Raw genomic sequence first — 109,064 nt, 5'->3', positions numbered from 1 at the left:
GGAAGCAGGACGTGCGGGACCGGATCCGCCGCAGCGACGGCGTGATCGCGCTGATCGGCGGCGGCACGCCGGCATCGGACGCGGCGCGGTGGCAGATCCGGTGCGCGGTGGCCGAGGACAAGCCGCTGCTGGGTCTGTGGGTGGAGCCCGAGGCGCGGAAGAAGCCGGCCGAGATGGGCCCCGCCCGCTGCGAGACCTGGACGTGGGAGAACATCGGGAACTTCCTGGACCGCCTGTAGCCCGGCTGCCTGCAGCTCGACCGCCCGGGGCACGTCTCGGGACCGGGACCCGCCGACCACAGGAGGAGCCGTGCGCGGATCGGCCGTCGTCATCGGTGCGGGCATCGCCGGCCTGGCCACCGCCCGCGGCCTGCTCGGCGCGGGCTGGTCCGTCCGGGTGCTCGAGCGCTCCTCGGGCCTGCCCGGCGCCGGCACGGCGCTGGGCATGTGGCCCGAGGCGATGCGGGCCCTGGACCGACTGGGGGTGGGCGAGCAGGTCCGGGCCGCCTCCGTGGAGCAGCGGGGGGCGCGGCTCCTCCGGCCGGACGGCACCGAGATCGCCCACCTCGGCCCCGGGCGCACGGCCCGGCTGGTCCCCCGGCCGGCGCTCCTGGCGGCGTTGGCCCAGGGCCTGCCCCCGGACGTCATCGCGTGGAACGCCCCGGTGACGGACCACGGCGCCCTGCCCGCGGCCGACGTCGTCGTCGCGGCGGACGGCGTCCACAGCCCCGTCCGCGCCGCGCTCTTCGGCGTCGCCCCGCGGCCGCTGGGCACGGTCGCCCTCCGCGGCACCGTCCCGGGCCCGGCGGACGGCGTCACGGAGACCTGGGGGCCGGCGCGGCTCTTCGGGATCACCCCGCACGACGCCGAGCGCACCAACTGGTTCGCGAGCGTCCGCGCCGACGTGCTCGCCTCCGCCGCGTCCGAGCGCGACGACGCCCAGGCCCTCCACCTGCTCTACGGCGACTGGCACCCGGCCGTGCGGCGCGTCCTGGCCGCCCTCGGGGGCACTCCGATCGACCGGCGCACGCTGCTCGACGTGCCCCCGCTGCCGTCCTACGTCCGGGGGCACACCGTGCTCCTCGGCGACGCCGCCCACGGCATGGCCCCCAATCTCGGCCGCGGCGCCTGCGAGGCCCTCCTCGACGCCACGGCGCTCGTCGAGGCGCTGAGCGCGGGATCCGACGTGCCCGGCGCCCTGCACCGGTACGACGCCGCGCGCCGCAGGCCCACCGTCCGCACGGTTCGTCTGGCCCGCCTGGCGAACCGGGTGGGCACGGCGCGGCACGGGCTGGCCGTGCGCAACGCCGCGGTCGCCGCTGCGGCACACCTGAGCTAGCTCGGGTAGGGGTCAGTTGCTGACGGCCGGGGCGTCGCGGATGTAGGCGGTCTCCAGGACCTGGGTGGCGGTGAACCGGGCGATGTCGGCGGCGGAGGCCGAGGAGCCCACCGCCCCGGGGCCGAAGAACCCCACGTACTTCAGCCCCCGGGCGCTTCCTCCGGTGACGTGCATGAACCGCACGATCGTCCAGTCCAGCCCGGAGCCGGCGACCACCTGCAGCATCCCTGCCATCTGCCGGTAGGCGTGCGGATCGATGTGGCGGGCCAGGTAGCGGTGGACCTTGATGCGGGCGGTGGGCCTCTCCTTGGGGCACAGGGTGACCACCGGGGTGCCGTGGCCGATGTAGCGGCGGATCCCATGGTGGTGCATGCCGGCCACGATGTGGCCGGTGCCCTCGACCAGGCTCGGTCGGCGGGAACGGGGCCCCAGGCGCGGATCCAGGGTGTTGATCACCGCCCCCGAGCCTTCCAGGGCGGCGTCAATGGCGGCGGGGTCGGTGATCTGCCCGGTGACCACCTGCACGGCCGGCCCCCAGGTGGTCAGCGCCTCCGAGGGGTCGGCCACGAAGGCGACGACCTCATAGCCGCGGAACAGCAGATCCTCGACGAGCTCCTGGCCGATGGCACTGACAGCCCCGAACACGGTGACCTTCATCTGTCCCCCAACGGATGCAGTTGCACGGACGTGTTTCCTGCACCGTAGATCACTCCGTTTCCGAATGAAATGCCATGGAGCGCGTGTGACATCCCCGGAGGGGGCGGTTCTGGTCCGGGGTCGGCAAGGACAGGAGCGGGTAGCGGGAATGCCGAGGGGCCGTCTCGCCGGGGGCGGGACCGGACCGGCGCAGTGCCCTCCCGGCGTCGTCGGCGTCCGAGCGCGTAGCCCCTTTCGGGGACAGGGCGACCAGATTGTGACTCCCGGGTAGCCAGTAAGCTGATGACAACGCATCGACTGGGCGTTCCCCACCTCCAGGAAGCGAGACGACGATGACCACCTCCGAGATCCTGCAGGCCGTCAGGGACCTGGTGCAGACCCCGCCCCCGGCCGGGGTGCGCGTGGACCGGTTCGAGATCGTCGACGAGGTCGCCGAGCTCTCCATGTCCTTCCACGACGAGGTGCTCGAGAACGTCCTGATCTCCGAACTGTCCTCCACCGGCGGACCCGCCGACTGGGACGACCCCCGCGCGCCGATGGACGAAGGCTCCCCGACCTGGGCCTATGCCGGGGGGATCGCTGCCCTGTTGCACCACGGCTATTTCAACCAGACGATCCTCGCCCAGCACGAAGCCGCGCTGCTCCGGATTCTCGCCGAGCACGGCCACCCCGGGACACCGGTGACCGCCACCGCCACCTACACCCCGGCCGACCTCATGCCCCACTACCGCCAGCTCAAGGCCGACCATCTCAAGCACCTGAGCGCTCCCCAGGGCTGAGATGCCGTGCCGGTGGACCCCGACCGTCACCGACCGGGCGCTGCTGTCGACCCGGCGGGGAGCGGCCGTCCCGGTCCGCGGTGGACGGGTGTGCATCCATCCCGACATCGAGATCCCCGCCGCGAGCCGCGAGCCTCACCGGCCCGACAGCAGTCCTGAGGCATGACGCATCACGCGATGCTGGTGCCGAAGAGCAGACCCAGGGCGTAGGTGGCGCCCGCGGCGCCGAAGCCGATGGCCAGCTGCCGCAGCGCCATCCTCAGCGGGGATCCGCCGGAGAGCAGGGCCACCACGGTGCCGGTGGTCAGCAGCGCCAGGCCCACGACGACGGCCGAGACGACCACGGCGGGCGTCCCGCCCAGTCCGAAGAGATAGGGCAGCACGGGCAGGATCGCCCCGGAGGCGAAGAAGCAGAAGCTGGATGCGGCCGCGCCCAGGCCGGTGCCGACGGCCTCGTGCTCGTCGGTCCCGACCACCGGGACCGGGCCGGTGGAATCGGCGTGGGGCGTCTGCAGGACCCGGGCGGCCTTGGCCTCGGCGGCCTCCGGGTCCATGCCGCGGGCGCGGTAGAACAGGGCCAGCTCGTTGGCCTCGGCGTCGAGCATCGGCACCTTCTGGTGCGTGTCCGCGTTGGGGGTGGAGGCCTCCAGCAGCTCGCGCTGGGACCGGACGGAGACGTACTCGCCGGCCCCCATGGACAGGGCCCCCGCGAGCAGACCGGAGATGCCTGTGAGCAGCACCATGGCGTTGGAGACCCCGCTGGCGCTGATGCCCATCACCAGGGCCAGGTTGGAGACCAGCCCGTCGTTGGCCCCGAACACGGCTGCCCGGAAGCTGCCGGCCATCCGATTGCGCCCGCGGGCGGCGAGGGCCCGGACGACCTCCTCGTGGATCTGCTCGTCGGCGGCCATCGCGTCCGTGGCGTGGAGGTCGGCCTCGTACGGGGAGCGGGACTCCGCCCGCTGCATCAGGGCCAGGACGAACACGGACCCGAAGTGGCGGGCGAGGAAGCCCAGGAGGCGGGACCGCAGGGACCCTCGGCGCGGATGCCCCACCTGGTGGCCGAGGAGCGTGATCCAGTGCTGCTCGTGGCGGGCCTCTGCCTCGGCCAGGCCCAGCAGGATCTCGCGCTCCTCGCCGGTGCGCCGGGCGGCCAGGTCGCGGTAGACGGCGGCTTCGGCGCGCTCGTCGGCCAGATAGCGGCGCCAGCGGCGAACCTCCGCCGGGGTGGGGGCGTGAGGTGCTGGGGTGTCGGATAGGGCCGTCATGGTCGTCCTTCGAGGCAGGGCCCCGGCCCGAGCACCCCGGGAGCAGGGAGACTTCGGCCGGAGCGGTGTCCGGCCGAAGGTCTCGTTCGCTCGCGCACTCAGGTGCTCGAGTGACGCGCCGGGTCTCCCATCCGGGGAGACCAGCATGTCGACACGTCTCTGCATCCACCCGGAAGGTGGCGGGAACTACTCCCCTTCGACTCGACCACGGTATCGAGTTCCTCGTTCGGCCGGTTTCGGTGGACCGAAACGGCGGTGCGCCCGGACAGGGATGCCCGCGGCGGCCGGCCCGTCCGTCACGGTGAAGGGGACGACGACGCGGCGTCGGCCTCGGCCACGCGCTTGAGCCGCTGCAGGCTCTCCCGCAGTCCTTCGCGCATCGTGGTCATCCGGTCCCGGTCCCGGCCCAGGGTGCCGATGATGAACCAGCCGATGCGGCCGACCGGCCGGGCGATCTCGTAGGACTCCGTCACCCGGGTGCCCGTGCCCTCCGGCTCGAACCGGTAGCGCCACACGAGGGTGCCGGCGAAGCGCTCGGTGCGGGCGAAGGCGAACTCCCGGCCGGGCTCGACGGCCATGACGATCGGCGTGTTGTGCCACGGGAACCGGGAGTCGGGCGGCACCCGGTTGCGGGCCCGGAAGCGTGCGCCGACGCGGGGTCCGCCGTCGTCGAGCCAGACGACCTCGTCGACCTCGGGACTGTACTCGGGGGTGCGGGTGACGTCGGCGACGAGGTCGTAGACCGTCCGCGGCGGCGCCTCGACGTGGATGGAGTCCTCGGCGCGGCCCAGTGTCTGCATGGTGGTCCTCCGTGCGGTGTCCGAGTGGCGGCGGCCTGGGCCCCCCGGGGGGGAGCGGCGGGCCGGGTGCTCCCACCGTAGGACCCCGGCGCGCCGGGCCCGCCCGGGTGAGACCGGATCGTTGCTCGCCGCGGTTGCGTGTCGCCGGTGGACTGCGGTCGGTGAGCGTCCCGCCGACCGGGCGCCCGCACCGGCCCATGAAATCGCACACGCGGGGCTGTGTCCCGGCTCAGCCGCGGCACAGCACCTGTTCCTAGCGTGGAGGTCGACACCGACCCGTACCGATGGAGGACTCATGGACCGCAGCACCCCGCACGAGACGGCGCTCAGCTACGAGGGCCGCCGGCTGCCGCGCCCCGAGGAGGAGGTGGTCGACCAGGGGCTGGGCTTCGACATCGGCACCCTGATGAACCGGCGGAAGGTGCTGACGGTCTTCGGTCTCGGCGCCTCGGCCTTCGGCCTCGCGGCCTGCGGAGCCGGGACGGGCGGTGCCGGCACGGGCGCGTCGTCGTCGGCCTCCACGGCGCCCTCGGCCTCGGCCACGGCCCTGGCGGTGGACGAGATCCCGGACGAGACCGCCGGGCCCTACCCCGGGGACGGCTCCAACGGCCCGGACGTGCTCGAGCAGAGCGGGATCGTGCGCAGCGACCTGCGTTCCAGTTTCGGGGACGCCGGCGGCACCGCCGAGGGCGTGCCCATGACGCTGGAGCTGACCGTCGCCGATCTCGCCAACGGCGGGGTGCCGTTCGCGGGAGTGGCCGTCTACGTCTGGCACTGTGACCGGGAGGGCCGCTACTCCATGTACAGCGAGGGCGTCACGGGGGAGAACTACCTGCGCGGGGTGCAGATCGCCGACGACGACGGGAAGGTCCGCTTCACCAGCATCTTCCCGGCCTGCTACACGGGCCGGTGGCCGCACATCCACTTCGAGGTCTACCCGGACCAGGCGTCCATCACCGACTCCACCACCGCGATCGCCACCTCACAGGTCGCCCTGCCGAAGAACGCCTGCGACGCCGTCTACGCCACCACCGGCTACGAGTCCTCCGTCAGCAACCTGGCCCAGCTCACCCTGGCGAGCGACAACGTCTTCGGCGACGACGGCGGGGCCAGCCAGCTGGGCGCCGTCACCGGCAGCGTCGCCCAGGGCTACACCGTCACCCTGACCGCCGGGGTGGACACGACCACCACGCCCACCGGCGGCGGCACGGCCGGAGGGCCGGGCGGACCGCCCCCGTCCCGCTGAGCGATCCAGCGATCAGCCCGTCTCTCCGGATCCCGTCGCGGCCGGGATCAGGCGCCGGGCGGCCGGTACGTGATCTGCTCGGCGCGGTGCAGGGCGTCCAGGGTGTCCTCGACGCTCATGAGCACCGTGGTCTCCAGGGAGCTCAGGGCGCCGCCTCCGCTGATGGCGAGGGCGACCGCGGCCATGGACACGTTGTCGGGCGCCTCCCACAGGTTGTAGCCGTCGTGCTCGCCGAAGGCGTACCAGAAGCCGTGCAGCTTCCCGCCGACCGATTCGATGTAGTCCTGGGCGGCCCGGCGGCGGTCCTCCGGGTGGGCGATCAACCGCGCCCAGGTCTCCGGGGTGTAGCTGAACTTGGACAGGTAGAGCGGCATCGTCTCGTCCCTTCTCCGTCCGGCGGGACGTCCTGGTGGCCGTCCCGTCGGCACCTGGTCAGGCCCCGGTCCCGGACCGGTCGACCATCGACTCGATGGGACGGGGCGTGGTGATGGCATCGGCGTGGCGGTGGCAGATCCGCCAGACGCCGTCCTCCTCGCGGCGGTAGACGGTGGTGGCCCGCAGCGCGAAGGGAACCGGCTGATCGGCTCCGCCGAGCTTGGCCCGGCAGTGCTCGATCTCCACGATGTAGGCGATGTCCGCCGTGCCGTACTCGGAGATGCGCTCGAACCGGACGGGCTCGCCGTCCCGCATCTGGGACGCGCCTCGGCGCACGGCCTCGGCGACCCGTTCAAATCCGCGGGCCGGCGGACCCAGCGGGTTCGCCAGGGTGACGTCCCCGGCCCGGGAGAACATCCCCACCTTCGGCTCGGGGTCCCCGCACACCAGGGCGCTGAAGGCCTGGTGGTCGGCTTCCACGGTCTGGGTCAGGTCGGCGGGGATCACGGTGTCCTCCTGGGGTCCGCGGCGTTCCACTCCTGCTGAGCTGACCGTAGGCCCCGCCGAGGGGCGGTCCAAGGGGAACGGCCGGATCGTCGCCGGCCCGTGACTCATGTCGCCTCCGTGTCGGCGGCGACGTCCGCTCAGTCCGGGGCGCCGTCCCGGGCGCGATCCGTCCAGGGGCCGTCGCCGAGCTTGGTGTACGAGGCGGCGACGATCTGCTCGAGGACGTCCAGGTCCACCGCGCCGAGATCCTTGAGGTAGATGCAGCCCACCCCGGTGGTGTGCGGGCCCAGACGCGCCAGGTTCTCCCGGTGGGCGTCGACGCCGTCGTACACGTAGACCGTCGTCGCGGCCTTCCGGGCCGCGAAGCCCGCCGCGGGGGCGTCGCCCTCGTGCCCGCTCGCGTACTTGTAGTGGTACTGGCCGAAGCCCACGATGGTGCCCCACATCTCCGCCGGCTGCCCGGTGACCCGGCTGAACAGGGGGAGGAGGCGCTCGGCGTCCGCCCGCCGCTTCGCCGGCGTGACCCCGGCGAGGTACTCCTCGACCGGCTGACCTGTCTTCTCCACGATGGGCTCCTCGGGGTCGCTGGGACGTCGATCGTCTCAGGCCCCAGGGTCCTCGGCCGGTCCGACACGGCAGCGCGGGGCCAGTGCGCGGATCGGTCCACGCCCTGGGCCACCGCGGTGCGGACTCCGCTCGGATCCTGGGTGACGACGACGCCGGCCGGTCACCGACGGCTCATGCGCGGCGTCCGAGGCGTGCGGCGGAGTCGTCCAGGGCGGACGAGGTGTGGTTGGAACGTTGGTCACCCCGTCGTCTTATCCAACTCTGTCTGAATAACGTTGTACAAGAGGCGGGAAAGACCCCGATTCACAGTGCGGTTACGCCTGGTCGCCGCCATCGGGGCGCTGCCAGTCAGAGGGAGCAGTGGCAGAGATGCATCGACGTGAGCACCCCGGTGCGCGGCGTCGGCAGGCCACGGCCGTACGGTGGGTGGCGCTGACAACGGGACCGACAGAGAAGTGATCCTGATCTCCGACACCGACACCGACACCGACACCGACACCGACACCGGCCCCCACCTCCGGACAATCCGAGGTTGCGCCTTCCAGGTCGCGTCCTCCCGAGCTAGGATGGAAGCACTAGATCCCCCTCGCCTCTCCACGATGCGCACCTGGGGGATTTTTTCTGTCCGGAACTAGGATCAGTTCCGTGTCCAGAGGCCGCATTCCGCCCAGGCCCCGCTCGCGGGGAGACGCCCACTACGCCAAGCCGGCGCTGCCGCACGCCGAACTGGCGAAACAGTGGTCGGACAGGGGCATGGCAGTACCCGACCCAGATCGTGCCCTGCGCTATCTGCGGCACATCGGCTACTACAGGCTCTCGCCGTACACGATCCCGTTTCAGTTCCGCGACGGATCGCACCGTTTTCGGCCCGGAACGACCTTTGACGACATCCTCGACCTGTACGTGTTCGACCGACAACTGCGCCTCTTGGTACTCGACGCCCTGGAACGGGTGGAGGTGGCAGTGCGTGCCGGCCTGACCGACATCATGTCCGAGAGGGCAGGCGGCCCCCACTGGTACGTCGATCCCATGCACTTCACCAGTCGTTCAAAGCATGACCGCCTGCTCAGCGAGATTCGCGACGAATGCGCTCAGCAACTACGGCGACAGCCAGAGCCGGCCGGGGACGCCATGACCTATCCTTCGGCGCTGGAGCACTATCTCATCACCTACGGATTCCCTGAGCTGCCGCCGTCCTGGGTGATGGTCGAGATGCTGACGATCGGGCAGCTGAGCCACCTGTACTCGAACATCTCCCCCCGCAGCGCCAGGACGGCCATCGCCCGTTCGCTCGGTCTGAACGAGGCGGTCCTGACCTCGTGGTTGAAGACCTATGTGCGCGTCCGCAACGTGTGCGCTCACCATGGACGGCTGTGGAACGTGGGCCTCGGTGTCTACCCCGCGATACCTGCCGATGCCTCGATCACCTGGCTGGTCGATCGCACAGTCCTGGACGAAGTCGACGCGCGGCGCCACCGCCTCTACCCGGTGCTCGTGTCGCTCCAGACCGTCCTCTCGACGGTGTCGCCGCGCAGCACCTGGGCGCAGCGGCTTGTTCAGTTGCTCGAGCAGCACACACGGGTACCGCTCCCCGCGATGGGCATGTTCGACGGTTGGTCGGAGGACCCGTTCTGGACTGCTCACCTCGGGAGGTGACGCAATCACTGGGCCTTCGGCCCTATCCACGGCAAAGCGGCCATTCTCGACTGCCAGGTGGAAGCTGACGACAACACGGCAAGGTTCCGCTGAACCATGGATGCGGTTCGGGCGGAGACCGACTGGAGATTGGGGTGTCCTGCGACCTGCAGCCAGGGGATCAGCAGGGCTTGAAGAACTTCCCGCCCGGGGCGTAGCAGCGCGGCCCGGTGTAGCCCGGGATGTCGGCGTAGTAGCCGGGCGGGGCCTGGTTGACGATGTTGGCGCCCGGGTTCGGGGCGGGCTTCGGTGCCGGCACAGGAGCGGGTGCCGGTGCGGGTCTCGGTGCGGGCGCGGGAACGGGTGCCGGGTTCGGCGCGGGCGCGACCGCCCGGCGCGCGGCGTCGGCCGCTGCCTGCCGCGCCGCTTCCGCCTGGCGGTCGAGCTCGGCCTGCCGGGCGGACTCCGCCTGACGTGCCGCCTCGGACTCCGCCTGGCGGCGCTGGTCCTCGGCCGCCGTGCGCTCCGCCGCCTCGGCCTCCGCCGCGCGGCGCTGCTCCGCGGCACGCTCCTGGAGGCCGGCGACGTCCTTGCGGACGCCTGAGATCTCGCTCGTGAGCGACGGCAGCCCGACCAGATGGCGGACCTGCGGGTGCGCGTGGCCGTCGACCGCGTCGAGAGCCGCCAGGAAGGCGACGGCGGCCGCCACCTCACCGGCCGCATCGGCGAGGTCCGCCGGCGCGGCGTCGGCGAGCGCGCTCGTCGCCTGCTGGAGCTGTGCGGGAATGGTGCAGCCCTGGGCCGGGTCGAGCAGTCCGGCCTGCTGCTCCTCGGCCTCGGCGAAGGCCTCCTCGACCGGCGGCAGGAACCGGCCGTTGGGCGCGATGTAGAGCGGTGTGCCCAGGCCCTGGCGGGCGATCTCGGCGTTGACCAGCGTGCCGTCCTCCCGGAAGACCCCGGCCAGGGTGCGGTCGTAGCGGTCGGTGCGCTCCTGGTCGTACTCCAGGCCCACCACGGTGCCCGGCGGCAGCAGCTCCTCCAGCAACGCGGTCGCCTCCGGGCCGAGGCACTCGACGACCTCGTTCGGGTCCTTGGTCTCCGGGGTGTCGATGTTGAGCAGCCGCACCCGCACCACCTCACCGTCCCGCTGGACGTCGACGGTGTCGCCGTCGATCACCCGCTCCACCACGGCGCGCTCGCCGCGCAGTTCCGGGGCGGCGGAGGTCTCGGTGGAGGCGGCGTCCGACGACGACGTCGTGTCGCTGGAGACCGCCGATCCGCCGCAGCCGGTCAGGAGCAGGAGGACGAGCGCGGAGGCGCCCAGTCGGAGCGAGGTGGGAGAGGAGGGGGCCACGGGAGTCCTGTCAGGAAAGCGTCAGTTCCCCTCCAGCCTATGGATGCATCTGCAATCACTGGGGAGGCTGGTGTCCCCAGTTCTGCGGCCCTGCCCTGGTCTAGAGGTGTATTGCAAGGGTTGGGGTCTGGGAAGGGGGTTGGGGGTGCTTGTGCGGGTATCGGCTTCTGCGGGTCGACATGTCTTGGCGCAGGCGTGGCAGAACGAGGGACCGCCGTCGAGGTCGTCCTCGAGCTCGATGATCACGTTCTGGGCCACGGGTGGGCGGTTCCAGGTGGAGTCGATCTCCAGTGGCCGGTGGTCGGGGCGGATGTTGCGGAACGTCGTCACTCCCACCGCGCGGTCTTCTGCATCTCGGATGGTCTCCCGCAGTCATCGGCCGGGAGCACGGCCGACGCCGGCCATGAGGCACAGTCTCAGCGCAGCGGCTCCCGTGCCGCGGCGAAGGCGGCGGCGATGTCGACCGTCACCGCGGCCGGCATCTCTCCGCTGTCCAGGGGCACTCCATGGGTGAACTGCCGAGTGCTGTTGGCGACCTGGATCCGCGCGGTCGCCCCGTCCCGGTGCGCGGAGACCAGCCGCAGATCGGGGTCGGCGTGGGAAAGGTCGGGGAGGTAAGCACCCAGGTCGTCCAGGAGTTCGCTCCACAGTTGCTGGGGGGCGGGGGTGTCCGGGTAGGTGTCGGGATCCTGCGCGGCCGGCGGGGTGATGGGTCCGGCAACCTTGCTCAGCAGCTGTGTGATGCGAATCCGCCCGGCCGTCAGCGGCACGGTCACCGACGGTCCCGTCACGCACTGCACATCGGCGGTCTCCTGGGCCAGCGTGACGCCGGTGATGAGGCTGTGGTGTTGGGCGCGTTCGACCATGGACAGCTCGTGCAGGAAGGATCCGCCGGTCACGGTCACGTCCATCAACCCCTCAGATGTTCAGAGCGTTCTTCACGAAGTCAGGGCACGCTCCTGCGTATCCCTGACAGTACGTCGTCGTCACTCCGAAGGGGCGGCCGTCACTGGTGTTGGTGCGGAAATCCACCCCCGCCATCACCGTGACCGTTCGCACCACCTTGCACGTGCGCCACCACAGGATGCCAGAGCACCTGACTTCGTTCACCGGGGTGCTGTAGTTGTACTTGGAGCCGGAGACGAACCACTTGTGCTGGGGATACTTCGTCGTAGCTCGCGCGACCCGGTAGTTGACGTTGTGGGTGTTCACGATCTTGGTGTTGATGTTGCTGCGCAACGTCACGGTCCTGCTGTCACGATCCAGCCAGCTGTAGAGCACGGGCGCGTTGGCGGCGGCCACCATCACCCGGGGAGCCGCGACTGTCGAGGCCACGAAGTGCTGCTGAGACTGCAGAACGGGCTGATCCGATGGCAGAGCGGCCTCCTCCGGCAGCAGCAGTTCGGGCACCGTCTCCGGCTCCTCGAGCACCGCCTCGGCGACCTCTTCCTCCACGCCCACCTCTTCCAGGTCAGTGGCTTCCACGGTCTCGCCGACCGCCACGTCCATGTCGCCGACCACGGCGAAGGACACCTCGGCGAACTCCTCGAAGATCTCCGGTGCAGGAATCGGGGTCTCGACCGTGGTGGCGGTTGCGGGAGCGCCCAGCAGACCCACCACCAGGACGGCGGCGATCGTTCCTGTGGTGATGCTTCTGAGCCTCATGGGCCACTCCTCGTGCCGGGACGACCCTGTGACCGTCGTGGATGACGCTCACGCTATCCACTGTGTTTGCAATCGACATCATCCGAAAGGAGGGAGGCAGCACGACGCGGAAGTGTCCCGTCGGTCAGAACATGCTGACCTGTGCCGGGGTGCTGCGGAGCAGGGGGTCGCGCTGCGGGCGCTGATGGCGTCACACGGCGGAATGAAGGCGCTGTCACTTGCCGTGTACTAATGCAAAGACATGAGATGCAGGGAGACCTTCTCGCCCTGTCCGAAAGCTGACCATCATGACGCCCTCCGTCGACCCTGCGCTGCCACCTCCTGCGCCCATCCGGACCACGGGGTTCGCCACCTTCCGGCTGCTCGGGCCGCCGGCGGAGGCCCGAGCCCCGATGCCGGAGTCGAGTCTGGCGAACCGACGAGCAGGCCAGGCGGTGATGGCCGAGACGCTGCGGATCCATGACGGAGATCCGCCCCGGTCGTGGTGGCGACGTCTGGTCGGAGCCAACCCGCTCAGCGCCGACAGCCGGCCCTGGTTCCAAGGGGCGCTCGGAGAGATCGCGGTCGGGCAGATCCTCGGCCGCCTGGGCCCGGAATGGACGGTGCTCCACGCCGTTCCGGTCGGCGCCGGGGTCTCGGACATCGACCACGTGCTGATCGGCCCGGCAGGCGTGTTCACGCTCAACACGAAGAACCACGCGGGCAGAAATGTCTGGATCGGCGAGCGCGCGATTCTGATCGACGGGCACAAGCAGCACTACCTGCCCCACGCTCGCCATGAGGCGGCGCGTGCCGGCAGGCGGTTGAGCGCGGTGGTGGGGGAGCGCGTCTTGGTCACCCCGGTGCTGGTGCTGATCGAGCAGGGAAAGCTGACGATCAAACAGCGTCCCGCCGACGTCAAGGTCGTCACCGATCGTGACCTGCTGCGCTGGTTGAAGCGCCGCCGTCCCGTCCTGACTCCTGAGCGGATCACCCGGATCGCTGCCGCAGCCGTGGTTCCGGGGACCTGGCACCACCATCCCGCGCCGCCCGAGGACCCGGTCGCGCTGCAGGAGCGCTTCGCGGAGTTGCGACACACCGTGCGGAGCGCGCGACGCCGCCGCAGGCTGTGGGGCCTCGGGATGATCTTCGGGGGCACTGCAGTCGCCGTCAACTACGGCTTGGACCTCCTGACGGCACTGCTCAGCGCCGGACTGTCCTGAGCGACAGAAGCACAGCGGTCAGGAGCGCAGCACGGCGCGGGCGAAAGAGCGCCCTTCCGGAACAACGGATGCGTCCGGTGCATCCAGCGCGGATAGTCTGCCGATCACGCCCAGCTGGGCGAACACGTCCCAGCTGTCCCGGACCTGGCCGCGCACCATGTCGGGGGTGAGTCCCCACCCGTCGGCGGCCTGCCAGCCGAAGACCTCCAGACCGAAGCCGATCCGCCGCAGCACCTCGTCCTGGGATTCGGTGCGACCGGCCGCGAGCTCGAGGGCCAGCAAGAGCGTGGCATCGCGCCCGGCGTCGTGCCGGTGCCGGTGGGCCAGGGACCGGGCCACGGAGAACCACAGGCCCACGGGGTCGTCCCCGAGCCCTCGGACGGCCACGGGCAGGACCAGCCGACCCTTGAGCTTGCGCACCAGTCCGAGCCTGTGCGCCTGCTCGCGCAGCCGCCTGACCGGCTGGGTCCACTCCTCCCGATTGCCTTTCCCGATCCAGCGCTCATCCCAGCCGAACTCCTCCATGGCCTCGGCCACCACGGAGGGCGGCAACCACCCGGCAGCGGTCAGATTCAAACCATCGGCACCGACCCTGCGGATCAGCCAGCGGTACGGGGTCACCATCCGGTCCGCCACGGCCGCATCGACCAGCACGGGTGTCTCCAGCTCAGCGGACTGCAGACAGGTGCGAAGTTCTGGGCGCAGACCGGGCGGAACCCGCTCCACCAGCTCGGCGACCAGGGGAGGGGTATTCGGGTGCGGGGCGCGGCGTCCGTCGTCGTCGGGGACGGGGAAGCGGAGAATCAGCTCGCGGTTGACGGCGTCGACGTCGAACCGGTCGGCATCGAACGGCTGCCACGGACCGACGGTATGGGCCACCCACTCGGTCAGCTCCTGGTGACGCTCGTGGCGGGGATCGGCGAGGGTGTCCAGCAGCTCGGCGTAGCCGGGAGTGCCGCCGCAGTCCTCCGGGGGCGCTCGCCGTTCGCCGCGATCCACGTGCGCAGCCGGTTCCGTCGCGGGGACGGTGCGCTGCTCGACGAACTCGAGGCGGTGGATCCAGCGGTCACCGAAGTCGTACTCGTAGTACAACGGACTGCTCTCCTCGGTCAGCACCTGGCCGAGGGTCCACTCGGTCTCGGGTAGGCCGTCCAGCTCCTCCCGGTCCTCGTGGGTCATCCAGCGCCGGGGGTCCCGGACTTCCCCGTCTACCGGGTGCAGGCGCTCGTCGGGGCCCATGTCCTCGAATAGGTGCAGGTGGCTGTCCCGCCAGCCCATGGTGATCTGCAGGGCCTCGTGCACCCGGTCCAGCGTGAGATCCGCGTCCAGTTCGAGAAGCCGCCAGATCTCGGGGTTGGTGTCCACCAGGACGATCTTGAAGCGGATCAGATCCCGCGTTGGCCGGCTGGTTCCCGCGCGTGCTGCCATGGGGCCATCCTCTCAACCCGGCTTCCCTCACGTCAGGTGTCCACGGCGCGGACGCCCGGGATGCGTGACGGGGCCGGCGACCGGGCACTGCGGTCCGTGCGGCTCCGTGGGGCAGACGGGTGGACTCTTGCAGGTTCCGTCCCGTGAGCGCACAGTTCTTTTATGAGAACGACGACGCCGTTGTTCGTGGTGGCCGTGGTGATCGCGGCCCTGGCCCAGCTGGTGGTCGGGTTCTTCTACATGGCCAGCGGTCTGATGGCTCCGCTGTGGGCCATCGTGCTCCTGGGCGTGTGGTGGGTGCTCCTGACATACGTCGGGGTGCGGCTGGTGCAGCGCGGGTCCTACCTGGTGTTGCTGGTTCCCCTGGTGGCCGTCGCAACATGGTTCGGCGTCATGACGTTCGGGGAAGCGGTCCTCGGCTGGACTCCTTGAGGTCCATCAGCTCGTGCCGCATGCGCCGCCGGAGGGTTCACACCGCTGTCCACGGTGTTCCACAGCCGGTTGCTGTAGCGCCTGTCGGGGCGCTGCCCTCGTCCGGCAGGAGTCGCTGGACCTGACTGCCGGACGAGGACACCTCCCAGCCGCACCTCATGAGCAGGTTGCGGGCCCGGACAGGGGCCGTGCGTTCATCGAGAGGTTGTCGGCCACGGCGGCCTGCCGGCCGGACGACGGGGCGACGACGTTCGACGGTCTTGCCGGGTGACCGGCGTCCACGCGCGGGGCCACGTCGCCCAGGAAGGCCAGGCTGCGACGCAGCGTGTGGACCCAGCCGTCCCAGCCGAGGTGGCGCCACGGCACTCGCTTCTCCGGGGGTGCGGCCAGGCGGCCGATCACTGTGTACACCGACAGCACAGCGGCTGCGGCCAGCACCAGGAACACGAACGAGATCATGATGAGCTCCTTGCCTGCGGTGGGCCGGCCGATCCGGCTCACCCTCACACTGACAAGCCTCGTCGCCCGGAGCCTGTGACACGAGTGGCAGAAATGACTCCCTCCGGTCATTTTCTGCCAAGTCCGTCGGCGCCCTGCCGCGGAGTCCCGGATGAGCCGAACGCTTGCTCGAGACCGCGACCATGGCTGAGCATCTCAGCCGCGCTCTCGCGGCCGAGGTGCTCAGCAGGCGGGGCTCAGGAGGTCGTCGCGAAGCGGCGGCGGTACTGCTGCGGGCTGAGTCGGCGGATCCGGGTGAAGTGATGGCGCAGCGTGGCCGCGTTGCCGAAGCCGACGTCCGCGGCGATGCGCTCGACGGGCAGGTCGGTCTCCTCGAGGAGCTGCTCGGCCCGGTGCAGGCGCCGCGCGGTGATCCAGGCGTGCGGGGTGGTGCCGGTCTCGTCGCGGAAGCGGCGGGCGAAGGTGCGCGGGGACATGGCGGCGCGCCGGGCCAGGGCGTCGACGTCGAGCGGCTCGTCGAGGTGTCCCACGATCCAGGTGAGCAGCGGGTCCAGCATCTCGGCCCGGCGCTCGGGGACCGGGTCCTTGATGAACTGGGCCTGCCCGCCCTGGCGCTGCGGCGGCACGACCATGCGGCGTGCCACGGTGTTGGCGGCCGCCGAGCCGAACTCCTGGCGCCACAGGTGGAGGCAGGCGTCGAGGCCTGCCGCGGTGCCGGCGCTGGTGAGGATGCTGCCGTCCTCCACGTAGAGGACTTCGGGCACCACCTGCGCGGCAGGGAAGCGCTCGGCCAGCTCCGCGGTGTGCATCCAGTGGGTGGTGCAGCGGCGGCCGTCGAGCAGACCGGCGACACCCAGGACGAAGGCGCCCGAGCAGATGGACAGCAGCCGGGCGCCACGGTCGTGGGCCGCGCGCAGGGCGTGGATCACCTCCTCCGGGACCGGGATGTCCCGGGACATGGCCGGGAGGACCACGAGATCCGCCGCAGCCACCCGGTCGAGGCCGTGCTGGACCGCTATGTCGAAGCCGGCGATCGTGCGGACCGGTCGGCCGTCGGGGCTGCACACGGCGAAGTCCATGACCGGCAGGCCGTCGCCTGAGCGGTCGATCGCCCAGGCCTCGCAGGCCACCCCGAGCTCGAAGGGGGAGACCTCGTCGAACACGATGACGGCCACGTTGCTGATCATGGGTCCATGCTCCCAGCAGCGCGGCAGGAAGTCGACGACAGTATGAAAAGTGTCAGTCGCGGCAGGGCGGGCACGCGAGGAGAATCGGTGTCAGCAGCACCGAGGCACGGACGGCGGGAAGAGGACGGTGGGCCATGGAGAGCACGGGCGAGGGCGAGCGCCGGAAAGTGGCGGTCCTGGGAGCGACCGGGCAGCTGGGCGCACGGGTGGTGACACATCTGCGCGAGCGCGGCGTCGACGTCGTCGAGGTGTCTCGTGGGCAGGGCATCGACGTCTACTCCGGTGACGGCCTGGACGCCGCGTTCGAGGGGGTCTCCACCGTGGTGGACTGCCTCCACCTGGCGACACTGTCCCGCAAGCGCGCCGTCGACTTCTTCACCACCACCGCACGCCACGTGGTGGCGGTGGCACAGCGGGCGGGGGTGTCCCGGATCGTGTGCGTCACGATCCTCAACGCCCGGGAGCCCGAGGTGCACCGGTGGATGGGCTATTACGCGGGCAAGGCCGCGCAGGAGCAGACGTACCGTGCCGGGTCCATCCCGGTCACGTTCGTGGCCTCGGCGCAGTGGTACGAGCTGGCCGAGACCCTGCTGGCGCAGATGCGCATCGGCCCGCTCTCCGCGGTGCCCGGGATGCGCTCCCGGCCGCTGGCCGCCGACGAAGCCGCCGCGTTCGTCGCTGACCGTGTCCTGGAGTCCGGTGGCACGATGACCTCCGACGACGCCGTCATCGCGGGGCCCGAGGTTCGCGACATGGCTGAGCTGGCCCGTGCGATCGAGCAGCACCGTGGAGGACGCCGGAAGGTGCTCCGGGTGCCGGTGCCGTTCACCGCCCTCGGCAACGGCGGCCTGCTGCCCCGCGGGGACTTCACGACCGCCCCGACCCGGTTCGAGGACTGGCTCCGCGGCACCTCGTAAGGGAAGTGCCCGACGGCGCATGCAGGGGTGCTCCGGGCGGCACGATCGGCTCGAGTGGTTGTCATCGAGCGGCCCGGTGCATCGACTCCTCCGGTCGGCATGACCCGTGGTTCGGTCCGCGCCGCGTCGCGAACCGTCACCCGGCGGCGTCGACCAGGTCGTCCAGGACCCGGTCGAGTCGGGCCACGAGGGAGAGGTGGCCCTCATGCTCCAGCAGGCGCGCGCGGGCGCCCGGCACGTGCGCGGCGAGCCACTCACCGTGGGCCACGGGGACGGTGCGGTCCTCACGGCCGTGCCAGATCCGGGTTGGCACAGTGATCCTCTCGACGGCGAAGCCCCACGGGCGGTCCACCGCGAGGTCGTCGTCGCGCCAGCCCACGATGCCCTGGAGCAGGGAATGCTCGGCCGCGCCCAGCACGTATCCGACGAAGTCCCCGGTCATCACCGCCTGGTCCACGGGCGGGAGCATCGCGCGCAGGAGTGCCACGACGTCGCCCCCGGGCGCCGAGGCCGCCGCGCTCATGGCCTTCATCCGCTCCTCGAGGTAGGCCTCGAGCGCGCTGCGCCCCTTCCGGGCAGCGGTGAACTCTGCCGCGCTGTCCTCGTCCATCCCGGCGACCGGATCCAGCCCCTTCGCACACGGCGGGACGTAGCCGGCCAGGGAGGCGGCCGCGCGGCACCGATCGGGGAGCAGTGCAGCGCAGGCCAGTGCGCGCGGGGCACCGCTGGACCAGCCGAGGGAGAGAAAGTCCGCCACTTCCAGCGCGTCCAGGACGCACCGGGTGTCGGCCACGGCATCGGCGACCGTGCCGGGTGCCGTCTCCTCCGGGAGCGGGTCCGAGGCGCCGTACCCGGGGCGCGAGACGGTGACCACTCGCAGCCCACGGTCCGCGGCCGCGCGCTCGAGCGGCCCGAACGGGACAGCGGCACCGGGAGCTCCGTGGTGGAAGACCACCGGCAGGCCTTCCGGTGGACCAGTGAGCCGGAACTCCAGGCGGCGCCCGTCCGATGTGGTGACGCTGCGGTTGCCCTGGTCCTCCGGCTGCGCGCTCATGCCTTCCCCCGCTGTCCGTGGGCCGCCCTCGTGCTGCCGTGGCGGCCTGGTGACTCCACGTTAGGACGTCGCGGCACCCGCGACCAGGGCGGCGGCGGGACGGGGGAGGAAGGGGCTCACGGCGCTCCTGTTACAGCTCGGTGCTCGCTGCGGCGTCCAGCAGCCTCATCCGGTCGACGACCGTCTGACTTCCCCGACAGCCGGCGGTGCGGGCAGCTGTCCCTGGCCGAGAGCGGGCAGATCCCACTCGCGCCGGACCCGGGCGTGCGAGTCGACGGGCGGTGGCGATTCGTGGTCGACGGGCTCACGGCACAGGTTCGTAGCGCGTGGAACGGCCACCCCCCACCTTCCGCAGATCCGTCCCCTCGAGGTCCTGCAGCGCCCGTTGTGCCGTTCCCCGGGCGACGCCGGTCAGTTCCGTCAGGTCGCCGCTGGTGATGGCAGGGTGCGCGCCGAGCCAGGCGTCCACCACGGCGCGCAACCGATGGGAGTCCGTCGAGGCATGAGGCAGGATCTCCGGGCCGGACGTGGACGCACGGCGAACGGCAACGAGCCGCCACGAGGAGCGGCCGAAGACCCACACGTCCTTGTAGGACCGGATGAGCGCTTCCCCGTCGACCGTCGACTGGGTCGCGGCCTGGAGCGCCACGTCCGCGGAGGCGGCATCCGATTGCAGGGCGTCGGCGACGTCCCGCAGGGCGAGGAAGGGGCGGTGCAGCAGGGCATCGACGATGATCGCGATCCGGTAGTCCTTCTGCCGCGCCGTGGGCCGGATCCTGCCCACCAGCTCCATGACGGGGCGTACAGGAGGCCCGCCGACGAGGGTGCACGTGATGCGATCCCCGGCCTCCTCGGCGATGATGGGCGGTCGGTGCCCCAGCGAGATCATCGCTTGGTACATGCGGTCGACCCCGAGTCCCTGTTTCTCCACCAACCCCATGGCGCGGAAGAGGTCTGCGAGGGCCGGATAGCGTGCGTGGCGGTTGCTGAGGACGTTGTCCGCAGAGATGCCCCCGGTGAAGCCACCAGGGTTGCGCACCACCAGCGTGCTGTCGTGCTCGATCCACCGGACATCGGTCAGCTCGGACCGATTCCAGTCGCGGTGGATCAGTCCGTTGAGCACGGCCTCGCGCACCGCGTTCGGCGGGACCTTGCGCACGGACTCCGCAGCGAAGGAGTCGGTGTGGACGACGAAGTCGTTGAGCGTCTCGAGCGCTTTCTCGACGTTGTCCAGCTGTTCGAGCAACGACGAGGAGGAGTCGGGCACCACGCGATTGATCACGTTGCCGCCGTGGACGTCGAGAACGGTCAGTTCGATGAGCGGACGCGCGGCCGGGGTGAACAGCAGGCGCCCCGCCTGCGAGAGTCTGTTGTCACTGCGTACGGCCCCCAGGCGGCGCAGCAGGTCCTCGTCGGTCTCCATCGGATTCGCCCCTGTGTGGCTGCGCACCAGTCGGAGAGCTCCTTGGGTGACATCGTCAGGTGTCGCTCCCGAAGGTGCGGCCATGGGGTCGGTTTCCCGAGCCCTCTCCCGGTGCTGCCACCACTCGGATCGGTCGATCCGGGCGCATTCGTCTCCCACCCGCCAGCGCAGGCGGTCGCCGGTGTCATGGACCGGTTCCGGGGATTCGGCGACATAGAGGACCAGCACTCTCTGACCGGCCACGTACTGGACGACGATGTCCGGCGCGACACTGACGGCACGATTGATGCGTTGGCGCAGCCAGTCGACATCGAGCTCCGTGCCGAGGACCTGGCCGGTGCGGTCCTCGACGCCGAGGATCAACGCGCCTCCCCCTGGCGAGTTGGCGAGGCACGCTACTTCGTCTGCCAGTTTCGTGGCGGCCTCCGGATTCTGAGCGAGACCGGGCTCGAGCTGTGGCCCGTTGCGCCGCCCTGCCTCCTCCTTGAGGTCGACGGCAGCGGTCTCCTCGGTGGACAGCAGTGCGCCGTCCTGCTCCGAGGCGAGCAGCGCGGCGACCATGGACTCCAACTCGGTACGGCGCTCAAGGCCAACTGGTCGCAACGAAACTCTCCAATCTGACACTCTTCCCCGGATAATCATTATCTTGTCAGATTACAGGGCTCTTAATCTGGCAAGATTCTCTGGGTGTGCGAAGGGATGACAGCAAAGGCGACGACGTCAGCTGGAGGGGGCTCTCCGAGACCCCCGGAGTCCGGAGCTGGGGACCAGCAGCGGGACCTTCAGGCGCAGCACGGAGGGACTCGCCCCGGGTGACTACGGACGCCGAAGCACCGCCTGTTCTGCCGCCCGGAATCCTTCCTTCGCCATGACCCGCCGGCGCCGTGCGTACATGCGTTCCAGGAGTGGCACGTCCTTGTCGCAGTAGTCGTGGACGACTGCCGAGAGGGAGGCGTCCGACGGCCCGCGGGTGATGCGTCCGAGTTGTTGGATCACACGGCCTCTGAAGGAGACAGGGACCGCGAGGAACAGCGTGTCGAGGGTCGGGAGGTCGAGGCCTTCGCCGGCGATCTTGTCGATCGCGACGAGCACGAACGGGTGCTGTTGCGCGTCCGCTTCTCTGAGTTCTTTCCGCACCGCACGACGTTCAGCAGCGGCCATGCGCCCGTGGAGCCGGAAGACCGGTGCGTCGCATCCCTCGATGGCGTCAGCGAGCGCGTCGAGATGGCTGAGCCGGTTCGTCAGAACGAGACAGGTGCGGCCCCGGTCGACGGCGTCCCTGATGTCTTGCGCGATCATCGCGTTGCGTTCGACATCGGTCGCGAGCTCGGAGTAGATCGCCTGGATGGACGGCCCGTCCGTTCCCGGTTCTTCGGTGGTGAATGTGGTCTCGTGCGTGATTAGCTCTCGAGGAGCGCGATCAGCGGGGTCGATCACATGCCGGATGGGGCCGCACTGCATCGTGATCAGGCCGTTCATCTGATCGGCGCGGTAGGGAGTCGCCGTCAGTCCTGCCCAGTTGCGGACGCTCACGGCGCGCAGCGCAGCCTCGGTCGCGGGCGCTGCGACGGCATGGCATTCGTCGATGATGATCTGACCGTACTCCTCGAGCAGAGCGGGATCCGCGTTCCGGTGCGAGACGGACTGCATCATGATGAGATCCACGGTCCCGTACCGCTTTCTCCGGCCAGCACCGAGCTGGCCGATCTGCTGGTCCGTCAGGTCGAGGAACTGCTTCAGGCGCTCCCGCCACTGTGTGAGCAGTTCGGCGCGGTTCACCAGGATCGCTGTGGGCACGGCACGCTGAGCGATGAGCGCGCAGGCGATGACCGTCTTGCCCGCACCCGGAGGCGCGACCAGGACGCCGGTGTCGTGCGCGAGGAGCGCATCGACTGCAACTCTCTGCTCCTCACGGAGATCTCCCACGAACGCCAGCTCCAGGTGCGTGTGAGTCTCCGAGCTGGTGCCGATGATGACGCGAAAACCGGCTTCGCCCAGCAACGCCACTGCTTCGTCGGTGAGGCCGCGCGGCAGGCGCAGTTCGTGTTCGTCGTGCTCGAAGCCGGTGACGAGGCGCGGTGTGCCGAAGGTGCTGAATCGCTGGGCCTGCCTGCGGTAGAACTCGGGGTTGGGCACCGACGCCATGTGCTTGAGCTCGGTGATCACGACGCCGGGAAGGCCGCCTGTCGGGACGTGCAGGACGGCATCACGGCGCAGCTCAAGTATCTGCCCGGCCGTCGCGCGAGCGAGCGCTGTGATGCTCGCTCGCCGCGGTCGCGCGCCCAGCGTCTCCGACGGACCGACGCGCGAGTCGGTCGCAGTTGCCGTCCCGAGTTCTGCCACGCGCTCGACAGGCACGGGAGTCGTCGTCGCCAGCACAGCGAACTGGTCCTCGTACGGGTCCCATGTCGCAGGGTCGGCGAACACGGTCGTCCCGCGACGCCGGCAGTCCCCCTGCAAGGGCAGTGCGATGAGGTTCCCGAGACGTGCCCGGCCTGTTGACCGATCCGGCAACGTGTCCTGTGAGGGGAAAAAGCGATCGTAGCTGCGGAAGGCCATCCCGGGCCGTCTTGCCATCGCGGCGCGAAGCAGCGACATCCCCGCCGATCGCGCGGTGGCGGCGGGCACCGGCGCGGCGAAGAACATCCAGACGTGCGCGCCCTCGCCGGACCGGGAGATCTCGGCGAGAACGTCAATGCCGGCACGCCTGCACTCCTCGACGAACGCTGCGGCATCCAGTCGCCAATCCGCGTCATCGAAGTCGCACACCAGCAACCGGCAAGTGTCCTCCGCGAGCATAGGATAGATACCGACGTGGAACTCACGATCCCCTGGACGAGTGCCCCCACGAAGGTGCCGCTCGAGGACGGCACCTTCGAGTGCCAAGTGGTCCGCCGCGGTCTCCGACCCGGTGTAGAAGCCACCACGGACCGCGGGACTCCAACCGGACTTGCCCGTGCGGCTGCTGGTCCATCTGACCGCGTAGACATCGTTCCTGCCGACGAAGCGAGCACCGAAAAGCGCAAGCTTCTCGACGCTCGATGACGTCGCCGTGACGCGTGAAGTCACGCTGGAACGAACGTCCGAAAAGAATCTGGTGCTCCCTGGGCCTGCCCGGTCAGTCTCCAGCTTGCGGAGCGCAGCGCGCGCCTCCGCCAGTTCGCTTTCGAGGTCGACGATCCGCGATCGCAGCGCCTCGACCTCGTTTCCGATCTCCCGATGCCCCACGGGCATCAGGCTACCGATGCGGTGACGAGCCCCGAAGACCTGGCCTTCCAGTGCAAAGGCTGTGTCCGCCGATATGGAGGGTCAGGGGCCGCGTTGAAGCCATCCCAGTGCTCGTCCGACTTCGACGGGCCAGCGCTCCTGAACGCTGCGGAGTCGCTCGATGATGACCTCCCGGTCGACGGTCTGGTACTGGAGCAGGGCTCCGACGAACGCCTGATCCTTCTCCCGGTGGGCCAGCAGCTTCGCCACGCACAGGTCTTCCTTGTCCAGGCACAGACCGGTGAACTGTTGCCCCGTGCCCACCTGGCGGGTGTTCTCATTGCTGACCACGACCAGGCGATCGCGCCAGCCAGCCGGCAGCTTCGCCGTCGTGTCGTCCACGCCATCGAGGAAGAAACCGTGCATCTGGTCGAAGTCCGACCACTCGCCGGCAACCGCCGAGAGCTCATCCGACAGATCGAGGACCGTCTGCGGGTCGGCGTCGATGGGCAGGAAGTCGACCTCCGTGGACATCGTGGCCTGGTCGGGCAGATCGTCCTCGTGGAAGGAACCCAGGATCGACTGGGACCCGACGACGATGACCTGGTCTCTGCGGATGATGCTGCAGGCCGCGCGGATCGCGTGCTCGAGCTGGTAGCGGTGCACTCAGCGGCTCGGCAACGACTTCAGGATGGACAGCCGCTCCTCCTGGCCGATCAGGCCGCCCATGGGGGAGACCTCACGCATCTCGATGCTGCCGGGGTCGGTGGAGTCCAGGACCGTCCGCAGGGTCTCCACATCGCGGGTCTCCACGATGCGGCGCCAGCGGTCGAGGTTCTCGACGTGCGGATGCCCCTGTACGGAGCTGCTGAGTCGCTCGAGGTTCTGGAGGATCCGCGGTGTCCAGGAGGACAGGGTCTCCTCGTTCAACTTGGGGACCAGCGACCGGTGAAGGAGGAGGGCGCGCAGGCTGGACCGGTTCATCTCGGTGTCCTGGGACATGCTTCCTCCTCTCGTCCTGGTGACCGATTCTACCGTCGGGCATGGTGTCCGAGCGGCCCGGTGGCTCATCTCTGGTGCCCAGGTGAAACGTCCTCAGGCGTGGACACCAGAGGATCACGGTGGCTGCGCTCTGGGCGAGATCGAGGTCGGGCTGATCATCACGGTCCTGCCCCGATCGACGGATGCCCCTGCTGCTATCCGATCGGTGTCGGCGGTCGTTGCCCGCCGAGCACGGCGAGCACGTTCTCGGCGGCGAGCACCGCCATTGCGGTGCGCGTCTCCACCGTGGCGGAGCCCAGGTGCGGCAGGAGCACCACGTTGTCGAGCTCCCGCAGTTCGGGATGCACCCGGGGCTCGTGCTCGTAGACGTCCAGTCCGGCGCCCGCGATCCGGCCCTCGCGCAGCGCGGACGCGAGCGCCGCTTCGTCGACGATGGGTCCGCGTGCGGTGTTGACGAGGTACGCCGAGTCCTGCATCGCCGCCAGCTGCTCGGCGCCGATCAGGTGGTGCGTGGCGGGCCCGTAGGGGCAGTGCAGCGACACGACGTCGGAGACGCTCAGCAGCTCGTCGAGCTCGACCCGCCGGGCGCCCAGCTCGGCGGCGATCCCGGCATCGATCTCGCTGCGCGACTGGTAGACGATCTCCATGCCGAAGGCCCGGGCCCGGCGCGCGGTCGCCTGGCCGATGCCGCCCATGCCGACGACGCCGAGGGTCTTGCCCTGCAGGCTGCTGCCGAGCAGGAAGAACATCCCCCACTTCCAGTCCTGACCGGAGCGGATGAGCCGTTCCCCCTCGCCGAGCCGGCGGGTCGCCATGAGGATCAGGCCGAACGCGATGTCGGCGGTGGCGTCCGTGAGCACGCCGGGGGTGTTGGTGGCCACGACACCCCGTTCGGTGCAGGCGGGCACGTCGATGTTGTCGTAGCCGACGGCGACGTTCGCGACCACTTTCAGCTGCGGGCCGGCGGCGTCGAGCAGTTCGGCGTCGATGCGCTCGGTGAGCAGACTCACCACGGCGTCCGCCCCGGCCACCCGGCGCAGGAGCTCCTCGCGGCCGATCGGCTCCGGATCCGGCCACATCTCGACCTCGTGGGCGGCGCGGAGCTTCTCGATCGCGGCGTCGGGCACCCGTCCCGTGACGACGACCCGGCTCATGCCGTCTCGATCCACTCGCGCAGGCGGCCGAGGCCGTCGCGGATGTCGGCGACGTCGATGCCCGAGTAGGCGAGCCGGATGTACTGCCGGTCCTCGTCGGGCTGGCGCCGGCCGAAGTGCTCCCGCGTGCAGAAGGAGACGCCGGTCTGGTGCAGCGCTGCCGTGGCGAAGTCACCGACTGCCGTGTAGCCCATGCGCTCCATGGCAGAGGTGACGTCGGGGAACAGGTAGAACGTCGACTGCGGTACGGCCACGTGCATGCCGGGGATGGCGTTCACCAACTCGCAGGCGGCATCCCGGCGCTCGCGCAGGATGTCGAGCGTCTGCTGCACGGGTTCCTGGGGGCCGCGGAGGGCTTCGATGCCGGCCCACTGCACGTAGTGCGTGGTGCACGACTCGTCGTTGGTGTTGAGGGTGCCGAGCACCTTGGCGATCTCGGGCGGCGCGACGGCGCAGCCGAGGCGTGAGCCGGTCATGGCGAACTTCTTGCTGAACGTGTAGAGGATGACGGTGCGCTCGGCTATGCCGGGGAGCGACGCGATCGAGTTCGAGACCCCCTCGTAGCGCGTCTCGAAGTAGGCCTCGTCGGAGAGCACCCAGAGATCGTGCTCCTGGGCGATTTGCGCGACGGCCTCGCGCTCGGCCGCCGTCGACTCGGCCGAGATGGGGTTCTGCAGGTCGTTGTAGATGATGGCGACCGTGCTCGGGGTGATCGACGCGCGCACCTGGTCGAGGTCGATCGCGAAGCCGTCCTCCGTGGGGAGGTAGCGGTACGGCACCGACGTGCCCCCGAGGTACTCGATCTGCGACTCGTAGATCGGGAAGCCGGGGTTCGGGTAGAGCACCTCGTCGCCGGGGTTCATGACCGCCTGCAGGAACTTCGTGATGACGGGCTTGCCGCCCGTCATCACGACGATGTTCTCGGGGCTGAGGCCGATGCCGCGGCGCGAGCCGATGTCCTCGGCGAGGGCCTCGCGCAGCTGCGGGATGCCGGGGCCGGGGCAGTAGCCCGTGTGACCGTCGGCGATGGCCCGGTCCATCGCCTCGATGATGTGCGGGGCCGTCGGGATGTTGATGTCGCCGAGGTGGAAGGGGTACACGCGGTTCCCCTTCGCCGTCCAGGCGACCGCGGCCTGGGCGACGCTGAAGGCGGTTTCGGTGCCCAGCCGTTCGAGCCGGTGCGCGAGTTGGCGCATGCTGTCCCACTCCTCGTCGAGTTGGCGATCGATCCTCCGGCGGATCCGGGTCGAGCCTACGAGCCATGCATCTGGCTGGGAAGGGTGATCCACCGATGGATCCTCACCGTGGACATCGCCGCGAGGACTCCCGCGTCCAGAGGTCGTGCTCGTGGGCTGCGGGAGTGCGGTTCCCGTCGGGACGGCCGGGAACCGCACTCCCCGCTCACATGCGTGGGGTCAGCGCACGCGGAGGTACACGGGGCCGGAGCCGACGTTGACGGTCTGGATGACCGTCTGGTTGCCGTTCCAGCCGCCGTGGACGGCCTTGCCGCCGCCGATGTACACGGCGATGTGGGCGAAGCCCATGCCGCCGTTGGCGTAGTAGACCAGGTCACCGGGCTGGGCCTGGGCGGCGGAGACTCGGGTGCCGAGCTTCAGGTAGGAGGCCGGCCACCCGTGGTGGTTGACCCCGGCCGCGCGCAGGGCCTTGGTGGCCAGGGCGGTGCAGTCCTGGCGCACGCCGAGCTGGTTCCTGGCCGCAGCGGCGATGGTCGCCGCCTTTCCGGACTGGGACTGGGTGCTGAGGACCTGCTGGGGGGTTGCGGCGGGGGCGGCCTGGGCCGGGGCCACGCTGCTGAGCGCCAGCGCGCCGCCGGCGGCAGCCAGGATCGCGGTGCGTCCCAGGCGGAACGAGCTCTGGGCGCGGTGGCGGGGCGTGCGGGACTGGAAAACGGGCATGAGTGATGTCCTCCCTCTTGCCTGCGAGGTGAGCTGTCGGATGCGGGTGGGAGACACCCGGTCGTCAGGATGGGGGCCCTGACGACTTAACCCCTAGGTCCCGGGGGAGGGACCGTTCATGGTTCCCCCGCTTCTGCCGAGCGATATGTCTGGGGGCCCCGGGCACCGGCAGAATTCGGCGATGTGCACGGGGATACCGGTCGGTGAGGCGACCGGCACGGAGAGAACACTAATCGAAAGATAACGGAAAAGTCTCGCTTTGATCACGGGCGTGTCTCGGCTTCTGTGCCGACTCGGCAAGGCGCCTCCTCGCCCGGATGAAGTTGTTCGCTGAGGGTCGCCGCTGGAGATCCCCCGGAAGGCTCAAATCGAGACAAAAGTGCTCTTGACCTGGGGCTCGGCTCAGGTCATGTCGGCGGGCGAACACTCTCCTGCTTTGGGGCGGAGTGTTCGGTGGCGACCTCGAGACATGGCGCGGCAGTTTGCCGGGAAAGCCTCAAAGCCATTGACCACCGGCGTCAGGTATCGCATCCTTCCGGCGCGGCAAGAATGATTTTTAGTACGCCCCGAATCCATTCATGAATTCACAAAAAGGAATGACTGTGTTGGTGCAAATCCGTCGATATGAGTCGGCCTTCTTCACGGACACCTCCATGGTGCAGGCTTCGCCCGGTCAGTCAGCAGTGCACCGTCGATGGGGTTGGAGGCGCAGCCATCGGCAAAAGGAATGCACGTCGAGGCGGTCCCGGGTGATGAGAATCCCGAAGGCTGGGACGAGGACCTCGCGGAGCCCAGCCGGTGGCACCCGAACCTGCGGGTGATTCCCTCGGCCCGCAACGTCTCCAACCGTGAGGCGGATCGGGCTGATCATGCGGAGCTGCGGCTGAAGATCTCGCTGATCGGCCTGTCGGCGGATGTGGTGGTCATTGACTGCCCGAACCGGCAGGGCGGCCCGCTGACGCTGTCGGCGTTGAACGCGGCCGACACCGTGGTCTATGCCGCCGCCGCCGCCAGTGACGGCATTGACGGGGTGGACGGAGCGAGGTGCACGGTCGCCCAGTTCCGTCGGCACCGCCAGCAGCTGGGTGCCCCGGACACCTTCACCGAGGCCGGCATCGTCGTCGGTGGGGTGAAGGAGACGATCATGAGCCGGGCGGCGGTGGCCAGCCTCGAGGAGCTGCGCGCCACGGGGTTGTTCCTGGAGCCGTTGATCCCGGACCGGGCCATCGTGCAGGAGGTGTGGATTTCGGGGGAGTGGTACGGCCAGTACCGCAAGGGCGCCCGAGCGCTGGATGCTTACACCGCGATCGCGAAGAAGGTGCTGCGATGACTGACAAGCCCGAGCGTCCCGCCTCACTGGCCCGCCGCCGGCCCCACCCAGCTCCGGATGAGCACATCGACCCAGTCGACTACACACCCCTAGCCCCCGCAACGACACCCCAGCCCGCGACACTGGTGGTCTCGTCCCCACCGGTGCAGGCGGCACCGGTGGCCGAACCCACAACCGTGGCGCCCAAGCGCGGCCGTGGCCGGCCGCGCCGGGAACCCACCATCCAGCTGGGGGTGCGGGTGGCCCAGGACGTCTCGGATCTGATCGAGGAGCTCACCGAGCACGACGGCACCACCCGCGCGGTGATCGAGAACGCGGTGCGCGCCTACGCCCAACAGCTCAACCGATAACCCTCGGCCCCGGTGGGGGAGGAGGCTGGTCGCGGGCGGCTTTCCCGTGGTTGGCGAGGAAGGAACCCGGCTCACCGGTGCTGGTAGGCCGGGTTTCTCATTCTTTGGACAGGCGGCGGGATGTGGTGGGTGGTTCCATGGGCCGTCGATCGACGCGGGTGCCCGCGCACCTTCCGCAAGGAGCCAGGGCCAATCCTCAGTGAGGGCAGTTGTCGGGCGGCGAAGGGACGACCAGCGCTGTCCAGGCTGGACGCGGGGCGCCCCGGGGGCACCGTGGCTGGGAGCGGGGCGTCAGTCCGTCACCGGCTGCTTGTCGAGAGAGCGCGTTTATGCCCCACAACACCTACGCGACTGTGGCTCCGATGAACCGATCAACCGTGGCGCGCAGGTGAGCGCTGTGGTTGAAGATGTCTTCGAGGGCGTCGATGGGGTGACGCGTTTCCTTTTTGTCATCATCAAACAGGCCGAGGTACTTCTGGCCGGTGTTGAAGTGCAGCCGGGCGATGGACTTGCGGTTGTTGTCATCGAGCAGGACGGCGCAGTAGGACTTCGCGTCGCGGTATGCCACACGCTGCGGCTTGACCTGGGCGCAGACGATCGCGCGAATGATCTGGAAGGCTTCGAGCTCCTCGATGGTGGTCAGCACCCCGTCGGAAGACTCCCGCAGATCCTTCTCCACCTCACCCTCGCTGGCCACCGCCTCGGCCGGGGCATCGACCGCCAGCACGGGGGTGGGGATGGTGCCGGCGCCGAGGGCGGTGGTCAGGCGGTTGTTGACCTGCTCGTTGAGATACTGCTGGGCGGCCTTGGCCACCAGCGGGGTGAACTGCTCACGCACCTTCTGGGTGAAGGCGCCCTCGTAGACCTTGGTGGTGAAGAACTTCACCCACTCCACGTCGGGCTCTTTGAACTGGGCGGCGATGGCGCGCTTGATCGCCCCGATGTACTTCAGTTCTCCGGCGGCACTGATGATGGAGTCGAGGTCGAAGACCTCCTTGGACAGTTTCTGCAGCTCCGGGATCAGCGTGACATCGATGTCGGCCAGGTCCAGGACGAGGAACGGCTTGGCATCCATTTTGTTGGGGGCATCCAGGTCAGTGTAGAAGTGGTAGACCTCCCCGTTGGTGAGGATCGCGATGCGGGCGTTCGTCACCGCGAAGTACCGGAACAGCTGCGAGGCGTGCTCGAGCTTGAGCGGTGCGCCGACGTGCTTGCACTCCACCAGCATTTGCACTTTCTCGTCGTGCACGATGGCGTAGTCGATCTTTTCGCCCTTCTTCACCCCGACATCGGCGGTGAACTCCGGGACGACTTCCAGCGGGTTGAACACGTCATAGCCCAGGATCGTGGAGATGAAGGGCATGATGAACGCGTTCTTCGTGGCTTCCTCGGTGTCAAGGGATGCCTTTTGCTGGGCGACCTTGTTGGCCAGGGCCGTTATACGCTCCGTGAACTCCATCGTTCCTCCTGCTGATCAGCACACCACCATGGTGTTCGCTTCTGCATATAGCATCGCACTTGGGTTGACATGTCGTGCAGTCAGGGACTCGTAATTGCGGGTTCATGAAGCTCTGCGCCGCCGCACCGCCTTTCAAGCGATGGGATGCGAGACGTCTCGTCCGGAAAGTTTGCAGCCGCATGATTCCGCGGTTCGCTCTGTCTCGCAGCTATGTGCTTTATCCATGCCCCTAGAATCGGATACTCAACGTCAGTTGCGAGACAGATGAGGTGGACGTGGGGAAGTTAATCGGGTATGCCAGGGTGTCGACGCGTCAGCAGGACGCCGACCGTCAAGTGGCTGACCTCCTGCATGCCGGGGTGCGGCGCGATGACCTCTATGTCGACAGTGGAGTGTCTGGAGGTCGTGCGTCGCGTCCACAGTTCGACCGGGCGGTCGCTGCGCTCGAAGAGGGTGACACGTTAGTCATCACCACGTTGGACCGGTTGGGGCGGTCGACGCAGAACATGCTGGCCTTCGCCGAAGCGCTGCGGGCGAGGGGAGCGGGGCTAAGGGTGCTCAACCTCGGTGGAGGAGAAGTGGACACCGCGACCCCGATGGGCTCAATGGTGTTCACCGTCATGGCTGCCCTGGCCCAGATGGAACTGGAGATCAAACGGGAACGGATCACGGACTCGGTGGCCAAGCGCCGGGCTGCCGGCAAGGACCTCGGTGGGCGGCGCCAGACCTTCACCGATTCCCAGATCCGCAACGCACTGCGGCTGATCCAGTCCGGGGAGCCGGCCACCCAAGTGGCACGGGACCTCGGGATGTCCAGGGCGACCCTGTATCGGCGGATCCGGGAACTTCCCATGCCGACAACCGTGTGAGCCAATGGTTGTCGGCAGATTGAGTCAGGCGTAGGTTTCTCCGCCATCGGGGCGTCATCGGGCCGTTGTCGCATGGGACCAGCGCCCATCCACTGGTGGATCCGTCCGGCAGCCATAGCGCGCTGGGCGCGTGCGGCAGTTGTCCCTCTGGCGTGCACGGTGGGGCTCTTAGGACTTTATGGAATCTTGAGGATTGCTCAACAGGTCCGCAGGGTGCAGCGCAGATCCTGGGTCCAGGACGCTCCCGGGATTGCTGGGACCGCTTACACGGCTCGTGGCCGGGACCCTGAGGGGCGCCGGGGCGAGCCTGGCACATCTGGGGGAATCATGAGTGGGACATCCAGAACGGAAGGATCCGCCTTGGCGGGTGCCACGGGCGGTGCCCGCCGCTCCTCGAGGCGGCTGGTGGGCATCGACGCGGCCCGTGGGCTGGCGCTGATCGGGTTGATGGCGGTGCACATCCTGCCCACCGAGGACGAAATCACCGGCGAGCTGACCTGGTCCTACATCCTTTTCGGCGGGAACTCGGCAGCCCTGTTCGCCCTGCTGGCCGGGGTGGGACTGGCACTGAGCTCCGGCGGACGGCGCCGGCACCGGGAGCGGGAGCTGGCCGCGGACCGGGTGGGGGTGGCCGTACGCGCCGTCCTCATCGCCGTGGTAGGCCTGTGGATCGGTACGGTGATGCCCGAGGACGCCCCGGCGGACAACATCCTGATCTACTACGGGGTGTTCTTCCTGCTGGCCATCCCCTTCCTCCACATGGGGCCGAAGGCACTGTTCGTCTGCGCGGCGGTCTTCTGGATCGTGGGTCCGCTGCTGATGCAGGGGCTCAGGGATGTCCTGCCCGCCTACACCTCCGACAACCCCACTTTCGTTGATGTGGTGAAAGAACCGGGAGCGACAGCCTCCCAGCTGATGTTGACCGGCTCGTACCCGGCCCTGTGCTACCTGACATACCTGTTGATGGGAATGGGGGTGGGACGGTTGCACCTGCGCGAGAAGGCGGTCCAGATCCGTTTGCTGGTGACAGGGATCGGGGTGGCGACCTTCGCCCAGGTCACCTCGTATCTCCTGCTCTACGCCCTGGGAGGTTACGAGCGGCTGCTGAGCAGCTCCGGGATGGATCAGGAGGAACTCGAGGAGGCTCTCCTGTCGGGGCCGGAGGACGAGTTGCTCACCGACACCGTGTGGTGGCTGGTGGTCGACACCGCGCACACCAACACCCCGCTGGCGATCGCCGCCAGCCTGGGCGTCGGGCTGGCAGTGCTGGGCTTCTTCCTGCTGGTTGCCCCCCGGGCCAGGGCCTTGCTCGTGCTCCTGTCGGCGATGGGTGCGATGACGTTGACCCTGTACACCGCCCACCTGGTAGGGCTGTCCTTCGAGGCCCACTACGACCGGCCCTACTTGTGGTTCACCGTCAACCTGGCAGCTAATGTCCTGTTCGCGGTGATCTGGCAACGCAGCCTGGGCCAGGGGCCGCTGGAGCGGGTGGTCAGCAGCAGCGTGAGAACCACCCGCCGCGCCGTGCTCCACCGCCCCCACCGGCTCGACCGGCAGTGAGCACCGGTCGAGGCGGACTCCCACGCGCCACAACGGGTGGAGCCCTCGGTGGTGGGTACGGGCTGTGGCCCTCGGCCATCATCGACACCGGTTGCCGGGCCCCCGACAACCGGGCTTCCGACCGGACCGTGCGGCCGCACCTCGGCCAGCGGGCCGGTCCTGGACCTAGGAGGCGCCATGGTCGCATCCCTGACCGGCCGGGTCCTGGTGGTGGACGATGAAATCGATCTGGCGCGGTTGGTCGAGGTGTACCTGCGCAAGGCCGGCCTGGAGGTAGCCGTGCGCCACGATGGGAGCGAGGCCGTGGCCGCGGTGCGAGAGTTCGCCCCGGACGTGCTGGTGCTCGACCTAGGGCTGCCCGGAATCGACGGGATCGAGGTGTGCCGTCAGGTGCGGACCTTCTCGGACTGCCACGTGCTGATGCTCACCGCCCGCGACGCCGAGATCGACAAGATCGTGGGTCTGTCGGTGGGGGCCGATGACTACATGACCAAACCGTTCAGCCCGCGCGAGCTCGTGGCCAGGACACAGGCGATGCTACGCCCCTCCCGTACCCGACTCGCCACAGCCCCTGCCGCGTCGCCGGGCCAGGCCCGGGTGATCGGGGAGCTGGCGGTGGACCAGGTTACCCGGGTGGTTCACATGGCCGGGGAAGCGGTGGAGCTGACGAGGATCGAGTTCGACCTGCTGGCCGCCCTGGCCGCCCACCCCGAGGTGGTGCTCTCCCGCCGGCAACTGCTCGAGATGGTTTGGGATGCGCAGTGGACTGGGGATGAGCACTTGGTCGATGTGCACATCGGTCGGATCCGCCGGAAGCTCGGGGAGGACGCGGGTAGCCCGCGGTTCATTCACACCGTCCGCGGCATCGGTTACCGCATGGGGGCCCGGCGATGACCGCTGTCGCACCTGAGCGCATCAGCTTGTCGGGCCATCTGACGGCGCGGTTGATGGCGGCGCCGATCTCGGTCCTGCTGATCGGTTGGGTGTCTTGCCAGTGCTGGCGAGGCGAAAGGGAGTGATGGGAAAGCGCGTTATCCGTTTCTTCGGTGATCGCATGTCACCGCGGCCGTCGGCGCTTCAAGTGAGGTCCAGGAGACTCATCGCGAGATTGCGCCGGACCCGGGCCAGCGCCGGCGAGAGGGCCTTCGCCGACTGCTGAGAAGCACGCCCGTTCATGGCCTTGGCCAGGACGACCTCGAGCGCAGGGGCGTGCCCGCCAACGAGAGCGAACCGTATGCCGGCGCCATATTGGCTCAAGAGGCCGCCCTCAGGCTCGGTACCCGATTGCGGTCCTCGCACACAGATTGCGTGCAACGCAATCACCGCCAACGAATGCCGACGTCAGAGGGTAGATGGATCCGCCGGGTACGGGCTTCCTCTGCGCCATGCACGACCCAGCGAGGTGACATGTAGATACGAAATCACCGCAAGTCAGGAGCACATCAGGGGAGCAACGGCGCCGTTGCCCGGAACCTCACGATGTGAGGAAAGCGTGAATAGAGTCTTTTCTGCTTTACATATGGCGGACTACCGGCCACTTTTCACGTGCGGCCAGTGGTCTTGGGGTGGTGGGGTGTTGGGTTCCTGGTCGCGGGGGCTCAGTGTCCGAAGTGGGTGGCGGCCGGGCCGCGGCCCACGGTGGCGACCAGGTCGGAGGCGACCTGGCGCAGTTTGATGTTGCGGTGGCTGGAGACGGCCTTGAGGATCTCGATGGCTTCTTCCTGGGGGCAGCGGTTCTGGCCCATGATGATGCCCACGGCCAAATCGATCGTGGTGCGCGATGCCAGGGCTGCTTGCAGGTCCGCCTCGTTCTCCTGGTGGCGGGCCAGGCGCACTGCCAGGCGCAGGGCGCTGGAGGCCAAAGCGACCTCGTGCTCGATGGTGGCGATGGTCTCCGGATCGAAGTCGTGGGCGCGGTCGGAGTAGACGTTCAGCCCCGCCCTGGCTTCCTCCCCGAGATCGAAGGGCACCCCCACGATCGAGCCGATACCCTGAGCGGCGGCGGCCGGGAGGTAGTCCGGCCACCGGGTGTCGGTGGCCACATCCCCCACGCGCACCACCGTGTGCTGCCGGATCGCGCTCAGGCAGGGCCCGTCGCGGAGCCGGTTCTGCGTCTCGTCCAGGGCCACGGCCCGGGCGCTGGAGGAGGCGACGGTGGCGGCCTTGTGCTGGCGCAGCAGGTTCACCGCGCAGTCGATCGTGGCCTCGGCGGCTGACAGGCGCTGGGCCAGCACGGTGGTGAACTCGGTGAGGAACCCGGTGATGTCCTCAGAATGCACTAGCAGGTCTTGGAGTGTCTCGTGGGCGGTCCCGCCCGAAGAAGGGGCTGGCATGGCGCGGCGTCCGTCCGTAGCAGGGGCGACCCGCGAACCCGCCGGTCACCAGCCAACCCGTGCATGGCGCCAGCACGCCTCAGTCTACGCCCGGCGGCACCGGAGCAGCCCCTGAGGAAGGCAACCACCAGCCCTGCGCGCGGGTGGTCAGCAAGGGAGCCACCACGGCGATCCAGCGTCCCGCAGCCGCTGCCGGCCCCCCTCGGTGCAAGAACCAGGGCACCCACCGACGCCCCGCAGGGGCTCCTCACCCCCGCTAGCCCGTCGCCGGCACGTGCCCTCAGGCTGCCTGCGGCCGTGCGTCCGGGACCTGGAGGGGAGTGATCTGCAGATCCGTGAGGGAGGCCGTCGGCAGCAGCGCGAAGACCGCCCCGGCCAGCCGGTCCAGGGCCGACCGGCAGGCCCCGATGTCGTCTTCGCTCTGCACCTCGATCTGCAGCCACAGCCCGGGAATGCAGTAGGTCACCACCCCCCGCTCAGCGCGCAGCGCGTCCCGGAGCTGTTCCAGCACCGCCGGCCCCAGGGGCGCGGTGGTGCTGATCCCGGCCATGACCGTCCACCGGGTCATCGCCGGCTCCAGGACGTGGTGACCCGGCCGGTGGTCGGCCCGGTCGGTGGATCGGTCCGGGCGAGATCGGTGGTGTAGGGGGCGCGCTCGGGCGCTGCCGGGCCCAGCAGTCCGTTGCCGGCGTAGGCGAGCAGATTGCGCTGGTGGGCCGGCAGGTCCAGGCACAGGTGCAGGTAGGCGTCGACCTCGGCCTTGCCGGCGGTTCCCCCGAGCTGGAAGTACTGCCACCACAGCTGGTCCAACCCGATCCCGGCCCCCGCCAGGCACCGCTGCAGCAGATAGGCATGGGCGGCGGCAGTGCGCCCCTGCTCGAAAGCTCCTTCCACCGGTGACCGCCCCAGGACCGGTCGCGGTCGAGGGGCCTGGTGATCGGGCAGGACCTCCGGCAGGCGGAACTCGACCCGCCCCCCGGCCGGTGCCTCCCGGATCGCCCGGTGTACTGCCCGCAGGGCGGAGCCTTCGATGTGTCCGGCACCGGTGAGGTCGATGACCACCACCGACCCGGAGGAGCACAAGGACCGGGACCGGTCTACGATCCCCGGCAGCACCTGCTGGCTGCGCACGGTCAGGCACCCGGTGACGGCCAGGCACACGGCCGCCCCGTCCACATCCAGGCGCAGCAGAACGGACAAACGATGAGTACAGCATGAGACGTCCACGAAGCGCAGCCCCCCGGATGCACAACGAAAAGGACGGCCCATGTCTCGAGTCCGTCCCCCTACGATATGACAGCCGGCCAGGCGGCTGCCACACGGTGACGCACCGTGTACGGGGGTCCTCCGGCAACGACTCCAGTCGGCTTCAGGACCTCACGCGAGCGGTGAGCGCCCCGTCGCCGATCAAACGCACCAGCATCTCGGCCGCCCGCCCGCTGTCCACACCCATGGCTCCCTCGAGCATTGTCCCGAGGGGGCAGAGTCTTGGTGAGGTCCGACTCATGAGCGTCTTTACAGGGGGGGGCATCACCGGCGTTCATAGTGTCCGAGGTCCCGCGGGTACCGGTCACTGCCGGCACAGCGAGGCCGGCCGGAACAGCGGCCGCAGATCCAGACGGACGTCGGATCCGCTCGATGATGAGTGAAAGGCGGTGCTGTGCGCGAGGACCTCAAAACTGCCTGCCGATCCCTAGTCCACACCGCCGGTCTGCGCGGTGGGGACTCTCCCATCCGGGCCGGTTCGCCGGCGCCTACCGGGCGGCCTACGGAGTACCGCCGAGGCGGACCCTCCAGAGGTGACCCCATGGAGTGGAAAGACTCATTTCTGCGCGAGAGCCCGGGATCCAGAAATCCATGACGCGTGCCCATCCCCGTGACTGATCGAACGGCAGCGGATCTCGAGGCCGGAAACCCCTGAGATAGCCACAGTCGCTTTCTCTTTACATATGGCCCGGCTACCGGTGAGCGGTGGAGCTGGGATTCGTTGACACCGACCCGGGTGGGCCCGGGTCGCAAGAAACCGCGGCGGCGAGGTGGGTGTCATCGGTGGTGGGGATTTCCGCTGTGGGTGGTTAGGTGGTGGCCGGCATCACAGGTCGCCATGCGTGGGCCTTCGCCGGGACGATAACCACGGAAATTCGCCCCGAGGATTCCACGCGACCTTGGCTCGGCAAAGACACTGACGAGGGGCCCGTCTCTTGAACGGTGCCGTTCTCACGGGTTGTCGGTCAGGGCGGCGAGCTCATGGATGAGCCGATTGCCGGGATCTGCCGGCGTTCATGCCGACTTCGGTAGCGGCCTCGGGGATCCGGCTTTGCCTCGGCGGCTTGCCAGGGCGGTCACGGGGCGGTGGGGGGAGTGATGGGCGGGAGGATCGGTCGCGGTGAGTACCTCCACCGGGCCGGTGCCGTCTGCGGTGTCGAGGTGCTCGAGTGCCCAGCGCAACAGGTCCACCGCGCCGGTCTCCACGTGCTCTGCTCCGGTGAGGTCGATGGAGACCGTCACCGGGGGGATCAGGGTCCGGGCCCGGGCTACCAGAGGGTGGAGGGCGTGTTGGTTGGCCTCGGTCAGGCGGCCGGTGACGATCAGGCGTACGTAGGCGCCGTGAAGATCGATTTGGACGAGCACGGAGAGTTTGTGGTCCATAGGTGAGCATCCTTCATCGCATGCTGGCAACCTCAGGCCCGGTCCTGGACCTTTTCTCACGCTAGGGGAGGGCCCCCAGGTTGAGAAGGAACGATCCTCGCTGCGTCTCATGTTTCTCTAAGTAGGTGTTGGGAAAGCGTGATGCGCTTCCGCGTGACTGCCGGGACGGAGAAGCGGATCGTGGTGGCATGGCGTCTTCTTCCCCGCGCCCCTACCCCTCGGACCTGACCGACGAGCAGTGGGCGCTGATCGAACCGATGGTGCCGGTCAAGCCCGGTGGTCGCCCAGCCAAGCACCCGCGACGGCGGATCGTGGAGGCGATCTTGTACGTCAACCGCACCGGGTGCTCGTGGCGGTCGCTGCCCCACGACTTCCCGCCGTGGGACACCGTCTACTGGTACTTCCAGCTCTGGAACGCCGAGGGCACCACCGACCGGATCCACAACGCCCTGCGCGACGCGGTGCGCGATGCCGCCGGACGGGATCCGATGGCCAGCGCCGGGATCGTGGACTCACAGTCGGTCAAGGGCGCTGACACCGTCGGGGCGGACTCGCGCGGCTACGACGCGGGCAAGAAGATCAACGGCCGCAAGCGCCACATCGTCACCGACACCCTTGGGCTGTTGATCGTCGTACTGGTCACCGCCGCCAACCTCCAGGACCGGGACGGCGGACGGCTGGTGCTCAACCGGGCACGAATGGCGATGCCCTCCATCGTGGTGGTGTGGGCCGATGGCGGCTACGCCGGCAAGCTGCTGGCCTTCGCCCAGTACTACCTGTTGATCACCGTGCAGATCGTTAAGCGGACCGACAAGCGGCCCACCTTCGAGGTCCTTCCCCGTCGCTGGGTGGTCGAACGCACCCTGTCTTGGCTGATGCGCACCCGCCGCCTGGCCCGTGACTACGAACGCCTCCCCGCCCACGCCGAAGCCATGGTCAAGTGGTCGATGATCGGGCTGATGACCCGCCGACTGGCCCCAGCACCAGGACGCCGACCATGGCAACCGAAAACCGCAGGGTGACCCCTTTCCCAACACCTACTAACCGACGGGTAAATCTCGCACCGGATGGGAGGCTTTTTCCTGCCCTCGATACGGACATGGACCCGGCTCGCAGGACCGAGGGCGTCGGCGCTGAGTCGTTCTGCGCCCCGCATGGGATTCCCCGGGGTTCCCGGCAGCCAGACATGGAACCGATGAGCGTGCTCGAGAGACATCGCGGCCCACGTCAAGATCCGGGAACCGACGTCGAGGTCCTTCTGTACCTGTCGCCTGACTCGTTCATGCAGCGACCGAGCAACTGCAAGTTGACCTGCAGGCAACGGGGGCATGAGCAACTCAACCTTCTCCGTCTTTACATATGGCCGGTTAGCGGCTGGTTCACAACGTCAAGCGTCTGCGGTTAGCACCGGGTGTGTAGGGCGAGCATGCGGAGCACTGGTCGCGGTGCCGGCATGGGGCGTTCAACGGATGAACGGGCCGTTGGCCTTCATCCAAGTGAGCAGCCACCGCTCCAGGACATCGGCGTCCCAGCCCGGGGCGTCCACCTGCAGCGCATCGGGGGCGCTCCTGAGCACCGAGACGATCCCGTCCAGGTCGGCGAGCTCATCCGCCATGCGGTCGACCAGGTGGGAGCTGCGATCGGCGATGGCCGAGTGCACGCCGACGTCGAAGGACTCCGCTTCCGCGACGACCTCCACGGGGGAGTCCTGCGGGCTGAGGGGCACGGGCGGGCCCGTGCGCAGATCGGCGATGACACCGTTCGTGTACTCCTCCAGCTCGGTGGCGTGCAACGATCTCTCCCCGCGCTTGAGCCGCAGCACCGCGCCCAGCGGCAGGGTCGGGACGTAGACCTGGTGGCCGTTTCCGATGAGCACCGGGTGGTGGTGCAGGTGGTGGCCCGGGTCCTCCGGGGAGCCCAGACCCCAGCGGGCGTTGGGGGCCCCGGTGACGATCACGACGGCGAGGTAGGAGACCAGCCCGTCCAGCAGGATGTCCATCGTCGTCGACGGGACCGTCACGCCGGCCACGGAGTGCCGGGCCCAGGAGGGCCACTGCTCGCGCGGCAGCACCGGAGAGCCTGCGGCGGGGTCTGCGGCGAGTTCGGTGCGCCGGCCGGTGACCCACCGCCACAGCGGGGTGAGGGAAGCCGGGGCGCCGTCGAGCATCGCGTCGGGGTTCAGCCCGTGGGCCGTGAGCTCGGTGCGCAGGCGCTCGAAGGCGGTGGGGCGCTCGGTGAGGAACTCCTCGAGGGCGGCGCCGGCCTGCTGATCGGTCATCAGCCGGTACGGGGTGAACGGCATGGCAGGGTCCTGTCAGGGTCGTGCTCCGTCCCGCCGAGCCGCCGGGTCAGGTCAATCCGGGGCCGCCCTGTCGGGCGGGAGGAGATCTAGCTCCACACCGTAGCCGGAGACGGCCCGAAGTCCCTGAACGGGCGGAGCACTACCGCGGGAGGTGGCGTTGCAGCCACAGGGTGCACCACATCTTCACCCGCAGCTCGTCCCAGCCCTCGACGTCGACGACCAGGGCGGCGGGCCCGTAGCGGTGGACCGAGGCCACGCCGTCGCGGTCGCACAGCTCGGCGACCAGGTGCTCCACCAGCCCCGGGTGGTCGGCGGGGATGTCCTCGCGCAGCCCGACGTCGAAGCAGTCCAGCTCGGCGACCACCGTCACCAGCGGCTCCTGAAGGGCAGCCGCCTCCGGGCCCTTCCCGTTCAGGGCGTCGATGGTGCGGCGGGTGTGGGCGAGCATCTCGGTCCCACTCATCGCCGGCCGTCCGTGGGCGGACTGGTAGGCGCTGTAGAGCGGCAGGCCAGGGAGGAAGAGATGGTGGTGGTCGGTGCCGAGCACCGGGTAGTTCAGCAGCGGGTGGTCGGCCATGATGTGCTCACCGACCCGCCAGGTCGCCTGCGGGGCTGCGGCACGGAGGACCTGGCCGAGGTAGGAGGCGAAGCCGTCGACGAGGGTGATCGTGGCGACCGGCGGGTGCGGGTCCTCGAGCCGGCCGTGCCGGGCCCAGGACGGCCATTCGGGCCGCGTCGGATCCTCGGCCAAGGCGTGGGCAGCCGTGCCGAGCTCGGCGGCCCGGACGGTGATCCAGGCCCACAGCGGGGAGACGGAGTAGACCGAGCCCTCGAGCATCTCGGAGGGGTCCAGGCCGTGTCCGGCCAGTGCTGCGCGCAGCCGGTGCAGTGCGGGGTCGCGTTCGGCCAGGTAGGCGTCGAGCGCATCGGCGGCCCGCTTTGCGTCCATCACCTCGTACGGCACCTCACCCATGGGGACGACCCTACTGCGGGGACGCGCTGCAGGCTGATCCGGCGATGCGCTTTGTGAACAGGGGCAACGGATCGAGCATCGCGAGGAAACGTCCCCACTCATCAGGGACCCAGCACTGGAAGCGGTGAAGAAAGGAATGCGCCGTCGCTACTGCTCACTTTTCAACCGTCGTTGACGTTGCCGTCATCGGTGCAGCAGGCAGGTCGGGGATGAGTGGCGCCTGCTGGGTGGGGGCGTAGGCTGGAAGGCCAGGACCAGGGCTAACTGCGCAGACACACCCCTTTTGAACGGGGTGGTCTACGAGGCCAGGACGTGAACTCCGGTCGTCGTCACGACGGGTGGAGACCCCATGAACCCTGATCCTTACCTGTCCGAGTTGAGCGTGGCGTTCGCCCGCATCCAGGGCATGCTCCTGAGCGAGCAGCACGCGACCACGGCGGTGAACCAGCTCGCCCAAGTGGCTCGCGCCACCATCAGCACTGCCGTGGGGGCCGGGGCTTCCCTGTTCGACGACACCGGCCGGGCGAGATCGACCGGGGCCACGGACGCCCTCACCGCCGCCGCTGATGCCCTGCAGTACGAGCTCGGCGAGGGCCCGTGCCTCGAGGCCTGGGCCACCGCAGCCGTGGTGCGCATCGACGACACCGCCCAGGAGAGCCGCTGGCCCGACTGGTGCGCGGCCGCCCACGCTCAGGGCATCCGCTCGGTGCTGAGCACCCCACTGGTGATCGGTGACCGGAAGGTGGGGGCGATGAAGGTCTACGTCGGTGAGCCGGCCGCGTTCACCGTGGAGGATGAGGAGACCTTGGTCCTGCTGGCCGGTGCGGTGGCGGTCCTGCTGGGCTGCGCCCAGCCCGCTGACGCCCCGCGCCGGCTCAGCGCCTCCGTGCAGGCGGCCCTGGCGGACCGGCAGGAGGTGGGGGTCGCGGTCGGGGTGCTCATGGAGCGCCACGGCACCGACCTCCAGCAGGCCCGGGCAGCGCTGCTGGACGAGGCGGTGCTCCAGGACCGGCCCCTGACACAGGTCGCCCGCCAGATGCTGGCCCGCCCGGCGGACCAGGACGGGTAGGGCTCCGTCGTGCACGACGACGGGGTGGGTCGGGAGCAGGCGTTGGGTCTCTGCCGGGTGCTGGACGCGGCCGGCATCGGGGTGGGGCCGTTGTGGTTGCACTGTTTCCGGCTCGGTGGCCAGGTGGGGGAGGTGGAGATCGATGCCTATCTCCATCACGCCCTGGGGCTGCCGCGCTTGGAACGCGACCTGTTGGCTCGCGCGGCCAACGAGCTCATCGACCACGGGGTCGGTGGCCACGCCCCGTACTCCTGGGAGCTGCTCGACGGCGACCGGAACGAGACGGCCGACGGGGCAGGTGGGGCCGACGGTGACGGCGGTCCGGACGGTACTGCATAGCAGCGAGAATGCCTGCCCGGAGCGGGCCCAGAGTGACACCTCATCTCTGGGCGGGCTGGGAGTACCCTCTAGAGAAAGGCAGTTGTCGAGCGGATCGCACCCCTGTGCTCCCGGCCGTCAGGGAACGTGGAGCGGGTCCGCCGGGCCGGGGAGGTCATCATGGAGACCGAGTTTTCGGGTACGGAGCTGACCACGGTCTTCGCCCGCATCCACGGGATGCTGCTGAGCCGCGAGAGCGCGACCTCGGCGGTGGAGCAGTTGGCAGAGGTCGCCCAGGACGTGGTGGACTCCGCGATCGGTGCCGGGGCCTCGCTGATCGACGATCAGGGGCACACGACGTCCACGGGCACCACGGACGCGGTTGCCGAGGCCGGGGACACCTTGCAGTACGAGCTGGGGGAGGGCCCGTGCCTGAGTGCGTGGGCCACCGAGGCCTTGCAGCGGGTGGACGACACCGCCACTGAGACCCGGTGGCGGGGCTGGTGCGCGGGGGCGCTGTCGCTGGGGGTCCGCTCGGCGATGAGCGCCCCGATGCTGTACAAGGGTCATTGCATCGGGGCGCTGAAGGTCTACACCACCACCGCCGACGGGTTCACCGCCGCCGACGAGCGGCGGTTGAGCCTGCTGGCCGCCGCGGCGGCGACCCTGCTCGGTGCGGCCCAGACCTCCGAGGCCCCGCACCAGCTCAGCCAGGCTCTGCGCACCGCCCTGACCGATCGTCAGACGGTGGATGTGGCCACCGGGATCGTGATGGAACGCCGCGGTGTCGATCAGCACCAGGCCCGGGTGGCGCTGCTGGAGGCCTCCCGGGACCAGGGTCTTCCCCTGTTGGAGATCGCCCGGTCGGTCCTGGCCGGTTCCCTCGGCACGGATTCCTAGCGCTGGTGGATGATGACGTCGTGGCCCGCGAACAGGCCCGCCTGCTGCGTCAGGCCATCCACCGTGCCGGGGTCACCCGGGACCAGCTGTGGTTGCACTACTTCAGCCTGGGCGGTGAGGCCGGGGAGACCGAGGTCGATGCCTATCTGCACCAGTCCTTCAGTCTGCCGCCCTTCCAGCGCGATCTGCTGGCCCATGCGGCCAACGAGTTGATCGCCCGGATCCCCCCGCCTCAGGCTCCCTACGTCTCGGACCTCGTCGACGGCGACAACGCCCAGGAGGAGTGAGGCGGTTCCCGCGGCCGGTCGGGGTCGTGGTGCTGCCGTGCGGGGCGGACCGGCGCAGCGGCTCCGTTCAGGTCGGGGGGTCCGTGCGGTCCAGGAGGTGGTCGGCGGTCTGGGCGAGGGTCTCGCCCTGGTCGCGGGCGGTGTCCAGCAGGCTGGTGCGGGCGTTGTCCTCGGACAGGCTCAGGCGTTCCATCAGCACCCCCACGGCGCGCTCGATCCGATCCCTGTCCGCGACGGCCTCCAGCAAGGTGTCGTCGTGGCGCCGGGTGCGGTCGGCCCCCAGCAGCACCGCTACCGGGCCGGCGAGCAGGCTCAGCAGGTGTTCCTCGTGGTCGGTGAAGGCGTGGGGTTCGGCGGCGTAGACCTGCAACGCCCCGATCTCCTGACCTTCAATCACCAGTGGGACGCTGAGCACCGAGCGGATCCCTGCCTCGGCCACCGCCCGTCCCCATGCGGGCCACCGGGAATCGGTGGTGGTGTCGGGCACGTACTGGGGGCTGACCGTGTCCCAGGCCCGCAGGCACGGGCCGGCCCCGAGCTCGAACTGCAGCGCATCGGCTTCCGTCACGGCCGGGTCCGTTGCTGCGACGGTGGTGCAGGCTCCGTTCTCGTCGACGAGGCTGATACCGGCCCCGACCGCCAGGGGGATCAGATCCCGGGCCACCTCTACCAGCCGGTCCACGGCCTCGGCGGTCGTTCCGGCCTCTGCGAATACCTCCTGAACGCGAGCCAATGCAGCACTGAGCTGGGCCCTCGCTGAAGCCGGTTCCATCAGCACTCCTCTGACAAGCCCTTCAGCCCCTGAAAGGGCTTGTCTTTCGGGCAAGCCCGCCGCTTGCCGATGACACCATTCTTCTCCTCACGTGCCGGGGGCGATACCTCGGGCGCCTGCCACGGACGAGGAACCTGGGGGAACCCACCGTGACGGCGACAGGTCTCCCCGAACAGGCGCTCGGACACCGGATCGACCAGCGGCCGGGGATCTTCGGTGAGGACCTCGAAGCCGCCCACGGGCACGGTTCGAACTCGACCTCCGCGTCGGCTGTGCTCAACCGATCACGATCCCCGCCGAGGAGTACCGGCGTGCGTCACGCCTCGGCGGCCCACGCCGCCTGAGGTAGGACCAAGCCCTCCCGGCCCCGGCCGTGCTGCCTCGCCACAGATGCCCCTTGAGCCACTCCATCTGCGCGGCAACAGCGCGGGCCCCGTGATCCTCGAGGACCGGTCTCGTTCTCTGCCATCGGGCGTAGTCTTCCACGAAGGGGCACGTCGCGAGCGAGAAACGACCTGTCGTTGAGGCAGTGGCGGCGCGCACGGTGCCCGTGCGTTCGACCCGCCCCGCTGGATCGAGGAGGTCCCCTTGCAACCTGAATCCTCACCCATGGAGCTGACTGCGGTCTTCGCCCGGATCCAGACCATGGTGCTGTCCCAGGAGCACGCCGTGGTCGCGGTGGACCAGCTGGCCCAGGTCGCCCAGGGGCTTATCCCCTCGGCGGCAGGGGCGGGGGTCTCCCTGATCGACGCCCACGGCACCGGGATCAGCACCGGGGCCACCGGCCCTCTGGTGGAGAGCGCCGACGCTCTCCAGTACGAGCTGGGGCAGGGCCCCTGCCTGAGCGCCTGGGCCACCGCGACCCACCAGCGCATCAACGACACCACCGACGACGACCGCTGGCCCCAGTGGTCAAGGGCTGCTGCTGGCTCGGGGATCCGCTCGATGCTCAGCGTCCCGCTGGTCTTCCAGGACCGATGCCTGGGGACGATGAAGGTCTACGCCACCGTCGGCGATGCCTTCACCGATCTCGAGGAGCAGCAACTGGGGCTGCTGGCCGCGGTTGCGGCCACCCTGCTGGGCGCGGCCCAGACCGCGGAGGCGCCGCAACGGCTCAGTGTTGCGTTGCAGGCCGGGGTGAAGGATCGGCAGGTGATCGATCGGGCCACCGGGATGCTGATGGAACAACGAGCCACCGACCCCGACGACGCCCACGCCGTGCTGCTCACGGCCTCACTCACCCGGGGCCGGCCCATGGTCGAGGTCGCCCGCCAGATCCTTCAGCGACACCCGGACCCGGGCAACTGAGGCCCCACGGTAGAGCCCGACGGTGCCGGGGCGGAGCAGACCTGCTTGCCCTGGGAGGTCATCGGCGGCGGCGACATCGAAGGGAAACCATCCGAGGTGCACCACGTACCCCAGCCGCCACGCCACTGCTCACGGACCGGCCCTGCCACTGCCAGGCTGTGGACCTCGATCCGGACGAGCCCATCGTCGCTCGGACCACTGAGGCACTCCAGCCCAGCCGGCACGCGACCAGGACCCGAGCACGACATTCACGACGTGACCCGGCGGTGCGGCGACCCGTCCCGAAGCGGTTCGCCAGACTGGCGTGGTCAGAGGCGGCCCGAGGACCGGCGCCCTCCGGGGCTCACGCCGGCCGCGGCAGCAGACTCAAGGACCCGGCCCCGCTCCTCCGGCGGCCCGCCAGGACGGTCACCGGGCGATGGGCGGGCTGATCGGCGTGAAGCTCGGCCGCGGTCAGAACCTCCACCGGGCCGACCCCTTCCGCGGTGCCGTCGTGCTCGAGAGCCCAGCGCAACAGGTCCACCGCGCCCGCCTCCACATGCTCGGCACCGGTGAGATCGACGGTCACCGCCACCGGCGGGATCAGCGTCCGAGCCCGGGCCACCAGAGGATGGAGGGCGTGCTGGTTGGCCTCGGTCACGGACCCAGTGACGACCAGGCGCACGTAAGCGCCGTGCAGGTCGACCTGGACGAGCACGGAAAACTTGTGGTCCATGGGTGAGCATCCTTCATCGCATGCTGGAAACTGCAGGCCCTACCCCGGGCCCCTCCCCACGGTAGGGAAGCTGCCGTCGGGCTGACAAGGAACGATCCTCACCAGGGCCCCACATTTCCTTAACCGACGGGTAGAACCCGCACCGGTGAAAACCCTCGTCTGCCCTCAACGTTCCCAGAGCCCGTCGAGCAAAAACCGGTTGTGCCGCAACCAGCGGGACCAGGCATGCCCCCTTCCCCTTGCTTTACATATGGCGCATTAGAGGCCTGTGGCGGTCCACGCCAGTCCGCGGCGTCGGCTGCCCGGCGCTTTTACGTGGTCGGCTCCAGGCGGACGTCCTCGAAGGTCACGGTCGCCGGCTCGAGCAGGGTGAGTTCCTCGAGGCTCTCCCCGTGCCGGGGCGACTGCGGTGGTTCCAAGGTGGCGCGCAGGGTGTAGTCCCCGGCGGTGGGGATGCTGAAGTTGTGCGCGTAGTGGAAGAACTCGGCGTGGAAGAACATCAGCTCCTGCTCGTCGACGAGCTCGCCGTTCTCGTCGAGGACTTCCAGGCGGATCGGCACCTCGGGCACGATGCGGCCGGTTGCCGCATCGATCGGGATGATCTCCAGGTGGTGGGTTTCGCCGGCGGCGGGGTCACGCCGGGCCGGTTCCTCGCCGGTGGTCTCGAACCAGGCCTCGGCCGGTTCCACGATGTAGGCGACCTCCCAGTCCCCGGAGGTGGTGCGCCCCCCCTCGGCCTCGACCTCCTCGTTCAACACGGTGTACTGGGCGACCACGCCTTCAGGAACCTCACCCGCGGAGGTCGCGGCGGTGGAGCCCGGGGTGGCAGCTGTGGTCCGGTTCGCGGTCTCGGCGGTGGGGGCCGAGGCGTCATTGGTGGCGCAACCGGTCAGAAGCAGGGCGGTCATGGTTGCGGTGACGGCGATCGGTCGGTACGGGGACATGATTATCGCTTCCTGTATGACACGGGCAGGGCGGGAGGGGTGATGGGTCAGGTGAGGCGTGGGGTTCAGAGCCGGGGCCAGGGGAGCCGGATGTCGATAGCCCGTGCTTTCTGCGGACGGTCCGAGGTTCCGTGCTGCGCTGAGTGCGGGTCCTTCTCGGTGCGGGGTGTGCGCTGGAGGCAGTCGAGGTAGGTCTGAGCCTCTTCTCGAGGTGCTGGGCACCGGGAGGTGGTCCAGCCGAAGGGCACAGGGAAGGCGGCCGGCCACAGGCTGGGATGGCCGTGGCTGTCGATCACCACGCGCACCTCGGCGTGCGGGTCGTCGAAGAATTCCATGGTGCTCCTGGGAGTCGGTCGGATCGGGGTACCTGGAGGGCGGGTCCATGGCGCGACCTCGAGGCCTCTATATGGGTCGGTTCGCCAGCACCCGCTGGGCTGGCTGGTCCCGGCTGGTAGGGATCAGCCCAGAGGTCACCACCCTCGGGCCCTGGGTGCGGTGCGGAGGGTGGCCGGCCAACACCGCGACACCCATCCCCGGGTTCGCCCAGGCTTTATCGGTTGCGCCGGCCTTGACGGGGGTGGAGACCGGGCTGTGCTGACAGGCCAGGATGACCCACGTGCCAGGGGGAGCCGGCGATGCCGCGCCGGCTCGGATGCACGGCAACCATCGGGTGATGCCCGTGGCGGCAATGCTCATCGGGCGCCCCCTGAATGATGCGGTGTGGTCTTGCGGGCACGGGGCGCAAAGGGTTGTGCTAACACCACGGGAGGCTGCCGGGGGGAACGGAACGGAAGGACGGTGCCGAAGGTGGGCTCGTCGATGGTGGTGTGCTGGGTATTGGCGGCCGGCTGTGCCGTGACGGCTGCGGCGTGGTCGCGCTCCGCCGGGGTGCGCCGGGGCGGGGAGGTACTGGGGTGGCGGTGGCGCACGGTGGCAGTGACCGGGGTGGCCTTCGGCTGGGCTGGGGCGGTGCTGATGTTCCGCACGGGGCTGTGAAACTCCGGATCCGCGATGGTGGTCCAGGAGCGCTGCTCGGCGCGCAGGCGCCGCAGGTCCTCCACATCGGCCATGGTCATCGGTGCCGGCAGGGTGAAGCGCACCTGCTGGGCGGGGTGCCCGAGGTGCCCCTCCCGTGCCTGACGGATGAGGGTTTCCACGGCGGAGGCCTCGGTGATCCGGGCCCCGGTCAGGTCCACGACCACCCGGGTGACCGGGGTCAGCACCCGCCCCAGACGGATCAGCGGATGCAACGCGGTCTGGGTGTCCATGGTGAGCGGGCCGGTGACCACCAGGCGCACGTGCTTGCCGTCCAGGTCGATCACTGCGACCACGGAAATCTTCGCTGACCCCATGGTGATTCCCTTCCTCAGGCCTACGGTGTCCGGTCACGGCTGAACGACCACCAGGGCGCACCGGGTGGCGAGGACCAGCGCCCCCCGGTGGTCGTTCAGCCGCAACGGAACCTCCCCGGGGACCACGGCGTGGTCCCCGGTCGGGTCTCGCACGAGGAAGGTTAGGAAAGCCTTGCCTCACTCGCTGTGGCAGACTGTAGCAGTCGCACCAGGATTAGCGAACAGTTCCCTGACGTAATCGGGTTGTGGGGGTTCGGCGCCCGTGCTGCACCCGCCCCACCGAGGCCCAGCCCCTGATTCCGGGGCGGCTTGCGCACCGTCCATCACCGAGGAGATCGTCCATGACCGAACCTCTTGTCCATCCCGCCGCCACGGCATACCGCGCCCATGCCACGGTGGCCACCGAGGCGGCGGCCCGCTACGCCAAGCAGCTGGCCTCCCATCTCGGGCGCAAGGCCGAGATCCGCGACGAGGCCGAAGGCCCCCGGGTCGTCCTGACTGTGGGCAGCTGCTTGCTCGTCGCCGGTGACCACGCCCTTCAGCTGCACGCCGAAGCTAGGGGCGCAGACGGGCTCGAACGGGTCCAGCAGGTGATCGGGTCCCACCTGGAGCGCTTCGGGCAGCGCGAGGGGCTGAGCGTGGAGTGGTCTGCCGGCGGCTGAAACACACAGATCTGCCGGTGCAGGGGCATCCGTGCTAGTCAGGCCCCGTCCGTGGGTTTGGGCAGGGAAAATTTCGCTATCTATTGCGGTCTGTCAGGCGCATCCTGGAAGCACGACACAGGGCCGATCCGCGCCACGAGCGGGGGCCCACGTGATCCACCAGGAGGATCCGTCATGGCCACCACCGAGTTCGTTCCCGTCTCCGACTGCACCGTGGGGCAGTGCTCGTTTAATCACGACCACGAGTGCACGGCCCACGCGATCACCGTGACCGGGTCCTCCGGGCACGCCCACTGCGGCACGTTCATCTCCCTGGGCCCGGACGGGGGCTTGCCCACCGTCCACGCCGAAGTGGGCGCCTGTCAGCGCTCCGAGTGCGTGCACAACGCGCACCTGATGTGCACGGCCCACGACGTGAAGATCGGTGCCGGCGCCGACGAAGCCGACTGCCTCACCTACCAGGCCGCCTGACCCCACCCACCCAGTGCGTTCCGGCGGCCAAGCAGCCCACCGCATCCCACCGAGGGCCACCCCGAACGGGGCGGCCCTCGCCTCTGCCTCGGACGTGGATAAAGAAGCCAAGCGCGGGTCTGTCCTACCGGGTTTACATATGGCCCGGCTACCGGACACCTTCCACGAAGAGGACCTCGAAGTAGGGGTTCCCAGAGGATCACTGGGCGCAAACGGGAGGGTCGGGCAGGTGGCGGTAGATAGAGGAACAGCTCTTCTGCATGATCGGTGTTCCCGCGTGGTCGACGGCCATGATCCAGTCCATGTGCTCCTCGGTCTCGTCGTAGTAGGCGAGGGTGCTCATCACGGCGTTGATGCCACGGTCTGCCAAGACCTCGAGGTAGGGATCGTCGTAACGGCCGTTCATCTGAAGCTGGAGCACTCCAACGCTCTGGGCGTCCATCCCATAGGTTTCGCACGCCCACTCGGCCTTGTCCTCGAAACACAGATCTGACCACGAATCCCGGCCCACCATCTGAAGGTAAGTGGATTCCATCTGGTCGGCCCACTCGCCTGCGTCACCGGCGACCTGCCCGCTGCCGGGGGAGCCGGCGTTGGGCTGTCGGGCGTTCTCCCCGTACTCCCCGGTGATGGAGGCCAGCAGCATCCCCAGGATGACGATGCTGCCGATCACGATGACCCGACCTCGGAAGTTCATCTCGTCCCAGGCTTGGCGCATCAGTGGATCTCCTCGGTTGCGGACATACATAGTTCATTTCTTGCACGCGCACTGCTATCTAGAGTCGGCCGAGCAGCTCCTTCTTCTTGGCCGTGAACTCTTCCTCCGTCAGCACCCCGGCGTCACGCAGCTGCCCGAGCCGAGCGAGCTGGGCGAGCACGTCCGGCCTAGCGGGCGCAGCGGAGGCTTTGGCAGCGGGGGTGTTGCGCAGCTGGCGGTAGAGGTTAGCGATGTTTTCGCCCTGCCCAGATTCCAACTGGGTGATCTTACCTTTGACCCCAGAGACGGTGAACTCCAGTGACTCCGTACCCCACGCCTTGCTCAGCGACAGGAACGAGATCGCGCCGAGCTGGAACTCCTTCACCGACTCCCGGAGGATGCCCTTCTCCAGGAAGATCAGGCGCTTGTCGGTCAGCACGATCAAGGACTGCGATTTCTCGTAGGTACCCTGACCCAGCGCGAGGACCTGTTCCTCTGGGTCCAGGATGTTGCGCAGATGGGAGATCTCACGACGGGCGAGCATCCGTGAGAGCCCGCTTAGCTTTTCCAAGGCATTCGTAATCCCGCGGTCGTAGCCGGCTTCCTCGCCAGCAACGGCTACGGCAGGGGCTCTGACCCGGGCATTGGCCGGGGAGCTGCCAGAAGGCCGGGTAGAAGACCTGTCGATGGCTATGACCGGGATTCTGTCGGGGGCTTCGTTAGGAGGTCTCGCAGGGACCTTGGTAGCGACGCCCACCCTCTCCGCGACACCTTTGCCCAGGGTTGCAGAGAGCTCGTTGAGCATCTCCTGATGCTTGGTGCCCATAGCGTCCACGGTCACTTCGGCCACGGCGCCGACGGAGTGCTCGCTGATGGCGACGGTGATACGAGCTGGGTTGCGGTTCTTACTCCAGGACGCCTTCGTCCGGCCCTCAATGCGCCCGAGCGGACCGGAAAGCGAAGCGCCCATCTGCTTCAGACCTGCCCGCAGCGCCGTGTCCGCCTGCGCCACAGGCAGACGCACCACCCACTGGATCATCACCTTGATACCCATCGCGTTCTCTCTCCCGTGTCCGTGTGCATTCTTGTCTATTGTCGCGTCGGGTGTCCGCACAGCGTGACAACAGAACTGGCCGGCCTCCTCACCGCGTGCATGGCGAAGTTTTCGTCGGCGACAACTGACGCTGCAGCACAACTGCGGCATCGAGCAGGGGATGCTCGCCACGTGGCCGGCTCTTGAGCACGCCCCAGACGCTTTGGTTAGGGGATAGAGGCTGATGTGCTGGCGTCTTGATCGGCAGGTGACCAGGTAGATAAGCATGGCCATCATCGCCCGCGTTGCGATTGCAAGCAAGAGTCGATTGGTGCGGCATCATGGGCCCAGCGATCACCGTCGAAATGGAGAACCTCAATGAGCGCCAACACTGACCCGCTCGTTGACGATGCCATGCCGATGAGTGCGTATGAGGCGCAGGTATGGGACGCGCTCAACAAGCACTGGCAGCGCCGCGACAACCGCCGTGGTCTGCCGAACTGGGCGAGCACCGCCTTTGATCGCGCCGGTGGGGTCGCGGGAAATGCCGTGAGGTGGGTTGCAGACACTGTGCCAGAGACGGTCATGGAACCGGCCCGTCGTGCGGGTGACGCGGCCTTAAGCAAGGCCGCGCGACCGACGTTCGAAGCCGCGATAGCGGTGGTCGAGCTGATCAACGACTGGGCCGCAGAGCTCAACGACCCGAAGAGCGTTGAGAAGCTCGCCCGCAAGAGAGGCGTTGAACTCAACAGCTTCACCGAACTGCGACAGCAGAACCTCAAGGTCTGCGACCGGTTGCTGACCCTCAACACCCTCAGGTGGCGGACTGCTGGAGCCGTCGAAGGTGGCGCCATGGGCATGCTGGCAATGGTGCCCGTCGCCGGATTCCCCGTCGCGATGACGGCGGACATCCTCGTCATCCAGGTCCTGAGCACCTCGATCGCCACGCGCATCGCCTACTCCTACGGCTACGACGCCAAAGACCCTGGTGAGCAAGCCTTCATCCAGGGCCTGGTGCGCCGTTCTTTCATTGCACAAGCCGCCAAAGCTGAGCCCTTGCGGGAGGCCGCACATGCAGCTGGCGCGATCAAGGGCCGCGTAAAGTGGTCACAAAAGCTGCGCACGGACCATCGCCTCCTGGCGGCCCTGGAGAAGTTGATGCAGCAGCTGGGCCCGGCAGGCTCCAGGGTGCCCGTGCAGAACGTCGCCAAGGCCGTGCCGTTCGTGGGGGTCGTCATTGGTGCCGGGATGAATTCCGCGGTCCTCGGCAATGTGGCCGCCGATGCCCAGCGGTACTGCCAGACCCGATTCCTGTGCGAAAAGTATGGGCTGCCTCTGCCGGCCGTGCTGGCGACCGACCCGGAGGAAGATCCCCTAGCCGACGCCACGTAAGTGAACGCCGCCGGGGTTGGCTGCACGACCAAGTGACATCTGACCTAGCGTGCCTCCGGGCGGGCACCGCGTCTTTCATAGGCTGGCTCTCACCCGCAACGGACAGGAGGTCGGAATGGCCGAGACGACAGTGGCCGAGGTGATGGCCGAACTGGTCGCACTCGAGGACCCCAGGGTGCGCGCGGTGAACGAGCGGCACGGCGACGACCACGGGGTGAACCTGACCAAGCTGCGGGCGGTCGCGAAGCGGCTGAAGACGCAGCAGGACCTCGCGCTCGAGCTCTGGGCGACCGAGGACACCGCGGCGCGACTGCTGGCACTCCTGATCTGCCGGCCGAAAGCCTTCGCGCGGGACGAGCTGGACGCCATGGTGCGAGAGAGGGGCACCCCCAAGGTGCACGACTGGTTCGTGAACTACGTGGTCAAGAAGAACCCGCACGTCGAGGAGCTGCGGACGGCCTGGCTGGCCGATGCGGATCCCGTCGTCGCGAGCGCCGGCTGGGCCCTGACCGCCGACCGCGTGGTGAAGAAGCCCGAGGGCCTCGACCTCGCTGGCCTCCTCGACGTCGTCGAGGCGGAGATGGGAGACGCACCGGAGCGCCTGCAGTGGGCGATGAACACCTGCCTGGCGCAGATCGGGATCCAGCACCCGGAGCACCGGGCCCGTGCCGTCGAGATCGGCGAGCGCCTGGAGGTGCTCAAGGACTACCCGACGCCGCCGAACTGCACGTCCCCGTACGCCCCCGCATGGATCACCGAGATGGTGCGCCGGCAGGCTGCTCCGTAGCAGCACCGGCCCCGAGGTGGGGCTAGCGTGAGGTGAGCGCGGTCATGCCGCGCTCACCAGTCCCGCCGTGAAAGGCCCTGCATGTTCCTCCGTTCCGGCGCCGCGCCCCGTCGTCGTCCCGTGCTGTCCGCGAAGGCGGCGTTCTGGGTGCAGGCGTCCGTGCTGGTGGTGGTCATGGCCGCCTCCAGCGCGCCCAGTCCGCTGTATCCGCTGTACCAGGACCTGTGGGGCTTCCCGCCGGTCGTGCTGACCGTCATCTTCGCCGCGTACGTGGTGTCGCTGCTCGCCGCGCTGCTCACGGTGGGGGCGCTGTCCGACCACCTCGGGCGGCGCCCGGTGCTGCTCGTCGCGCTGGCCCTGGAGATCGCCGCGATGGCCGTGTTCGTGCTGGCGGACGGCGAGGCGACCCTGGTGGTGGCCCGGCTGGTCCAGGGCGTGGCGACGGGCACCGCGACCGGGGCGCTGGGCGCCTACGTGATCGAGCTCGAGCCGGAGGAGCGCCGGGGGCTGGGGACCGTGATCACCGGGGCGGGGCCGGTGCTGGGCCTGGCGGGGGGAGCGGTGGCCTCGAGCCTCATCGTCGCGGCCGCCCCGGAAATGATTGACCTCATCTTCCTCGTGCTGCTGGGCCTGCTGGTGCTGCAGGCCGTGGGCACGGCGCTCGGGCCCGAGACCGTGGAGCGCGCCCCCGGGGCGCTGGCCTCGCTGCGTCCGCGCGTCTCCTTCCCGCCGCAGGTGCGCCGCTCGGCGGTGTGGGTGCTGCCCGCCACGGCCGCGTGCTGGTCCCTGGGCGGGCTGATCATCTCCCTGGGGCCCAACCTGGTCCGCTCGCTGACCGGGGCGGACTCCGTGGTCCTCACCGGACTGGTGGTCGCGGCGCTGACGGGCACCGGCGGGATCGCGATCCTGCTGTTCGGCGCTGCGGCGCCGGAGCGGGTGCTCGCCGTGGGCATGAGCGTCCTGGTGGTGGGCATGGCCGCCACGATCGCCGCGCTCGTCGTCGGGTCCGTGGGCCTGTACTTCGCCGCGACGGTGGTGGCCGGTGTCGGCTTCGGCGCCGGGTTTCTCGGGGTGCTGCGCACGCTGCTGCCCCAGGCGGCACCGCACGAGCGGGCGGGGCTGCTCTCGGCGATCTACGTGGTCAGCTATCTCTCCCACAGCATCCCGGCGGTGGCGGCCGGTGCCGTCGCGGGCGAGGTCGGACTGGTGCCCACGGCCGTCGGCTACGCCGGGCTGGTCATGGCGCTGGCCGTGTTCGTGCTCCTCGGCCTCCTCCGGAACCGCACGCGCCGCTCATGACCTCCGGCGGTGGTGCAGGACGAGCAGCCGCGCGTAGCCGTCCGTGAGGTGGTCGATGAGGTCGACCTTCAGGTACTCGTGCTCCGAGAGCCGGCGCACGGTGTGCAGGGAGATCCCGTCGTACTGCACGGGGTGGGGCAGCTCGCCCCGTCCGCCGGGAGGCTCCACGTCCAGGCGCCACGCGTCCAGGTCCTTCTGGGGTGTGGGGTCGTGGAGCGGCGTGCGCGTCCACAGCCGGCCGTCCGTGCCGACGACCAGGCCGCGGATGACGTGCCACCCGTAGCCGCACGCGACCCGGGAGAACGCGTGGCCGACCAGGGGGTAGGACCTGGCGCCGCGGGGGACGTGCACGAGCTTGGCCGGCTTCAGGCCCTCCCTGCGCAGCAAATCGCTCGCCTCGACCCCGACCTTGCGCACCTCGTCCAGGGCCCGTTCCAGGCCGGTCTCGCGTGCACTGCGGTCGTGCGGGGTGCGGCGGCGCGGCTGCGGCTCGTGCGGTGCCCGGGCGGCAGCGCGGGTGCGCCGTTCGTCCTCGATGCTCATGCCAGCCCCTTGCCTTGGTGACCTCGATTCTATGTGGGCCACGTCACTGAGAGGGTATTTCTGACAGGGCGGTGCGCGTGGTCCTCCGCCGGATCTCGCGCCGTTCGTTGCCGACGCCGAGGACGGAGGCCCGGTCCGGTCACCCCGGGCCGACGACCGAGGTTCCCGGGCCGGGTCTGCGCGGTGCTGTCCACTCGGCGGCCGCGCGGCGTTCGGCGTCCCGGCCGAGGGGCCGCGTGCCCCGGCCTCGGACGCGGCGCTCCAGCGCCACCAGGAGCGTGAGCAGCACGACCGCGACCAGCACCTGCCACTCGCCCTCGACCGCTCCGAGGCTTCCGGCGGCGTTCCAGGAGGCGTGCTGGATGCCGATGGCCAGTACGCTGCCGCCGGTATCGAGCAGGTGCATGCCCAGCAGGTACCGGTAGACGGGAACGAGCAGAAAGAGCAGCGCGAGGTTTCCGGCGGTCTCCGAGCTCCACCCCTCGGCCAGGTACAGCGGCAGGTGGATCGCGGCGAACGGCGGGCCGGTGAGCAGCGCGGCGACCAGCAGTCCGTGCCGGGCGGTCAGCCGGGACTGGAGGAACCCGCCCCAGGCAGTCTCCTCCCACAGGTTGAGCACCAGCGCCCCGTAGACCAGGGTGGCGAACAGGTACCACCCCGCCTCGGCCGCCCAGCCGGCCGGAGGACTGCGCAGAGACCCGGTGACCGCGGCCAGGACCAGGGTGAGCACCGGCATGCCCAGCAGGACCACGGTCCAGCGGGCTGCGCCGAAGCGCCAGGCGAAGGCTCGTCCTAGCAGCCGGCGGACCGCGCCCGGCCCGTCCGCCAGGCGGGTCACGAGCAGGGCCGAGCCCAGCAGGGCGACGAAGTTCACGAACAGCAGGAACGGCTCCATCGGGGCCCCGGTGAGCGCGGGAACCGTCAGCGCCGCCCAGCCCAGGCCCAGGGCCAGGACGAGGAAGACCGTCACGGGCCGGCGCCGGACCGGCGAACGGCTCCGGGATCGGTGGCCGGTGTCGCGGGGGTCCGGGGCGGACGTGGTCATCGTGTTCCTCCCGACCGGTGCGTGCCGTCCGCACCCGGGGACGAGATCCCACCACCGCGTGCGCGGGCGGTGCTCATCGTCGTCGTGGCGCGCCCTGGTGCGTGGCTCTCACAGTGCGCGCGGGAAAGGACGGGAGCAAGGGGGAGCGGCCGGGGAGCACTTGTGTGTCGCCGCCAGCCGACGATGATGGAGAAGACACGGCCACGCGCGGTCCGTCCGCAGCCGGACCGGGATCGTCTCCCGAGCCCGGCGATCCGATCGACGGATTGCAGCGACGCACAGGAGGTCTCCGATGACCCGCACCGTCTTCTATACCGCCGCCACCCTGGACGGCTACCTCGCCGACGAGCAGGACTCCCTGGAGTGGCTGTTCCGGCAGGACTCCGATCCCGAGGGCCCGTTCCGCTACGACGAGTTCATCGCCGGGGTCGGGGCGGTCGTGATGGGCCGCACCACCTACGAGTGGGTCCGCGCGCACCTCCAGGCCTCCGGCGAGGACTGGCCCTATGCCATGCCCACCTGGGTGGTCACCCACGCCGAGCTGCCGGAGATCACCGGGGCGGACCTCCGCTTCGCCCAGGGTGAGGTGGCACCGATCCACGCCGCCCTCGCGGAGGCCGCCGGTGGGAAGGACATCTGGGTGGTCGGCGGCGGAGACCTGGCCGCCCAGTTCGCCGAGGCCGGACTGCTGGACCAGCTGCTGGTCTCCATCGCGCCGGTCACGCTCGGGGCGGGCCGCCCCCTGTTCCCCCGCCGGTTCGACCTCGAGCTGACGGACGTGGCCCGCAACCGCGCGTTCGTCTGCGCGACCTACCGCGTGGTCGGCCCGATGGCGCCCTCGGGCGGTGGGCCGGCCTCCTGAACCCACGGAGGGTCACATCTCGATCCGGTGCGCCTCTCGCAGGTTCACGAAGCGCTCGGGGTTGGAGGTCAGCACGATCATCGCCTCTCCACCCCCACCAGGCCGGTCAGATGTCTGAAGTCGTCGGTGTTCCGCGTGACCAGGGTGAGCCCGTGCACCATCGCTGTCGCCGCGATCATCCTGTCAATGACATTTGTGCGATGCGATGCACCATTCCTGACCGATTCCTCGACCAGCACGCCGAAAGCCAAGGCGCATCGATCATCGTAGGGAATGCCTGCACCGAAAGTGGCCCGCGTCCTCGCGAGTTCGTTCTCCCTCAGCGCCTTCTTTGTCGGGTTCGAGGCCATGGCCGCCACTCCCATGTGCATTTCCGACAGGGACAAGGAGCTGATGGTCAATCCGGTGAAGCCGCGCAGATCGGGGGTCTCCTGCTCCGGGTCCAGGAGGGCGATCAGGATGTTGGTGTCCAGCAACCCCCTCACGGGCTGTCCCAGGGATCATCCGCGACGACGTTCTTCCGGTCCTCAGACAGCTCCTTGCTCCAGCCGGTACTCTCCGGGGACGCGGTCATGAGGCGGTACACGTCCTCAGGGGTGACGTCCCTCGGTTGCTCACTGCCCAGCGCCTGAAGCGCCGCCTGCCCGAGTGCGGGCGGGAACGAAAGGTCAGGCCAGGCGGCGGGCTGAGCCTGCACCACGTACGCCTCCTGCTCGGGGCGCACCACTCGCAGCCGTCGGGCTACGCCTGAGACGAGGACACGGGGCGCCTTCGACCCGTGGGAGCGACGTCGGAGGCTGCCTCGCTTCGGCTGGTCACGATCCAGGCTCACGGTGACCCCCTTCCTCTCTGGCAGATATTGGACGTACTGACGACTTACCTGAAGAGCGTAGAGACGCCTGCTGGGACGCACCAGGGCAGTCGGCGCCGGGCCCGGCTCACATCTCGATGCGGTGGGCCTCCCGCAGGTTCACGAAGCGCTCGGGGTTCGAGGTCAGCACGATCACCTGGGTCCGCTCCCCGGCGGTCGTGATGGCCGAGGCCAGCCTCCGGAGCCGCTGCGGGTCGGAGTGGCCCAGGGCGTCGTCGAGCAGCACCGGCACCCCGTCCTCCGGGTCCACGAGCAGGGCGGTGGCGAGCCGGATGAGGATCACCAGCTGCTCCTTGGCCCCGGTGGAGAGGGCGGAGAAGGGCAGCCAGTCGCCGTCGAGCTTGCGCTGCTCCACCTCCAGGGACCCGCTCACCTGGACCTCGAAGTCCGGGCCGTAGACCGACCGGCCGAGGTGCTCCACCTCGGTGCGGAACGGCTGGACGTACTGGGCGTGGGCGCGCTCGCGGTGCTCCAGCAGCGTCCGCTCCAGGAGCAGGGCGGCCTCGGCGCGCCGCTCGATCCCGGCGAGGTGGCGCCGGGCGGCCTCGAGGCGCGTCTCGGCCTGGTCGTGGGCCAGCTGCACCCGGTCCCGGCCCATGCCCTCGAGCCGGCCCGCCAGGGACTGGTGGCGGCCCCGCCGCTCGCCCAGCAGGGACTCGAGCCCCGTGATCTCGTCCGCGACGTGCTGCTGGTCGGCGAGCACCCGGTCCGCGTCGAGACCGGCGAGGGCCGCCTCGTGCCCGTCGATCTCCGCCTGGACCGCGGCCAGCGCCTCGGCCGCCGCGGTGACGGCACGGTCGAGGTCCTCGTCCGGGACCTCGCGGCGGGCGTCCTCGAGCCGGGCCCGGGAGCCGGCGAGGGCGCGCTCCTGCTCGAGCGCGGCGCCCTGGAGGGAGTGCAGCGTCGTCTGGGCGGCCTGCAGGGCGGACCGGGCGGCTTCGGCAGCGGCCTCGGCGTGTAGCGCGGCGTCCTCGGCGTCGGTGAGGGCGGCCTCGGTTGCCTCGACCGTCTCCTGGGCGGCGCCGGCGGTCTCCGGGAGGGGAGCGCCGCGGTCCCGCCGGTCGCCGTACTGCTCGATCGCGGCGGTGAGGCGGTCCCGGTCGTCGCGCAGGCGGCTCTCGTCTTCGCCGTCGAGCAGGCGGTCCCGCTGGGCCCCGGCCTCGCGCACCTGCTGCGCCAAATCCTGCGCGGCACGCCACTCGGTGCGGGCCGCGGCGACCGAGTCGACCCCGTGCCGGGCCAGCAGTGCGGTGAACCGCTCGCGGGCCGTGCGGGCGGCGTCCCGGCGGGCCGCGATGCCCTGCTCCGGGAAGACCCGCAGCCGCCACTCGCCGGGGATCTCCACCTCGACCTCGTCCGTCACCGGGACGGACCACGACTCGTCCGGGGCGATCTCCTCGGTGCTGTCGCCGTGCACGATCGGGCGCGCGCGGCCCAGCGCGGTGAGCTCCACCCGGGCGCTGCCGGCCGCCAGCTCCGCCTCGGCCTTCTCCGCCGCCCGCTCGGCCCGCTCCAGCTCGTCCAGGATGTCCTCGTCGAGCTCCGTGCCGGGACGGGACCGCAGCTCGGCCAGCTGCGCCCGGACCGCCTCGAGCGAGTCCAGGATCTCGAGCACGCGGCGGTGGCGCTCGACGTCGTCCAGGTGCTTCCGGTCCTCCCGGGCGGAGCGGTGGGTCGCCCGGGCCTCCTGCACGGCCGCCTGGGCCGCGGTCCGGCGGTCCTCGGCCTCCTCGGCGCGCTCACGCACCGGGGTCAGCTCGGCCTCGCACGCCTGGAGCTGATCCGCGAGCGCCGCGCTGCGCTCCTCATCGGCGGTGAGTGCGGCCACGAGCTCCGCGCGGCGGGCCGAGTGCTCCCGGGCGCGGTCGAGCCCGCCCTGGGCGGCGTCCTTCCGGCGCTGGGCCTCCTGCCGCTGCCGCTGGACGGCCTCGATCTCCGCGGCGGCACGGTCCAGTTCCGCCTTCTCCGCCCGGGCCGTCCCGAGCTTCCGGCCGGTGGCGGCGATCTCCTCCGTGAGCTCGGCGAGCTCCTCCTCGACCACCGCGATGCCCCGCAGCTCCTCGGCGGCCTCCGCGGCCGCGGTCCCGGCCGCACGGCAGTCGGTCTCGGCCTGGAGGTACTTGGCGTTCTTCTTCCGCGTCGAGGTCCAGTACCTGTCGCACTCCGCGCTCACGCGCTCCAGGAGGGAGGCGACCTCGCGGTCGTCGCCCTGGGCCTGACCGGCGTGGCACTCCAGGGCCCGGCGCAGGGCCGCGCTGTCGGTGAGGGCGTTCTGGGTCAGCCCGCCGGCCTGCATGAAGCGCAAGGCCTTCCACAGCGCGGTGTCGGCCCCGCCCCACAGCTGCTCGGCGGCGTCGTGGGCCTCGCGGCTCGTGAGCTTGTGGCCGCTCCGGGGGCCCGAGATGTACTCCAGGGTGGTGGACGGCCGCTTCAGCCACTGCTTCGTGTAGACCACGCGGGTGGGCCCTATCGAGAACTCCGCCTCCACCAGGACGGGCACGTCCCGGCCGGCGGGCTTGGCCTCGGCGATCTTCTTGTGCCGGCTGCTGTCCGGGAGCTCGATCAGCGCGTCCAGGGCGTCGATCATCGAGGTCTTGCCGATCTCGTTGCGGCCGGCCAGCACCACGACCCCGGCGTCGGGGAACTCGACCTCGCGGGCGGTCACGCCGCGGAAGTTCTCCAGCTTGAGACGGTGCAGCTTCATCGGGTGGGTCCTCCCACGAGGCGGTACAGGAGCCGGAGCGCGTCCCCGGCGGCGGGCGCGTCCTCGGACTCCGAGGCCGCCAGCTCGCGCAGCTCGGTCACGGCGTCGGCGGCGTACCCGCCGACGTCGAGGTTCTCGAACTCGCCCTCGTCCGGGACGACCGCGAGGTCGGTGTGCCGCTCCCACGCGTTGAGGCTCGCGAAGATCTCCGCCTGCTCCTCGAGCAGATCGTCCAGCTGCGCGGACTCGGAGAGGTTCAGGGTGCCGGTGAAGACGGTCTTGAGGATGATCCGCTCCTTCGGGGTGAGGGCGGCGAGCTCGGCCCGCAGCGTCTCGACGTCGTCGGCGCCGTCGAGCTGCCGGTGGAGGACGCGGTGCTCCCACTGGCCCACCTCGTGGGAGGTGACGTCCACGGTGCTCCCGTCCAGCGCCACCTCGAGGACGTGGCCGCGGCCGTGCTCGCGGAAGCCCGTGGACTCGTGGGTGCCGGAGTAGTGGATGGCGCCGCGGTCGTCCTCGGGCCAGCGGATGTGCCGGTCGCCCAGCGCCACGTAGTGGATCGCCCCGCGGGCCAGGGCCTCGTCCAGGGGCGCTCGACGTACGGTCACCTGGGAGGTGCGGTCCGGGTCCAGTTCGTCGAGCATCCCGTGGCCGACGACGACGCGCAGCGTCCCGTCCGGGGCCAGCCCCTCCAGGGCCGGGGCGACCGGGTCCGCGTCGGGCCGCTTGCTGCGCCAGGGCGCGGCCACCAGCTCCACGCCCTCGGCGACCGGCCAGGGGCCCACCTCGTCCAGGAGCACGACGTTGTCGGGCCTCGCGCCGACGAACGCGTCCTGGGCGTAGATCGACCCCGGCCCGAGTGGGTCGTGGTTGCCCGGCAGCAGGTACACCGGCAGCCCCACCGAGCCCATGGCGTCCAGGGCGCGCCCGACGTCCCGGCGGCTGAGGTTGGCGTGCTCGAAGACGTCGCCGGCCACCACCACGAACGCGCATCCCCGGGCGCGGGCCAGCTCCCCGATGCGGCGGATCGTCTCGACCCGGTCACCGGTGTAGCGGGACTGGGCCTCGCCCTCGAGGTAGTGCCGGGTCATGCCGAGCTGCCAGTCGCTCGTGTGGAGGAATCGGATGCTCGTCATCGAGGCTCCTCGTGCGGTCGGGGGTGCTCTCCCAGGGGGTGGGTCCAGTGCCACGCTATCGGGATCGGCGGACACCGAAGGCCCCGGCACCCCGGCGTGTGCTTCGATGGGGCTCATGGAGTCGAGCAACCGGAACGACCTGTGGGCGGCCGTCCACGCCGAGCGCGCGCGCCTGGCCGAGGACCTGGCCGGACTGGACGAGACACAGTGGGCGGCGCCGTCCCTGTGCGGGCGGTGGACCGTGGAGGACGTCGTCGCGCACCTCACCGCGGCCGCGAGCATCGGCCGGCTCCGCTGGCTCCGGAGCGTGCTGGGCGCCCGCTTCGACTTCGACCTGCACAACCAGCGCCGCCTCGAGGAGCACCGGGGCGCCACCCCGGCCGAGACCCTCCAGCGGTTCCGGACCGCGGCCGGCAGCACCGCGGCGCCCTCCAAGGACACCGCGGCGTGGCTGGGGGAGGTCGTCGTCCACGGCCAGGACGTCCGCCGCCCGCTGGGGCTGCCGCGCACGCCGCCGGTCGGGACCGTGACCGCGGTGGCGCGGTTCTACGCGGGCAAGGACTTCGCGGTGCCCAGCCGCAGCGCCGCCCAGGGCCTCCACCTGGTGGCCACCGACGGTCCGTTCGAGTCCGGCGCCGGGCCCCTGGTCAGCGGGACCACGCTGGCGATCGTCATGGCGCTGGCCGGCCGCGCGGCGTACTGCGACGACCTGACCGGCGAGGGCATCTCGATCCTGCGGTCCCGCTGCTCGCCCGCCTGAGCGGGTTTCGCCGAGCGCGGGACACCGGCGGTGCCCATGGGGCGCGGGGTGGAGCCGTCCGGGATGTCCGGATCTGTGGGACGGTCGTCCGTCCGGACGCTGGGCATTCCGCCACCAGTGGGAGAGAGTGAGGAGAGGACCGGCCGCGCGCCGGTCCCGCACGACACCACGCACCCGAGCAGAGGAGACACCTTGGCCGAGACCATCGCCGGCATCACCGTTCCGGACTCCGCCCTCGTCCGCGAGACCACCGAGCTGGTCCGGGGGGCCGCCGACGAGAGCCTGTTCAACCACTCCCGCCGGGTCTTCCTCTTCGGCATGCTCAAGTCCGCCGCACGCGGACTCGAGGTGGACCCGGAGCTCGCCTACGTGGGCGCGATGTTCCACGACCTCGGCCTCACCGACGAGTACCGCACCCAGGACCAGCGCTTCGAGATCGACGGCGCCGCGGCGGCACAGGCGTTCCTGCGCGACCACGGCCGCTCCGCCGAGGAGGCGCGCAACGTGTGGCTGGCGATCGCCCTGCACACCACCCCGGCCATTCCGCTGCACCTGGAGCCCGAGGTCGCCGTGGTCACCCTCGGCGTCGAGACCGACGTGCTGGGCCTGGACCTGGACCAGATCTCCGAGGAGCACCGCGCCGAGGTCGTCGCCGCGCACCCCCGGCCGGACTTCAAGAACAAGATCCTCCGCGCGTTCTACGACGGCATGGCCGACCGGCCCGAGACCACCTTCGGCACCATGAACGACGACGTGCTCGCCCACTTCGACCCCGACTTCCACCGGGAGGACTTCGTGCGCATCATCCAGGAGAACGCCTGGCCCGAGTGAGCCCGAGCGCACCGGCGGTGGGGAAGAGCGGGGCCGTGACGACCGGTTCCCGGCGGGTGGTGTTCCTCGTGTTCGACGGCGTGAAGATGCTCGACGTCGCCGGCCCGGCCGAGGTCTTCGCCGAGGCCAACACCCTGGGCGCCGACTACGCGCTGAGCTACGCCTCGCCGTCCGGGGAGCCGGTGCGCACCTCCGTCGGGGCCCTGCTGCCGGTGGACGCGCCCGTCGCCGAGCTGTCCGACGCCGACACGCTGATCGTCGCCGGCGGTGACGGCCTCGTCTCCGCGCCGCTGCCCGAGGAGCTCGTCGACGCCGTCCGCGCATCCGGAACCCGGCCCCGGCGGCTGGTCTCCATCTGCACCGGGTCCTTCGTGCTCGCCGCCGCAGGGGTGCTCTCCGGCCGGCGGGCCACCACGCACTGGCGCCACGCCGAGCTCCTGGCGCGGGCGCACCCCGACGTCCGGGTGGAGCCGGACGCGCTGTTCGTCGAGGACAACGGGGTGTTCACCTCGGCCGGGGTCTCCGCCGGCATCGACCTGGCCCTTGCCCTCGTCGAGCGGGACCACGGGCCGGAGCTCGCCCGGGACGTCGCCCGCGGCCTGGTGATGTTCATGCAGCGCCCCGGCGGCCAGTCCCAGTTCTCCGCCCCGCTGCAGGCCCCGCCCCCGCGGACACCGGTGCTGCGCGCCGCCGTCGACCGGGTCTGCGCCCAGCCCGCCCTGGACCACAGCGCCGAGGCGCTGGCCGCCGCCGTCGGTGTCAGCTCCCGCCACCTCTCCCGGCTCTTCGCCGCCGAGCTGCAGAGCACCCCGGCCAAGTTCGTGGAACGCACCCGCCTGGACCACGCCAAGGGCCTCCTGGACGCCGGGCACAGCATCGCGGAGACCGCCCGCGCCGCCGGCTTCGGCAGCACCGAGACCCTGCGCCGGACGTTCGTGGCCCGGTTCGACGTCTCGCCCAGCCAGTACCGCGCCCGCTTTGCCAGCACCGGCACTGAGGACCGGCCCCGCTGATCGGTGCCGCACACCGTGCACCGCAACGGGGTGGTCACACCGTTGTGCCGATCGGAGGGCGGGGGGAGCATGGAGTCCCGGCCCGCCGAAGCTCCAGGAGTTCCCGTGGCGTACAAGTTCTTCCCCCACATCCCCGTCGCCGACCTGGAGCGCTCGCGGTCCTTCTACCAGGCCCTGGGCTGGCGGACGGCCCCCGGCATGGCCGAGGGGCACAGCCTGATCCTGGACCTCGGGGAGGACTTCGGGGTCACGCTCGTCGAGCGGCGGTTCATGCAGCAGGCCGTCGGCGAGGACCAGGAGCTCGCGGATCCCCACCGGACGGTGAGCGGCAGCTTCGCCCTGCTCGTCGACATCCCTGAGGAGGTCGACGCCCTGGTCGAGCGGGCGGTCGCCGCCGGCGCCACCGCGGGGCAGCGGAAGGACGACAGCTACACGAGCCACCGGGTGTTCGCGGACCCGGACGGCCACCGGTGGAACATCGTGTGGGCGGACCCGATCGTGACGACCCGGGAGTAAGACCCGATCCGGACGACGAGCCCGGACGCACCGCGGCCGGAGGTCTCAGGTCGGAGCCCCGCCCGGAGCAAGATTCACTAGATTCACAGGATTCACCGACGTTCACAGGGGTCGTGAACGGTGCGGGGGAGCGCCGGCATCCGGCCGGTCCGCCCGGCGCCGTCGTGCCCCCGCCCCGGCTCATCCGCGCCGGTAGGCGTGGCCCATCTCGGTGTGGGACCAGCGGGTCTCGATCCGGGCGTCGCCGCTGCGCCGCACGGCCTCGGCGGTCTCCCGGTCCAGCTCGGAGCGCCACTCCTCGATGGTGAGCAGGTCCGAGGAGCGCAGCAGCGGCTGCCGGTAGATGTTCAGGGCCCGGGTCACCTCGCCCTGCTCCAGGGCGGTCCTTAGTTGTGAGACGTCGCTGGTGACGGCGGCCGGATCGGCGAAGCGGTAGGGGCCGGTGGTGATCACCGCCCCGAGCCGGCGGCGGACCCGGTGGATCTCCGTGCGGACCGTGCCGGGGGTGCCGTGCTCGCCGTAGAGCTCGTAGGCCATCTCCTCGGCACTCCACCCGCGCTCGCGCAGGCTGAGCAGCGCGAGGATCTCCGCCGAGCGCGTCGGCAGGGGGAACCAGTCCCCGCCGCCCACCCGGGCCGCGGCCGGTTCGGCGAGCAGGCGCAGCTCCAGGGACGGCGTGCCGGTCGTGCCGGCGGGGTGTGGTGAGGCCGTCTGGGCGGCGAGCAGCGTCTCGATGACGCGCGCGGCCGAGCGGACCAGGGCCCTGGTGTCCGGGGTGGCGGTGCCCCGCGGCCCGGACAGGTCGATGACGCCGAGCACCTCCCCGCTGCCCGGGTGGCGCACCGGGGCGGACGTGCAGTCCCAGGCGCTGTGGGACCGGGCGAAGTGCTCCGTGCCCCGCAGCTCCTCCGCGGTCCCGCTGCGCAGTGCCTGGGCGATCGCGTTGGTGCCCACGCCGTGCTCGTCCCAGCCGGCGCCCTCGACGAAGCCGAGCCCGTCGGCGCGTCCCAGCGGCGAGCGTCCCCCGCGCCGCCACAGCACGGTGCCGTCGGGGCCCGTGAGGACGGCGACCCGGGCCTCCGCGGCGTCACGGACGACGCCCAGGAGGTCGGCGACGACGTCGACGTGCGACCCCAGCGGGGAGAGGGCGCGCAGCTGCTCGACCTCGTGGTCCGGGAGCACCTCCCGCGGGCCGTCCAGGTCGCGGGACATGCCCCGGGCGGCGCACCGCTCCCACGCCGAACGCACCCGTTCCGGTGTCCTCGCCGATCCGCAGCTGTCCACAGCGCGCTCCTCCGTCCTCTGCGCCCGTCCTGACGTCACCGGGTCCGTCACGGCGTCCGTCCTGATGCAACGCCGGGGAAACCCCCTCGGCCCCACAGTGGTGACACGCATCACATCGGACCCTATGCCACTGGGCGTCCGGCGTACACCGAGGAGGAACCATGACCACGATCGACACCGGCGTGGGAGCCGGCACGGACACCGCCCGCTCCTGGCTGGCCGCCCTGGAGGACGCCCTCGCGGCCGGCAACGCGGACGCGGCGGCGGATCTGTTCGCGGAGGAGAGCTTCTGGCGCGACTTCCTGGCGTTCACCTGGAACCTGAAGACGCTGGAGGGCCGCGAGCAGATCTGCCGGATGCTCGCGCAGACCCTGCCGCACGTCCGGCCCTCCGGGTGGGAGGTCGAGGGCGAGCCCACCGAGGCGGACGGGGTGACGGAGTGCTGGGTGCGCTTCGAGACCTCCGCCGGATCCGGGTGGGGCTACCTGCGGCTTCGCGACGGGAAGGCGTGGACCCTGCTGACCACGCTGCAGGACCTGCGCGGCTTCGAGGAGCAGAAGGGTTCGCGCCGGGACCGCGGGGTGGTCCACGAGATCACCCGCGAGCGCACCACCTGGCTGGAGCGGCGCCGGGCGCGGGAGGAGGCCCTCGGCCGGACGGAGCAGCCGTACTGCCTCGTCGTCGGTGGCGGGCAGGGCGGGATCGGCCTGGCCGCCAGGCTGCAGCGCCTCGGCATCCCCACGATCGTGGTGGACAAGCACGAGAAGGCCGGGGACGCCTGGCGCAACCGCTACAAGTCCCTGCACCTGCACGACCCGGTCTGGTACGACCACATGCCCTACCTGCCGTTCCCGGACGACTGGCCGGTGTTCCCCGCCAAGGACAAGGTCGCCGACTGGCTCATGCACTACGCCGACATCATGGAGCTGAACTACTGGGCGAGGACCGAGTGCCGGTCGGCCGCGTGGGACGAGCAGTCCGGGACCTGGACCGTCGTCGTGGACCGCGACGGCGAGGAGGTCGTGCTGCACCCCACCCAGCTGGTCTTCGCGCTGGGCGTCTCCGGGTACCCGAGGATCCCCGGGTTCCCCGGCGCCGACGTCTTCCGGGGCGCGCAGCACCACTCCTCCGCCCACGCCGGCGGCGACGACTGGGCGGGCAAGCGGGCCGTGGTCATCGGCTCCAACAACTCCGCCCACGACATCTGCGCGGACCTCTGGGAGCACGGGGCCGAGGTCACCATGGTCCAGCGCTCCTCCACCCACATCTCCCGCAGCGAGTCGCTCATGGACCTGGTCCTGAAGCCGCTCTACTCCGAGGAGGCGCTGGAGGCCGGCATCACCACGGAGAAGGCGGACATGCTGTTCGCGTCCTGGCCGTACCGGGTGCTGCCGGACGTCCAGCGGCCCGCGTTCGAGGCGATGGCCGAGCGGGACCGGGAGTTCTACGACGCGCTCGAGGCGGCCGGCTTCGACCTCGACTTCGGGGAGGACGGCTCCGGGCTGTTCCTGAAGTACCTGCGCCGCGGCTCCGGGTACTACATCGACGTGGGTGCCTCCCAGCTGATCATCGACGGGCGGGTCCAGCTGGCCACCGGTCAGGTCGACCGGCTCACGGAGGACGCGGTGGTCCTCGACGACGGGACCGAGCTGCCGGCGGACCTGGTCGTCCACGCCACCGGCTACGGGTCCATGAACGAGTGGCTCGCGGACCTGATCTCCCCGGAGGTCGCCGACCGGGTGGGCAAGTGCTGGGGCTACGGCTCCGACACCACCCGGGACCCCGGGCCCTGGGAGGGCGAGCTGCGGAACATGTGGAAGCCCACCAACGTGGAGAACCTCTGGATCCACGGGGGGAACCTGCACCAGAGCAGGCACTACTCCAAGTACCTCGCCCTGCAGCTCAAGGCCCGGATGGAGGGCCTGCCCACCCCGGTGTTCGAGCTCGAGGAGTCCCACCACCCCCGGTGATGCCGGCCCGGGCGCGTTGACGGGGCGCCGGAACGGATCGACCGTTCCGGCGCCCCGCCGGGCGGGTCACTCCTCGAGCTTCCGGGCCTGTTCGTCCCAGGCGGTGCGGGCGTCCCGGTCCGCGGTGGGGTGGTGGGTCTCCCGCAGGGCGCGCAGCGCGGCGGTGCGCTGCTGGGCCAGGGCCTTCGCGGCGGCCCTGGTGGCGGCGTCCTCGCGGGCCTGGGCCCGGGCGGCGGTCACGGCGTCCATGATGAGGTCCACGCCCAGGGCGCCGCCCTCCAGGTAGGCGGTGCGGACCTGCCGGTCCGGGTGGTACAGGTACTGGTCGTTGACCTGGCCGAGGGCGGTGTCGAACTCGGCGTCCGTCAGGTCGGAGATCATGGCGACCACCCGGTCCAGGCGGGCGTCCAGCTGGTCGAGCAGGTCGTGCCGCCGGGCGCTGCGGCGCAGGGACCACAGTGCGCGGCCGTGCGTGCGGAGCCGGTCCACGTCCCAGTCCGCCTGCGGCACCACGGACAGGGTGCCCGTGAGGAGCCGGGGGTCCCGGGAGTCCTCCGGCGGGGGCAGGGAGCGGAGGTGCCACGAGATCCAGGCCGTGCGCATGTTGGACGCCCCGGCCGCCCGGGCCTCCTCCAGCGACGTCCGCCCGGCCTGCGGGGCGGTGAGCGGCGGCCCGGCGTCGTCGTCCTCGGGCGCGTCCTGCCCGGCGGCGCGGGTCCGGTTCGTGATGACACCGGCGCTGAGCCAGATCAGCAGGCCGAGAAGGGCCAGGCCGAGGAGGGCCACCCCGCCGAGGAGCACGAACCGGAACAGGCCGACGAGCACCACCGCGGCGACCAGGGCCACCACCCAGACGGTGGCTCCGCCGCTGCTCCCGGTGTTGTCCATGACGGCCCCCGAACGACCACGTGCGTGCTGGGCACCCATTCTACCGCCGCGGCCCCAGTGGCCCCGGGAGCTCAGGACCGCTGGGGCAGGCCCTCGCGGAAGACCCGCTTGAGCTCGGTCAGCTCCGGTCCGTGCCCGGTGCCCTCGGTGTTGAGCGCCGGCTGGTGCGCGGCGACCCAGTGCTGCTCCAGGGCGTCGACATCGTCCTTGGTCCCGCACTCCGTCCAGCCGAGGAGCAGGTGCTCCTGCATCCAGGCCGTGAGCCGCTGCTCGTGCGCCGCGTCGAGGACCACGCGGCCCCGCCCGTCCACGGCGGCGCCGTCCCGCCAGGACGGGTCCCCGGGCAGGAGGGCGGCGAGCAGCGTGCGCCGCAGCGCCGAGGAGCGGGTGCGCCGCAGGTGCTGGCCGGCGATGCGCCGGTGGAGGTCGCGCCGGGCGCGGCCCACGTAGAGCAGCTCGGCCGTCCCCGACGTATGGCGGAGCCGCCGCACCTGGGGCAGGTGCAGCCCGGCCGCCTCCGGGTCGGGGGAGCGGGCGGTGTCCAGCCACCAGGCGTAGACGCCGCGGGAGGGGCGGACCTCCGCCTCCAGCGGCGTGCTCAGTGGGAGCGCGGCGAGGCCGGGCTGCGTGCTCACGGATCACCACCTCCTCGGGGCGTTCTCTTCTGCAACTCTGCTTCGACTGTAGGCGCAGGACGCGGCGGTGCCCACCCCGCCCGACTCGCGCCGTTGTTTCCGGCGCCACGCTTGCCATACCTAGCGCTGCTAGGGTTCAATGCATAGCACACCTAGGTATCAGGAGGCGCAGTGCGCATCGACAAGGACCTGGTCGCCGCCTCGGCCACCCCGCTCGTGCTGGGGATCCTGGCGGACGGCGACCTGTACGGCTACGCGATCCTCAAGCGCGTCAGCGAGCTCTCCGGCGGCTCCATGCAGTGGACCGACGGCATGCTCTACCCGCTGCTGCACCGGCTCGAGCGCCTCGGCCACGTGTCCTCCTCGTGGGGCACGTCCGAGGCCGGGCGCCGGCGCAAGCACTACGCGATCACGGCCTCGGGCCGGGCCGCGCTCGCCGACCGGCAGGAGCAGTGGACGGTCGTCGCCGACGCGCTGCGGCAGGTGTGGCAGGCCGCGCAGCAGCCGCCCGCCACGACCGAGCGGTGGGCGTGATGGAGCTGCACGCGGAGCAGGAGGCCCAGATCGGGCGGTGGCGCGGCTGGGTCCAGCGCCGCCAGGCGATCTCCCCGGCCGACGTGGACGAGCTCGAGGACCACCTGCGCGAACAGGTCGCGGACCTGCGGGCCACCGGGCTCGACGACGACGAGGCCTTCCTCGTCGCGATCAAGCGCATGGGCAATCTCGACGCCGTCTCGCACGAGTTCGCCCGCGAGCACTCCGAGCGGCTGTGGAAGCAGCTCGTGCTCCTCCCGGAGGAAGCCGAGGACGCCGGCGCGCCGCCGTGGCGGGAGCTGGGCGTCGTACTGGCGCTCGCGGTCGGGGCCGGGCTGGCGGTCAAGGCCGGCACCGCCTGGCTCGGCGACGAGGCGGTGCTGGCGCGCAACCTCGGCCTGCTCGTGCTGCCCTTCCTCGCCGGGTACTTCGCGTGGAAGCGCCGGCTCACCGCGCGCGTGGTGGCGGCGCTGCTCCTCCCGTTCGCGCTGCTGGCGGTGGTGCTCAACGTCTATCCGTTCGTCCCCGGCGGGTCCACCGAGCTGCTCGCCGCCCTGCACGCCCCGGTGGTCCTGTGGCTGCTGGCGGGAATCGCCTACACGGGCGGGAGGTGGCGCTCCGACAGCCGGCGGATGGACTTCGTCCGCTTCACCGGCGAGCTCGTGATCTACTACACGCTCCTGGCCCTGGGCGGGGCGGTGCTGGTCGGGCTCACGTTCGGGGCCCTCCAGGTCCTCGGGATCGACCTGGAGCCGGTGCTGGAGGACTGGATCCTGCCTTTCGCCGTGCCCGGGGCGCTCGTGGTGGCTGCGTGGCTGGTCGAGGCCAAGCAGAACGTCGTCGAGAACATCGCCCCGGTCCTCACCCGGGTGTTCACGCCCCTGACCATCCTGATGCTGCTGGCCCTCCTGGTGGTGCTCACGGCGGCCGGCGGGCTCGTCGACGTTGACCGCGGGCTGCTGATCCTGATGGATGCGATCCTCGTGCTGGTCCTGGCGCTGCTGCTCTACTCGATCTCCGCCCGCGACCCGCTCGAGCCGCCCGGCCTCTTCGACGGCCTGCAGCTGGTGCTCGTCGTCGCGGCCCTGGCGGTGGACGCGGTGATGCTGACCGCGATGCTGACCCGGATCGCCGAGTTCGGCTCCAGCCCCAACAAGATCGCCGCGCTCGGGCTGAACCTGCTGCTGCTGGTGCACCTGGTGCGGGCCGCCTGGCTGAGTGCCGGGTGCCTGCGGGGACGCCGGCCGTTCGCGGAGCTGGAGCGCTGGCAGACGCGCTACCTGCCGGTCTACGGCGTGTGGGCCGCGGTCGTGGTGGTGGTCTTCCCGCTGGTCTTCGCCTTCGCCTGACCGGCGGGCTGCCTGACCAGCGGGCTCCGGGTTCGCACCGCGGGGCGGCTGCTGCGGGCGGAAAGGGGCCTGCGCGTCCCGGTGGCAGGGGAGTCGCCCCCCGACGACTGACCAGATGGTCCGAGGCCCGCTGCCACCAGGACGGCGGCATCATGATCGTCGTCGTGCCGGCGGCCTTGCGGCCGGTCGTCCCGACGCGATCCTCACGCGGCGGCTCAGCCCCCCGGCTGATCACCTGCGTGATGCATCAACACTAACACCGGCCTACTACCTGATCGATTCGCATTCTGTCCACAGTTGCGCCGACTTGCCCCGGAGCCCAACCCCGCACCTGACGGCCTGCTGGTCCTCCGGTCCTGCGGTGGGAGCGACCGGTGCTCAAGCGCTCGTGCGCACGACGAGCTCCGGGGGGAGCCGGACGCTCTCCACGTCCCGGCCGTCGAGAACGTCCATCAGCATCTCGAAGCCCTGCCGGCCGATGCTGTGCATGGGGGAGCGCACGGTGGTGAGCCCCACGCTGCCAGCCAGCGGCGTGTCGTTGAACCCGACGAGGGCCATGTCCTCCGGGACCGTGACCCCCTCCCGGGCGAACACGCCGAGCGCACCGATCGCCGCGAAGTCGTTGACCGCGAACACCGCCTCGGGCAGCGGCCCGACGGCCAGGATCCGGGCGGCGGCCGCGCTGCCGGCCGGGGCGTCGAAGCCGCCGGGGACCACCCGTGCCGGGTCCACCCCGAGGCCGTGCCCGGCGAGCGCGTCCAGGAAGCCGGCGCAGCGGTCGATCGAGGTCGAGGCCCGCGGATTGCCCGCGATGAGCCCGAAGGTCCTCCGGCCGGACGCGACGAGGTGCTCCGCGACCATCCGTCCCCCGGCGTAGTCGTCGCAGGTCACGGACCGGTGCCCCGGGGACCGCCGGCTCACCAGCGTGAAGGCCACGCCGCGCTCGGCGAGCTCGTCCAGGAAGGGGTCCTCGAACAGGGCGTCGCCGAAGATCAGGCCGTCGGCACGGCGGTCCAGCAGCTTCTCCGCCTTGGCGCGGTGGGCCGCGGCGTCGTCCAGGGAGTTGGAGACCACGGTGAAGTAGCCGTGCTCGGAGGCGGCCTCGTCGATGCCCTCGTACATCGTGGCCAGGACGTAGTCCTGCAGGCGGGGCACGACGACCCCGATCATGTGCGACTTGGCCGTGCGCAGCGACGCGGCGTAGGGGTTCTTGCGGTAGCCGCGCTCCTCCGCGAGCGCGAAGATCCGCTCCGTGGTGTCCGGCGAGGCCCACTTGGAGCCGAGGCCCTTGGGGTCGTTGAGCACCCGGGAGACCGTGGAGGGATTGAGGCCCAGCTCGGCCGCCAGGGCCTTCAGCGTGACCGCCGGTCGTGCGCCCATGTCCACCTCCTCGCGGCTGTTTCCACACAGTAACGGACGTTAAATTCTCGTGAATGTGTTGCGCATCACTCTAGAGACGCTCTATGGTCGATCCCAACATCGTACGCAATCGATTGCGGCATTCGTTTGCATAGACCGTTGACGCTCCCGCGGAGCGGGACGACCCCACGGAAGGGAGGCGGCACGTGACACACATCCAGCTGCTCGGCACGGGGGGCACCATCGCGTCCCGGGGCGGCGGGTCCACGGGCTCCGTGGCCACGGACACGGCGGCCGACCTGTCCCGCAACCGGTACGGCGAGCTCACCGTCTCCGCCCGGGACGTCCTCACCACGGGCAGCTACCGGCTCACCCTGGGGGAGCTGCGGGCGATCGCCGAGGCGGCCCGGGACGCGCTGGCCGATCCGGCCAACGACGGCGTGGTGGTCACCCACGGGACCGACACCCTGGAGGAGACGGCGTTCCTGCTGGAACTGGTGCACGGCTCCCCGAAGAGCGTGGTGCTCACCGGCGCCCAGCAGCCGGCCGACAGCCCGGCCCCGGACGGCCCCCGCAACGTCGAGGAGGCGGTGCTGGCCGCCGCCTCGCCCGAGCTGCGGGGCAGCGGCGCGCTGATCTCCTTCGACGGGACGGTCCGCTCCGCCCGCGGCGCCCGGAAGGCGCACACCACCGCGAGCAGCCCCTTCCAGGGCGGCGCCGAGGTGGCGCACATGGCCGGGTCCGAGCTCGTCGTCACGGCCAGGCCGGTCCGCCGGGAGCCGCTGCCGCTGCCGCCGGCGGCCTTCGACAGCACCAGGGTCGAGATCATCACGGCCCACACCGGCGCCACCCCGGACCTCTTCGACTTCGCCGTGCGCTCCGGCGCGCAGGCCGTGGTCCTCGCCGGATCGGGCGTCGGCAACGCGGGCCCCGGCTTCGCGGAGTCGGTGGCCCGTGCGGCCGGGGCCGGCTGCGCGGTGGTGCTCAGCACGCGTGCCCCGTGGGGACCCGTCGTTCCGCTCTACGGCAACGGCGGGGGCACCGACCTCGTGGCGGCCGGCGCCGTCCCCTCCGGGGACCTCAACCCGCTCCAGGCGCGCATCCTCGCCGCCCTCCTGCTCTCCCTGGGGACCTCGACCGCCGAGTTCCCCGGGGCCTTCACCGCCCACCTCTAGAACACCACCCACCACCAGAGGAGACATCATGTCCAAGAAGATCTACGTGTCCGTCGGCATCGACGTCGACGCCGTCGGCGGCTGGCTCGGCTCCTACGGCGGTGAGGACTCCCCGGGCGACATCTCCCGCGGTCTCTTCGCCGGCGAGGTCGGCGTGCCGCGGCTGCTCCAGCTCGCCCAGCGCCGCGAGATGCCCGTCACCTGGTTCTGGCCCGGCCACTCCGTCGAGACGTTCCCGAAGGAGTTCGACGCGGTCGTCGCCGCCGGCCACGAGATCGGCGTCCACGGCTACAGCCACGAGAACCCCATCGCGATGACCCGCGAGCAGGAGACCGAGATCCTCGACTACTGCACCGACCTCATCGAGCGGCGCTCCGGGAAGAAGCCCGTCGGCTACGTGGCGCCCTGGTGGGAGTTCTCCGGGGTGACCAACGAGATCCTGCTCGATCGCGGCTTCCTCTACGACCACTCGCTCATGCACGACGACCACACCCCGTACTACGTGCGGGTCGGGGACACCTGGACCAAGATCGACTACGACGCGGCCTCGGCCCAGGAGTGGATGAAGCCGCTGGTGCGCGGCGAGGAGACCGACCTCATCGAGATCCCCGCCTCGTGGTACCTGGACGACCTCCCGCCGATGATGTTCATCAAGTCCAGCCCGAACAGCCACGGCTTCGTGTCCCCGCGGGACATCGAGCAGCTGTGGAGGGACCAGTTCGACTGGGTCTACCGCGAGATGGACTACGCGGTCTTCCCCCTCACGATCCACCCCGACGTCTGCGGACGCCCGCAGAACCTGCTGATGCTCGAGCGCCTCTTCGACCACATCCAGGGTCACGACGGCGTGGAGTTCGCGTTCATGGAGGACGTCGCCCGCGACTTCGCCGCCCGCAGTCCCCGCACCTCCGCCTGATCCCACCGGCACGAAGGAACACCGCCATGTCCGCTCTGCGCTCGAACCCGACGCCCTCCGGCGTCGAGCCCTGGAACGTGCCCATCACCCCGAAGGTGGTCAAGCAGGTCTCGATCGTCTGCTTCATCGCCTGAGTGGCCTCCGTCTACGACTTCACCCTCTTCGGCACGCTGCTCCCCGTGATCGCCGAGGACTTCGGCTGGTCGGTGGCCGAGTCCACCGCGATCAACACCTACGCCACGATCGGCGTGTTCATCGTGGCCCTGGCCGTGGGCACGATCATCGACAAGATGGGCCGCAAGAAGGCGCTCATCGTGCTCATGCTCGGCGGCGCCGTGGCGTCCGGTCTCACCGGCGCCGCCATCGGCGCCGCGAGCCTGGTCATCATCCGCTCCTTCTCCGGCTTCTCCATGTCCGAGGAGGTCGTCAACGCGGTCTACCTCAACGAGATCTACAAGGAGGCCAAGAGCCGCGGCCTCATGTACTCGCTCGTCCAGGGCGGCTGGCCGGTCGGCGCGCTGGTCTCCGCGGGGCTGTCGGCCCTGACGCTCCCGCTCATCGGCTGGCGCTGGAGCTTCGTGGTCGCCGCGGTGCTGTCCCTGATCGTCGTCGGCCTGGCCCTGCGCCTGCCGGAGTCCCCGACCTTCGCCGCGATGAAGGAGGTCCGGCGGCGCCGGGCCGCCGGCGACACCGCCGGTGCCCACGCGCTGGCCGACGAGCACGGCCTCGAGGAGGCGGCCCACCACGCCACCGGCGTGAAGGACGTCTTCACCCCGGAGCTGCGCCGGCACACGACCTGCCTGTCCCTGGCGTGGTTCTTCAACTGGTTCGGCATCCAGGTGTTCTCCGTCCTGGGCACCACCATCCTGGTCGAGGCCAAGGGCGTCTCCTTCGACAACGCCCTCATCATCCTGGTGCTCTCCAACGCGGTGGGCTTCGTGGGCTACGTGTTCCACGGCTGGCTGGGCGACAAGATCGGCCGCAAGCCGACCGTGGTCCTCGGCTGGATCGCCGGCGGCATCGTCAGCCTGGCGATGCTGCTGGGCCCGGGCACCTCCGGCTACATCATCCCGCTGTACGCCATGACGCTGTTCTTCCTCACCGGACCGTACGCGGCGCTGCTGTTCTACATGGGCGAGTCCTTCCCGCCCCAGGTGCGCGGCATGGGGGCGAACGTGGCCCACGTGATGGCGCCGCTCGGCGGCATCGCCGGCTCCGGGCTGCTCACCATCCTGCTGACCGCAGGGGTGGACACGGCCACGGCGGCGATCATCACCGGCTCCGGCGGGCTGATCCTCTCGGCGCTGTGCATGGCCGGGACCCGCACCCTGAAGGACGCCCACCTGAGGACCACGGTGATCGCATGAACCGCGACGACGGACTCGAGGGAAAGGTCGCCGTCATCTCCGGCGGCGGCAGCGGGATCGGCCGGGCGCTGGCGGTCGCCTACGCCCGGGCCGGGGCGCACAGCGTCATCGGCTACCTTCCCTCGGACCCCCACGACGCGACGGACACCGTCCGCGCCGTGGAGGCCGCGGGCGGGCGCTGCACGGCCGTCCCCATGGACGTGCGCAGCTTCGAGGACACCGAGAAGCTCGCCCAGGCCGCGCTCGACGAGTTCGGCCGGCTGGACATCTCGGTGGCCGCGGCCGGCATCCTGCGCCGTGCCGCGCTCGCGGACATGACCGACCAGGCGTGGGACGACATGATGGCCGTCGACCTCTCCGGGGTGATGCGCGTCTTCCGCTCCTGCAGCACGCGGATGACCCACGGTGGGGCGATGGTGGCGACGTCGTCGATCGCCGGCGGCGTCTACGGGTGGGAGGAGCACAGCCACTACGCGGCGGCGAAGTCCGGGCTCATCGGCCTGTGCCGCTCGCTGGCCGTGGAGCTCGCACCCCGCAAGATCCGGGTCAACGCCGTCATCCCGGGGCTGATCGAGAGCCCCCAGTCCCTGGACCCGGTGAACTCGCTGGGCCGCGAGGGCCTCGACGCCGCGGGCTCGATCATCCCCTGGGGCCGCGTGGGCAACGTCGACGAGGCCGCGCGCACCATCCGCTTCCTCACCGGCGACGACTCGGCCTACGTCACAGGTCAGCAGCTGATCGTCGACGGCGGGCTCACCGTCCGCTGGCCGAGCTGAGCCCACCAGGAAAGGCAGACATGGAACAGCAACTGACCGGAAAGGTCGCCGTCGTCACCGGCGGCGGCAGCGGCATCGGCGCGGCGATCGCCCTGCTCTTCGCCCGGGAGGGCGCGGACGTGGCCGTGCTGGACCGCGACGAGCAGCACGCGGCGGCCGTCGCGGAGGAGAGCGGCAGCTTCGGCGGGCGCACCACGGCGATCGCCGTGGACGTCACCGACGGCGAGGCGGTGCAGCAGGCGATGGCACGGGTCGTCGAGGAGCTCGGCGGGATCGACGTCCTGGTCAGCGCCGCCGGCATCCTCGACGAGACGCCGCTGCTGGAGATGACCGAGGCGACGTTCGACAAGGTCCTGGCCGTGGACCTCAAGGGCGTCTTCCTGGCCGCGCGCTGGGCCGCGCCCCACATGGTGGAGCGCGGCGGCGGGCGGATCATCAACATCGCCTCCCAGCTGGGCATCAAGGGCGGCACCGGCCTGACGCACTACGTGGCGGCCAAGGCCGGGGTGATCGGCATGACGAAGGCCATGGCGCTGGAGCTCGCCGAGCACCACATCCTCGTCAACTCGATCGCGCCCGGTCCGATCGTGACACCGCTGATCGAGGGACTGTCCGAGGAGTGGAAGGCCGCCAAGCAGGCCGAGCTGCCCATCGGCCGCTTCGGCCAGGCCCACGAGGTGGCGCCCACCGCGCTGCTGCTGGCCTCCTCGCCCGGCGGCGACCTCTACACCGGCCAGACGCTGGGCCCCAACAGCGGCGACGTGATGCCGTAGCCGGCCCGGGAGGAGATGTCACGATGTGCGCAGGATGCCCCGGCGGGCGTGCGGTCTCGAAGGTGACCGCCTACATCAACCTCAACGGGATGAAGCAGGCCGTCCTCGCGGAGCTGCGGCGCAGCGTGGGGCGCCGCGCGAGGATCACCGTGCTCGGCGACCGGTGGGTGCTGGGCTCCCGGACGGGCGCCCAGCAGGTCTTCCCCGACGTCGAGACGCTGGCCGACGCCCTGGTCGACCAGCACCTGGTCGACCGGCGCGCCCTGCCGGACGACGGCGGCGCGGAGTTCGAGCGGATCCTCGCCGCCGGGACCCACCACGGCGCCCCGCCCCTGGACGCGGGGCGGCTCGTGCGGGCGCTTCTCCTCAGCGCCGACACCGTGTGAGGCTGTCAGAGGCACCCACCGACCCAACAACCCCTGAACGACTGTCGAAGGAGATGCACATGCCGGATCTCGACCCCCTCTGGTCCCCCCTGCGGATCGGTCCCGCCGCCCTGGAGAACCGGGTGGCGCTGGCCCCGATGACCCGGATCAGCGCCACGGAGGAGGGCCACGCCACCGAGCGCATGGTCTCCTACTACGAGGCCTTCGCCCGCGGCGGCTTCGGGCTGCTGATCACCGAGGGGATCTACCCCGACGCCGCCCACGGGCAGGGCTACCTGTACCAGCCCGGGATCGCCACCGACGACCAGGCCCGGGCGTGGTCCGAGGTGGTCGACGCCGTCCACGCGGCCGGGGCGAAGATCTTCGCCCAGCTCATGCACGCGGGGTCCCAGGCCCAGGGCAACCGCTTCGTCGACTCGACGATCGCGCCCTCCGCGGTGGCCCCCAAGGGCGAGCAGCTGGGCTTCTACCGCGGCGAGGGCCCGTACCCTGTGCCCGCGGAGATCACGGCGGAGCAGATGGCGGAGGTCCGGCAGGCGTTCGTGGACGCCGCGCTGCGCGCCCGTGACGCCGGTTTCGACGGCGTCGAGATCCACGGCGCCAACGGGTACCTGCTCGACCAGTTCCTCACCGACTACCTCAATCTCCGGACCGACGAGTACGGCGGATCGCCGGAGAACCGGGTGCGGTTCGCCGCCGAGGTCTGCCGGGCCGTGCGCGACGCCGTGGGGCCGGACCTGGCGGTGGGCATCCGCATCTCCCAGGCCAAGGTCAGCGACCACGACCACCGGTGGAGCGGCGGGCTCGACGAGGCGGACGTGATCTTCTCGACCCTGGGCGCCACCGGGATCGACTTCGTCCACACCACCGAGTACCGGGCGACCGCCCCGGCGTTCGGCGACGAGGGGCCCTCGCTCGCGGCGCTGGCCAAGCAGCACTCGGGTCTGCCGGTGATCGCCAACGGGCACCTGGACGACCCGGAGACGGCCGTGTCCATGCTGGCGGACGGCACGGCCGACGTCGTCGCCCTGGGCAAGGCGGCGCTGGCCAACCGGGACTGGCCGCAGCGGGTGCGCAGCGGCCGGCCGCTCGCCGAGCTCGACGGCAGCCTGCTCGCGCCCCTGGCCGACGTCAAGGACTGGGAGCTGGAACTCTCCTGAGCGGACGCACCGCGGCGGGTGGTGCCGCACCGGCACCACCCCCCGCGGCCCGCGAGGCCCGGCTGCTCACAGCGCCCAGATCTCCTCCAGCCGCTCGGCCCGCTCGTGGCGCGCCTGCAGGGCCTCCTCCATGGACACCGCGCGGAACCGGGTGACCGTTCCCGGGGCGGCGCGAGCCAGCAGGTCCATGTCCGCGGAGATCACGGTGCCCACCATGGCGTAGCCCCCGCCCGAGACCGCGTCCCGGTGCAGCACGATCGGCTGGGTGCCGCCGGGGACCTGGATGGAGCCCACGGCGTAGCCGGCGTCCACGATGTTGGAGGGGTCCGAGCCCGCCCCGAACGGCTGCCGGCGCTGGATCCACTCCACGCCGGGGCCCTCGAAGCGCAGGCCCATCCGGTCCGCCACGGGAGTGAGCTTCCACTCCTCCTCCACCAGCCGGCGCCGGCCCTCGTCGGTGAGCAGGTGGTCGTAGAGGCCCCACATGATCCGCAGCTCCAACGACCTCCCGAAGCCCGGTCGGAGGCGCTCCGGGATCTCCTCGACCTCGGGCAGCAGACCTGTGGGCTCGCCCACCGGCACCACGTCCCCGGCCTCCAGCTTCCGGCCGTCCAGCCCGCCCAGCCGCCCGATCGCGTAGGTGGAGCGCGAGCCGAGCACCTCCGGCACGGAGATGCCGCCGCGGACGGCCAGGTAGAACCGGGCGCCGCCGCGGAGCACGCCGAACTTCACGGCGTCCCCCGCCGCCAGCTCGATCCGCCGCCACGACGGGCGCTCCTCGCCGTTGACCAGCACGGGCAGGTCCGCACCGGTCACGGCGATCGTCGTCGGGGCGTCCACGGTGAAGGCGGGGCCCGTGTAGGTGCACTCGAGCACGGCCTCGACCGCGGTGTTGCCGACCAGCTTGTTCGCCGCCTGCGCGGACTCCTGGTCCATGGCCCCGCCCTGCGGGATGCCCACGTGGTAGTACCCGATCCGTCCCTGGTCCTGGACGGTGGTCAGCAGTCCGGGCTGCTCAATCGTCAGCGCCATCGAGGGCCTCCAGAAGGGTGCGGTTGTAGCTGTCGGGATCGGCGAGCGCGGCTTCGACGTCGAGGGTCACGGGCGCCTGCCGGTACCGCCAGGTGCCGTCCTCGACCTGCTGCTGGATGGAGCGGTACTCGGCCTCGTCGACCGGCCGGAACTTCACGAGGTCCCCGGGCCGGAACAGGATGAGGAAGTCCCGGAAGTCGCGCAGGTGCTGCTCGGGGTCGTAGATGGGGGCGGCGGCGATGCCGAACATCTGGTAGCCGCCGGCGCCGCGCACCGAGTAGATGCACGCGAAGCACCCGCCGTGGCCCACGGTCAGCGGGGGAGTGTCGGTGCGGGGGCTGAGGTACTTGGGCACCTCGAGCTGCCGGTCCCTCGGCACGAGCTGGTACATGAACGGCAGCCCGGCCACGAAGCCCACCATGGACACCAGCCACGGGGACTCGTGGTGGCGGCGGATGAACTCGGCGGCGTCCGCGAGGCCGTTGACCTTCGCGGCGTAGTCGAGGTCGGTGCCGGAGGGGTCCTGGTGGTAGCCCTCGCGGAAGCGGGCCACGACCTCGGCGGTGTAGGGGTCCTGGTACCAGACCGGGACCTCGATGATCCGGGTCTCGGCGGTGTACTGCGTGGACTCGCGGGCCTGCCCCTCGAGCTCCTGGGTGCGGCGCTTGAGGTCCTCGGCCCGGACGACGTCCGGGTCGAAGCGCACCAGCAGGGACGCGTTGGCGGGGCAGACGTCCACCACGCCGGGCAGGTCCAAGGCGGAGAGGCCGTGCGCCACGGTGGTGGCCAGGTAGTTGGCGGTGAGGTTCATGGCCTCGTCGAACTCCACGAACAGGAACTCGTCACCGCCCCACGTGTACCGGGCGGTGGGCAGGTACAGGGTCTCGGTCATGGTGCGCTCCCCTCACTGGGCTTGTCGCCGGGCTCGTCGCTGGGTGTGCCGCCGGCCCGGCCGGTCAGCAGCTCGGTCTCGATCCAGGTGGTGTGGTGCGCCACGGCCGCGAACTCCGGGGCCAGCACGAGCCGCCGCAGCAGCGGCACCGTGGTCCTGATCCCCTCCACGTGCGTGGCGGCCAGGGCCGCGCCCATCCGCTGCACGGCCGTCTCCCGGTCCTCGGCGTGCACGATCAGCTTGGCCAGCAGCGAGTCGTAGTACGGGGCCACGGTGTCGCCGCTGCGCACGCCGGAGTCCACGCGGTACTCGGACCCCTCCGGCCAGTCGAGGCGGCTGATCGTGCCCGGGCTCGGCATGAACCCCTTCTCCGGGTCCTCGGCGTTGATCCGGCACTCCACGGAGTGCCCGGCGAAGGAGATGTCCTCCTGCCGCAGCTCCGTGCGCCCGGTCGAGGCGATCCTGAGCTGCTCGGCGACCAGGTCCACGCCCGTGACGAACTCCGTGACCGGGTGCTCCACCTGCAGGCGGGTGTTCATCTCGATGAAAGCCGCCTCGTGCCGGACGGGGTCGTAGAGGTACTCGACCGTGCCCACCCCGGTGTAGGAGCACAGCCGGGCCAGGTTCACGGCGGAGTCCCGGATGCGCTCGCGGACCTCGTCCGGCAGGTCCGGGGCGGGGGCCTCCTCCACGATCTTCTGGGAGCGGCGCTGCAGGGAGCAGTCGCGGTCGCCCAGGTGCAGGAAGGTCTGCCCGTCGCCGAGGACCTGGACCTCCACGTGCCGCGCTCGCTCCACGAACCGCTCCAGGTACACCGTAGGGTCCCCGAAGCTCGCCCCGGCCTCGGACCGGGCGGTGTCGACGGTCCGCAGGAGGTCCTCCTCGGCGCGGACCAGGCGGATGCCGCGCCCGCCGCCACCGGCCGAGGCCTTGATGACGAGCGGGTAGCCGACCTCCCGGGCCAGCGCCAGGACGGCGTCGTCGTCGCCCTCCAGGGGCCCGTTGGACCCGGCGAGGACGGGCACCCCGGCCGCGATCGCGGCCTCCAGCGCCCGGGTCTTGTGGCCCATGAGGTCGATGACGTCGGGGGCGGGGCCCACCCACGTCAGACCCGCCTCCTGGACGCGCCGGGCGAACGCGGCGTTCTCGGAGAGGAAGCCGTAGCCGGGGTGCACGGCGTCGCACCCGTGCTCCAGGGCCGCGGCCACGAGCGCCTCCGCGTTCAGGTAGGACTTCTGGGCCGGGGCGGGGCCCACCACGGCCACGGCGTCGGCGAGCTCCGCCGCCATGGAGTCCTGGTCCACCTCGCTCACGGCCAGCACGGTGCGCAGGCCCGTCTGCTGCGCCGAGCGCAGGATCCGGACCGCGATCTCCCCCCGGTTGGCCACCAGGAGCGTGGAGATGGGCACGGCTCAGCTCTCCGCGACGACGGCGATGACGTCCCCCGGGTTGACCATGTCGCCGTCCTCCACCTCGAAGGCCTGGAGCGTGCCGGCGGCGTCCGACTGGACCTCCGAGAACTGCTTCATCACCTCGATGAGACCGATGACCTGGCCGGCCTCGACCGGGTCGCCGTCCCGGACGAACGGGTCCTTGTCGGGTGAGGGGCGGCGGTAGAAGACGCCGGGGAGCGGGGACTGGATCTCGGTCATGGTGCGGGTCCTTTCGGTCGGGTGGCGAGACGTGGGGTCGGCGGGCACCGGGTCGGGGAGCTCCGGGTCCGGGTCGGAAGGCCGGGACGACGGCGGCCGGGCGGGTCAGGTGCCCGTCGCCGCGTGGGCGTCGATCGCCGCGCGGACGGCGCGGGCCACCGCCGGCGCCCCCGGGGCGTCGGAGTGCACGCAGACCGACTCGAAGCGCATCGGCAGCTCCGTGCCGTCCTCGGCCCGCACGACCCCCTCGGCCAGGGCCTGCGCCACCCGGTCGGCGGCGGCACTCGGGTCGGTGGCATGGGGCGTGCGCTGGATGATCAGCCCGCCCTCGGCGTTGTAGTCGAGGTCCACGTAGAGCTCGGCCACGAACGGCACGCCGCGCTCGGCGCACACGGACTCGTGGGCGGTGCCGGCCATGCCGAGCACGGGCACGCGGTAGTCGGCGGCCACCGCCGCCACCGCCTCCATGAGCGCCGGGTCCTTGGCGACCATCCCGTAGAGCGAGCCGTGCGGCTTGAGGTGGTGCAGGTCCGCCCCGTGCTGGAGCAGGAAGCCGGTGAGGGCGCCCACCTGGTAGCGGACCAGGGACTCGACCTCCTCCGGGGTGAGGACCATGGCGCGGCGGCCGAAGCCCCACTGGTCGGGCAGGGAGGGGTGGGCGCCGATCGCGACGTCGTGGGCCACGGCGGCGGCCACGGTGGCGGACATGATGTCCGGGTCCCCGGCGTGGAAGCCGCAGGCGACGTTGGCGAGGTCCACGACCTGCAGCAGCTCCGGGTCGTTGCCGAAGCGGTGCAGGCCGATCCCCTCGCCCATGTCCGAGTTGACGGTGGGCCGGGTGCGGGTCTCAGGTGTGGCCATGGTCACAGCCTATGGACGCGACGCGCCCGTGGGAACGGCCCCGGGGCGATCCCACGGCGATCCACCGGCGATCTCGCGGTGTCTGCGGGGGCAGTGGGACCCGTCACTGTGCTTTTCCCCGAACACCTGTAGAGTCATCACCAGTTGTTGAAGTTTCGTTCTTGCAGTTCAAGCAGTTCGCCCGGACATCGGGCGCAGCAGTTTTTCTGAGAAGACGTTTTGGCAGGCATCGCAACGCCCGAGCACCCCGATCGCCGGGGACGCTCCGTTTCCCAGAAAGACAGGTTCCCCATGACTACTGGCACCGTGAAGTGGTTCAACGCCGACAAGGGCTTCGGCTTCATCACCCCCGAGGACGGCTCCAAGGACGTGTTCGCGCACTTCTCCGCGATCAACTCCGGCGGGTTCCGCTCCCTCGAGGAGAACCAGCGCGTCGAGTTCGAGACCCAGGACGGCCCGAAGGGCCCCCAGGCCGCGAACATCACCGTGCTTGCGTGATCACGCTCTGATCTCCTCGTGAGATCTCCGGCGCGGGGCTGAACGTCCCGGCGTCGACCTGACATCGCCACCCGGCTCCGGCCGGGTGGCGATGTCTTTCTCTGCCGGACCCCCGCACCGGGTCCCGGGTCCGGCACCCGGATCGGGGCGCGCCCGAGCCGACGCAGCCGGGAGGAGGCGCGGAGGATGTTCGAGGTCGAGGTGCAGCCGACGGCCGCCCAGGTGCGCCGCCTGCTGGAGGCGCAGCTGCCGCGGGAGCTCCGCGAGCTCCTGGATCTGACGCCGACCCCGGTGGCGCAGGGCTGGGACAACGTGCTGTTCCGGCTCGGCCCCGCCCACGCTGTGCGCCTGCCGGTGCGCCGCGCCGCCGTCCCGTGCCTCCTCCACGAGGTGCGGTGGACGGCCGTGGCCGGCGCACCGCTGGCCGCGCTGGGGATCGCCGTGCCCCGGCCGGTGTTCCGCGGCGGCCCCGGCGCCGGGTACCCCTGGCCCTGGTCAGTGGTCCGGTGGATCGAGGGCGAGGCCGTCGCGACCCTGCCGCTCGCCCGGCGCGGGCGGCTCGCGGAGGACCTGGCCCGGGCCCTGTCCTCGCTGCACCGGCCGGCACCCGGGGAGGCCCCGCGCAACCCCTACCGGGGCGTCCCGCTCGACGCGCGGCTCCGCGCGGCGCCCCCGTCCTGGCCGGCCGTGGCCGCGCTGCTCGGGGCGCGGCGCACCGACCGGCTCCGCGGCGTCGTCGACGACGGCCTGCGCGCCGCCCCGTGGTCACGGCCGGCGGTCTGGCTGCACGGGGATCCGCACCCCTGGAACCTCGTGCACCGGGACGGGCGGCTGGCCGGTCTCGTCGACTTCGGGGACGTCTGCGCCGGGGACCCCGCGTCCGATCTCGCCGGCGCGTGGCTGGCCTTCGACGCGGACCAGCGCTCCGGGTTCCGCGCCGTCGCGGACAGCACCGGCCGGTACGACGGCGACGTGTGGCGCCGCGCCGCGGCCTGGGCCGCCCTGTACGTCGCGGCGCTGGCGGCGGGCCCCGGCGCCGGACCGGACTTCGGTCCCGTGCTCCGGCACGCGGCCGCGCAGCTGGACCCCGGCTCCTGAACCCCGCTGGATCGCCTGCCACCGGTCCGAGGACAATGGGCCTCCCAGTGCACGAGGAGGGGCAGCTCATGGACATCGTCATCGTGCCGACCGCCGCGGACGTCGCCACGTACGCGGCCGACGTCGTCGCCGGCCGGATCGCCGAAGAGCCGGACACCGTGCTGGGGGTGGCCACCGGGTCGTCGCCGGTCGGGATCTACCGGGAGCTGGCCCGGCGCCGGGCCGAGGGCTCGCTCGACCTCTCGCACCTCACGTGCTTCGCCCTCGACGAGTACGTCGGTCTCCCGCCGGAGCACCCGCGCAGCTACGCCGCGTACTTGGACCGGGAGGTTGTCCGGCCCTTCGGCCTGGCCCCGGAGCAGGTCCGGGTGCCCGACGCCTCCCGCGCCGATCTGGGCGGGTCCGCCGAGGAGTACGAGCGGGCGATCGCCGCGGCCGGCGGCATCGACCTCCAGGTCCTGGGGATCGGCACGAACGGCCACATCGGCTTCAACGAACTGATCTCGTCGCTGTCCTCCCGCACCCGCGTCGCGGCCCTGTCCGCGCAGACGCGCGCCGACAACGCCCGCTTCTTCGACCGGCCCGACGACGTCCCCACCCACTGCCTCACTCAGGGGCTGGGCACGATCCTCGAGGCACGCCAGGTGCTCCTGGTCGCGCAGGGGGAGCGGAAGGCGGCGGCCGTCGCCGCGGCCGTGGAGGGTCCGGTGGCCGCCCGGTGCCCGGCGTCGGTGCTGCAGTTCCACCCCCGGACCACGCTGGTCCTCGACGAAGCCGCCGCGAGCGGGCTCACGCTCGGGGACGGCCACAGCCCTGTCCCGGACCAGGGGGATGGGCGAGGATCGGACGGTTCCGCGCCCGCGTCATGAAACGCACAGAATGCACCGCGATGCAACCAGTCAGAGCGGAAATGGCAGATCTTCGCCGGAAACCGGGCCCGCCGCCCCGCGCGGACGCCGGCATCACTATCCGACCCGTGACGTTGCAGTGGTGAACCTCCTACGATGCGCTTGCACATCAGCACTCCCAGAAGCGAGGGAACACCATGAAGAACAGTGCAGCGGGCGTGGCGGCGGCGATCGGGCTCGCGGTCCTGACGGCAGGACCGGCGACGGCCGCGCCCGGTGACGCGATGGTCTTCACCGACTGCGCCACGGCCGCCGGGTACGGCGTCCACAACATCCCGGTGGGCTCCGTCAGCTACAGCACGAGCCTCGTCGACGACGACGGCGACGGCGTCGTGTGCGAGAGCGCCGAGTGGCCCTACGACCCCACCCGCATCCCCGTGGAGAGCGCATCGGGGGGCTGGAGCCACACCGTCATCGACTGGGTCCCCGGCGCCGGCCCCGGGCCGGACGCCCAGCCCGGCGAGGTGCCCGGGGGAGTGCTCGGGGAGGACCCGTACACCCAGGTGGGCGAGGTGCCCGTGGGCGGCGCCGACACCGGTGCCGCCGTGGACGCCGGTTCCGGAGCCCCGGTCCTCGCCGGCGGTCTGGCACTGGTGGCGGCGGCCTCGGCGGCGGCCGTCGCGACGGCGGTGCGCCGGCGCGGTGCCGGCCGGGCGTAGGCCGGGCCGGGCGGAGGGGCCGGTCCCCGTGCCGGATCCGACCGCCGACCGCAGCAGGGGCCGCCTGGTCCCTGCTGCGGTCCTCCTCCTGCTGCTCAGCGGCTGCGCGGGCGGGTCCCCCGCGCAGCCCGCTGCCCCGTCCTCGTCGGCGGTGTCCGCCGCGCCGGCGCGGACGCCGGCGCCCGCTGCGTCGGCCGCGCCCACCACACCGGCTCCCGCACCGTCCGGCGCACCGGCGCCCGAGGCGCTGCCGCCGGTGCTGCCGGAGTCCGCGCCCGTGGCGGTGCGGATCCCCGCGGTGGGGGCCTCGTCCGAGCTGCTGCACCTGGGCCTGCGCCCGGACGGGTCGCTGGAGGTGCCGCCGACCGGTCCCGGGGCCCCGGCCTCCTGGTACACGTCCTCCCCCACACCGGGGGAGCGGGGGCCGGCCGTCCTGCTCGGCCACGTCAACGCGACCGACGGCGGGCCCGGTGTCTTCGCGGGGCTGCGCGGCCTGGCCCCCGGCGACACCGTGGAGATCGCGCGGGCGGACGGCAGCACGGCGGTGTTCGTCGTCGACCGCGGGGAGCAGTACGCCAAGGACGCCTTTCCCACGCGGGCCGTCTACGGCAACACGGCCGGAGCGGAGCTGCGCCTGATCACGTGCGACGGCTACGACCCCGCCACCGGCCTGTTCGACGACAACTACGTGGTCTACGCGACCCTCGCCACCTGATTCCTCCCTCCTCCCGCGGGATGGCACCTGCTGGCGACCGGAGGCGCCGCCGTCGCCGACACCGGTGATCTCGCGGACCCAGGGCGCAGGATCCAGGGCCCGGGGTGGGGGACACGCCTCGTCCTGAAGACGGAGGTGCGATCGCACACCGCGGGGGAGGATGGGAGGGTGCATCCTGTGCCGTTGCCGTTCCACCGAAGGAGATCCTCATGAGCAACCCCTATCCCCAGCAGCCCGAGGGCGCCCGCGGCGGCCCGCCGCAGTACCAGGCCGGCGGCGACCAGTACGGAGCCCACCAGGGCGGGCACCCCGGCGCCGCGCCCCCCGAGGTCAAGCGGCTCCTGACCCTGACCCTCGTCTCCGCGGCCGTCTACCTCCTCAACGACATCGTGGGGATCATCGCCGCGACCACCGTGGACACCACCGAGATGTACCGGGAGATGGGCCTGTCCGCCGACCAGATCGCGGCGGCCGACCAGGCCTCGGGCATCGGGCAGATTACCGGCATCGTGATGCTGGTGATCGCCCTGGGCCTGTACGCCCTCGTCTACGTGTTCCTGAAGAAGGGCAAGAACTGGGCCCGCGTCCTGGGCATCGTCCTGTCCATCCTCAGCGTGGTCGGGACGCTGATCGGCCTCCTCGGCGCGATGGCCTACGGCGGGCTGGGGATCGTCCTGCTGGTCCTCGGGCTGGTGCTGGTCGTGGTGAACGTCCTGTGGCTGGTCACCGCGTTCAAGGCCCCGGTCAAGGAGTGGTTCGCCCCGCGCCGCATGGTCTGATCCGCTCCGGCGCCCCTCGGGCGCCCGGCAGTCCCCACCGGAACGCCGCCCGGCCGCCGCGGCCGGGCGGCGTTCCGCCGTGACGGGCGGCGCGGACCGCTCAGCGGTCCGGCCCGATGACGCGGTCGCGGCCGGCGAAGAGGGCCACGACGCACAGCACCGCCATGAGACCCGCCATGAGCAGCAGCGGCGGCTCCCACCGCCCTCCGGCGTCGTAGAGGGCGCCGAAGACGGCGGGGGCGATCGCGGCCAGCGCGTAGCCCACGGACTGGGCCATCCCGGACAGGGCCGCCGCCTGGCGGTGGTCGGTGGACCGGAGGCTGAACAGGGACAGCGCGACGACGATGAGACTGCCGCAGCCGATCGATCCGAGCACGATCCACAGCAGCGTCAGCTCCGGCGCGGCGGCCAGCCCCGCGAAGGTGGCCAGGGCCAGGACGCTGCCCGCGAAGGCCACGGGCCGCTGGTCGCCCAGCCGGTGCATGAGCGCCCCGGTGCCCAGGCTGGCGCCCATCCCGATCAGCAGGAACAGCGCCATGTGCGTGCCCGCGGCGGTCGCCGAGACGCCGTGGCTGCGCTCGATGCTCGGCAGCCACGCCATGAGCACGTAGAACGCCACCGACTGCAGGCCCATGAACAGGGTGACCTGCCAGCCCAGCGCCGACCGCCACGGGGACCGGTAGGGGCCCGGCTCCGCCGCGGGGACCGCCGGCCCGGAGCTCCCGGTCCGCAGCCCGGGCGAGAGCACCACCAGCGCCACGACGGCCGGCACCGCCCACACCGCCAGGGCCAGGCGCCAGCCCGCCGGCCCGGCGTGGGCGATCGGGACCACCAGCGCCGAGCCGGCCGCGGCCACCGCGCCCTGGATCGACGTGTACACGCCGGTCACCTGGCTCACGCGCAGCGGGAACTCCCGCTTCACCAACGAGGGCAGCAGCACGTTGAGGAACGCGATGCCGATGCCGATCACCGCCGTGCCCACCCACACGGCGCCCTCCACCGGGGCGGAACGGCCGGCGATCCCGGCCGCGAGCAGCAGCAGCGACAGCCACAGGGCCCGGTCCAGGCCGGTCCGGGCGGCCACCGCCGGGGCCACGGGGGAGAACAGGGCGAACATGGCCAGCGGCAGCCCGGTCAGCAGCCCGGCCTGGCCCGCCGAGATGCCGAGGTCGCGGCTGATCTCCTCGAGCAGCGGCCCCACGGTCACGAAGCCGACCCGCAGGTTGACCGCGATCAGCACCACGCCGAGGAAGCCGAAGCCGAGGCGGGCTCGCCGGCCCGTGGCCGATGACGCGTTGGTGAGCACGGCACACCCTTTCAGGACGCGGGAGGGAGGATCTCCGGACAGCGTAGACGGGGCGGCGTGCCCCGGCACGCCGCCCCGTCCCGACCGGTGCTGTCCGGTCCTGTGCCGGAGACCTGTCGTCGTCCTGCCGCGGTCAGCCCAGGATGAGGTTGAGGACGAACAGCAGCGGGATGGACCCGGCCCAGACGGCGGTGGTGATCCCGGACCAGCCCTTCAGCGCGTCCGTGCCCTCCAGCCCGGTGAAGCGGGTGACCACCCAGAAGTAGGAGTCGTTGAAGTAGCTGAACACCATGGAGCCCGCCGTGCAGGCCACGGCGGCGACGACGGGGTCGATGCCCAGGGTGGTCACCAGCGGCGCCGAGACGGAGGCCGCGGTGATCATGGCCACCGTGCCGGAGCCCTGGGCGATGCGCACGAGGGTGGCGATGAGGAACGGCACGAGGAACGCGGGCAGCGGGGTGGAGGCGATGGCCTCGGCCAGGGCGTCGCCCACGCCGGAGCTGCGGAGCACCTGGCCGAGCGCGCCGCCGGCGCCCGTGATGAGCAGGATCAGACCGGCCGAGGCCGCGGCCTCGGCGAACCAGCCGTGTGCCTTGTTCCGGGGCGTCCACCGGGGCAGGAGCACATAGAGGGCCAGGACCATGCCGATGATCAGCGCGACCACCGGGTTGCCGATGAAGGCGAACGGGACCGCCCAGGCGGAGGGCTCGTACTCGTCGCCGCCCACGACCCCCTGGGCGTTCTGGTCGATCGCGCCGGTGACCGTGTTGAGGATGATCAGCAGCAGCGGGATGACCAGCGGCAGGGATCCGACGAACGCGCCGATCCGGTGCGGCTCCGCGCCGGCCGGCGGCTCGCCGAGGTCGTGGGACGGCTCCGCGGCGGGCGCCTGGGCAGCCTCGTCGTCGAGACCGTCCCGGGGGCCCTCCTCCAGGTCCGTGCTCCCGACACGGGAGCTGCCCCCGACGCCGGCCGTGGCAACGGTGCCGTAGACGGCCTCGCGCACGTGCTCCTCGATCTTGGGCTCGAGCTGGGGGCCGATCCACTTGGCGTAGAAGACCACGACGGGCAGCAGGAGCACGGTGAAGGCCAGGCCGACGAGGATGATCGCTCCGATGTCCGCGCCGAGGATGCCGGCCACGGCCAGGGGGCCCGGGGTGGGCGGCACGAGGTGGTGGGTGAGCGTCATGCCGCAGCCCAGCGCCAGGGCGAGGGTCACGTAGCCGGCGCGCTTCACCCGGGCGATGGACCGGGCGAGCGGGTTCATGATCACGTAGCCGGAGTCGCAGAACACGGGGATCGAGACCAGGGCGCCCACGCTGCCCATCGCCCACGGCTCGCGGCCGTGGCCGAAGACGCGGAGGAAGGCGAGGGCGAGCGCGTTGGCGGCCCCCGACACCTCGAGGATCTTGCCGATGCCCACGCCGAGGCCGATCACGATGCCGATCGAGGCCAGGGTGTTGCCGAAGCCGGTGGTGATGGCCGAGACGATGTCGAGCACCGGCTGGCCCGCGACCAGACCGGTGACGAGGGCGGCGATGAGCAGCGCCACGAACGCGTCCAGGCGCGTGCGCAGCACCAGGACGATGATGGTGGCGATGCCCAGCACGAGTGCCAGGAGTAGTTGCAGATCCACGGTGATCGGCTCCTCGGGGACGTGGGACGGCCGGGCTGCTGCCCGGGCGCGGGAATTGACGAGAGCGGCGCTCCATGTGAGGCTAGTCACACATATGACGTCTGACAAGAGGCAGGTACGCGCCGTGAACCCCGATCCCGACGTGCGCACCGCTCCCCCCGTGAGGGCCGCGGCGCGGCGGCGAGCCGATGGCTAGGAAGTCGCTGGTCGAGGCCGTCGCCGAGGACCTGCTCGAGCGCATCCTCGAGGGCGAGGTGGGCGCGCACGAGGCTCTGCCCCCCGAGGCGGAGATCGCCCGGGAGTCCGACGTCAGCCGGCTCACCGTGCGCGAGGCCCTCAAGGCGCTCCAGGCGCAGAACATCGTCTACGTGCGGCGCGGCCTCGGGACCTACGTGAACCCGCCCGACGCGTGGACCGGCCTCGAGGCGATCCTGAAGGCCGCCTCCCGGGGGACGACCTCCCACCAGGTGGCGCTGCGGCTGCTCGAGGTGCGGCGCATGGTGGAGACCGGCTCCGCGGAGCTGGCCGCCGTGCACGTCACCCCGGAGGACCTCGCCGCGATGGAGGCCGCGGTCCGGGACCTCGAGCGCGCGCACGAGGCGCAGGACCTGGACGGGGTCACCCGCGCCGACATGGCCTTCCACGACGCGGTGCTCCGGGCCTCGGGCAATCCGTTCGTGCCCGTCCTGCTGGCCCAGCTCTCCCAGCTGCTCTACGCCGAGCGGCGGGCGACCTCCGCCTTCCCCGAGGTGCAGCGGCACGCCATCGAGCACCACCGGCTCGTCCTGGAGGCCATCGGCACCCGCGACCCCGAGACGGCGCGCAAGGCCATGGAGGCCCACATCGACCAGACCCACGCCGACTACGAGCACTACATCGGCGGCGGGGCCGCACCCGGCGGTCCCGACCCGGCACCCGGACCCTTTCCCCACAGCACAGGAGACGACTGACATGACCGAGACCATTCCCTTTCCCGCCGAGCGCACCGCCGTGCTCACCGGCGCCGCCTCCCCGCGCGGCATCGGCCGCGCCACCGCCGACCTGCTCGCGAGCCAGGGCTGGAACGTCGCCGTCCTCGACATCGACGGCGAGGCCGCCGCGGAGGCCGCCCAGGACATCGCCGGACGGCACGGGGTGCAGGCCCTCGGGCTGCGCACGGACGTGTCCGACCAGGCCTCCGTGGACGAGTCCGTCGCACGGGTCGAGGCGGAGCTCCCGCCGATCGTGGCCCTCGTCAACCTCGCGGGCATCAGCTCGCCCACGGAGTTCATGCAGGAGACCCGGGAGGCGTGGGACCGGGTCTTCGCCATCAACATGACCGGCACGTTCATGGTGACCCAGCGCGTGCTGGCCGGGATGATCGAGCGCAAGGTCGGCCGCGTGGTCAGCGTCTCCTCGATCTCCGCCCAGCGCGGCGGCGGGACCTACTCCAAGGTGGCCTACAGCGCGTCCAAGGCTGCGATCATCGGCTTCACCCGGGCCGTGGCGCGCGAGATGGGCGAGCACGGGATCACCGTGAACTGCATCGCCCCCGGCCCCGTGGACACCGACATCATGGGCGGCACGCTGAGCGACGAGCGCAAGGCGGACATGTCCAAGGACATCCTGGTGGGCCGCGTGGGCACCGTGCGGGACATGGCGGCCCTGCTCGCGTTCCTCGTGGGACAGGACGCCGGATTCATCACCGCGGCGACATACGACATCAACGGGGGGCTGCAGATCTCCTAGCCGGACCGCGGGAACCGGGCGGGAACCCCTGGGGTCCCGCCCGGTCCGCATCCTGCAGGGCCCCGGATCAGGGCGCGGCGTACCAGGTGCGGTCGCCGACGAACTCGTCCGGTCGGTGGTCGACGAAGGCTGCGCCGTCGAGATCGAGGGACTCGGCGCTGCGCTGGAGCGAGGCCGTCCTGGCGAGGGATCCCCAGCGGCCCGTCTCCAGGCGCTCGTCCATGGCCTCGACGGCGGCGACGTTCTCGGCGACGGTGAAGGTGCAGTGCCCCTCCCGGTCCACGAAGGCCTGCCGGAACAGGGACTGCTCGCCGGCCCGGCGGACCGTCTCGGCGTACTCCTCCTGGTACTCGACCGGGGCCAGCAGGTCGACCAGCGTGTGGGTGGCCAGCACGGGGACCTGCAGCTCGCCGGTGGGCGTCGAGGTCCGCAGCATCCACTCCAGGCCGTCCTCGTCCGGGGTGATGTCGGCGCTGCGGCTCAGCGTCCCGAGGTCCGCGGCGAGATCGAGGCCGGCGAGCCGGTACAGGTGCCGGACCTGGTGGCGCTGGTCGGAGGAGCGCAGCAGCCGGGCGTAGTCGACCCCGGCGGTCCAGCCGCTGTCGCCGCCGGCGGCCTCGACGATGGTGTGGCGGCGCTCGATGACGGTCGGCAGGGTCTGCAGCACCAGTTCGGCCTGGGCGGCCGCCAGCACCTCGGGGTCCTCGGCGTCCACGCCGTCCAGTTCCGTGGGGGTGTGCAGCAGGGCCGCCACCAGGGCGATGCGGGCCCGGCCCTCCGCGGAGCCGCGGGCCTCCTCCAGGGCCTCGCGCAGCGCGGTGATCGTCGCGTCGGACTGGCCCGGGGCGGTGAAGCCGGTCAGCTGCACGTCCTGACCCGGCAGCAGCAGCTCCGCCGCGGCGTGGGCGGCATCCAGCTGGTAGTTGTTCAGGGCCACACCGCCGCCCACCAGCCCGCAGGTGCTGACGGCGCCGTCGATGCCGGCCCCCGGCACCTCCGCCATCAGACTCGTGACGAGCCCGCCCATGGAGCGGCCCATGGCGATGACCCGGTCGGCCTCGCCGAAGCGCTGCTCGAAGGCCGCGAGGGTGTCCAGCTGGTCCTGGACGGCCGTCTCCAGGGCCCATCCGGTCGCGGCGTAGGACGACGACGCGACGGCGTAGCCCCGGCGGATCAGTTCCTGCGCCGTCGGGTCGAACCCGGCGTCCCAGGCGGGGTTGGCGGGCCCGGGGCGGAAGCCGTGGGCGAACAGGACCACCTTGCCGTTCCAGTCCGCCGGCACCTCCGCCCGCCAGGCGGCACCGTTGTCCAGGGTTCCGGTGGCCACGGTCGGGGCCGCCGAGGCGGCCGTGCCGGGGGAGGCAACGACGGAGGCGTCCGGGGCGGCCACGGCGGGGAGGATGCCGGCGGTGGTGGCGAGAGCGGTGGCCAGGGCGGCGACCGGGACGAGCGCGGTGCGACGGAACCGGGGGGAGCGGACCACGAGATACCTCCAGAAGTGAACAGTTCAGTTAGTGAACTGATCCTGCGCCCGCCGGCCGGGTGTGTCAAGGGTCACAGTCCATGGGAGGTGCCCAGTGCGCGTCCCTCCGGGCGTCAGAAGGCGACCTGTCGCAGCAGACGCGCCAGGTCCTCCCGGTCCTGGGGCCGGAGGTCCCCGAGCGACCTCTCGGCGGCGAGGTCCACCGCCGCCTTGGCGCTGGCGTAGAGCTCCCGCCCCGCACCGGTGGGGGCCACGATCTTGGAGCGGCGATCCCGGGGGTCGGCCTGCCGCTCCACCAGACCGCGCTGCTCCAGCTCGTCGAGGAGGGCCACGGTCTGGCTGGGCTTCATCCGCAGCAGCTCGCCGAGCTCCCGCTGTGTCGGCCCCGTGCCGCTGCAGGCCGCCGCCAGGAGGGAGTAGCTGCGGACCTTCAGCCCGAGCGGGGCAAGCCCCTGGTTGGCCGTCGACGAGCCCAGCGCCGCCGCCCGGGCCATGAGGAAGATCGGCTCCGAGGCCAGGTCGATCTCCGTCAGTCGTGCGAGACCGTCAGGTGCAGGGCCGGGGTGGTCCGCGGCGGGGCTGGGGGACATCGGGGCGGCTCGCTTTCACGGGTGGATCCGGACCATCCTACGAGCTGGAGCCGCCCCGGGCGGCACCGCCCCCGGCGTCGCCCGGGACGATGCCGGCACCTCCCGGCGCTCTTCCGGGGAGGTGCCGGAGGGGCTCACCAGCGGGGGTGGATGTCCGCCCGGAAGTACGCGTCGTAGATCCTGCGGACCCCGGCATCGATCTCCCGGCCCAGGTCCCCGGTGTCCGCCGCCGAGGCGTTGCCGCGGACCTGCTCCACGCTGCGCGCCCCGGGGATCACGGTGCTGACGCCGTCCTGGGCGATGATCCACGCGATCGCGGCCTGCGCCGTGGTCACCCCGTCCGGGAGCAGTTCGGCGAACTCGCGGACTGCCTCGAGGCCGCGCTGGAAGTCCACCCCGGAGAACGTCTCGCCGACGTCGAAGGCTTCGCCGCCGCGGTTGTAGTTGCGGTGGTCGTCGGCGGCGAACCGGGTGTCCGCCGTGTACTTCCCGGACAGCAGGCCCGAGGCCAGCGGCACCCGGGCGATGATCCCCACGCCGGCCTCCTTCGCCGCCGGCAGCACGGCGTCCAGCGGCTTGAGGCGGAAGGCGTTGAGGATGATCTGGACGGTGGCGGTGCTCCTGCGGGCGATGGCCGCGAGCGCCTCGTCGGTGCGCTCCACGCTGACGCCGTAGTGGCGGATCGCGCCCTCCTGGACCAGGGTGTCCAGGGCGTCGTAGACCTCCTGGTCGCTGTAGACCGGCGTGGGCGGGCAGTGCAGCTGGACCAGGTCGAGGGTGTCGGTGCCCAGGTTCCGGCGCGAGCGGTCCACCCACTGCCGGAAGTTCGCGAGGGTGTAGTTCTCCGGGACCTGGTCCGCGCGGCGGCCCATCTTCGTGGCCACGGTGATGTCCAGGTCGGGGCGCTCGCGCAGGAACGCGCCGATGGTCTGCTCGCTGCGGCCGTCGCCGTAGACGTCGGCGGTGTCGAAGAACGTGACCCCCGACTCCACGGCGGCCTCCAGGACGGCGGTGGCCTCGGCGGGGTCGACGTCCCCCCAGTCCGCGCCCAGCTGCCACGTGCCCAGGCCCACGGTGGAGACCTTCCGTCCGGTCCTGCCGAGTGTGCGTTGCTCCATGCGTAGAATCCCGTTCCGCGATCGGTGGAGGGTCTCCCGGGGGCCCGGGGGACGGCGGCCCGGGTTCCGGGGGCGCCGGGGACCACCATGCGGTGCGACGTGTCCGCCGCGCAAGCACCGGAGGGGTGGAGGTCCCTCCCGGGGACCCCTCCACTGGGTCCGTCCGGTGCCGTGCAGTACCGTTCTGGCCATGACCGTTGAGGGTGGTGCGAACTCCGCACGGCCTCCGCGCGCCCCCAACATCCGGGACGTGGCCCGCGCGGCCGGGGTCTCCCACCAGACGGTCTCCCGGGTGATCAACGGGCACCCCGCGCTGCGCGACTCGACCCGGCAGCGGGTGCTGCAGGCCATGGAGGAGCTGCGGTTCCGGCCCAACCGGGCCGCCCGCGCCCTGGTCACGAGCGAGTCGAGGACCATCGGCGCCCTCGTCTCCTCGGGCGCCGAGTACGGCCCGTCGGCCAGCCTCCGGGCGGTCGAGACGGCGGCCGACGAGGCCGGCTACGTCGTGGACACCGCCCACATCGACCACGCGGACCGCGCCTCCATCGAGTCGGCCCTGGACCGGATGGTCGGCCACGCGGTGGAGGGGCTGGTGATCCTCGCGCCGCAGTCGCGCACGCTGGAGGTGATCGAGCAGTTGTCCATCCGGATCCCGTTCGTCACCGTGCACTCCCTGCACAGCGAGGACCACCGGATGTCGGTCGACCAGCTGGCCGGGGCCCGGCTGGCCACCCGCCACCTGCTGGAGCTGGGGCACCACCGCGTGGTCCACGTCCCCGGCCCCGAGGGATGGGTCGAGACGGACGCCCGCCGCCAGGGCTACCGCGAGGAGATGACCGCCTGGGGGTTCGAGCCCGTGGTGGTCCCCGCCGGGGCGTGGACCGCGGACTCCGGCTACCGCGCAGGGCTCGGACTGCGCGGGCGCCGGGGGCTCAGCGCGGTCTTCTGCGGCAACGACCACATCGCGCTCGGTCTCGTGCACGCGTTCGCCGAGGCCGGGCTGGGCGTGCCCGGGGACGTCAGCGTGGTGGGCTTCGACGACGTCCCGGAGGCCGCGCACTTCCTGCCGCCGCTGACCACGGTGCGCCAGGACTTCCCCGAGCTGGGCCGGCGCTGCATGGCCGTGCTGCTCGCGGAGCTGCGGGGGGAGCAGCCGGTCCGGCCGGGGGACGTGGAGCCCGTGCTCGTGGTCCGCGAGTCCACGGCCGCGCCCGCCGCCGACCAGGGCTGATGGACCCCCGGCCACGCCGTTACCAAACTGTTATCAAGTGATGTGGGACACGTGCTTCCACGCTGCGGTACGTTGGCCCGAACATCAGATGTGACCGTTCACATTCCGAGGTGGGCCGGCCGGCGGCCGCCCCTTTCGGAACGTGCGGCTCGAACGACAACGAGGTCCTCCGTGAGCCAGCCCAGCCCAGATCCCACGTACGTCATCGGCGTCGACTACGGCACCCTGTCGGGGCGGGCCGTCGTCGTGCGGGTGCACGACGGCGCCGAGATGGGCTCCGCGGTGCACGAGTACGAGCACGGCGTGATGGACACCGTGCTCGCCGCCACGGGGGAGGCCCTGCCGCCCGAGTGGGCGCTGCAGGTCCCCGCCGACTACGTGGACGTCCTGCGGCAGGCGGTGCCCGCCGCCGTCCGCGCCGCCGGCGTGGACCCGAGCGCCGTGGTGGGCGTGGGCACCGACTTCACCGCGTGCACCATGGTCCCCGTCCGGGCCGACGGCACACCCCTCAACGAGCTGCCCGGCCTGGCGGGCCGCCCGCACGCCTACGTGAAGCTGTGGCGCCACCACGCCGCGCAGGGCCAGGCGGACCGCATCAACGATCTCGCGGCCCGGCGCGGAGAGCGCTGGCTGGCCCGCTACGGCGGTCTCATCTCGAGCGAGTGGGAGTTCGCCAAGGGCCTGCAGCTGCTCGAGGAGGACCCCGAGCTGTACCACCTCATGGACCACTGGGTGGAGGCCGCCGACTGGATCGTCTGGCAGCTGACGGGCAGCTACGTGCGCAACGCGTGCTCCGCCGGGTACAAGGGCATCCTGCAGGACGGCGAGTACCCCGACCGCGAGTTCCTCGGCGCCCTCAACCCCGGGTTCGCCGGCTTCGCGCAGGACAAGGTCGACCACCCGATCGGGGCCCTCGGCACCGCCGCGGGCACGCTCAGCGCCCAGGCCGCGGAGTGGACGGGCCTGCCCGCCGGCATCGCCGTGGCGGTGGGCAACGTCGACGCGCACGTGAGCGCTCCCGCCGCCCGGGCCACCGCGCCGGGTCAGATGGTGGCGATCATGGGCACCTCCACCTGCCACGTCATGAGCTCCGACACCCTGCGCGAGGTCCCCGGGATGTGCGGCGTGGTGGACGGTGGGATCATCGACGGGCTCTACGGCTACGAGGCCGGGCAGTCCGGGGTGGGCGACATCTTCGGCTGGTTCACGGCCCACTTCGTGCCGGGGCGGCTCCAGGAGGAGGCCGCCGAGCGCGGGCTGAGCGTGCACGAGCTGCTCACCGAGCAGGCGAGCCGCGAACCGGTGGGCGCGCACGGGCTCCTGGCCCTGGACTGGCAGTCCGGCAACCGGTCCGTGCTCGTGGACCACGAGCTCTCCGGGCTGCTCGTCGGCCTCACCCTGGCCACCCGCCCGCACGAGGTCTACCGCGCCCTGCTGGAGGCCACCGCTTTCGGGACCCGCACGATCGTGGAGGCCTTCGCCGCCTCCGGGATCCCCGTCACCGAGTTCGTGGCGGCCGGCGGGCTGATCAAGAACGCGTTCCTCATGCAGATCTACGCCGACGTGCTCGGCATGCCGATCTCGGTGATCGGCAGCGACCAGGGCCCGGCCCTGGGCTCCGCCATCCACGCGGCCGTGGCCGCCGGCGCCTACCCGGACGTCCGGACGGCCGCCGCGGCGATGGGCCGGCTCGAGCGCAACGCCTACACCCCGAACCCCGCGCACACCGAGGCCTACTCCGTCCTCTACGAGGACTACACCGCGCTGCACGACCACTTCGGCCGCGGCGGCAGCGACGTCATGCGCCGGCTCAAGGCGCTCCGGCGCAACGCCCGTTCCACCCAGGAGGTCTCCGCGTGAACGCCCTGACGCCCGAGCTCGAGGAGCGGATCGCCCGCGTGCGGCGCGAGGTCGCGGACCTGCACGCCGAACTGGTCCGCTACGGGCTGGTGGTCTGGACGGCGGGCAACGTGTCCGGGCGGGTCCCCGGCACGGACCTCTTCGTGATCAAGCCCAGCGGGGTGAGCTACGACGACCTCGGCCCGGAGAACCAGATCCTGTGCGACCTGGACGGCCGGCCGGTCCCCGGCACCCCCGGTGCGGAGCGCTCGCCGTCCAGCGACACCGCCGCCCACGCCTACGTCTACCGGCACATGCCGGAGGTCGGGGGAGTGGTCCACACCCACTCGCCCTACGCCACGGCCTGGGCGGCCCGCGGCGAGGCCATCCCCTGCGTCCTGACGGCCATGGCGGACGAGTTCGGCGGGGAGATCCCCGTGGGGCCCTTCGCGATCATCGGCGACGACTCGATCGGCCGCGGCATCGTGGAGACCCTCTCCGGCCACCGCTCCCGCGCGGTCCTCATGCTCAGCCACGGACCGTTCACCATCGGCAAGGACGCCCGGGACGCCGTCAAGGCCGCGGCCATGCTCGAGGACGTGGCCCGCACCGTGCACCTCTCCCGCCAGCTGGGCGAGCCGCTGCCCATCGACCCCGCGCACGTCGACTCCCTGTTCGACCGCTACCAGAACGTCTACGGCCAGCAGCCCGCGGCCGTCCCCACCACCCCAGGAGCGCTCACCCGTGAATCCTCAGCCCACCGCCCTTGACCACTACGAGGTCTGGTTCCTCACCGGCAGCCAGGACCTCTACGGCGAGGACACCCTGCGCCAGGTGGCCGAGCAGTCCCGCGAGATCGTCCGCGTGCTGGGCGAGGCCGGGCTGCCCGTCGAGGTGGTCTGGAAGCCCACGCTCAAGGACGCGGACTCGATCCGCCGCACGGCCCTCGAGCTCAACGCCGCGGACGGCGTGATCGGGGCGATCGCCTGGATGCACACCTTCAGCCCCGCCAAGATGTGGATCACCGGCCTCGACGCCCTGCGCAAGCCGCTGCTCCACCTGCACACCCAGATCAACGTCGAGCTGCCGTGGGGCGAGATCGACTTCGACTTCATGAACCTCAACCAGGCCGCGCACGGCGACCGGGAGTTCGGCTACATCCAGACCCGGCTCGACGTCCCGCGCAAGACCGTGGTGGGCCACGTCTCGACCCCCGGCGTCACCGCGCAGATCGCCTCCTGGCAGCGCGCGTGCGCCGGCCGCGCGGCGGTCCAGGGGCTCAGGGTGGCCCGGTTCGGCGACAACATGCGCAACGTCGCCGTGACCGAGGGCGACAAGACGGAGGCCGAGCTGCAGTTCGGGGTCTCCGTGAACACCTGGGGCGTCAACGACCTCGTGGCCGTGGTGGACGCCCAGTCCGAGGACCGCGTGGACGAGCTCGTCGCCGAGTACGAGGAGCTCTACGACGTGGCCCCCGAGCTGCGCCGCGGCGGGGAGCGCCACGAGTCCCTGCGCTACGGGGCCCGGCAGGAGCTCGGGATGCTCCAGTTCCTGGAGGAGGGCGGCTTCGGGGCCTTCACCACGAACTTCGAGGACCTCGGCGGGCTGCGCCAGCTGCCGGGCCTCGCCGTGCAGCGGCTCATGGCCCGCGGCTACGGGTTCGGGGCGGAGGGCGACTGGAAGACGGCCCTGCTGGTGCGGGCGGCCAAGGTCATGGGCGCCGGGCTGCCCGGGGGCGCGTCCCTCATGGAGGACTACACGTACCACCTGGTGCCGGGGGAGGAAAAGATCCTCGGCGCCCACATGCTGGAGGTCTGCCCGAGCCTCACCACGGCGCGCCCCTCCCTCGAGGTGCATCCGCTGGGCATCGGCGGACGGGAGGACCCCGTGCGCCTGGTCTTCGACACCGACGCCGGCCCCGGCGTGGTCGTGGCGATGTCCGACATGCGGGACCGGTTCCGGCTCACCGCCAACACCGTGGACGTCGTGCCCCCGGACGCCCCGCTCCCGAACCTGCCCGTGGCCCGGGCCGTCTGGCGGCCGCACCCCGACCTCGCGACCTCGGCCGCGGCCTGGCTCACCGCCGGCGCCGCCCACCACACGGTCCTCAGCACCGCGGTGGGCGCCGACGTGATCCGGGACTTCGCCGACATGACCCGGACCGAGCTGCTCGTCATCGACGACACCACCACCCTGCGGGAGTTCCAGCGCGAGGTGCGGTGGAACGCGGCCTACTACCGGCTCGCCCAGAAGCTCTGAGCGGGACGACCGGGACGGCCGGAACGACCATGATGACCAGGACCCCTGACGACCACCACGAGATCTCACCAGCACCGACCTCGATCGAACACTCCCACCACCGGGCAGTGCGGCCCGGACCGACGAAAGGCACGACCATGACCCCGAAGATCGACCTGAAGAAGACCCTCACCGGGGTGACCGCCCTGACCCTCGCGCTGGGCCTCACGGCCTGCGGCGGCAACCGCGGCGGCGGCGCGGAGGCGGGCTCCAACGAGGGCGCCAAGATCGGCGTGGCGATGCCCACGCAGCAGTCCGAGCGCTGGATCGCCGACGGTGAGAACGTCAAGGCGCAGCTCGAGGAGCTCGGCTACGAGGTGGACCTCCAGTACGCCAACGACGACATCCCCACCCAGATCTCCCAGATCGAGAACATGATCAACGGCGGGGCCAAGGCCCTGGTGATCGCCTCGATCGACGGCACCACGCTGACCAGCGTGCTCGACACGGCCGAGACCCAGGAGATCCCCGTGATCGCCTACGACCGCCTCATCAACGAGTCGGACACCGTGGACTACTACACGACCTTCGACAACTACGAGGTGGGCGTGCAGCAGGGCACGTCGCTGCTCACGGGCCTCGGGGTCCTCGACGAGAACGGTGAGCCCACCGGCGAGAAGGGCCCCTTCAACGTGGAGCTCTTCGCCGGCAGCCCCGACGACAACAACGCGACCTTCTTCTGGGACGGCGCGATGGACACCCTCAAGCCCTACCTGGACGACGGCACGCTCAACGTTCCCAGCGGCCAGACGGAGTTCGAGCAGGCCGCCATCCTGCGCTGGCTGCCGGACACCGCCCAGGACCGGATGGAGGACCTCATCACGGTGGGCGGCGGCGACCAGCTCGACGGCGTACTCTCCCCGTACGACGGTCTCTCGATCGGCATCATCTCCGCGCTGCGCTCCGGCGGCTACTCCCAGGACGAGCTGCCCGTGGTGACCGGCCAGGACGCCGAGGTCGGCTCCGTGAAGTCGATCGTCAACGACGAGCAGTACTCCACGATCTTCAAGGACGTCCGCGAGCTCGGCGAGCGCGCGGTGCTCATGGTGGACTCCCTGATGCAGGGCGAGGAGCCCGAGGTCAACGACGAGGAGACCTACGACAACGGCGTGAAGGTGGTCCCCGCCTACCTGCTCGAGTCGCAGATCGTCACGAAGGACAACTACCAGGAGGTCCTCGTGGACAGCGGCTACTACGAGGCGTCCGAGCTCGAGTGATCGCGACCGGCCGGGCGGCCCTCCGCCGCCCGGCCGGTCCGTCCCGTCCACCCACCCACCAGCTCGAGACGAGGAGGCCCGCATGAGCGAGCACGTTCTGGAGATGCGCCGGATCAGCAAGTCCTTCCCCGGCGTCAAGGCGCTGCAGGACGTCACCCTGGCCGTCGCCCGCGGCGAGGTCCACGCGATCTGCGGGGAGAACGGCGCCGGCAAGTCCACCCTCATGAAGGTCCTGTCCGGCGTGTACCCGCACGGCACCTACGAGGGGGACATCGTCCTGGAGGGCGAGACCGTCTCCTTCCGGGACATCAAGGACAGCGAGCGCAGCGGGGTGGTCATCATCCACCAGGAGCTGGCCCTGTCCCCGTTCCTGTCCGTCGCCGAGAACATCTTCCTCGGCAACGAGCGCGCCACCCGCGGGTTCATCAACTGGAACGAGACCAACGCCAGGGCCGCCGACCTGCTCCGGCGCGTGGGCCTCGACGTGAACCCCAGCGTCCCGGCCGGGGACATCGGGGTGGGCAAGCAGCAGCTCGTGGAGATCGCGAAGGCGCTCTCCAAGGACGTGAAGCTGCTCATCCTCGACGAGCCCACGGCCGCCCTCAACGACGAGGACTCCGCGCACCTTCTGGGCCTGGTCCGCGGGCTGCGCGAGGACGGGATCACCTGCATCATCATCAGCCACAAGCTCAACGAGATCCGGGCGATCGCCGACTCCGTGACGATCCTGCGCGACGGGCAGACCATCGAGACCCTCAGCCTGCACGACGGGTCGGTCACCGAGGACCGGATCATCAAGGGCATGGTGGGCCGCGAGCTCACGAACCGGTACCCCGAGCGGGTCCCCGACATCGGCGCGGAGGTGCTCCGCGTCGAGGACTGGACCGTGCACCACCCCCGGGAGCACTTGCGGGTGGTGGTGGACAACGCGCACCTGTCCGTGCGGGCGGGCGAGATCGTGGGCATCGCCGGGCTGATGGGCGCCGGGCGCACGGAGCTGGCCATGAGCATCTTCGGGCGCAGCTACGGGTCCAACATCACCGGGCGGATGTACAAGAACGGCGAGGAGATCACGGCGCGGACCGTCAGCGAGGCGATCCGGCACGGCATCGCCTACGCCACGGAGGACCGCAAGCGCTACGGGCTCAACCTGATCGACGACATCAAGCGGAACATCTCCTCGGCGGCGCTGGGCAAGCTCACGTCCGCGGGCTGGGTCGACGGCGGGCGCGAGACGCTCATGGCGCAGGACTACCGCACCAGCATGAACATCAAGGCGCCCTCGGTGTCCTCGATCACCGGCAAGCTCTCCGGCGGCAACCAGCAGAAGGTCGTCCTGTCCAAGTGGATGTTCGCCGACCCCGACGTGCTCATCCTCGACGAGCCCACCCGCGGCATCGACGTGGGGGCGAAGTACGAGATCTACACGATCATCAACAGGCTGGCCGCGCAGGGGAAGGCGGTGCTGGTCATCTCCTCCGAGCTGCCCGAGCTGCTGGGGATCTGCGACCGGATCTACACGCTCGCCGAGGGCCGGATCACCGCCGAGGTGCCCATCGCCGAGGCCACCCCCGAACGACTCATGCAGCACATGACCAAGGAAAAGGACTGACCCATGGCTTCCACCCTCGTCGACGAGGACCGGGCTCTCGACAGCCGGGGCCCGCAGAAGGCCTCCACCGTGGCGGGCGCCGGCCGGTTCCTCATGAGCCGGCTCCGCCAGATCGGCATCTTCCTGGCCCTGCTGGTGATCGTCACGCTGTTCCAGGCCCTGACCGGCGGCGCGCTGCTGCAACCGGACAACGTCTACAACATCATCGTCCAGAACAGCTACATCCTGCTGCTGGCGATCGGCATGGTCATGATCATCGTGGCCGGGCACATCGACCTCTCGGTCGGCTCGGTGGCCGCGTTCGTGGGCGCCATGTCCGGGATCATGATCCGGGACTGGAGCCTGCCGTGGTGGGTGGCCCTCCTCGCCGCCCTCGCGGTCGGCGCGCTCGTGGGCGCCTGGCAGGGCTTCTGGGTGGCCTACATCGGGATCCCCGCCTTCATCGTGACCCTCGCCGGCATGCTCGTCTTCCGCGGTCTGACGCAGATCGTGCTCGAGAACCAGCGGATCACCGGCTTCCCGCCGGAGTACCGCCAGCTCGGCGGCGGCTCCCTCTTCCCGGGGCTGTTCCCGCCGGCGACCAACATCCTGGACTGGACCACGGTGGGCATCGGCCTGATCGCCACGGCCATGCTCGTGCTGAGCCAGCTCCGGGGCCGGGCCAACCGCGCGAAGCTCCACCTCGAGGACGAGCCGCGCGCCTGGTTCCTCACGCGGCTGGTCTTCGGCGTCGTCGTCATCCTCGCGCTCACCTTCCTGCTGGCCAGCTCGCGCGGCGGGACGCCGATCGTGCTCGTGGTCCTCGGCGTGCTGGTGGTCGCCTACAGCGCCGTCATGAACCGGACGGTGTTCGGCCGCCACGTGTACGCCCGCGGCGGCAACCTCCAGGCAGCCCAGCTGTCCGGTGTGAACACCAAGCGCGTCGACTTCCTGCTCTTCGTCAACATGGGCGTGCTGGCCGCGCTGGCCGGGCTGGTGTTCACCGGCCGGCTCAACTCCGCCGGGCCGGGCGCCGGAAACCTGTTCGAGCTGGACGCGATCGCCGCGGCCTTCATCGGCGGCGCCGCCGTGACCGGTGGCGTGGGCACCATCATCGGCGCCATCACCGGCGGTCTGATCATGGGCGTGCTCAACAACGGCATGTCCCTCATGGGCGTGGGCATCGACTACCAGCAGTTCATCAAGGGCCTGGTGCTCCTGCTGGCGGTCGGGTTCGACGTGTTCAACAAGCGCCGCGCCTCGAACGCGCTCAAATGACCGCGCCCGCCCCGCGGTTCTTCGGGACGCTGCCCGACGGTCGGGAGGTCACCGCGCACACCCTCGCTACCCCGGGCGGGCTGAGCCTGCGCGTGCTCGACCTCGGCGCCGCGGTCCAGGCCCTGCACCTGCCCGGCCCGGCCGGGGGCCCCGGCACCAACGTGGTGCTGGGCCACCCGGACGCCGCCGGCTGCGCGGCACCCCCGGAGGCCTTCCTGGGGGCGGTGGTCGGCCGCTGCGCCAACCGGATCGCCGGGGCCCGCTTCGACCTCGACGGGACCACCGTGGAACTGGCGGCCAACGAGGGCGGCAACACCCTGCACGGCGGCCCCGACGGATTCCACCGCCGCACCTGGCGGACGGTCTCCGCGAGCCGCGACGTCCTGGTGCTGGAGCTGGTCAGCCCGGACGGTGACCAGGGCTTTCCCAGCGAAGTGGTCCTCCGGGCCCGGTACGCCGTCACGGACGACGTCCTCGCTCTGGACCTGGAGGCCCGCACCGACGCCCCGACCGTGGTCGGGCCCGCGAGCCACGTCTACCTCAACCTCGCCGGGGAGGGGTCGGGGACGGTCGACGACCACACGCTCACCGTCGAGGCCGACCGGTACCTGCCGGTCGGCCGGGACGGGGTGCCGCTGGACGGCCTCGCCGCCGTGCGCGGGACGCCGCTGGACCTCACCGCCCCCGCCCGGCTCGGGGACCGGGTGCGGGCGGAGCACCCGCAGATCGCGGCCGTGGGCGGGATCGACCACTCCTTCCACCTGCGCGGCACCGGGCTGCGCGCCGCCGCCCGGCTGGAGCACCCGGCGAGCGGGCGGTCCGTGGAACTGTGGACCGACCAGCCGGCCCTGCAGGTGTACACGGGCAACGCCCTGGACGGCACCATCACCGGCACCGGCGGGCGCACCTATCCGCGGGGAGCGGGGATCGCCCTGGAGCCCCAGTACCACCCGGACTCGCCGAACCGGCCGGAGCTCTCCGACCCGGTGCTGCGCCCGGGGCAGACCTACCGCTCCCGCACCGAGTGGCGCTTCCGGTACTAGCGGCCGCCGGCCTTGTTCTCGCGCCGCTTCGCCATGATGCGGCCGAAGACCGCGGTGCCGACCATGAACAGGATCCTTCGCATGCTGGTGCTCCTTCTTCTCGCTGGGGTGCTGCTCGGATGACGTGCCCGGCCCACGCTACGGGGTGTCCCGGCAAAAGGTAAGTGAGCTGAAGAGTTTTCGGCCGAGAGCGAGCGCGCCCGGGGCTCCCTGCGTCAGCGGGTGCGGGGACGGTGCCCGGCGTCGTCACGGTGCCCGGCGCCGACGACGGAACGGCCCCTGCGCCGCAGCGCCGGGGCCGTTCCGTCCGTCCTGCCGGGGATCATGCCTCTGGGAGCTTGGCCGCGAGGATCCCCCGGATGTAGTCCCGGTTCATCGCCGTCACCGTGAGGCCGTCGCCGCCGTAGTGCTCCACGCACATGGGGCCGTCGAAGCCGGCCTCCAGGGCCATGCCGATGGCCTCGCGGTAGTCGATGAAGCCGAGGGCCAGCGGCGCCGGCGCCGAGGCGTAGGAACCGGTCGCGGGGTCGTGGTCCCGGAAGTAGTTCTTGAGCTGCCAGTAGTTGGTGTGGGGGAGCATCTTGGTCAGCATCTCTCGCCAGTCCTCGACCTCCCGGTGCAGGCGGACGATGTTGCCGATGTCGGGGCACAGCCCCACGTTGGGCAGGTCCACGGCGGTGACGAGCTGCACCGAGCTGTCGGCGGTGCCGAGGAAGGTGCCCTCGTACATCTCCAGCGACACGCTGACCCCCCGCTCGGCGGCGTACTCGCCGAGCTCGCGGAAGCGGGCGGCGGCCTTCTCCCGGTTCTCCGGGGTCTCCTCGTCCTCGGCGCCCTCCGCGAGCCAGAACCAGGTGGCCTGCTTCTGCGGCTCGGTGAACGGGTCGTGCAGCCCCAGGCACACCATGGGCACCTCGAGGTCCGCCGCGGCGTCGATGGTCCGCTTCGTGTAGGCCATGTTCTCCCGGGCCCGGTCCTCGTCCGGGGTGATCACGCTCTTGCGGGTCACGGCGATGTCGCTGAAGGCGAGGTCGTAGGAGCGGGCCGTCTCGAGCAGCCGGCGGCGGCCGTCGGTGTCGAGGTCGGCGGGCCGGACCCAGGAGTCGGTGAGGTCGACGTGGTCGAAGCCCGCGAGGCGGACCTCGCGCAGCGTCTGCTTCCAGGCCTCGGGGCCGGCGGTGGTGCGGTCGCGGCCGTCGGCGGTGGTGCCGGTGAAGTTCAGCAGGGCGGCGCCGATCGGCCAGGTCTCGGGGGTGTGCGGCATGGTTCTCTCCTTGTCGGGCGCCTCGTCGGGCGCCGTGCTGGGTGGTGTCCGGGGTGCGCGGTGGCACCGGTGCTCGGGGCGGCGCGGGCTCA

General features: G+C 71.0%; 111 protein-coding genes and 1 riboswitch (2 of these 112 cut by a window edge). Of the genes, 55 read left to right on the top strand and 56 right to left on the bottom strand.

The annotated features are described in order from the left end of the window. Together ACP7CD_RS09995 and ACP7CD_RS09990 are read left to right on the top strand one after the other, a co-directional pair. Positions 1-239: the 3' portion of a TIR domain-containing protein gene (locus ACP7CD_RS09995; protein ID WP_109221529.1), read on the top strand. 139 nt of this gene lie to the left of the window's left edge; 239 of the gene's 378 nt are visible here — the last part of the coding sequence; its start codon lies beyond the left edge, outside the window; its stop codon occupies positions 237-239. 70 nt (positions 240-309) lie between these two features. Further along, entirely contained in the window at positions 310-1,338 is a 1,029-nt protein-coding gene (locus ACP7CD_RS09990) for an FAD-dependent monooxygenase (RefSeq protein WP_426120120.1), read from the top strand. Positions 1,339-1,350: 12 nt separating this feature from the next. Here the strand turns inward: ACP7CD_RS09990 and ACP7CD_RS09985 are convergent, their stop codons facing one another. Continuing rightward, positions 1,351-1,995: an NAD(P)-dependent oxidoreductase gene (locus tag ACP7CD_RS09985; protein WP_426120119.1), complete on the bottom strand. Its 645-nt coding sequence runs from the start codon at positions 1,993-1,995 to the stop codon at positions 1,351-1,353. Between the two features lie 332 nt (positions 1,996-2,327). Between ACP7CD_RS09985 and ACP7CD_RS09980 the strand changes: the two genes are divergently transcribed. Beyond that, positions 2,328-2,774, top strand: coding sequence for a hypothetical protein (locus ACP7CD_RS09980; protein ID WP_272026508.1), 447 nt, complete (start codon positions 2,328-2,330; stop codon positions 2,772-2,774). A gap of 170 nt (positions 2,775-2,944) precedes the next feature. Here ACP7CD_RS09980 and ACP7CD_RS09975 read toward each other — a convergent pair whose 3' ends face one another. Continuing rightward, positions 2,945-4,042: a VIT1/CCC1 transporter family protein gene (locus ACP7CD_RS09975; RefSeq protein WP_272026509.1), complete on the bottom strand. Its 1,098-nt coding sequence runs from the start codon at positions 4,040-4,042 to the stop codon at positions 2,945-2,947. 296 nt (positions 4,043-4,338) lie between these two features. Further along, on the bottom strand, positions 4,339-4,842 hold the full coding sequence (locus ACP7CD_RS09970; protein ID WP_426120118.1) for an SRPBCC family protein: 504 nt from the start codon (positions 4,840-4,842) through the stop codon (positions 4,339-4,341). A gap of 295 nt (positions 4,843-5,137) precedes the next feature. On the opposite strand from ACP7CD_RS09970, the gene ACP7CD_RS09965 reads away from it, so the two are divergent. After that, on the top strand, positions 5,138-6,088 hold the full coding sequence (locus ACP7CD_RS09965) for an intradiol ring-cleavage dioxygenase (protein ID WP_426120117.1): 951 nt from the start codon (positions 5,138-5,140) through the stop codon (positions 6,086-6,088). A 47-nt stretch (positions 6,089-6,135) separates the two neighbouring features. Here ACP7CD_RS09965 and ACP7CD_RS09960 read toward each other — a convergent pair whose 3' ends face one another. The 3 genes from ACP7CD_RS09960 to ACP7CD_RS09950 all read right to left on the bottom strand — a co-directional run bounded on the left by ACP7CD_RS09960 (position 6,136) and on the right by ACP7CD_RS09950 (position 7,536). After that, positions 6,136-6,462, bottom strand: a complete 327-nt coding sequence (locus tag ACP7CD_RS09960; protein ID WP_290467658.1) for a GYD domain-containing protein — start codon at positions 6,460-6,462, stop codon at positions 6,136-6,138. 58 nt (positions 6,463-6,520) lie between these two features. Then, complete coding sequence (locus tag ACP7CD_RS09955) at positions 6,521-6,970, bottom strand: YybH family protein (protein ID WP_426120116.1); 450 nt, start codon at positions 6,968-6,970, stop codon at positions 6,521-6,523. Between the two features lie 137 nt (positions 6,971-7,107). Continuing rightward, the gene (locus ACP7CD_RS09950) at positions 7,108-7,536 is read right to left on the bottom strand and encodes a DUF1801 domain-containing protein (RefSeq protein ID WP_426120115.1); all 429 of its coding nucleotides are present in this window, start codon (positions 7,534-7,536) and stop codon (positions 7,108-7,110) included. 754 nt (positions 7,537-8,290) lie between these two features. Here ACP7CD_RS09950 and ACP7CD_RS09945 point away from each other — a divergent pair. Next, positions 8,291-9,193: an Abi family protein gene (locus ACP7CD_RS09945; protein ID WP_336650453.1), complete on the top strand. Its 903-nt coding sequence runs from the start codon at positions 8,291-8,293 to the stop codon at positions 9,191-9,193. Positions 9,194-9,353: 160 nt separating this feature from the next. Here ACP7CD_RS09945 and ACP7CD_RS09940 read toward each other — a convergent pair whose 3' ends face one another. The 3 genes from ACP7CD_RS09940 to ACP7CD_RS09930 all read right to left on the bottom strand — a co-directional run bounded on the left by ACP7CD_RS09940 (position 9,354) and on the right by ACP7CD_RS09930 (position 12,191). Further along, positions 9,354-10,526 carry a thermonuclease family protein gene (locus ACP7CD_RS09940; RefSeq protein ID WP_426120113.1) on the bottom strand — a complete coding sequence of 391 codons (1,173 nt, stop codon included), beginning with the start codon at positions 10,524-10,526 and terminating at the stop codon, positions 9,354-9,356. Between the two features lie 416 nt (positions 10,527-10,942). Continuing rightward, positions 10,943-11,437, bottom strand: a complete 495-nt coding sequence (locus ACP7CD_RS09935) for a hypothetical protein (protein WP_426120112.1) — start codon at positions 11,435-11,437, stop codon at positions 10,943-10,945. A gap of 7 nt (positions 11,438-11,444) precedes the next feature. Next, entirely contained in the window at positions 11,445-12,191 is a 747-nt protein-coding gene (locus tag ACP7CD_RS09930) for a hypothetical protein (protein WP_426120111.1), read from the bottom strand. Positions 12,192-12,628: 437 nt separating this feature from the next. On the opposite strand from ACP7CD_RS09930, the gene ACP7CD_RS09925 reads away from it, so the two are divergent. Then, complete coding sequence (locus tag ACP7CD_RS09925) at positions 12,629-13,393, top strand: nuclease-related domain-containing protein (protein WP_426120110.1); 765 nt, start codon at positions 12,629-12,631, stop codon at positions 13,391-13,393. 18 nt (positions 13,394-13,411) lie between these two features. Here the strand turns inward: ACP7CD_RS09925 and ACP7CD_RS09920 are convergent, their stop codons facing one another. Then, on the bottom strand, positions 13,412-14,821 hold the full coding sequence (locus ACP7CD_RS09920; RefSeq protein ID WP_426120109.1) for a plasmid pRiA4b ORF-3 family protein: 1,410 nt from the start codon (positions 14,819-14,821) through the stop codon (positions 13,412-13,414). A gap of 162 nt (positions 14,822-14,983) precedes the next feature. Here ACP7CD_RS09920 and ACP7CD_RS09915 point away from each other — a divergent pair, with 162 nt between their 5' ends. Beyond that, entirely contained in the window at positions 14,984-15,253 is a 270-nt protein-coding gene (locus ACP7CD_RS09915) for a hypothetical protein (RefSeq protein ID WP_290467651.1), read from the top strand. Between the two features lie 156 nt (positions 15,254-15,409). Here the strand turns inward: ACP7CD_RS09915 and ACP7CD_RS09910 are convergent, their stop codons facing one another. Then, positions 15,410-15,712, bottom strand: a complete 303-nt coding sequence (locus ACP7CD_RS09910) for a hypothetical protein (protein WP_426120108.1) — start codon at positions 15,710-15,712, stop codon at positions 15,410-15,412. Between the two features lie 236 nt (positions 15,713-15,948). After that, a complete protein-coding gene (locus ACP7CD_RS09905) occupies positions 15,949-16,899 on the bottom strand; it encodes a helix-turn-helix domain-containing protein (RefSeq protein WP_426120107.1) in 951 nt (316 codons plus the stop codon). A 134-nt stretch (positions 16,900-17,033) separates the two neighbouring features. On the opposite strand from ACP7CD_RS09905, the gene ACP7CD_RS09900 reads away from it, so the two are divergent. Next, positions 17,034-17,816, top strand: coding sequence for an SDR family oxidoreductase (locus ACP7CD_RS09900; protein ID WP_426120106.1), 783 nt, complete (start codon positions 17,034-17,036; stop codon positions 17,814-17,816). Positions 17,817-17,952: 136 nt separating this feature from the next. Here ACP7CD_RS09900 and ACP7CD_RS09895 read toward each other — a convergent pair whose 3' ends face one another. The 8 genes from ACP7CD_RS09895 to ACP7CD_RS09860 form a co-directional block, all read right to left on the bottom strand. Further along, positions 17,953-18,870, bottom strand: a complete 918-nt coding sequence (locus ACP7CD_RS09895; RefSeq protein ID WP_426120105.1) for an alpha/beta fold hydrolase — start codon at positions 18,868-18,870, stop codon at positions 17,953-17,955. 304 nt (positions 18,871-19,174) lie between these two features. After that, complete coding sequence (locus tag ACP7CD_RS09890; protein ID WP_426120104.1) at positions 19,175-20,854, bottom strand: DUF5635 domain-containing protein; 1,680 nt, start codon at positions 20,852-20,854, stop codon at positions 19,175-19,177. A gap of 255 nt (positions 20,855-21,109) precedes the next feature. Then, complete coding sequence (locus tag ACP7CD_RS09885; RefSeq protein WP_426120103.1) at positions 21,110-23,527, bottom strand: TOTE conflict system archaeo-eukaryotic primase domain-containing protein; 2,418 nt, start codon at positions 23,525-23,527, stop codon at positions 21,110-21,112. A gap of 75 nt (positions 23,528-23,602) precedes the next feature. Continuing rightward, a complete protein-coding gene (locus ACP7CD_RS09880) occupies positions 23,603-24,166 on the bottom strand; it encodes a DUF6036 family nucleotidyltransferase (RefSeq protein ID WP_426120102.1) in 564 nt (187 codons plus the stop codon). Next, a complete protein-coding gene (locus tag ACP7CD_RS09875; RefSeq protein WP_052132688.1) occupies positions 24,167-24,502 on the bottom strand; it encodes a hypothetical protein in 336 nt (111 codons plus the stop codon). A gap of 194 nt (positions 24,503-24,696) precedes the next feature. Next, the gene (locus tag ACP7CD_RS09870) at positions 24,697-25,656 is read right to left on the bottom strand and encodes a 2-hydroxyacid dehydrogenase (protein WP_290467647.1); all 960 of its coding nucleotides are present in this window, start codon (positions 25,654-25,656) and stop codon (positions 24,697-24,699) included. Then, on the bottom strand, positions 25,653-26,852 hold the full coding sequence (locus tag ACP7CD_RS09865) for a pyridoxal phosphate-dependent aminotransferase (protein WP_426120101.1): 1,200 nt from the start codon (positions 26,850-26,852) through the stop codon (positions 25,653-25,655). The genes ACP7CD_RS09870 and ACP7CD_RS09865 overlap by 4 nt, the downstream gene beginning before the upstream one ends. 219 nt (positions 26,853-27,071) lie before the next feature. Continuing rightward, complete coding sequence (locus ACP7CD_RS09860) at positions 27,072-27,572, bottom strand: NlpC/P60 family protein (RefSeq protein ID WP_426120100.1); 501 nt, start codon at positions 27,570-27,572, stop codon at positions 27,072-27,074. A gap of 5 nt (positions 27,573-27,577) precedes the next feature. Continuing rightward, positions 27,578-27,763, bottom strand: a riboswitch (cyclic di-AMP (ydaO/yuaA leader). A gap of 536 nt (positions 27,764-28,299) precedes the next feature. Here ACP7CD_RS09860 and ACP7CD_RS09855 point away from each other — a divergent pair. Continuing rightward, positions 28,300-28,902, top strand: coding sequence for a ParA family protein (locus ACP7CD_RS09855; protein WP_426120099.1), 603 nt, complete (start codon positions 28,300-28,302; stop codon positions 28,900-28,902). Between the two features lie 158 nt (positions 28,903-29,060). Next, positions 29,061-29,252: a hypothetical protein gene (locus ACP7CD_RS09850; protein ID WP_290467644.1), complete on the top strand. Its 192-nt coding sequence runs from the start codon at positions 29,061-29,063 to the stop codon at positions 29,250-29,252. A gap of 343 nt (positions 29,253-29,595) precedes the next feature. On the opposite strand, the gene ACP7CD_RS09845 is transcribed toward ACP7CD_RS09850, so the two are convergent. Continuing rightward, on the bottom strand, positions 29,596-30,711 hold the full coding sequence (locus ACP7CD_RS09845; protein WP_290467643.1) for a type I restriction endonuclease: 1,116 nt from the start codon (positions 30,709-30,711) through the stop codon (positions 29,596-29,598). Between the two features lie 275 nt (positions 30,712-30,986). Here ACP7CD_RS09845 and ACP7CD_RS09840 point away from each other — a divergent pair, with 275 nt between their 5' ends. The 3 genes from ACP7CD_RS09840 to ACP7CD_RS09830 all read left to right on the top strand — a co-directional run bounded on the left by ACP7CD_RS09840 (position 30,987) and on the right by ACP7CD_RS09830 (position 34,034). After that, positions 30,987-31,580 (top strand): recombinase family protein, encoded by a 594-nt coding sequence (locus ACP7CD_RS09840; RefSeq protein ID WP_426120098.1) that lies wholly within the window; start codon positions 30,987-30,989, stop codon positions 31,578-31,580. A 360-nt stretch (positions 31,581-31,940) separates the two neighbouring features. Further along, entirely contained in the window at positions 31,941-33,140 is a 1,200-nt protein-coding gene (locus ACP7CD_RS09835; RefSeq protein WP_426120097.1) for a heparan-alpha-glucosaminide N-acetyltransferase domain-containing protein, read from the top strand. Between the two features lie 177 nt (positions 33,141-33,317). Then, positions 33,318-34,034 carry a response regulator gene (locus ACP7CD_RS09830; protein ID WP_426120096.1) on the top strand — a complete coding sequence of 239 codons (717 nt, stop codon included), beginning with the start codon at positions 33,318-33,320 and terminating at the stop codon, positions 34,032-34,034. A 704-nt stretch (positions 34,035-34,738) separates the two neighbouring features. Here ACP7CD_RS09830 and ACP7CD_RS09825 read toward each other — a convergent pair. From ACP7CD_RS09825 to ACP7CD_RS09810, 4 genes are all read right to left on the bottom strand, one after another. After that, complete coding sequence (locus ACP7CD_RS09825) at positions 34,739-35,419, bottom strand: GAF and ANTAR domain-containing protein (RefSeq protein ID WP_426120095.1); 681 nt, start codon at positions 35,417-35,419, stop codon at positions 34,739-34,741. Between the two features lie 334 nt (positions 35,420-35,753). After that, positions 35,754-36,041 (bottom strand): hypothetical protein, encoded by a 288-nt coding sequence (locus ACP7CD_RS09820; RefSeq protein WP_368828568.1) that lies wholly within the window; start codon positions 36,039-36,041, stop codon positions 35,754-35,756. Beyond that, positions 36,038-36,673, bottom strand: coding sequence for a hypothetical protein (locus ACP7CD_RS09815; RefSeq protein ID WP_368828567.1), 636 nt, complete (start codon positions 36,671-36,673; stop codon positions 36,038-36,040). The genes ACP7CD_RS09820 and ACP7CD_RS09815 overlap by 4 nt, the downstream gene beginning before the upstream one ends. 1,080 nt (positions 36,674-37,753) lie before the next feature. Continuing rightward, positions 37,754-38,122, bottom strand: coding sequence for a hypothetical protein (locus ACP7CD_RS09810; protein ID WP_368828650.1), 369 nt, complete (start codon positions 38,120-38,122; stop codon positions 37,754-37,756). Positions 38,123-38,310: 188 nt separating this feature from the next. Between ACP7CD_RS09810 and ACP7CD_RS09805 the strand changes: the two genes are divergently transcribed. Further along, positions 38,311-39,144 (top strand): IS5 family transposase, encoded by an 834-nt coding sequence (locus tag ACP7CD_RS09805; RefSeq protein ID WP_426120094.1) that lies wholly within the window; start codon positions 38,311-38,313, stop codon positions 39,142-39,144. A 440-nt stretch (positions 39,145-39,584) separates the two neighbouring features. On the opposite strand, the gene ACP7CD_RS09800 is transcribed toward ACP7CD_RS09805, so the two are convergent. Both ACP7CD_RS09800 and ACP7CD_RS09795 read right to left on the bottom strand, forming a co-directional pair. Beyond that, positions 39,585-40,424, bottom strand: coding sequence for a hypothetical protein (locus ACP7CD_RS09800; protein ID WP_426120093.1), 840 nt, complete (start codon positions 40,422-40,424; stop codon positions 39,585-39,587). A 139-nt stretch (positions 40,425-40,563) separates the two neighbouring features. After that, positions 40,564-41,397, bottom strand: a complete 834-nt coding sequence (locus ACP7CD_RS09795) for a hypothetical protein (RefSeq protein ID WP_426120092.1) — start codon at positions 41,395-41,397, stop codon at positions 40,564-40,566. Between the two features lie 349 nt (positions 41,398-41,746). Here ACP7CD_RS09795 and ACP7CD_RS09790 point away from each other — a divergent pair, with 349 nt between their 5' ends. The 4 genes from ACP7CD_RS09790 to ACP7CD_RS09775 all read left to right on the top strand — a co-directional run bounded on the left by ACP7CD_RS09790 (position 41,747) and on the right by ACP7CD_RS09775 (position 43,971). Further along, positions 41,747-42,466, top strand: coding sequence for a GAF and ANTAR domain-containing protein (locus ACP7CD_RS09790; RefSeq protein ID WP_426120091.1), 720 nt, complete (start codon positions 41,747-41,749; stop codon positions 42,464-42,466). 9 nt (positions 42,467-42,475) lie between these two features. After that, positions 42,476-42,805 carry a hypothetical protein gene (locus ACP7CD_RS09785; protein WP_426120090.1) on the top strand — a complete coding sequence of 110 codons (330 nt, stop codon included), beginning with the start codon at positions 42,476-42,478 and terminating at the stop codon, positions 42,803-42,805. 159 nt (positions 42,806-42,964) lie between these two features. After that, positions 42,965-43,684 carry a GAF domain-containing protein gene (locus tag ACP7CD_RS09780; RefSeq protein ID WP_426120089.1) on the top strand — a complete coding sequence of 240 codons (720 nt, stop codon included), beginning with the start codon at positions 42,965-42,967 and terminating at the stop codon, positions 43,682-43,684. Positions 43,685-43,704: 20 nt separating this feature from the next. Further along, positions 43,705-43,971, top strand: coding sequence for a hypothetical protein (locus ACP7CD_RS09775; protein ID WP_426120088.1), 267 nt, complete (start codon positions 43,705-43,707; stop codon positions 43,969-43,971). A 67-nt stretch (positions 43,972-44,038) separates the two neighbouring features. On the opposite strand, the gene ACP7CD_RS09770 is transcribed toward ACP7CD_RS09775, so the two are convergent. After that, complete coding sequence (locus tag ACP7CD_RS09770; RefSeq protein WP_426120087.1) at positions 44,039-44,743, bottom strand: GAF and ANTAR domain-containing protein; 705 nt, start codon at positions 44,741-44,743, stop codon at positions 44,039-44,041. A 609-nt stretch (positions 44,744-45,352) separates the two neighbouring features. On the opposite strand from ACP7CD_RS09770, the gene ACP7CD_RS09765 reads away from it, so the two are divergent. Beyond that, positions 45,353-46,051, top strand: coding sequence for a GAF and ANTAR domain-containing protein (locus ACP7CD_RS09765; protein ID WP_426120086.1), 699 nt, complete (start codon positions 45,353-45,355; stop codon positions 46,049-46,051). 343 nt (positions 46,052-46,394) lie between these two features. On the opposite strand, the gene ACP7CD_RS09760 is transcribed toward ACP7CD_RS09765, so the two are convergent. The 4 genes from ACP7CD_RS09760 to ACP7CD_RS09745 all read right to left on the bottom strand — a co-directional run bounded on the left by ACP7CD_RS09760 (position 46,395) and on the right by ACP7CD_RS09745 (position 49,041). After that, positions 46,395-46,766 carry a hypothetical protein gene (locus ACP7CD_RS09760; RefSeq protein ID WP_426120085.1) on the bottom strand — a complete coding sequence of 124 codons (372 nt, stop codon included), beginning with the start codon at positions 46,764-46,766 and terminating at the stop codon, positions 46,395-46,397. A gap of 311 nt (positions 46,767-47,077) precedes the next feature. Beyond that, the gene (locus ACP7CD_RS09755; protein ID WP_284562251.1) at positions 47,078-47,710 is read right to left on the bottom strand and encodes an iron transporter; all 633 of its coding nucleotides are present in this window, start codon (positions 47,708-47,710) and stop codon (positions 47,078-47,080) included. 65 nt (positions 47,711-47,775) lie between these two features. After that, positions 47,776-48,045, bottom strand: coding sequence for an MbtH family NRPS accessory protein (locus tag ACP7CD_RS09750; protein WP_284562250.1), 270 nt, complete (start codon positions 48,043-48,045; stop codon positions 47,776-47,778). A gap of 357 nt (positions 48,046-48,402) precedes the next feature. Continuing rightward, entirely contained in the window at positions 48,403-49,041 is a 639-nt protein-coding gene (locus tag ACP7CD_RS09745; protein WP_426120084.1) for a hypothetical protein, read from the bottom strand. Positions 49,042-49,403: 362 nt separating this feature from the next. On the opposite strand from ACP7CD_RS09745, the gene ACP7CD_RS09740 reads away from it, so the two are divergent. Both ACP7CD_RS09740 and ACP7CD_RS09735 read left to right on the top strand, forming a co-directional pair. Further along, complete coding sequence (locus ACP7CD_RS09740; protein WP_284562248.1) at positions 49,404-49,724, top strand: DUF2218 domain-containing protein; 321 nt, start codon at positions 49,404-49,406, stop codon at positions 49,722-49,724. A 174-nt stretch (positions 49,725-49,898) separates the two neighbouring features. Beyond that, on the top strand, positions 49,899-50,195 hold the full coding sequence (locus ACP7CD_RS09735) for a DUF1540 domain-containing protein (RefSeq protein ID WP_284562247.1): 297 nt from the start codon (positions 49,899-49,901) through the stop codon (positions 50,193-50,195). Between the two features lie 199 nt (positions 50,196-50,394). Here ACP7CD_RS09735 and ACP7CD_RS09730 read toward each other — a convergent pair whose 3' ends face one another. Beyond that, a complete protein-coding gene (locus tag ACP7CD_RS09730; protein WP_290467623.1) occupies positions 50,395-50,913 on the bottom strand; it encodes a hypothetical protein in 519 nt (172 codons plus the stop codon). 58 nt (positions 50,914-50,971) lie between these two features. After that, positions 50,972-51,946 carry an SHOCT domain-containing protein gene (locus ACP7CD_RS09725; protein ID WP_290467622.1) on the bottom strand — a complete coding sequence of 325 codons (975 nt, stop codon included), beginning with the start codon at positions 51,944-51,946 and terminating at the stop codon, positions 50,972-50,974. A gap of 357 nt (positions 51,947-52,303) precedes the next feature. Here ACP7CD_RS09725 and ACP7CD_RS09720 point away from each other — a divergent pair, with 357 nt between their 5' ends. The 3 genes from ACP7CD_RS09720 to ACP7CD_RS09710 all read left to right on the top strand — a co-directional run bounded on the left by ACP7CD_RS09720 (position 52,304) and on the right by ACP7CD_RS09710 (position 55,403). Then, positions 52,304-53,317, top strand: coding sequence for an EcsC family protein (locus ACP7CD_RS09720; protein WP_290467621.1), 1,014 nt, complete (start codon positions 52,304-52,306; stop codon positions 53,315-53,317). 115 nt (positions 53,318-53,432) lie between these two features. Beyond that, positions 53,433-54,104, top strand: coding sequence for a DNA alkylation repair protein (locus ACP7CD_RS09715; protein WP_426120083.1), 672 nt, complete (start codon positions 53,433-53,435; stop codon positions 54,102-54,104). Positions 54,105-54,185: 81 nt separating this feature from the next. Continuing rightward, positions 54,186-55,403 (top strand): MFS transporter, encoded by a 1,218-nt coding sequence (locus ACP7CD_RS09710; RefSeq protein ID WP_426120082.1) that lies wholly within the window; start codon positions 54,186-54,188, stop codon positions 55,401-55,403. On the opposite strand, the gene ACP7CD_RS09705 is transcribed toward ACP7CD_RS09710, so the two are convergent. Both ACP7CD_RS09705 and ACP7CD_RS09700 read right to left on the bottom strand, forming a co-directional pair. Next, on the bottom strand, positions 55,398-55,946 hold the full coding sequence (locus ACP7CD_RS09705) for a hypothetical protein (RefSeq protein ID WP_426120081.1): 549 nt from the start codon (positions 55,944-55,946) through the stop codon (positions 55,398-55,400). The two genes, ACP7CD_RS09710 and ACP7CD_RS09705, sit on opposite strands and share 6 nt — an antisense overlap. A 139-nt stretch (positions 55,947-56,085) precedes the next feature. Beyond that, entirely contained in the window at positions 56,086-56,991 is a 906-nt protein-coding gene (locus ACP7CD_RS09700; RefSeq protein WP_426120080.1) for a CPBP family intramembrane glutamic endopeptidase, read from the bottom strand. 292 nt (positions 56,992-57,283) lie between these two features. Between ACP7CD_RS09700 and ACP7CD_RS09695 the strand changes: the two genes are divergently transcribed. Then, on the top strand, positions 57,284-57,853 hold the full coding sequence (locus ACP7CD_RS09695; RefSeq protein WP_284562918.1) for a dihydrofolate reductase family protein: 570 nt from the start codon (positions 57,284-57,286) through the stop codon (positions 57,851-57,853). 77 nt (positions 57,854-57,930) lie between these two features. Here the strand turns inward: ACP7CD_RS09695 and ACP7CD_RS09690 are convergent, their stop codons facing one another. The 4 genes from ACP7CD_RS09690 to ACP7CD_RS09675 all read right to left on the bottom strand — a co-directional run bounded on the left by ACP7CD_RS09690 (position 57,931) and on the right by ACP7CD_RS09675 (position 62,564). Then, positions 57,931-58,329: a type II toxin-antitoxin system VapC family toxin gene (locus ACP7CD_RS09690; protein WP_426120079.1), complete on the bottom strand. Its 399-nt coding sequence runs from the start codon at positions 58,327-58,329 to the stop codon at positions 57,931-57,933. Positions 58,330-58,334: 5 nt separating this feature from the next. Beyond that, positions 58,335-58,553 carry a hypothetical protein gene (locus tag ACP7CD_RS09685; protein ID WP_426120078.1) on the bottom strand — a complete coding sequence of 73 codons (219 nt, stop codon included), beginning with the start codon at positions 58,551-58,553 and terminating at the stop codon, positions 58,335-58,337. Between the two features lie 238 nt (positions 58,554-58,791). Beyond that, a complete protein-coding gene (locus ACP7CD_RS09680) occupies positions 58,792-61,428 on the bottom strand; it encodes an AAA family ATPase (protein WP_426120077.1) in 2,637 nt (878 codons plus the stop codon). Continuing rightward, positions 61,425-62,564, bottom strand: a complete 1,140-nt coding sequence (locus ACP7CD_RS09675) for a metallophosphoesterase family protein (RefSeq protein ID WP_426120076.1) — start codon at positions 62,562-62,564, stop codon at positions 61,425-61,427. The genes ACP7CD_RS09680 and ACP7CD_RS09675 overlap by 4 nt, the downstream gene beginning before the upstream one ends. Before the next feature lie 115 nt (positions 62,565-62,679). Between ACP7CD_RS09675 and ACP7CD_RS09670 the strand changes: the two genes are divergently transcribed. The 4 genes from ACP7CD_RS09670 (at position 62,680) to ACP7CD_RS09655 (ending at position 65,684) form a co-directional block, all read left to right on the top strand. Beyond that, complete coding sequence (locus ACP7CD_RS09670) at positions 62,680-63,324, top strand: maleylpyruvate isomerase family mycothiol-dependent enzyme (RefSeq protein ID WP_368826483.1); 645 nt, start codon at positions 62,680-62,682, stop codon at positions 63,322-63,324. A 192-nt stretch (positions 63,325-63,516) separates the two neighbouring features. Next, positions 63,517-64,155 (top strand): HD domain-containing protein, encoded by a 639-nt coding sequence (locus ACP7CD_RS09665; RefSeq protein WP_136340967.1) that lies wholly within the window; start codon positions 63,517-63,519, stop codon positions 64,153-64,155. A 35-nt stretch (positions 64,156-64,190) separates the two neighbouring features. Further along, entirely contained in the window at positions 64,191-65,168 is a 978-nt protein-coding gene (locus tag ACP7CD_RS09660) for a GlxA family transcriptional regulator (protein ID WP_426120075.1), read from the top strand. 105 nt (positions 65,169-65,273) lie between these two features. Beyond that, a complete protein-coding gene (locus ACP7CD_RS09655) occupies positions 65,274-65,684 on the top strand; it encodes a VOC family protein (RefSeq protein ID WP_284562912.1) in 411 nt (136 codons plus the stop codon). A 180-nt stretch (positions 65,685-65,864) separates the two neighbouring features. Here the strand turns inward: ACP7CD_RS09655 and ACP7CD_RS09650 are convergent, their stop codons facing one another. Next, complete coding sequence (locus tag ACP7CD_RS09650) at positions 65,865-66,932, bottom strand: GAF domain-containing protein (protein WP_426120074.1); 1,068 nt, start codon at positions 66,930-66,932, stop codon at positions 65,865-65,867. Positions 66,933-67,129: 197 nt separating this feature from the next. On the opposite strand from ACP7CD_RS09650, the gene ACP7CD_RS09645 reads away from it, so the two are divergent. Further along, positions 67,130-68,938, top strand: a complete 1,809-nt coding sequence (locus tag ACP7CD_RS09645) for a flavin-containing monooxygenase (protein ID WP_426120073.1) — start codon at positions 67,130-67,132, stop codon at positions 68,936-68,938. Positions 68,939-69,004: 66 nt separating this feature from the next. Here ACP7CD_RS09645 and ACP7CD_RS09640 read toward each other — a convergent pair whose 3' ends face one another. Together ACP7CD_RS09640 and ACP7CD_RS09635 are read right to left on the bottom strand one after the other, a co-directional pair. Further along, on the bottom strand, positions 69,005-69,826 hold the full coding sequence (locus tag ACP7CD_RS09640; protein WP_426120072.1) for a hypothetical protein: 822 nt from the start codon (positions 69,824-69,826) through the stop codon (positions 69,005-69,007). Between the two features lie 71 nt (positions 69,827-69,897). Beyond that, positions 69,898-70,461: a GIY-YIG nuclease family protein gene (locus ACP7CD_RS09635; RefSeq protein ID WP_426120071.1), complete on the bottom strand. Its 564-nt coding sequence runs from the start codon at positions 70,459-70,461 to the stop codon at positions 69,898-69,900. Positions 70,462-70,632: 171 nt separating this feature from the next. On the opposite strand from ACP7CD_RS09635, the gene ACP7CD_RS09630 reads away from it, so the two are divergent. Continuing rightward, positions 70,633-70,995, top strand: coding sequence for a PadR family transcriptional regulator (locus tag ACP7CD_RS09630; protein ID WP_035923597.1), 363 nt, complete (start codon positions 70,633-70,635; stop codon positions 70,993-70,995). Beyond that, the gene (locus tag ACP7CD_RS09625; RefSeq protein WP_323633222.1) at positions 70,986-72,344 is read left to right on the top strand and encodes a permease prefix domain 1-containing protein; all 1,359 of its coding nucleotides are present in this window, start codon (positions 70,986-70,988) and stop codon (positions 72,342-72,344) included. The genes ACP7CD_RS09630 and ACP7CD_RS09625 overlap by 10 nt, the downstream gene beginning before the upstream one ends. 378 nt (positions 72,345-72,722) lie before the next feature. Here ACP7CD_RS09625 and ACP7CD_RS09620 read toward each other — a convergent pair whose 3' ends face one another. Then, the gene (locus tag ACP7CD_RS09620) at positions 72,723-73,724 is read right to left on the bottom strand and encodes a LacI family DNA-binding transcriptional regulator (protein ID WP_017834879.1); all 1,002 of its coding nucleotides are present in this window, start codon (positions 73,722-73,724) and stop codon (positions 72,723-72,725) included. A gap of 185 nt (positions 73,725-73,909) precedes the next feature. On the opposite strand from ACP7CD_RS09620, the gene ACP7CD_RS09615 reads away from it, so the two are divergent. The 7 genes from ACP7CD_RS09615 to ACP7CD_RS09585 all read left to right on the top strand — a co-directional run bounded on the left by ACP7CD_RS09615 (position 73,910) and on the right by ACP7CD_RS09585 (position 80,256). Next, positions 73,910-74,878, top strand: coding sequence for an asparaginase (locus ACP7CD_RS09615; protein ID WP_426120070.1), 969 nt, complete (start codon positions 73,910-73,912; stop codon positions 74,876-74,878). Between the two features lie 28 nt (positions 74,879-74,906). Then, positions 74,907-75,794 (top strand): polysaccharide deacetylase family protein, encoded by an 888-nt coding sequence (locus tag ACP7CD_RS09610; protein WP_095650177.1) that lies wholly within the window; start codon positions 74,907-74,909, stop codon positions 75,792-75,794. Positions 75,795-75,928: 134 nt separating this feature from the next. Next, complete coding sequence (locus tag ACP7CD_RS09605) at positions 75,929-77,161, top strand: MFS transporter (RefSeq protein ID WP_272026598.1); 1,233 nt, start codon at positions 75,929-75,931, stop codon at positions 77,159-77,161. Next, positions 77,158-77,937, top strand: a complete 780-nt coding sequence (locus ACP7CD_RS09600) for an SDR family NAD(P)-dependent oxidoreductase (protein ID WP_272026599.1) — start codon at positions 77,158-77,160, stop codon at positions 77,935-77,937. Before ACP7CD_RS09605 ends, ACP7CD_RS09600 begins: the two co-directional genes overlap by 4 nt. A gap of 20 nt (positions 77,938-77,957) precedes the next feature. Then, positions 77,958-78,710, top strand: a complete 753-nt coding sequence (locus ACP7CD_RS09595; protein WP_126349688.1) for an SDR family NAD(P)-dependent oxidoreductase — start codon at positions 77,958-77,960, stop codon at positions 78,708-78,710. Positions 78,711-78,733: 23 nt separating this feature from the next. Continuing rightward, positions 78,734-79,096 carry a hypothetical protein gene (locus ACP7CD_RS09590; protein ID WP_147284818.1) on the top strand — a complete coding sequence of 121 codons (363 nt, stop codon included), beginning with the start codon at positions 78,734-78,736 and terminating at the stop codon, positions 79,094-79,096. A gap of 59 nt (positions 79,097-79,155) precedes the next feature. Beyond that, a complete protein-coding gene (locus tag ACP7CD_RS09585) occupies positions 79,156-80,256 on the top strand; it encodes an NADH:flavin oxidoreductase (protein WP_426120069.1) in 1,101 nt (366 codons plus the stop codon). 66 nt (positions 80,257-80,322) lie between these two features. Here the strand turns inward: ACP7CD_RS09585 and ACP7CD_RS09580 are convergent, their stop codons facing one another. From ACP7CD_RS09580 to ACP7CD_RS09560, 5 genes are all read right to left on the bottom strand, one after another. After that, positions 80,323-81,288, bottom strand: a complete 966-nt coding sequence (locus tag ACP7CD_RS09580; protein ID WP_284562904.1) for a biotin-dependent carboxyltransferase family protein — start codon at positions 81,286-81,288, stop codon at positions 80,323-80,325. After that, positions 81,272-82,180, bottom strand: a complete 909-nt coding sequence (locus tag ACP7CD_RS09575) for a 5-oxoprolinase subunit B family protein (RefSeq protein WP_426120068.1) — start codon at positions 82,178-82,180, stop codon at positions 81,272-81,274. Before ACP7CD_RS09575 ends, ACP7CD_RS09580 begins: the two co-directional genes overlap by 17 nt. After that, positions 82,177-83,589: an acetyl-CoA carboxylase biotin carboxylase subunit gene (locus ACP7CD_RS09570; protein WP_426120067.1), complete on the bottom strand. Its 1,413-nt coding sequence runs from the start codon at positions 83,587-83,589 to the stop codon at positions 82,177-82,179. The genes ACP7CD_RS09575 and ACP7CD_RS09570 overlap by 4 nt, the downstream gene beginning before the upstream one ends. 3 nt (positions 83,590-83,592) lie before the next feature. Then, complete coding sequence (locus tag ACP7CD_RS09565) at positions 83,593-83,832, bottom strand: acetyl-CoA carboxylase (protein WP_109221463.1); 240 nt, start codon at positions 83,830-83,832, stop codon at positions 83,593-83,595. A gap of 105 nt (positions 83,833-83,937) precedes the next feature. Next, entirely contained in the window at positions 83,938-84,693 is a 756-nt protein-coding gene (locus ACP7CD_RS09560) for a 5-oxoprolinase subunit PxpA (RefSeq protein ID WP_170122802.1), read from the bottom strand. 291 nt (positions 84,694-84,984) lie between these two features. Between ACP7CD_RS09560 and cspE the strand changes: the two genes are divergently transcribed. From cspE to ACP7CD_RS09530, 6 genes are all read left to right on the top strand, one after another. Continuing rightward, entirely contained in the window at positions 84,985-85,191 is a 207-nt protein-coding gene (gene cspE / locus ACP7CD_RS09555) for a transcription antiterminator/RNA stability regulator CspE (protein WP_035923571.1), read from the top strand. A 186-nt stretch (positions 85,192-85,377) separates the two neighbouring features. Then, positions 85,378-86,289: an aminoglycoside phosphotransferase family protein gene (locus ACP7CD_RS09550; protein WP_426120066.1), complete on the top strand. Its 912-nt coding sequence runs from the start codon at positions 85,378-85,380 to the stop codon at positions 86,287-86,289. A gap of 68 nt (positions 86,290-86,357) precedes the next feature. Beyond that, entirely contained in the window at positions 86,358-87,158 is an 801-nt protein-coding gene (gene nagB, locus ACP7CD_RS09545; RefSeq protein ID WP_272026605.1) for a glucosamine-6-phosphate deaminase, read from the top strand. 176 nt (positions 87,159-87,334) lie between these two features. After that, entirely contained in the window at positions 87,335-87,856 is a 522-nt protein-coding gene (locus ACP7CD_RS09540) for an excalibur calcium-binding domain-containing protein (RefSeq protein WP_272026606.1), read from the top strand. Between the two features lie 28 nt (positions 87,857-87,884). Then, positions 87,885-88,571: a class F sortase gene (locus ACP7CD_RS09535; protein WP_272026607.1), complete on the top strand. Its 687-nt coding sequence runs from the start codon at positions 87,885-87,887 to the stop codon at positions 88,569-88,571. A 209-nt stretch (positions 88,572-88,780) separates the two neighbouring features. Continuing rightward, a complete protein-coding gene (locus tag ACP7CD_RS09530; protein ID WP_052132676.1) occupies positions 88,781-89,350 on the top strand; it encodes a hypothetical protein in 570 nt (189 codons plus the stop codon). 100 nt (positions 89,351-89,450) lie between these two features. Here the strand turns inward: ACP7CD_RS09530 and ACP7CD_RS09525 are convergent, their stop codons facing one another. Both ACP7CD_RS09525 and ACP7CD_RS09520 read right to left on the bottom strand, forming a co-directional pair. After that, positions 89,451-90,656: an MFS transporter gene (locus tag ACP7CD_RS09525; protein ID WP_272026608.1), complete on the bottom strand. Its 1,206-nt coding sequence runs from the start codon at positions 90,654-90,656 to the stop codon at positions 89,451-89,453. 133 nt (positions 90,657-90,789) lie between these two features. Next, on the bottom strand, positions 90,790-92,292 hold the full coding sequence (locus ACP7CD_RS09520; RefSeq protein WP_323633229.1) for a GntP family permease: 1,503 nt from the start codon (positions 92,290-92,292) through the stop codon (positions 90,790-90,792). 188 nt (positions 92,293-92,480) lie between these two features. On the opposite strand from ACP7CD_RS09520, the gene ACP7CD_RS09515 reads away from it, so the two are divergent. Both ACP7CD_RS09515 and ACP7CD_RS09510 read left to right on the top strand, forming a co-directional pair. Further along, on the top strand, positions 92,481-93,242 hold the full coding sequence (locus ACP7CD_RS09515; protein ID WP_426120065.1) for a FadR/GntR family transcriptional regulator: 762 nt from the start codon (positions 92,481-92,483) through the stop codon (positions 93,240-93,242). A gap of 1 nt (position 93,243) precedes the next feature. Beyond that, positions 93,244-94,020 carry an SDR family NAD(P)-dependent oxidoreductase gene (locus ACP7CD_RS09510; RefSeq protein WP_017833613.1) on the top strand — a complete coding sequence of 259 codons (777 nt, stop codon included), beginning with the start codon at positions 93,244-93,246 and terminating at the stop codon, positions 94,018-94,020. A 67-nt stretch (positions 94,021-94,087) separates the two neighbouring features. Here ACP7CD_RS09510 and ACP7CD_RS09505 read toward each other — a convergent pair whose 3' ends face one another. From ACP7CD_RS09505 to ACP7CD_RS09495, 3 genes are all read right to left on the bottom strand, one after another. Beyond that, positions 94,088-95,503: an alpha/beta hydrolase family protein gene (locus ACP7CD_RS09505; RefSeq protein ID WP_017833612.1), complete on the bottom strand. Its 1,416-nt coding sequence runs from the start codon at positions 95,501-95,503 to the stop codon at positions 94,088-94,090. A 113-nt stretch (positions 95,504-95,616) separates the two neighbouring features. Continuing rightward, complete coding sequence (locus ACP7CD_RS09500) at positions 95,617-96,093, bottom strand: MarR family winged helix-turn-helix transcriptional regulator (protein WP_035923555.1); 477 nt, start codon at positions 96,091-96,093, stop codon at positions 95,617-95,619. Positions 96,094-96,227: 134 nt separating this feature from the next. Then, on the bottom strand, positions 96,228-97,211 hold the full coding sequence (locus ACP7CD_RS09495; RefSeq protein WP_426120064.1) for an aldo/keto reductase: 984 nt from the start codon (positions 97,209-97,211) through the stop codon (positions 96,228-96,230). A 190-nt stretch (positions 97,212-97,401) separates the two neighbouring features. Between ACP7CD_RS09495 and ACP7CD_RS09490 the strand changes: the two genes are divergently transcribed. From ACP7CD_RS09490 to ACP7CD_RS09455, 8 genes are all read left to right on the top strand, one after another. Beyond that, positions 97,402-98,442: a LacI family DNA-binding transcriptional regulator gene (locus ACP7CD_RS09490; RefSeq protein ID WP_109244179.1), complete on the top strand. Its 1,041-nt coding sequence runs from the start codon at positions 97,402-97,404 to the stop codon at positions 98,440-98,442. 171 nt (positions 98,443-98,613) lie between these two features. Then, positions 98,614-100,302 (top strand): ribulokinase, encoded by a 1,689-nt coding sequence (gene araB, locus ACP7CD_RS09485; protein WP_426120063.1) that lies wholly within the window; start codon positions 98,614-98,616, stop codon positions 100,300-100,302. Further along, the gene (locus ACP7CD_RS09480; protein ID WP_095650197.1) at positions 100,299-101,051 is read left to right on the top strand and encodes an L-ribulose-5-phosphate 4-epimerase; all 753 of its coding nucleotides are present in this window, start codon (positions 100,299-100,301) and stop codon (positions 101,049-101,051) included. The genes araB and ACP7CD_RS09480 overlap by 4 nt, the downstream gene beginning before the upstream one ends. Then, positions 101,026-102,540, top strand: a complete 1,515-nt coding sequence (gene araA / locus ACP7CD_RS09475) for an L-arabinose isomerase (RefSeq protein WP_109268402.1) — start codon at positions 101,026-101,028, stop codon at positions 102,538-102,540. Before ACP7CD_RS09480 ends, araA begins: the two co-directional genes overlap by 26 nt. 137 nt (positions 102,541-102,677) lie before the next feature. Further along, the gene (gene chvE, locus ACP7CD_RS09470; RefSeq protein WP_017833605.1) at positions 102,678-103,796 is read left to right on the top strand and encodes a multiple monosaccharide ABC transporter substrate-binding protein; all 1,119 of its coding nucleotides are present in this window, start codon (positions 102,678-102,680) and stop codon (positions 103,794-103,796) included. A gap of 82 nt (positions 103,797-103,878) precedes the next feature. Beyond that, entirely contained in the window at positions 103,879-105,408 is a 1,530-nt protein-coding gene (gene mmsA / locus ACP7CD_RS09465) for a multiple monosaccharide ABC transporter ATP-binding protein (RefSeq protein WP_426120062.1), read from the top strand. A gap of 93 nt (positions 105,409-105,501) precedes the next feature. After that, complete coding sequence (gene mmsB / locus ACP7CD_RS09460; RefSeq protein ID WP_095650319.1) at positions 105,502-106,665, top strand: multiple monosaccharide ABC transporter permease; 1,164 nt, start codon at positions 105,502-105,504, stop codon at positions 106,663-106,665. After that, the gene (locus ACP7CD_RS09455) at positions 106,662-107,708 is read left to right on the top strand and encodes an aldose epimerase family protein (protein WP_426120061.1); all 1,047 of its coding nucleotides are present in this window, start codon (positions 106,662-106,664) and stop codon (positions 107,706-107,708) included. The genes mmsB and ACP7CD_RS09455 overlap by 4 nt, the downstream gene beginning before the upstream one ends. Positions 107,709-108,030: 322 nt before the next feature. Here the strand turns inward: ACP7CD_RS09455 and ACP7CD_RS09450 are convergent, their stop codons facing one another. Together ACP7CD_RS09450 and ACP7CD_RS09445 are read right to left on the bottom strand one after the other, a co-directional pair. Continuing rightward, positions 108,031-108,972, bottom strand: a complete 942-nt coding sequence (locus tag ACP7CD_RS09450) for a sugar phosphate isomerase/epimerase family protein (RefSeq protein ID WP_115163405.1) — start codon at positions 108,970-108,972, stop codon at positions 108,031-108,033. A gap of 89 nt (positions 108,973-109,061) precedes the next feature. Beyond that, positions 109,062-109,064 carry the 3' end of an SDR family NAD(P)-dependent oxidoreductase gene (locus tag ACP7CD_RS09445; protein WP_426120060.1) on the bottom strand. Its footprint extends 774 nt past the window's final position, so only the last 3 of its 777 coding nucleotides appear in the window; its start codon lies off the right edge, out of view — the gene reads right to left on this strand; the stop codon is at positions 109,062-109,064.

Source organism: Kocuria sp. LHG3120, from assembly GCF_049897445.1.
In the GTDB taxonomy this organism is placed as follows: domain Bacteria; phylum Actinomycetota; class Actinomycetes; order Actinomycetales; family Micrococcaceae; genus Kocuria; species Kocuria rosea.
The sequence above is the reverse complement of the archived record's forward strand: the minus strand, read 5'-3'. Positions and strand labels throughout refer to the sequence as shown.

Excerpts from the sequence above, each read along its gene's own strand:
- ACP7CD_RS09985 (WP_426120119.1), bottom strand. The coding sequence starts at position 1,995 with ATGAAGGTCACCGTGTTCGGGGCTGTCAGTGCCATCGGCCAGGAGCTC.
- ACP7CD_RS09980 (WP_272026508.1), top strand. The coding sequence starts at position 2,328 with ATGACCACCTCCGAGATCCTGCAGGCCGTCAGGGACCTGGTGCAGACC.
- ACP7CD_RS09975 (WP_272026509.1), bottom strand. The coding sequence starts at position 4,042 with ATGACGGCCCTATCCGACACCCCAGCACCTCACGCCCCCACCCCGGCG.
- ACP7CD_RS09970 (WP_426120118.1), bottom strand. The coding sequence starts at position 4,842 with ATGCAGACACTGGGCCGCGCCGAGGACTCCATCCACGTCGAGGCGCCG.
- ACP7CD_RS09965 (WP_426120117.1), top strand. The coding sequence starts at position 5,138 with ATGGACCGCAGCACCCCGCACGAGACGGCGCTCAGCTACGAGGGCCGC.
- ACP7CD_RS09960 (WP_290467658.1), bottom strand. The coding sequence starts at position 6,462 with ATGCCGCTCTACCTGTCCAAGTTCAGCTACACCCCGGAGACCTGGGCG.
- ACP7CD_RS09945 (WP_336650453.1), top strand. The coding sequence starts at position 8,291 with ATGGCAGTACCCGACCCAGATCGTGCCCTGCGCTATCTGCGGCACATC.
- ACP7CD_RS09935 (WP_426120112.1), bottom strand. The coding sequence starts at position 11,437 with ATGGACGTGACCGTGACCGGCGGATCCTTCCTGCACGAGCTGTCCATG.
- ACP7CD_RS09930 (WP_426120111.1), bottom strand. The coding sequence starts at position 12,191 with ATGAGGCTCAGAAGCATCACCACAGGAACGATCGCCGCCGTCCTGGTG.
- ACP7CD_RS09925 (WP_426120110.1), top strand. The coding sequence starts at position 12,629 with ATGGCCGAGACGCTGCGGATCCATGACGGAGATCCGCCCCGGTCGTGG.
- ACP7CD_RS09920 (WP_426120109.1), bottom strand. The coding sequence starts at position 14,821 with ATGGCAGCACGCGCGGGAACCAGCCGGCCAACGCGGGATCTGATCCGC.
- ACP7CD_RS09915 (WP_290467651.1), top strand. The coding sequence starts at position 14,984 with ATGAGAACGACGACGCCGTTGTTCGTGGTGGCCGTGGTGATCGCGGCC.
- ACP7CD_RS09910 (WP_426120108.1), bottom strand. The coding sequence starts at position 15,712 with ATGATCTCGTTCGTGTTCCTGGTGCTGGCCGCAGCCGCTGTGCTGTCG.
- ACP7CD_RS09905 (WP_426120107.1), bottom strand. The coding sequence starts at position 16,899 with ATGATCAGCAACGTGGCCGTCATCGTGTTCGACGAGGTCTCCCCCTTC.
- ACP7CD_RS09900 (WP_426120106.1), top strand. The coding sequence starts at position 17,034 with ATGGAGAGCACGGGCGAGGGCGAGCGCCGGAAAGTGGCGGTCCTGGGA.
- ACP7CD_RS09895 (WP_426120105.1), bottom strand. The coding sequence starts at position 18,870 with ATGAGCGCGCAGCCGGAGGACCAGGGCAACCGCAGCGTCACCACATCG.
- ACP7CD_RS09890 (WP_426120104.1), bottom strand. The coding sequence starts at position 20,854 with ATGGTCGCCGCGCTGCTCGCCTCGGAGCAGGACGGCGCACTGCTGTCC.
- ACP7CD_RS09885 (WP_426120103.1), bottom strand. The coding sequence starts at position 23,527 with ATGCCCGTGGGGCATCGGGAGATCGGAAACGAGGTCGAGGCGCTGCGA.
- ACP7CD_RS09875 (WP_052132688.1), bottom strand. The coding sequence starts at position 24,502 with ATGTCCCAGGACACCGAGATGAACCGGTCCAGCCTGCGCGCCCTCCTC.
- ACP7CD_RS09870 (WP_290467647.1), bottom strand. The coding sequence starts at position 25,656 with ATGAGCCGGGTCGTCGTCACGGGACGGGTGCCCGACGCCGCGATCGAG.
- ACP7CD_RS09865 (WP_426120101.1), bottom strand. The coding sequence starts at position 26,852 with ATGCGCCAACTCGCGCACCGGCTCGAACGGCTGGGCACCGAAACCGCC.
- ACP7CD_RS09860 (WP_426120100.1), bottom strand. The coding sequence starts at position 27,572 with ATGCCCGTTTTCCAGTCCCGCACGCCCCGCCACCGCGCCCAGAGCTCG.
- ACP7CD_RS09855 (WP_426120099.1), top strand. The coding sequence starts at position 28,300 with ATGCACGTCGAGGCGGTCCCGGGTGATGAGAATCCCGAAGGCTGGGAC.
- ACP7CD_RS09845 (WP_290467643.1), bottom strand. The coding sequence starts at position 30,711 with ATGGAGTTCACGGAGCGTATAACGGCCCTGGCCAACAAGGTCGCCCAG.
- ACP7CD_RS09830 (WP_426120096.1), top strand. The coding sequence starts at position 33,318 with ATGGTCGCATCCCTGACCGGCCGGGTCCTGGTGGTGGACGATGAAATC.
- ACP7CD_RS09820 (WP_368828568.1), bottom strand. The coding sequence starts at position 36,041 with ATGACCCGGTGGACGGTCATGGCCGGGATCAGCACCACCGCGCCCCTG.
- ACP7CD_RS09810 (WP_368828650.1), bottom strand. The coding sequence starts at position 38,122 with ATGGACCACAAACTCTCCGTGCTCGTCCAAATCGATCTTCACGGCGCC.
- ACP7CD_RS09805 (WP_426120094.1), top strand. The coding sequence starts at position 38,311 with ATGGCGTCTTCTTCCCCGCGCCCCTACCCCTCGGACCTGACCGACGAG.
- ACP7CD_RS09800 (WP_426120093.1), bottom strand. The coding sequence starts at position 40,424 with ATGCCGTTCACCCCGTACCGGCTGATGACCGATCAGCAGGCCGGCGCC.
- ACP7CD_RS09795 (WP_426120092.1), bottom strand. The coding sequence starts at position 41,397 with ATGGGTGAGGTGCCGTACGAGGTGATGGACGCAAAGCGGGCCGCCGAT.
- ACP7CD_RS09790 (WP_426120091.1), top strand. The coding sequence starts at position 41,747 with ATGAACCCTGATCCTTACCTGTCCGAGTTGAGCGTGGCGTTCGCCCGC.
- ACP7CD_RS09780 (WP_426120089.1), top strand. The coding sequence starts at position 42,965 with ATGGAGACCGAGTTTTCGGGTACGGAGCTGACCACGGTCTTCGCCCGC.
- ACP7CD_RS09770 (WP_426120087.1), bottom strand. The coding sequence starts at position 44,743 with ATGGAACCGGCTTCAGCGAGGGCCCAGCTCAGTGCTGCATTGGCTCGC.
- ACP7CD_RS09765 (WP_426120086.1), top strand. The coding sequence starts at position 45,353 with ATGGAGCTGACTGCGGTCTTCGCCCGGATCCAGACCATGGTGCTGTCC.
- ACP7CD_RS09760 (WP_426120085.1), bottom strand. The coding sequence starts at position 46,766 with ATGGACCACAAGTTTTCCGTGCTCGTCCAGGTCGACCTGCACGGCGCT.
- ACP7CD_RS09755 (WP_284562251.1), bottom strand. The coding sequence starts at position 47,710 with ATGTCCCCGTACCGACCGATCGCCGTCACCGCAACCATGACCGCCCTG.
- ACP7CD_RS09750 (WP_284562250.1), bottom strand. The coding sequence starts at position 48,045 with ATGGAATTCTTCGACGACCCGCACGCCGAGGTGCGCGTGGTGATCGAC.
- ACP7CD_RS09740 (WP_284562248.1), top strand. The coding sequence starts at position 49,404 with ATGACCGAACCTCTTGTCCATCCCGCCGCCACGGCATACCGCGCCCAT.
- ACP7CD_RS09735 (WP_284562247.1), top strand. The coding sequence starts at position 49,899 with ATGGCCACCACCGAGTTCGTTCCCGTCTCCGACTGCACCGTGGGGCAG.
- ACP7CD_RS09730 (WP_290467623.1), bottom strand. The coding sequence starts at position 50,913 with ATGCGCCAAGCCTGGGACGAGATGAACTTCCGAGGTCGGGTCATCGTG.
- ACP7CD_RS09725 (WP_290467622.1), bottom strand. The coding sequence starts at position 51,946 with ATGGGTATCAAGGTGATGATCCAGTGGGTGGTGCGTCTGCCTGTGGCG.
- ACP7CD_RS09720 (WP_290467621.1), top strand. The coding sequence starts at position 52,304 with ATGAGCGCCAACACTGACCCGCTCGTTGACGATGCCATGCCGATGAGT.
- ACP7CD_RS09715 (WP_426120083.1), top strand. The coding sequence starts at position 53,433 with ATGGCCGAGACGACAGTGGCCGAGGTGATGGCCGAACTGGTCGCACTC.
- ACP7CD_RS09710 (WP_426120082.1), top strand. The coding sequence starts at position 54,186 with ATGTTCCTCCGTTCCGGCGCCGCGCCCCGTCGTCGTCCCGTGCTGTCC.
- ACP7CD_RS09705 (WP_426120081.1), bottom strand. The coding sequence starts at position 55,946 with ATGAGCATCGAGGACGAACGGCGCACCCGCGCTGCCGCCCGGGCACCG.
- ACP7CD_RS09700 (WP_426120080.1), bottom strand. The coding sequence starts at position 56,991 with ATGACCACGTCCGCCCCGGACCCCCGCGACACCGGCCACCGATCCCGG.
- ACP7CD_RS09695 (WP_284562918.1), top strand. The coding sequence starts at position 57,284 with ATGACCCGCACCGTCTTCTATACCGCCGCCACCCTGGACGGCTACCTC.
- ACP7CD_RS09680 (WP_426120077.1), bottom strand. The coding sequence starts at position 61,428 with ATGAAGCTGCACCGTCTCAAGCTGGAGAACTTCCGCGGCGTGACCGCC.
- ACP7CD_RS09675 (WP_426120076.1), bottom strand. The coding sequence starts at position 62,564 with ATGACGAGCATCCGATTCCTCCACACGAGCGACTGGCAGCTCGGCATG.
- ACP7CD_RS09670 (WP_368826483.1), top strand. The coding sequence starts at position 62,680 with ATGGAGTCGAGCAACCGGAACGACCTGTGGGCGGCCGTCCACGCCGAG.
- ACP7CD_RS09645 (WP_426120073.1), top strand. The coding sequence starts at position 67,130 with ATGACCACGATCGACACCGGCGTGGGAGCCGGCACGGACACCGCCCGC.
- ACP7CD_RS09640 (WP_426120072.1), bottom strand. The coding sequence starts at position 69,826 with ATGGACAACACCGGGAGCAGCGGCGGAGCCACCGTCTGGGTGGTGGCC.
- ACP7CD_RS09620 (WP_017834879.1), bottom strand. The coding sequence starts at position 73,724 with ATGGGCGCACGACCGGCGGTCACGCTGAAGGCCCTGGCGGCCGAGCTG.
- ACP7CD_RS09610 (WP_095650177.1), top strand. The coding sequence starts at position 74,907 with ATGTCCAAGAAGATCTACGTGTCCGTCGGCATCGACGTCGACGCCGTC.
- ACP7CD_RS09600 (WP_272026599.1), top strand. The coding sequence starts at position 77,158 with ATGAACCGCGACGACGGACTCGAGGGAAAGGTCGCCGTCATCTCCGGC.
- ACP7CD_RS09595 (WP_126349688.1), top strand. The coding sequence starts at position 77,958 with ATGGAACAGCAACTGACCGGAAAGGTCGCCGTCGTCACCGGCGGCGGC.
- ACP7CD_RS09590 (WP_147284818.1), top strand. The coding sequence starts at position 78,734 with ATGTGCGCAGGATGCCCCGGCGGGCGTGCGGTCTCGAAGGTGACCGCC.
- ACP7CD_RS09585 (WP_426120069.1), top strand. The coding sequence starts at position 79,156 with ATGCCGGATCTCGACCCCCTCTGGTCCCCCCTGCGGATCGGTCCCGCC.
- ACP7CD_RS09580 (WP_284562904.1), bottom strand. The coding sequence starts at position 81,288 with ATGGCGCTGACGATTGAGCAGCCCGGACTGCTGACCACCGTCCAGGAC.
- ACP7CD_RS09575 (WP_426120068.1), bottom strand. The coding sequence starts at position 82,180 with ATGACCGAGACCCTGTACCTGCCCACCGCCCGGTACACGTGGGGCGGT.
- ACP7CD_RS09565 (WP_109221463.1), bottom strand. The coding sequence starts at position 83,832 with ATGACCGAGATCCAGTCCCCGCTCCCCGGCGTCTTCTACCGCCGCCCC.
- ACP7CD_RS09560 (WP_170122802.1), bottom strand. The coding sequence starts at position 84,693 with ATGGCCACACCTGAGACCCGCACCCGGCCCACCGTCAACTCGGACATG.
- cspE (WP_035923571.1), top strand. The coding sequence starts at position 84,985 with ATGACTACTGGCACCGTGAAGTGGTTCAACGCCGACAAGGGCTTCGGC.
- ACP7CD_RS09550 (WP_426120066.1), top strand. The coding sequence starts at position 85,378 with ATGTTCGAGGTCGAGGTGCAGCCGACGGCCGCCCAGGTGCGCCGCCTG.
- nagB (WP_272026605.1), top strand. The coding sequence starts at position 86,358 with ATGGACATCGTCATCGTGCCGACCGCCGCGGACGTCGCCACGTACGCG.
- ACP7CD_RS09540 (WP_272026606.1), top strand. The coding sequence starts at position 87,335 with ATGAAGAACAGTGCAGCGGGCGTGGCGGCGGCGATCGGGCTCGCGGTC.
- ACP7CD_RS09530 (WP_052132676.1), top strand. The coding sequence starts at position 88,781 with ATGAGCAACCCCTATCCCCAGCAGCCCGAGGGCGCCCGCGGCGGCCCG.
- ACP7CD_RS09515 (WP_426120065.1), top strand. The coding sequence starts at position 92,481 with ATGGCTAGGAAGTCGCTGGTCGAGGCCGTCGCCGAGGACCTGCTCGAG.
- ACP7CD_RS09510 (WP_017833613.1), top strand. The coding sequence starts at position 93,244 with ATGACCGAGACCATTCCCTTTCCCGCCGAGCGCACCGCCGTGCTCACC.
- ACP7CD_RS09500 (WP_035923555.1), bottom strand. The coding sequence starts at position 96,093 with ATGTCCCCCAGCCCCGCCGCGGACCACCCCGGCCCTGCACCTGACGGT.
- ACP7CD_RS09495 (WP_426120064.1), bottom strand. The coding sequence starts at position 97,211 with ATGGAGCAACGCACACTCGGCAGGACCGGACGGAAGGTCTCCACCGTG.
- ACP7CD_RS09490 (WP_109244179.1), top strand. The coding sequence starts at position 97,402 with ATGACCGTTGAGGGTGGTGCGAACTCCGCACGGCCTCCGCGCGCCCCC.
- chvE (WP_017833605.1), top strand. The coding sequence starts at position 102,678 with ATGACCCCGAAGATCGACCTGAAGAAGACCCTCACCGGGGTGACCGCC.
- mmsA (WP_426120062.1), top strand. The coding sequence starts at position 103,879 with ATGAGCGAGCACGTTCTGGAGATGCGCCGGATCAGCAAGTCCTTCCCC.
- mmsB (WP_095650319.1), top strand. The coding sequence starts at position 105,502 with ATGAGCCGGCTCCGCCAGATCGGCATCTTCCTGGCCCTGCTGGTGATC.
- ACP7CD_RS09455 (WP_426120061.1), top strand. The coding sequence starts at position 106,662 with ATGACCGCGCCCGCCCCGCGGTTCTTCGGGACGCTGCCCGACGGTCGG.
- ACP7CD_RS09450 (WP_115163405.1), bottom strand. The coding sequence starts at position 108,972 with ATGCCGCACACCCCCGAGACCTGGCCGATCGGCGCCGCCCTGCTGAAC.